Consider the following 112,603-nt stretch of genomic DNA (forward strand, 5'->3'; position numbering starts at 1 on the left):
GGGCGTCAGTTGCAATACCCGGTCGCGGCCGCCTTCAGCAAGCAAGTAGCCGCCGTGGCCGTCGGCGACGATCGACTGCGGCGCCTTGAGGAAGGTCAACACGGTGTGCTGGGTGCCGTCCGGGTCGACCCGCAGCAGGCGTGCGCGGTGCGTGTTGTCTTCGCTGATCCACAAGCCGCGCTGGTCACACATCAGGAATGTCGGATGACTCAAGCCGCCGACCACGACAGGGTCATTGCCGTCTTCGGAAAGTGCCCGGACCACACCGGTGCCTTTTTCGGTGTAAAGCAGGTGGCCGCCATCGCAGCGCGCCAGGCCCTCGGTCTCGGTCAGGCCGGAACGCAATACCTCAACCTCCCCGCTCGCCCAATCGTAGCGCATCAGACGGCCATTACCTTTGCGATCTTCGATGGCATAGAGGTGGTCGCCGTCGTTCCACAGCCCCTGGACGCTCTCGCCGTGAAACAGGTCAGTGACTGTGCCGTTGCGCGACAGGCTGACCGGTGCGCTCCCGCCTTCCTGGCTGAATACCCAGCCGCCAAGCGCGGCGGTCATGCCGTCGGGCTTGGACAAACTGTCGATCAGCACCTGGCGCTGACCGTTGGCGGTGATCTTCAGGATGCTGCCTTTGCCATCATCCAGTTCGCGGCTGACCAGCAGACTGCCATCGGCTTGGGGCAGCAGCGAGGCGGCCTTGGCCACATCGCGGTGCAACACACTGACGTTCCAGCCATCGGCTGCCTGAACGGGGTAGAACGATTGCCAGGCGAAAAACCCGAGGGTGGCGCACAACAGGCCCGCGGTGACAATGAGAACGATGCGCGTGCTGCGCCAGTGGAGAATCGACATGGTTGGGCTCCTTGAAACTGGCGCGAATGCTAGCAAGAGCATGTGAAAATTTCGTCATCATACGACACAAACACAAAATGATATAAAAAGAACAAAACAATCTAACCAAATGGAATTAACGAATTGAAAGGCCCCTGCAGCCTCCTTACGCTTGGGTCACCGTTGCCCATCTCGAGGAACCTGCACCATGCCCTTTTCTTCCCTGCGCCGAGTGTTGCTCGGCGGCCTCTTCTTTAGCCTCGCCGCCAGCCTCTTGCCAAGCGCCTCGGCACTGGCCGAGCAAGCCAAGACACTGCGCATCGGCTACCAGAAATTCAACAGCATCAACATTCTGAAAAGCAGCGGCGCCCTGGAGAAAGCCCTGGCGCCAAAGGGCGTGCAGGTGAGTTGGCATGAGTTCGCTGCTGGCCCGCAATTGCTCGAAGCACTGAGTACCGGCGCCATCGACCTGGGGCACGCCGCCGATGCGCCATCGGTGTTCGCCCAGGCGGCCGGTAAACCGGTGGTCTACCTCGCCGCTGAACAACCCTATCCGCGCGGCATCGGTTTAGTCGTGCGTGAGCAGGACCAACTCAGCAGTGTCCAGTCGCTCAAGGGCCAGCGGGTGGCCACCGGTCGCGGCTGGAATGCCCAGTACCTGCTGGCGGTGGCGCTTGAACAAGCCGGCCTGAGCTACCAGGACATCACCCCGGCCTATGTCAACAATGCCGCCGATGCGGTGGCGGCGCTGCAGTCCGGCAGCGTGCAAGCCGCGACGTTGTGGGATCCGTTTCTGGCGGCGGCCGAGCGCCAGCCGGGCTTGAAGAACCTGCGCGATGGCAGCGGCCTGTCCAACAACCGTACCTTCTACTTGTCGACCGCCAGCTTTGCCGATCAGCACAAGGACCTGCTCAAGACATTCTTCGGCGAATTGGCCAAGGTCAGCCAGTGGGCTAACGCCAAACCCGGCGAAGTCGCGGCATTGCTGGCGCCGCAGCTGGGCATCAGCGCCAGTGTGCTGGAGGTAGCCAGCGAACGACGCAACTACAATGCGGTGGCGATCACCCCGCAGATCATCGCCGAACAGCAGAAGCTGGCCGATACCTTCCAGGGGCTGGGTCTGATTCCGCGCAAGCTGCAGGTGGCCGACGCGGTCTACCCCTCATCCGTGCTGCCTTGAGCGGGAGTGCTGACGATGCCGCGTCCGATCCGTTTCAATGCGTTCAGCATGAACGCCGCCAGCCATCAGTCACCGGGGCTGTGGCGTCACCCGCGCAATACCAGCGTGGCGTTCAACCGCCTCGACTATTGGACCGACATGGCCCGCCTGCTGGAGCGCGGTCTGTTCGATGCGCTGTTCATCGCCGACGTCATGGGCATCTACGATGTCTACCAGGGCGGCCCACAGGCCGCCTTGCGCGGCGGCGTGCAAGTGCCGGTCAACGACCCTTTGCTGGTGGTGCCGGCCATGGCCGCCGTGACCGAACACCTGGGGTTTGGCGTGACCTTCTCGCTGACCTACGAGCACCCTTATCCCTTCGCCCGGCGCATGTCCACGCTCGATCACCTGAGCAATGGCCGGGTCGGCTGGAATATCGTCACCGGTTACCCGGACAGCGCGGCGCGCAATCTCGGGTTGCCCAGGCAGTTGGGGCATGACCAGCGCTACGAGCTGGCCGAGGAATACCTTGAAGTGCTGTACAAGCTCTGGGAGAAGAGCTGGGAAGACGACGCGGTGCAACTAGAGGGCGACACCGGACGCTACATCGAGCCCAGCAAAGTGCATGCGATCGCTCATCACGGCGAACATTTCCAGGTACCGGGCATGCACCTGTGCCAGCCTTCGCCACAACGCACCCCGGTACTGTTCCAGGCCGGCGCTTCGCCGCGCGGGCAGCAGTTCGCCGCCCGCCACGCCGAGTGCGTATTCATCAGCGGCCCCTCGACCACCGTGCTGCGGCGCTACGCCGACGGCATTCGCAGCGCCGTTGCCGCCGCCGGCCGTGCGCCGGGCGAGGTGCTGATCTACGCCCAGGCGTTGTTGATCGTAGCGCCGACCACCGAGCAGGCCGAGGCGCGCTTTGCCGAATACCGGCATTACGTGGATGTGGACGCGGCCCTGGCGCTGCTATCGGGCTGGACCGGCATCGACCTGGCCGGGCTCGACCGTACGGCACCCATAGAATATGTCGAGAACGACGCCGGCCGCGCGGCGCTGGCGGCTTTCACCGCCGCCGACCCGAACCGGCGCTGGACCGTGGCTGAAGCGGCGCAATTCATTGGCCTGGGTGGACGCGGGCCGGTACTGGTGGGCTCGCCCAGCGACGTCGCCGATCAGTTGGAAACCTGGCTTGAGCAGACCGGTATCGATGGTTTCAACCTGACCTATGCCGTGCAACCTGACGATCTGACCCATGTGGTGGAGCTGCTGGTGCCGGAGTTGCAACGTCGTGGCCGCTACCCTTCGACTTATCGTGACGGTACCTTGCGGCACAAGTTGTTCGCGGCAGGCGACCAGTTGCCCGACCGTCACGTCGGGCGGCGCACCGCCATTCGTTAATTGAATGTCGAGTATTACAACATTTAATTTGTGGATGACGCGCACGGCCCCCTATGCTGTGCGCAACTTCCCTGCGCGCACCGGCCGGTGTGGTCCAAGGCACGGGGAGAGAACAACAAATCGAGACCGCTCATGTCGAACCATTCCTACTTCGCCCCTCACGGTGGGCACCCGGCTCAAACCGAGCTGCTGACTGACCGTGCCATGTTCACCGAAGCCTACGCCGTGATTCCCAAGGGCGTGATGCGTGACATCGTCACCAGCCACCTGCCGTTCTGGGACAAGATGCGCATGTGGGTCATCGCCCGGCCGCTGACCGGCTTCGCCGAGACCTTCTCGCAGTACATCGTCGAAGTAGCGCCGGAAGGCGGCAGCGAGCGCCCTGAGCTGGACCCTAACGCCGAAGCGGTGGTGTTCATCGTCGAAGGCCAGTTGGACATCACCGTCGAAGGCAAGCACCACACCCTGACCCCGGGCGGTTACGCGTTCCTGGCGCCAGGCGCCGAGTGGAGCCTGCGCAACAATAGCCAGGCCAACGTCACCTTCCACTGGCTGCGCAAGCACTACCAGAAAGTCGAAGGCCTGGCCGTGCCAGAGTCGTTCGTCACTCATCGCGACAACGCCACGGTCATCGAGATGCCGGGCACCGAAGGCCGTTGGGTCACCACCCGCTTCGTCGACATGGCCGATATGCGCCATGACATGCACGTCAACATCGTCACCTTCCAGCCGGGCGGCGTGATCCCGTTCGCCGAAACCCACGTCATGGAGCATGGCCTTTATGTGCTGGAAGGTAAGGCGGTGTACCGCTTGAACCAGGACTGGGTCGAAGTCGAAGCCGGCGACTTCATGTGGCTGCGCGCGTTCTGCCCGCAAGCGTGCTACGCCGGCGGCCCAGGCAAGTTCAGCTACCTGCTGTACAAGGACGTCAACCGTCACGTGCACCTGACGCTCAACCCGCAGCGCTGACACTGGTTGCTTGCTGAAAACGACTGAGGCCGCATTGCGGCCTCAGTCGTTTGTGCAGGGTGCTTACTCGACCACGCCACAGGCGAAGCGGGCACCGCCGCCGCCGAGTTTCTCCGGATGATCGCTGTGGTTGTCGCCACCGGCATGCACCATCAGCGCGTGGCCTTTGAAATCCTCGGCCTTCAGACGCGGCGCCAGAACCGGGTAAGTGGCTTTGCCGTCAGCTGCGACGTACAACGCGGGCAGGTCGCCACGGTGGCCGCTGTCATCGTACGGGCCTTTGTGGGCATTGGTGGAATCTGGGTCCCAGTGGCCCCCGGCAGCACCGGCCGGCACCGCCTTGCCATTGTCATCGGCCGGCGCGCAGGACGGCTTCTGGTGCAGGTGGAAACCATGCACGCCTGGCGGCAGGTCTTTGAGGTCCGGCGTCAGCAGGGTGCCGTATTTGTTCTGCTCGATAGTGATGGTGCCGATCGACTTGCCGGGGCCATCGCTCCCGGCCAGCTTCAGTTCCACCGTCTGGGCGGCCTGGGCGAGGCCGGCCGAGGCCAGCAAGGCGGTGAAGACGACTGCTTTCATGTGTGTTCTCCATGGTGTGAAATCGGCAGGTGGCTATCCACATATGGGATAGGACTATGCCAGGTGCAAGGCATTCCCTTGGGCCACAGACTGTAACACCTTATGTGCACCCCGCTCCTTCCGTTCTCAAGCACGCTGCTGATGGGTCTTAATCGCATGGGCAGACCGGGTTAATCTGTGCCGCCTGCCGACAACGGAACGCGCCCATGATCCACCTGCTTCTAAACACTCTCCTTCCGATCATCTTGCTGATCGGCCTGGGCACCTTCTTGCGCAGCCGCGGCTTTCTTGCCGAGGCGTTCTGGCCCGGTGCCGAGCGTTTGAGCTACTACGTGCTACTGCCATCGCTGTTCGTGCATGGTTTGGCGACCGCCGATCTTCAAGGCGTACCCGTGCTGGGAATGGTCGGTGTACTCATGCTGGCTACGCTGCTCGGTGGCGGGCTGTTAATGCTCTATCAAGGTATAGCCGACCATGAGGGTGCCGACTTCACATCGGTGTTCCAAGGTGGGGTGCGTTTCAACAACTACATCGGCGCCACGTTGGCTGCCGGGATCTACGGCAGTGCAGGGATTGCGCTGGCGGCCGTGGCCAATGCGGCCATCGTGCCGCTGGTCAACCTGCTCTGCGTGCTGGTATTTGCCCGTTTCAGCGCACGGCACAGTTCAGTGGCCCACGTCCTGCGCGCAATTTTCGCCAACCCGCTTATCATCGGTTGTGTCATCGGCCTGCTGCTGCGGCTCACTGGAACAGGCCTGGGAGAAGGGTTGGAGCCTACCATCAAGGCGCTTGGCCAAGCCGCCCTGCCCTTGGGCCTGCTGTGCGTGGGCGCAGCGCTTGGCGGCGCACGGTTGAGCCAGCACCTACGACCCCTCGCGGCAGCCTCGGCGTTCAAATTTCTGGCGATGCCGCTGATCACCTGGGGGCTGTGCAGGCTTTTTGGATTGAGCGGGCCGGCAGCAGTGGTGGCGGTGCTGTTCCAGGCATTACCGACGGCGTCCTCGTCTTATGTGATGGCTCGGCAAATGGGTGGCAATGCGTCCTTAATGGCGACGATCATTGCACTACAGACACTCTTGGCAGGCCTGACACTGCCTTTGGTATTAATGCTTACGCTTAATTGAATCCGCTTGGCTAGACTATCAAGTATCGCCCGTCGTGGATGCTCGATCATGTGTTGCTCCTGGATCACTGTTAGCTTCATCTGCGTCGCGCTGGCCTGCCCCGTACACGGCGCAGAGGGCGCCTCAGCGGCAGTGGCGCAGGACAAAGCCCAGGTCCTGGAAGAAAGAGTGGTAGAAGATGGTCCACTGCCCAGAGAGGCCGAAACCCTGTCACCCAGAGACGTGCGGGCTGTCGATCCGGCCGGCCAGGATGCCATCGACGACAGCATCACCTGCCTGGCGCGCACCATTTACTGGGAAGCCAAGGGTGCCGGTGCCAAGGACATGAGCGCGGTAGCCAGCGTAGTGCTCAATCGCCTGGGCCACGACGGGTTCCCCGACACCATCTGCGCGGTGGTCAAGCAGGGTGTAGAGAGCAAGTCATGCCAATTTTCCTGGTGGTGCGACGGCCGTCCCGATCAGGTCGAGGAAGAGGACCGCTACGAGATCGCCAAGGAAATTGCACGCAAGGCCCTCAACCAGCAACTCCAGGACATCACCGGTGGCGCCCTGTATTTCCACGACCGCAATGTGCGCCCAAGCTGGATCAAGGCCTATCGCAAGACCGGCGAGACGCGACACTTTTTGTTCTACAAACCCAATCAGGCCCTCGCGCGCTAGCGCCGCCGTCGCACTTTTTCGGGCTTTCCGGGTCTACTTGCTCTTTTGCCGCCCGCAAGCCTTGCGGGCTTTCCACGCTTTGCACGAGACGGGCCAAAACCCTCGCGCTTGTGTAGGATGAGCAGCGCATACCATGACGCTGCCAGTCACAGGGAGATCCACATGCGCGTCCTGTCATCCGTTGCCGCCTTGTCGCTGGGGCTGGTCTTCTCGACCGCGGCCCTGGCCGTTACCGGCGAAGAGGCGCGACTGATCGATTCGATCAACAGCTACCGCAGCCAGGCCCAAGCATGCGGCAGCGGTGCCTCGCTGGAACTGCCGCCGCTCAATAGCGATACCCGTCTGGCATTGTCGCCAGAAGGCACTCGTGACCTGCAGCAGGCCATGAGCCGCGCGGCTTACCCGATGGTCAACGTCCAGGCCATCAGCCTGTCCGGCCCACGCGACGCACCCGCAGCCATGCATGCCATCGAAGAGAGCTTCTGCCAGGTCGTGCTCGACCCACAGTTCGTCGACATCGGCGTGAGTCAGGAGGGCCGTGACTGGCGCATCGTGCTGGCCCGACCGCTTCTGAGCGGGCGCCTGGGCGACTGGCAGGCTGAGGGGCAGAAGCTGTTGCAGGCCATCAATACGGCGCGCAGCGCGCCGCACCAATGCGGCGGTCAACCGTTCGCCGCCGCACCGGCGCTCACCTGGAGCAGTGTGCTGGCCGGTGTAGCGGCCGAGCATACCCGGGCCATGGCCAATCAGAACTTCTTCGATCATATCGACAAAGAGGGGCGCACCCCCGGCGATCGCGCAGAGTTGGCCGGCTACCTGTACCAGCAGATCGGTGAGAACATCGCCGCCGGGCGTGATTCGGCGCAAAAGGTGGTGGAGGGCTGGCTGGACAGTCCAGGCCATTGCGCGACCTTGATGAATCCTGACTTCAAAGAGCTGGGCGCCGCCTACGCAGTCGATCCGAAAAGCGATGCCGGGATCTACTGGACCAGCCTGTTCGGCACCGCTCAATGATCCTTCGGGCTGGTCTACACTGAGCGCAGTCCAATCTTGCGAGGAGTCGGACATGGCACTCGATACCTGGATCCTCTACCTGCTGGCGAGCATCGGCCTGTCCTTGACTCCCGGCCCCAATAGCCTGCTCGCCTTGACCCACGGTGCAGTTTACGGTGCGCGCCGTACGCTGTTGACCATCAGCGGCGGGGCGCTGGGTTTTTGCGCCTTGATCGCCCTGGCGATGTTCGGGCTCGGCGCGTTGCTGCAGACGGGGGCCTCGGTGCTGACCGTGCTCAAATGGGCCGGCGGCGGCTACTTGCTCTGGCTCGGTATCCAGCTCTGGCGCAGCCCTGCCCTGCACCTGGAACTGAGCGAAGGCGCCGCGCGCCTGAGCAATGCCGGCATGTTCCGCCAGGGTCTGCTGTCGGCCCTGGCCAACCCCAAGGTGGTGTTGTTCTACGCGGCCTTCTTGCCGCAATTCATCGATCCCAAGCTTGGCCTGCTTGGGCAATTTGCGATCATGGCGCTGACTTTCGTCTGCGTCGAATGCGCCGTGGAGTTCGCCCTGGCCACCGCAGCCGGACGCATACGTCCTTGGCTGGCACGCGGCGGCAAAGCGTTCAATCGCTGCTGCGGGAGCCTGTTCGCCCTCATCGGCGTGGCCATGCCGCTCAGCCGGTGATCGGCTGGTCTCGCCTAATACCAAAGTCTGTAGCGCCTTCTTTAAATCGCAGAAATGCCGTTTTCCTGCGTTTTTCCAAGCATGTTCTAGACTTTTACTGATCAAACGTAAAGTTCAGCCCTGCGACAATCCGCCTCGATTTATTTTGTACTAACTTGTTAATTAGCAAGCTAAGGGCTTAAACTGCGCGCATTCCACCTGCTGAGATCCCTGGCATGAACGAAACACCGCGCACGTCTCGCGCCACAACTTTCATCCTGGTCGGCTTGGGCGTGATCATCGCCCTGCTCGGCCTGCTCCTGGCTGCCGGCGGCATCAAGCTCGCCGGTCTGGGCGGCTCCTGGTACTTCCTGATCGGCGGCCTGGCCATGGCCATCGCCGGCGTGCTCATCGCCCGGCGCAAACGCGCTGGTGCCTGGCTGTATGCAGTGTTCCTGCTGGGTACCGCACTCTGGGCCTTGATCGACGCCGGCCTGGTGTTCTGGCCATTGTTCTCGCGCCTGTTCATGTTTGCCGTCATCGGCCTGGTGGTCGCCCTGGTCTACCCGCTGCTGGCGCGTGCCAATGGTGCCACCAGTGGGCGTGGCGCCTACGGCATCGCCGGGGTGCTGGCCATCGCGCTGGTGATCGCCGCCGGCAACATGTTCGTCGCCCACCCAAGTGTGGCACCGACCGGCAAAGGCCCTGGCATAACGCCGGTCGAAGCCGGCAAAGCGCAGAAAGACTGGGCGCATTACGGCAACACCGAAGGCGGTAGCCGCTTCGCCGCGCTCGACCAGATCAACCGTGACAACGTCGACAAGCTCAAGGTGGCCTGGACCTACCACACCGGTGACGTGGCGTTCAGCGACGGCAACGGCGCTGAAGACCAGATGACGCCGCTGCAGATCGGCAGCAAGGTGTTCATCTGCACCCCGCACAACAACCTGATCGCGCTCGACGCCGACACCGGCAAGGAGCTGTGGAAGAATGAAATCAACGCGCAGTCCAAGGTCTGGCAGCGCTGCCGCGGCCTGGCCTACTTCGACGCCACCAACGCCGTCGCCCAGCCGACCCAGCCTGACAGCTCGCCGGTCACTGGCGGTACGGTGGCCCCAGGTGCCAACTGCCAGCGCCGACTGTTGACCAATACCATCGACGGCCGCCTGATCGCGGTCGATGCCGACGATGGCCAGTTCTGTCAGGGCTTTGGCAACGACGGTCAGGTCAACCTGATGGCCGGCTTGGGCAATGTGCCAGATTCCTACTATCAACTGTCGTCTGCGCCATTGATGGCCGGCACCACCGTGGTGGTCGGCGGGCGCGTCGCCGACAACGTCCAGACCGACATGCCAGGTGGCGTGATCCGCGGTTTCGATGTGATCACCGGGGAAATGCGCTGGGCCTTCGACCCGGGCAACCCGCAACAGCGCAAGGCGCCCGAGGGCGATAACACCTATGTGCGCAGCACGCCGAACAGCTGGGCGCCGATGTCCTACGATCCGGCGATGAACACCGTGTTCCTGCCGATGGGCTCTTCATCCACCGACATCTATGGTGTGGAACGCAACAAGCTGGATCACACCTACGGCGCTTCGGTGCTGGCCCTTGACGCGACCACGGGCAACGAAAAATGGGTGTACCAGACCGTGCACAACGACCTGTGGGACTTCGACCTGCCGATGCAGCCGAGCCTGATCGACTTCACCAAGGACGATGGCAGCTCGGTGCCTGCACTGGTGATCGGCACCAAAGCCGGGCAGATCTACGTGCTCGACCGCGCCACCGGCAAGCCGCTGACCAAGGTCGAAGAAGTCCCGGTCAAGCCAAGCAACATTCCCAACGAACCGTACTCCCCGACCCAACCCAAATCGGTCGGCATGCCTCAGATCGGCGCGCAGACCCTGACCGAAGCGGACATGTGGGGCGCCACCCCGTACGACCAACTGCTGTGCCGCATCGATTTCAAGAAGATGCGTTACGACGGCTTGTACACTGCACCGGGCACCGACCTGTCGCTGAGTTTCCCAGGGTCGCTGGGCGGCATGAACTGGGGCAGCCTGTCGACCGACCCGGTGCATGGTTTCATCTTCGTCAACGACATGCGCCTGGGCCTGTGGATCCAGATGATCCCCTCGCAGAACAAAGGCGACGCTGCTGCCGGCGGTGAAGCACTGAACACTGGCATGGGTGCGGTACCGCTCAAGGGTACGCCCTACGCGGTGAACAAGAACCGCTTCCTGTCGATTGCCGGTATTCCGTGCCAGGCGCCGCCGTTCGGTACGCTGACGGCTATCGACATGAAAACCCAGCAGATCGCCTGGCAGGTCCCGGTCGGTACCGTCGAAGACACAGGCCCCCTGGGCATCCGCATGCACCTGCCGATCAAGATCGGTTTGCCAACCCTCGGCGGCACCCTGTCGACCCAAGGCGGTCTGGTGTTCATCGCCGGTACCCAGGACTTCTACCTGCGCGCCTACGACAGCAGCAACGGCAACGAAATCTGGAAAGCCCGCCTGCCAGTCGGCAGCCAGGGTGGCCCGATGACCTACGTCTCGCCGAAAACCGGCAAGCAGTACGTGGTGATCACCGCAGGCGGCGCACGCCAGTCCACTGACCGCGGCGACTACGTGATCTCGTACGCCCTGCCATAACCCCACGTCGCTGCATGCGCGGCCGAGCCCGCTCCCTCAAGACCTTCGCTGCCCATGCCCATGGCGCAGTGCTTGAAGGAGCGGGCTCGTTTGCGCACAGGCCTTGAAAAACACGAGAGACCGCAATGCCATCCGCAATACGCATCACCCCTACCCTGTTGCTGGCCTTGGTCAGCGGCACCGCCGTGGCCGACGGCGACCTGCTCACCCGTAGTACCCTGACCGGCGACTGGGGCGGGCTGCGCCAGCAGCTGGAAGCTGACGGCGTGAAGATCACCGGCGATTACAGCGGCGAAACCGCGTACAACGCCCACGGTGGCCTGCACCGCTCCGCCCGCTACTCGCAGAACTTTAAATTGGGCGTGCAGTTCGACCTGTCGAAACTGTATGGCCTGGACAATGGCGGCAAGGTCCAGCTGACGATCAACGACAGGCGCGGTAACAGCGCCTCCGAAGACCTGGTCGGCAACCGTCTGCCGATCCAGGAAAACTACGGCGGCCTGTATACCCGGCTGACCGAGTTGAGCTACGAGCGCACCCTGTTCACCCCGGCCCTGAACCTCAAGCTCGGCTACATGGCCATGGGCAACGACCTGGGCGGCCTGGACAGCGGCATCCTGTGCAATTTCATGAACGCAGGCTTCTGTGGACACCCGTTGAACATGTCGGGCGGCAGCGGCTGGAGCAACTACCCGAACGCGCGCCTCGGGGCGCGGGTGAAATACGACTTTTCGCCGTCCTGGCAGCTGCGCGTTGCCGCGTTCAACGTTGATCCGCAAAGCAACGGCAACTCCAGCCGCGCCTGGCACCTGGGGCCTAAGCACACCACAGGTACCGTGCTGCCGGTGGAGCTGGTGTACAAGCTGCAAGGGGAACTGCCGGGTGAATACAAACTCGGCTACTACTACGACAGCTCCGATGTGAAACGCATCGGCAGCGACGGGCAGGTGTCCGGCCGCAGCGGCCACTACCTGCTGGTCGATCAGGCCGTATGGAATGACCCAAGCCTGGCGGGGCGCAGTCTGCATGCGTTCGGCCAATACTCGGCATCGAGCAAGGCCGCTTCGCCCTTCACCAAGTGGTACGGCGCAGGCGTGGTGCTGTACCAGCCATTCGCGGGCCGTCCGCGCGACACCGTGGCCCTGGGCTATGGGCGTGCCGTGCCGAACCCGCGTAGCCGCGAGGTGCTCGAAGACGCAGCGTTCGATGCGGGCGCGCCGTTCCCCGACATCGACCACGCCGAGCAGTTGATCGAATTGAGCTACGGCTATCAAGCCACGCCTTGGCTGAACCTGCGCCCGGATGTGCAATACATCATCGAACCTGGCGCGTTTTCGGGCAAAGCCATCGACAACGCCCTGGTGCTTGGCCTGCAAGTCAAGGCCAGCTTCTAACCCCTGTGGGGCTGCGCTGCAGCCCCGCATGGTCAGCCCTGCTGCAGGTAGTCGACCAGCCTGCGCAACATCTCATCGCAGCCTTGCAATTGCTCGAGGCTGACGAATTCGTCGGGTTTGTGACCCTGTTCCATGCTGCCCGGACCGCAGACTACCGTGGCAATACCGGCCTGATCGAACAAGCCACCTTCGGTGCCGAATGCCACGGTGCCGAACTGCGTCGAGCCACTGAGCAGCGCCACCAGGCGGGCTGCCTCACTGTCGGCCGCTGTCGCCAGCCCTGGGTAGGCGCTCAGGCCATCCAGGTGAATGGCGCTGGCCGCACTGACCTTGCGCATGCGCGGTAGCAACTCGGCTTCGGCGTAGGTTTGCAATTGATCGGCCACGGTCTGCGCTTCGAACCCTGGCAAGGCGCGCACTTCGAAGTCGAATGTGCAGGCTTCGGGCACGATGTTCAATGCCGTACCGCCGCTGATCACACCGGTCTGCACCGTGGAAAACGGCGGGTCGAAGCGCGTGTCGTGGTGGGCTGGCTGGGCCAGATCAGCGCCGATTTCACCCAGCTTGCCAATCAGCCGGGCGGCGTACTCAATGGCGTTGACCCCCTGCGGCGCATACGCCGAATGGCAGGCAGCGCCCTGCACATGACAGCGCATGGCCAGCTTGCCCTTGTGGCCCAGCACTGGTTTGAGCTCGGTAGGTTCGCCAATCAGGCACAGGCGCGGCTTGTAAGCGCGCTGCTGCAATGCCGCAAGCATCGACCGCACGCCCAGGCAGCCTACTTCCTCGTCGTAAGAGAACGCCAGGTGCACGGGCAGGCACAGTGGCTGGGCGAGAAACGCCGGCACAGCCGCCAGCACCGAGGCGATGAAGCCTTTCATGTCAGCGGTGCCGCGACCATACAGACGGCCATCGCGCTCGCTCAGGGCAAACGGCGGCAGCGTCCACGCCTGGCCGTCCACCGGCACCACGTCGGTATGCCCGGACAACACCACACCGCCCCTGTCCTGCGGACCGATGGTGGCGAACAGGTTGGCTTTGGTGCCCTCGGCGTTATGGAACAGCTCGCTGTGCACTCCAAGCGCGGCGAGATAGTCGCGAATGAAGTCGATCAGGTGCAGGTTCGATTCACGGCTCACCGTGGGGAATGCGACCAGGCGCGCCAGCAGTTCGCGGCTGCTGCACTCACGCATCGCCTGGTACTCCATAGCTCGGGGCGGTGGTGGGGTCCAGCGCCCGGGTCACGTAGTCCTGCATCTGCGGGCGATAGGCTTGCCAAAGGCGAGCGAGTTCGCCGATCGGGTCCTGCTCGGCCCAGTCGACCCGCAGGTCCACCAGCGGCCAGGTCAGCTCGCCGGCGATCTTCAGGGCCGCCGAGTGCACCGGCCCCGCCTCGCCACCTGCGGCCATGGCTGCCTGCATGGCGGCGAGCAAGCGGTCGGCCAGAGGCCCGCCGGTGTGTTCGAAAGCGTCCACCATCGCCTCGATCACCTGGCCCCCGGACAACAGGTTGCCGGCCGCCGCGCACTGCTCGCCGGCCACGGCGTGGTGTACGCCCAGCGCTTGGTTGCCGGTGAACAGTGCCACTTCCCCGTGACTGTCGATCACCGTGACCTGGCGATACTCGCTCCAACCATTGGCGCTGAGTGCGCGATCCAGCGCGGCCGCTGGCGCCAGTTGGCCTTGTTCCAGAAGATCGAGGATCTGCGGCCCCAGTGCCGGCAAGGTGATGTTCTGCGTAGCGACCGCACCTACGCCGGCCCGCACCCATGGGCAGCGGGCACCCACGCAGATGCTCGACGAGCTGATGGCGATGCCGACCTGGCCGGTTTCCTGGCAGCGACCAACGATGGAAAAGGTCATGGTGCAACTCCTGTTGTTTTAAGCGTTACCCCGCATTCTGTAGGCAAGCCACACGCCAGCAAACGACCATTTTCCTGCCCCTTGAACAGGAAAAAACTAAGCCCTCCGAGCCCGGCCGGGCAGCACCGATCGGGCCGTTGCAAGCCATGTATCCCGGGGCCTTCGCCGTTTTATCGGCAAGCCCCAGCTAAATACTATTTTCGCCTTGTTCCGGGCATCCCTAGTCTGGCCGCAGGCAATGGCGGTCTTCCAACCGACCTGACAATAACCGCCTGAACAAGGGCTCGGACATGACACTGAACAACATCGACATCGACACGCTCGTGGTGGGCGCCGGCCAAGCCGGTGTGGCCATGAGCGAACATTTGAGCAAGCTTGGCGTGCCGCACCTGGTGCTCGAGCGCAACCGCATCGCCGAGGCCTGGCGCAGCGGACGCTGGGATTCTCTGGTGGCCAACGGCCCGGTCTGGCATGACCGTTTCCCCGGCCTTGAATTCAACCTCGACGCCGACGCCTTCGCCGGCAAGGACCAGGTGGCGGATTACTTCGAGCAATACGTGCGCAAGTACAACCTGCCGGTACGCACGGGCATCGAAGTCAAACGCGTGGTGCGCAATGCCGACCGCCCAGGCTTCACCGTCGAGACCAACGAAGGGGTGATCCGCGCCAATCGCGTGGTGGCGGCGACCGGGCCGTTCCAGAAGCCGGTGATCCCGGCGATCGCGCCCAAGGACGACAGCCTGCATCAGATCCACTCCGCCGCCTACTTCAACCCCGGGCAATTGCCCGCGGGCGCGGTGTTGGTGGTAGGTGCCGGTTCTTCGGGGGTGCAGATCGCCGAGGAACTGATGCGCGCCGGTCGCCAGGTCTACCTGTCGGTCGGCGCCCATGACCGTCCGCCGCGTGCCTACCGCAACCGTGATTTCTGCTGGTGGCTAGGCGTGCTGGGTGAGTGGGACGCGGAAATCGCCAAGCCTGGACGCGAGCACGTCACCATCGCCGTCAGCGGCGCCCGTGGCGGCCACACCGTGGATTTTCGCGCCCTTGCTCATCAGGGCATGACCCTGGTCGGCCTGACCCAGTCGTTCGACAACGGCGTGGCGCACTTCCAGGACAACCTGGTGGACAACATCAAGCGAGGCGATGAGAACTACCTGGCCCTGCTCGACGCCGCCGACGCCTATGTCGAGCGCAACGGCCTGGATCTGCCGCTGGAACCGCAAGCTCGACAGCGCCTGGCCGACCCCGCTTGCATGGTCGAGCCGCTGCGCCAGCTGGACCTGGTCGAAGCCGGCGTGACCAGCATCATCTGGGCGACCGGCTACGGCGTCGACTTCAGCTGGTTGCAGGTCGACACCTTCGATGCCAACGGCAAGCCGCAGCATCAGCGGGGTGTGGCGCGGGAACCGGGCGTGTACTTCCTCGGCCTGCCATGGCTGTCGCGGCGCGGTTCGTCGTTCATCTGGGGGGTGTGGCATGACGCCAAGCACGTCGCCGGCCATATCGCTACCCAACGCACCTACCTGGCCTACCGTGACCGCGAGCAGCGTGAAGCGGATCAGCAGCCAACCCTCAGCACTGTCAGCCACCTCGGAGCCCACTGATGCCTACGCATACCCGCATCCGCATGTTCAACACCAAACAGACCTACCCCAACCAGAGCCTGGACAACGACCTGTGCCAAGCCGTGCGGGCGGGCAACACCGTCTACGTGCGCGGCCAGGTCGGCACCGACTTCGCCGGCAAGCTGGTGGGCCTGGGCGATCCACGGGCCCAGGCCGAACAGGCGATGAAAAACGTCAAGCAGTTGCTCGAGGAGGCCGGCTCGGACCTCTCGCACATCGTCAAGACCACCACCTATATCACCGATCCACGCTTCCGCGAGCCGGTGTACATGGAAGTCGGCAAATGGCTCAAGGGAGTGTTCCCGATTTCCACCGGCCTGGTGGTCGCGGGCCTGGCGCAGCCTGAGTGGCTGATGGAAATCGATGTCATTGCAGTGGTGCCGGATCAGCCGTGATCCGCTACCCAAGGGGCGCCACGCGCTCCTTGGTGTTTAGAACTTGGCCAGTTCCTCGCGGCAGAACTCCACGAACAACTGCGCAGGTTTAGTCAGTTGCACGCGCTTCAGATGCGCGGCCGCCAGCCCTGACAGCGCCACCGGCTCGGCGATGTCGATCATCACCAGCTTCTGCCCGTCATACGTGCATTCCGAATGTGGCCGCGTCACCAGCAGCGAGAAGCCGAACCCCTGGCCGACCATGCCGCGCACCATCTCGATCGACGGCGAGCTGAACACGATATTAGGCGTCAGGCCCAGGTCATTGAACAGGCTGACGAAATACGTGCGACTTGGCGCGACGTCCAGCAGGATCATCGGTTCCGGACACAGGTCGCGCAGCGACACCTGGGCCTGGCCGGCAAAGCGGTGTTTTTCCGGCAGCAGCACATAGGGCTTCTGCGGCGCCATCAGCGGTTCGGCCTCGATGGTGCCATCGAGGTCGTGTTCGTAGAGAAACGCCAGGTCGAATGTGCCGGCAGTCAGACCTTGTATCAGGTCTTGTTGTTCGCCGTCGCGCAGGCGAATGTCCACGCCGGGGTAACGCTGGCGAAAGCCTGCGATCAAACGCGGCAGGTAAAGCGGCGCCACTGTCTCGAAACAGCCTATGTCGATCTGCCCGGCCACCGTATCGTTGTCGGCCAGCGCGTTCTGCTCGAACTCGTGAGCCATCTGCAGCAGTGACTTGGTCTTGGCATAGAAGCGCTTGCCACTGGGCGTTAGCGACACGCCCTGGGCGTGGTGGCGGATGAACAGCTGCACGCCGAAGCTCTCTTCCAGGCTCTTGATCGCGGTGGAGATCGACGGCTGCGCGATATACAGCTGGCGTGACGCCTCGGCAACACTGCCGGCCTCGACGGTGGTGACGAAATACTTGAGTTGTCGCAGGGTATAGGAAGCCATGGGCACCTCGGTGGCGCTGGGAACAGGCGCCTGGTTCTGATGTGCCACCACTTTACCTCGGCGCGGCGCACAGCGGACGGCCGAGGGTTCGAGGATTTGCCTATGGCTTGGGCATATATTTACTGCATCGATGGCGCTTGTCGGTCAGCGCTGCCAGCTCTCACTCGAACTCGACATTGACCATGACACAGTCATCCCCCACCGGCTTGAAGCCTGCTTCACACGGCATGCCGACGATCGGCGCTACCGAGCGTTTGCAACGCTGCGGCCTATCCGAGGCGTCGCGCTGATCGAATGTGCTGATCGCCAGCTGGGCATCCGCATCGACGCTCAAGGCTTGTTCCCGTTGCGCATGAACTCCACCTGCCAGCACCAGCAGCATTATCAACGTAGCCATCTCCATACCTGTCACCTCCTGATCGGGATTGAACTGGGTGATCAGGCTAGGGCTGCGTGGCGCGCGCGCGCAGCTGGAATGTCCTCCGCGCTCGTCTGCAGACCCCGACACGACTGGTGAAACAAGCCAAAGCGTCTTTACTGCTTAATAACGACCCCAGGAACGGTGTGCGCCTATGAAGATCGTTGTCACCAGCATCCTCGTCGACGACCAAGCCAAGGCCTTGGCCTTCTACCACTACGTGCTCGGCTTCATGCCCAAACACGATAACCCCATGGGCCAACATCGTTGGCTGACGCTGACCTCACCCCACGACCCCAACGGCGTCGAGCTCCTGCTCGAACCGGATGCGCATCCTGCGGCCAAGACCTACAAGCAGGCGCTCAAGCAGGACGGCATCGCTGCCACGACCTTCGCGGTGCGCGATATCGAGGCTGAATATATCCGTTTGTGCAAGGCCGGCGTCATCTTCACCCAGGCGCCGACGAGCCTCGGCGACGTGACCGTCGCGGTGTTCGACGATACCTGCGGCAACCTGGTCCAGATCGCGCAGAAACACTGATCGCCCCCATGACAGGCGCTGTAGCCCTGGCTACAGTGCTGCCGTAGCCAGTGCGCCACAACAAGGAAAACCAATGCGCCACGAATTCAGCGACGTGCTCAACGACCTGGTGGATTATTTTCTGCTGGGCGATATCCAGATGCTCGAGCGCTTCAAGCAGGAAAACCAGCTGCCAGACGACCTCGCCCGTGCGTTCACCAGCACCGACAGCGGCGATCAGGCGGTTGCCGAGGGTGTGGTGGTGCCACTGGCCGGCGTCGATAACCTGCCCTATCACATACTCTTCACCCTCGATGGCACCACGCCAGCCTTGCTCGAACCTGGAAGTCGCCTCAAGCACCGGCGCAATGGTTATGTGCTGCACGTCCAGCACCGGGCCGTGATGCTGTACACCTGGCGCATTCTGCAGCACTTCACCAACAAGACCCTGGGCGACCTGCTGGCGCGTTACCAGGTGCCGGGACGGCCGATCATCGAGCTGGACAACGGTTGGTATGACGTCGAGGTGCTGGCCGGAGCGCTGATCCGCGACGGCCTGTACGAACCGGCGTTCGAGTTCGTGCTGACCAAGCGCTGGAGCCGGGGCGAAGCCAAGCAGGTAGACACTGGCTATGCCTTCAGCTTGCGCGGCTACTTCGATTGAGCGTGGCGCTCAGGGCCGCAGGCCTTGGCGCCACCTCACTGGCAGCGCACTTCAGGTGTGATTGATGTCGCGGTCCTTGGTTTCCGGCAGGAAGCAGATCCCCAGCACCGCGGTCATCACGGCAATCACGATCGGGTACCACAGCCCGTAGTAGATATCACCGGTCGCCGCGACCATGGCGAATGCCACCGTCGGCAGAAAACCGCCGAACCAGCCGTTGCCGATGTGATACGGCAGCGACATCGAGGTGTAGCGAATGCGTGCGGGGAACAACTCGACCAGCCAGGCGGCGATCGGCCCGTACACCATGGTGACGTAGATCACCAGGATGGTCAGCAGCAACAGCACCATCGGGTAGTGGATTTTCGTGGGGTCGGCCTTTTCCGGATAACCCGCTTCCTTCAAGGCGCCGCCCAGGGTGGCGGTAAAGGCATCGCTGCGGACCTTGAGGTCGCCAGCGGCCAAGGCGCTCCCCTCGAAGCTTGGGATCACCCGCTCGCCAATGCGCACCTGCGCAGTGCTGCCGGGCTCGGCCGCCTGGTTGGTGTACGGGATCGCGCGCTTGGCCAGCAAGCTCTTGGCAATGTCGCAGGAGCTGGTGAATCTGGCCTTGCCCACCGGATCGAACTGGAACGCGCACTGCGCCGGGTCGGCCACCACCACCACCGGGTTCTGCTCCTGGGCGACGAACACATCGGGGTTACCGTATTGGGTCAACGCCTTGAAGATCGGGAAGTAGGTCAGTGCGGCGATGATGCAGCCGGCCATGATGATTTTCTTGCGGCCAATGCGGTCCGACAGGCTGCCGAAGATGATGAAGAACGGTGTGCCGATCAGCAGCGAACCTGCGATCAACAGGTTGGCGGTCTGCGGCTCGATCTTGAGCATCTGCAAGAGGAAGAACAGCGCATAGAACTGCCCGGTGTACCACACCACCGCTTGCCCGGCAGTCCCGCCGAGCAGCGACATGATGACCACCTTGAGGTTGTCCCAGCGCGCGAACGACTCGGTCAGCGGCGCCTTGGATGCCTTGCCCTCGGCTTTCATCTTGAGGAACACCGGCGACTCATTGAGCTGCAGGCGGATATACACCGAAATCGCCAGCAACACGATCGACAGCAGGAATGGCACGCGCCAGCCCCAGGCTTCGAACACCTCGGTGCCCATCAGGGTGCGGCAGGTGAGGATCACCAGCAGCGACAGGAACAGCCCCAGTGTCGCGGTGGTCTGGATCCACGCGGTGAAAAAGCCTCGCCGCCCCTTGGGCGCATGCTCGGCCACGTAAGTAGCGGCGCCGCCGTATTCGCCCCCCAACGCCAGGCCCTGGAGCAGGCGCAAGGTGATCAGGATGACCGGCGCCGCCACGCCGATGGTCGCATAGCTGGGCAGCAGACCCACCACTGCGGTGGAAATACCCATGATGACGATGGTGATGAGGAAGGTGTGCTTACGCCCGATCATGTCGCCCAGGCGGCCGAACACGATAGCGCCGAAGGGCCGCACGGCAAAGCCTGCGGCGAAGGCCAGCAAGGCGAAGATGAACGAGGTGGTTTCATTGACCCCGGCGAAGAAATGCTTGGCGATGATCGCCGCCAGTGAGCCGTAGAGGTAGAAGTCGTACCACTCGAATACCGTGCCCAAGGAGGAAGCGAAGATGACCTTGCGCTCCTCCTTGGTGATCCCGCGTTGGGGCGCGCTACTGCCCGTGGATGCGCTGTCGAGAACCGCCATGGGTTGCCTCCGTCTTGTCGTGTTCGCAGGCCGGAGTACCCAGTACCCCTTTCACCATCGCACCCAGGCCCTAGGGCTAGCATTGGTTGCGCGAAGCACGACGAGACGCAGGGCCTCGGATCGCAGCAAGGTCATCTCAAGCATAATCCGCTTTGCCGAGATATCCACTGGCCAGCATGCCGACAGTCTGGCCAATGTGGCTGGCGCGTTACTCGTTCACCGCCCGCTGCAGCAACCCGCCCTCATGGCGCGCGAGGATACGCAGCAATTGATCGACCAACGCCCGGTCCGGCGCCTCCAGGTGAAAATGATGCCCGCCTGGGTGCCATGAAACCTTGGCCTGCGCCGGCAAGGCCTCCCGGCGCGCCTCGAAGCCGGTGCCGGCGAACGCACCTTGGCGACCGAACATCAGGTACAGCGGGCAGCGGATTTCCTGCAGCAGCTCGCACGCCTCGCGTTCGGTGAGTGGCATCGGTTCGGGCAGCACCAACCGAGGGTCGTGGCGCCAGCAATAGCCGTCGGTCAACTGCAACAAATCACGCAGCGCCAGGATCCGCGCTGCATCTTCGTTCAGCTCGCCATCCAGGCGCTTGCGCCGCTGCTCCAAGGCTGCCTCAAGGTTGTCGAAGCGGCTCGCCGCAGGCTCGGCAAACCCTTGCAACTGGCTGCGCTGGACCATGCGCTTGAGCCGATAGGCCCGCGCCAGGTGCTGCACGCGCTCGTCTTCGGCAACCGTGAACGGTGCGCCCATGCCGTCGAGAAAGGTCATGCTGGCGATGCCACTGGTCATCGCCGCCAGCACCGAGGCAATGCCGCTGCCCATGCCATGCGCGAGTACATGAAACTGCGCAAGGCCCAGGCTTTCGGCGACGGCAAGCATGTCCTCGGCGTGTTCCCACAGGTAATAACCGCTGTCGTGCCGGCGATGGTCCGAGCGACCGTGCCCGACCAGATCGGGGGCGACCACGAAACAGCCGTCGAGCATGGGCGCCAAGTGCTCGAAACTGGCGGCGTTATCGAGCCAACCGTGCAGGGCCAGCACGGGGATACCGCCCTCCTCGCCCCAACAGCGCACGGCGATTTCGATGCCATTGAGGTCAAGCAGATGGTCCCTGGGTGTCGATGATGAACGCATGAATACCTTCCTGTTTGGAGGCCTGGCACGCGTGCCGCAGCGCAACCACCAGGCCGGGCCTGCAAGAGACTTCGACGTCTTACCTTCTCGCGATGAGCGCCGTCACGTTGCTCCCTGACCGACACAGGCGTAGGCGACACCGACGCATGCCGTGCTACCTATCTACCCCAAGGGCCAGGGCGGGCTCTGTGCTCAATGGTCGCTTCGGCAAACCATGGAGCATCCCGATGAACCCAGTCCGTCCTTATCATGCCCAGCAGCTGGCGCGCAGCCTGCCGTCGTGGACCACGCATCTGCACAGCAGTGCGGTCGAGGCGATCATGAGCGCTCAACGCCACCCATACCTTCAGGCCGATGGCCAGGCCGAACCGTGGTACCTGAGTGCCGCCGCGCAGCAGCGCGAGGCGCTGCGGGCGGCGCTGAAGCAGCGTGACCACAGCCTCGAGGCCTTGCATAAGGCCCTGCAGCCGCTGCAGGGCTTGACCGAGTTTTGCCAGCCGCTGTTGCAGCAGGCGTTGGCGATTCCCGCCGCGGTCGATCGGGCGGTGTATTTCTTCCAGCCGTTCAAACGCCGCCCCTTCGTCCAGGTCGAAGGCGAACCTGGACTGGCGGCAGGGATGGAGCACGAGCAGTTCGAGTACGATCCCAGCGGCACCGCGCGCAAAGTCAGCTTGCTCGAAGCGGCCCTGCACAACTTCGTCGATAGTGCAGAAACCGGCCCCTACAGCGAACTGCACAGCAGCAGGACCGACAGCACGCGGCTGGTGGGCTTGAGCGTGCCCGGATTTGTCCAGACCTGCCGTCAACTGGACCTCGGGCAGCGTTATCAAGATCACCTCGCGAGCCTGTACGACGGCGAGCAGGCAGCACTGCTCGAAGCGCACTGGTGCCAAGCGAGCCGCGACGAGCTGCGGGTTCACGCGCAGATCGCCGCCATGCAGGACAGGCTCGACGCGCTCGGCCTGTCTGCCATCGAGCAGCTGTGTGCCCACGCGCGAACGCCCTCCCATTCCGGCGAGCCCTGGGTGTGCCGGCGACTGGAACTGTTTGGGGTGCCGTTGCACGACGTGTTGGTCATTGGCCCCGCGCAGCCCGGCGCAGCCAACCCGTGCATCCTGTTCATCCCTGGCGCCCCAGACGCGCCGCTACAGCAGTACAGTTCGGCCCAAGCCGCAGCCGCCGGTCTCACCCGGCGCATGCAGCACAGCGCGATGCTGCAGTGGATGATCCGCCGTGCACCGCAGGCTTTGCAGGCAGCGCTCTTCAAGCGGGTGACCGAGCGCCTGTTCGACCGACCGCAACCGCCCACGGTCCCGCCGCTGCTGCCTAAGCCCGACCCGCATCTGGACTTCGCCACCCACCCCCTGCCCGCTGCCCCCTGGGCCCGCCTGTACGCCGCCCATGTCGCCAGGCTCAAGGCTGACGCCGCCTGCCTGGCCGTGCCTACCGCTCAAGTCGACGCCCAGGCGCGACTGGCACTGCTGGAGCATATCGCCTCCGTGGGCCTGGACCTGGCCAATGTGGCCGCGCTGTTCGTCCCTGGGCTCAATGGCGTGATGCTGGCGGTGGGCGGTGCACAGTTGATGAACAGCGTGTTTCATGGCATCGAAGCCTGGGAGCAGGATGACAAGGCCCAGGCAGCCGCCCAGCTGGAGTCGGTCCTGCTCAACATTGCGCTGATGGGCGCAATCGGCGGTGGTGTGGCAGTGCTGAAAAGCTCACGGTTCGTCGACTCGCTGATCAGCATCGAACACGCAGGTGGTGAGCGGCTATGGCGGCCGGAGCTGACGTCTTACGCAACAAACCGCACGCTGCCCGCATCGGTTACGGCCAACGCACGCGGACAGCTGTTTCATCAAGGGCGTTTTTACGCGCGCCTGGACGGGCGGTTATACGAGCAACGCCTAGGCGCTGACGGTCAATGGCGGCTTGTTCATCCGGCCGACCCGCACGCCTACCAGCCTGTCATGCGTCAGGTTGGCGAGGGCGCATGGCGAATCGAAGGCGAACAACCGCTGGATTGGCCGCGACAACAACTGCTCAGACGCCTGGCAGGCAACGCCGAGGACCTTGCCGAGGCCGACCTGGATGCCGCGCTGCGCTGCACAGGCCTGGACGAAGACACCTTGCGCCATGTGCATGTGAGCGAAGGCAACACGCCGCCGCTGCTGGCCGATGCCTTGAATCTGCTGCGGGTCGACCAGAACGTCGACCAGCTGATTGCCGCGCTGCGGCACGGCGCATCGGTGGCAAACTATCCGGGTTACGTCGTCGACCAATTGCTCGAGCTGCCGGGCTGGCCAGCGGATCATCTGGTGGAGGTGTTCGACGGTCCTGAAGCCTGGGGACCTTCAACCCTGTATGGCAGCGCCGCACGCCCTGAAGCCAGCGTCGTGACACTGACGCGCAACGATCTGGAACTGGGCCAGCTGAGCCAGACCGTGCTCAGCCAACTGGACGAGTCGGCAGCGAGCGCCCTGCTACCGAGCATTGCTGAAGCGAACGACCGGGCCAGTGCACTGAACGGCGTGCTCGCCGATGCCCTGGACGCCCATCGCACTGAGCTGATCGAGCGGATATACACGGCCGCCCAGCCACCGCTGAGCGAAGAGGCACAGGTGCTACAGCGCCAATTCAACAGCCTCTCGCAGCGCACCTTGGAAACCCTGGTGGCCCACGCCAGTGCGCTCGAACGCACACGTCTGGGCAGTGGACGCGTGCCGCTGCGCATCGCCGAAGAAGCCCGCAGCCTGCAAGCCCGGGGACGGCTGGACCGGGCCCTGCTCGGCCTGTACCAGCCCAGGTTGGCCAATGCCGATAGCGCGACCTTGCAGCACGCGCTGCAAACGATGTATCCCGAGGCCAGCCCGGCGCAGCGCCTGCAGCATGCCCTGCTCGATCGTCGTCAAACGGCGCGACTGCTCGGCCAGCAGCCGCAACGCGCGGGCTATCGCTCACCCCTGCGCTTGGCCGATGGGCGCTTTGGCTACCCTTTGAGCGGTCGCGGCAGATGGCGCGAGTGGATTCGCCAAGCCACCACCAGTATTGAGGAGCGCAGGCTGCAAGAGCTGTATCCCGCACTATCTGCACCTGAGCGCCGCGCGCTGGTGGAAACCCTGCGCCAACGTGGCGATGCCGCCGAGCAGATCCGTCATCTGCAACGCGAGCGCACCGGCTTGCAACGCCATCTGCAGCGTTGGGTCAGTGAGGCCGACGCAGCGGCACAGCACAGCCGCCAACAGTTCGAACAGGCTATCACCCGTGCAGCGCGTCGCGATGATGGCGCCACCCTCACGCTCGAGCATATGACCCTGGAGCAACTGCCGGCGCTGCCGGCACGCCTGGATCATATAACCTCGCTGAACCTGCAGGGCCTTGGTTTACAAAGCCTGTCGGGCGAATTTCTGCAAAGCTTCCCGCGCCTGGAGCATCTGCGCCTCTCACGCAACCCCCGGTTGCAGCCTGAGTCACTGATGCAGGCGCTCAGACAGGCGCCGCGGCTGCGCACATTGGCCGTGACCGGCAGCCCGATTGGGGCGCTGGACGACGCCGGTCGGGCCACCTTGGCCCATTTGCGGGGGCTGCGAGCGTTGCGTTTGCACGGCGTCGACCTGGCGCTTGGCGAAGCCGACTGGCAAACCTTGGCAGCCTTGCCGCTGGAGCACCTGCAACTGAGCGACAACGCGATTACCCTGAGCGCGCAAGCCGCTGCGCGGATCGGCCAGATGACGCGTCTCACCGAGCTCAACCTGTCGCACAACCCGCTGGGGATGGCGCCTGAGCTGGCCACGCTGGAGCATTTGCAGAGCCTGGACCTGAGTGGCTGCGGCTTGCAGGAATGGCCGCACGGTCTGAGCGCATTGATGCAGCGGCCCGACTACGCGCTGCGGACCCTGCACCTGAGCGAGAACGCCATACACGAGTTGCCGACGCTCGATGACATCCTCGCGTCTGCCTATGCCAGCGACTTGCTGAGCGAACACAGGTTGGCCTGGGAGTTTCATTTCAACCAACTTGCCCCGGAACAAGCGCAACGGCTGCGTGCGATCGGCGTGGGCATCGTCGAGCATGCTGACTTCCTGGCCGAGGACCAGACGGTGGACTGGCGCGCCAGTGCCAACCCCGATCAGCGCCAGCAGTGGGACGCGCTGTTCGACCAAGACAACCACCGTGCGCTGCGAGAGGTGCTGGAACGGGTCGGGCGCTCGGCACAAGCCCAGCACAATCAACAGTCGCTGGGCGCTCAGGTGTGGCGCCTGATAGAGGCCGCCAGCCACGATCAGGGCTTGCGCCAACGCCTGGACGAGGTAGCCAGTGATTTTCCACCATCGTGTGGCGACGCCGGCGCCGATGGTTTCAGCACCCTGGAGGTCGAGTTGCTGGCCTACCGCGAGAGCAGCAATGCCGAGATTCCCACCGCTGATCTATTCGGCTTTTATCGACGCCTGTTCCGCCGTGAGCAGGTCAATGTGCTGGCGGCCCGTATCCACGCTGCGCGGCTCGCGCGTCAAGCCGCTTTTTTGACCTGGCTGGGCGAAGCGCCGGAACTGCGCACGCAGTTTCCACAGCTGCCTGCGCTGGACGAACTCGACGACATCAGCTTGACCGAGCTGGAGCAAGGTGGCGTCGACGATATCGAGATTCGCCTGGCCCTGCGCCAGGCCACGGCGCCGACCCTGGATTTCCCGGAGCCAAGCCAGGACATGCTCTACCGCGAGTCGGCGCACATCAGCAGCATCACCAGCTTCAACGTCGAGCAGGCGGTGCTCGAGCTCGACGGGGATAGCCGCGCGCGCCAGGCATGGATTGCCGCGCAGCCGAGCTGGCGGCGCTTGCTCAGGCAGCGCTTCGCCCTGCACTTCGGAGCACTGGACAGGCGCTGGTATCAGGGCATGGAATACCTGGACTACTGCCTCGACCCCGAAGCAGAGCCGGTGACCGAGCTGGACGGTCGGGTACGTGAGCACTTGGCTGAAGCGCTCCCCGCCCCCTTGCAAGACGGCGCAGGACGGCTGCAGCGCATGGCGCTCAACAGCCAGCAATACCAGGCTGCGCTGGACCGCCTGATGAGCGAGCGCCAAACTGAGCTCGAAGCGCTCTACACGCGCCTGACCCGTCAGCAGGACGCCCTGGGCTAGGCGCTATTGGCCGCGCAAGTCTTCGAAAAAGGCTTGCCGGCCATCGACCTGGCTGGAGGCTCGAGGCACGCCGGCTGCCTCGCCATTGGCCGCCTCCACATGCCAGTAGCAGTGGCTGATCGCCCGCGTCACGGCGACGTAGGCCAGGCGTTGCACTTCCTCTTTCTGCGCGGTATCGAACGGCTGGGCATCGCCCGGGCGACCCAGCCCAGCCTGACGATACACCTGGTTCTTGTACGGCGAGCTGGTCAGGTAGTGACAATCGCCGAGCATGAACACCGCATCGGCTTGCAGGCCTTTGGCGCTGTGGTAGGTCAACTGGCGCAGGCGCCGCTGCTCGGCAGGCAACGCCGCCTCCGCCTGCAACACGCCCTGCAGATGGTCGATCATCAAGGCCCGGTCACTGCCCTTGCGGTACAGCATCATCACCGACTCGCCGCGCGCGTAATGCTCCCTCAGCGTCTCGGCCAAGGCCGCTTCGTCGCGATCGAACACCTTGACCGGCGAGCCCGGCAACTCGGCGGCCGGACCGCTTGCCCGGGCTTTCTTGCCGGCGATGGCCGGCGTGCCCTTGACCAAGTGCTCGGCGGCGTCGATGACCTGCTGCTGGCAGCGGAAGTTGTCGACCAGCATGACCCGGGTGTTGGCAGGCGACGGGAAGGCTTTGACGAACTCCATGAAGTATTTTGGTGAGCTGCCGCGCCAGCCGTAGATCGACTGCCAGTCATCACCGACACACAGCAAAGACGCATGCGCGGCCGTGCGACCGCTGTGCATGGCCGGGCCGCGACGGCGGATTTCCCTCAAGCTGGCGCGCAACCAGCTGACGATTTGCGGTGATACGTCCTGGAATTCATCGATCATCAGGTGTGCCAGCGGCCGCAGCAACGGGTCGGGCAGCAAGCGCAGGTTTTCTTCGTTGTTCTCGCCAAACAGGGCAAACATGCGGTTATAGGTCATCACCGGCGGCGATTGATCCAGCAGGTGCGCCTCCAATGCCTTCCAATACAGCGCCAGCGCTTCGAAGAACAGTGCATCGGAATCGCCGCTGGGGAAACTCATGGCGGCTACCGCTGGATTGACCTCCAGCCCCAGATTCTCGATGAAATTGGCCGCGCCTACGAAGGCATCGAGCAGGGGCGCGGCGGCCAGCTCGCCTTTGACCTTGTATTCGAATCCAGGGCCGGCCACGGCATCGCCTGCGAGCGATGCTGCCAGGCGTCGCGCCATGGCGTAGTTGTCGAGCCAGATCAGCGGCTTGTCGCAGAACGCCTGCAGCAGGGTGCGCTTGACCGCCCATTCGGCACGCACCGCAAGCTTGGCACCTGGGCGTTGGTACTGGGCGCTTTCACCGGGGTCGAAGCCGAGTACGACCCAGGCATCGAGCCCTTCCAGACGCCCGTGCACGTGAAAGCGGCTGCCGCGCACGTCGACGGTTTCGCGGCACGGCTCGATGCCTGCAATCGGCCAGGCGCCGGCGGCGAACCAGAGATCTTCGATGACGTCGCACAGCTCTTCGTCGCGTTGGGCCGCCAGTTGCGTCACCTGCACCCGCTTCTGTACATCGGGATGTTCAGGGTCCAACGGCTTGAGCTGCAGGGCTTCGCGGCGCAACGTGGCAATCAGCTCGGCGAAGCGTGGACTGTCCTTGAGCAAAGCGCTGTAGCATTGGTTGAGCTGCTGACGCTGAGCCTCGTTCAAGCGCAGCTCGAACGGATTGCTGTCAGCCTGGGCTTCACTGCCGGCCAGCATGTCGTTGCCCAGTGTCTCGAAGGCCCGTAACTGGCCAAAGCCAGGCAAGCTGCGCACCAGGGGCAGGATGCGTGAATGAAAGGTGCGAACCAGTTCCCGCGCCTTGACCGGTTGCAAGTTGATCTGCCACAGCGCGAACACCTGGAGCAGGCGCTTGATGAAATCCTTGCGCGATTCGCGGGTGAAGGTCACCACGGTCATCGCGTCGAGCTCGTAGCCCAGGTAATGGCGCAGCAACAGGATGCGCAGCACCAGCGAGGTCGACTTGCCCGCCCCCGCGCCTGCAACCACGCAGGTGGAGGGCGTGTCGCTGAAGATGAGCTTCCATTGCGCAGCGCTGGGCTGGGACTCGGCGGGCAAGCGCTGGGCGACATCGGCCTTGAAGCGCTTTTTCAGATCGGCGCTGATGGGCAAGCGCCAGTCATCGAAGAGGTTATCGTCCTGGCCCGGTACCGCCGCCGTATCAGGGCGGGTATCGCGTATCACCAACACCTGCCGGCCGGCCTCGTAACCCTCCGCTCGCCCCCGCTCGAGACCGTCGCGCACGCCGTCGGCGTGGCCATCACGCTGGCCGAGGAGATGGCCGTGAAACCAGGACTCGCGGTGCTGTACCCGCAAGCGGTTCAAACCATGCTCCAGCAAACGGGCGAACAGTCGACGCAGCCACGGCAGCTGGGCAGCAGGTTTGAGTTCGGCAAGGGCCTGGGGTTGCTCGGGGGCCACGGTCACTCCGGTTGAATCGAAATGTCGGACATGGTGGCTGTAATGACTGAAAAGTGCCAGCGATTGCTGGAAGATCAGAGAATTAGGCGATGAACCGCAGAATCAGTCTCAGTTAAAAGATCGAATGGATGGATTGTTTTAAGCCGATATTTACGCTTAATTTCGATCATTCAGTCGCGCATCATGGTGACATTCCCTGATTCGAGGAGCACCACGATGCTACAGCTTCGACCTTTTGCAGAACTTGGCCACGCCAACCACGGCTGGCTCGATGCGCACCACCACTTTTCCTTCGCCGAGTACTACGACCCGGCGCGCATGCACTGGGGTAACCTGCGCGTGTGGAACGACGACCTGATCGCTGCCGGCAGTGGTTTCCCGCCGCACCCGCACCGTGACATGGAAATCATCACCTATGTGCGCGAAGGCGCCATTACCCATGAGGACAGCCTGGGCAACAAAGGCCGCACTGACGCAGGCGATGTGCAAGTCATGAGCGCCGGCAGCGGTATCGTGCACAGTGAGTACAACCAGGAAGACATCGATACGCGAATCTTCCAGATCTGGATCGTTCCGCAAAAAGCGGGCGGTGCACCCTCCTGGGGAACTCGTCCGTTTCCCAAAGGGGAGCGCGGCGAGGGGTTCATCACCTTGGCCAGCGGTCGCGCCGATGACGAGGACAGCTTGCAGATCCGCGCCGATGCCCGTCTGCTGGCGGCGACCTTGCACGCTGGTGAAACGGCCGAGTACCGCTTCGAGGCCGGGCGCAGGGGCTATCTGGTGCCCGCCAAGGGATTGGTCGAGGTCAATGGCGTACGCGTCAACGCCCGCGATGGCCTGGCGATCGAGCAGGAAACGCTGCTGCGGGTGAGCGCTGAGCAAGACAGCGAAATCGTCCTGGTGGACGTCGCTTGAGGAAAACGGGGCCGCCTTGCGGCCCCTCGGCCATCAAGCGATGGCGGCATCGACCAGCACTTGCGCCTCTTCGACCAGACGCTTGAGGTGCGCCTCGTCGACGAAGCTCTCGGCGTAGATCTTGTAGATGTCTTCGGTCCCCGACGGACGCGCGGCGAACCAGCCATTGGCGGTCATGACCTTCAAGCCACCGATCGCCTGGCCATTGCCAGGGGCCTGACTGAGGATCTGGACGATCGGCTCGCCCGCCAGCTCAGTGGATTTAACCTGCTCTGGCGCCAGTTTGCTCAACGCCGCTTTCTGCCGCGCATCGGCCTTGGCCTCGACGCGGGTCGCGTACGGCTTGCCGAGCGCGGCAGTCAGCGCGTCGTAGGCCTGGCTAGGATTGCGCCCCGTGCGCGCAGTCATCTCGGCCGCCAGCAGTGCTGGGATCAGACCGTCCTTGTCGGTGGCCCAGACCGTGCCATCCTTGCGCAGGAACGACGCACCTGCGCTTTCTTCGCCGCCGAAGCCGAGCGTGCCATCGAACAACCCCTGAGCGAAGAACTTGAAGCCCACCGGCACCTCATACAGCTGGCGGCCCAGACGCTCGGTCACGCGATCGATCATGCCGCTGGATACCACCGTCTTGCCGACTGCGGCGTCGCTGCGCCATTGCGGGCGGTGGCGGTAGAGGTAGTCGATGGCAACAGCCAGGTAGTTGTTCGGTTGCAGCAGGCCATCGGCGGTGACGATGCCATGGCGGTCATGGTCAGGGTCACAGGCGAAGGCCACGTCGAAGCGCTCGCGCAGGCCGATCAGGCCTTGCATGGCGTAGGGTGAGGAAGGATCCATGCGGATCTGCCCGTCCCAGTCCACGCACATGAAGCGGAAGGTTGGATCGACCTCGGTGTTCACCACTTCGAGATTGAGCTGGTACCGCTCGGCGATCGCCGACCAGTAGCGCACCCCAGCGCCGCCCAGCGGGTCGACGCCCAGGCGCAGGTTGGCGCTGCGGATGACGTCGAAGTCGATGACATTCTCCAAATCGGCCACGTAATGGCTGACGTAGTCATGACGCTGGGTGGTAGCGGCTTGCAGCGCCTGACCATGGTCGATGCGCTTGACCCCGGCGAGGCTCGCCTCCAGCAGCTGATTGGCCTTGGCCTCGATCCACTTGGTGACATCGCTGTCGGCTGGGCCACCATTGGGGGGGTTGTACTTGAAGCCGCCGCTTTGCGGAGGATTGTGCGAGGGCGTGATGACGATGCCATCGGCCAGCCCGGTGCTGCGCCCACGGTTGTAGCACAGGATCGCGTGGGACACGGCAGGGGTCGGCGTGTATTCGTCGTCCTTGGACAGCATCACCTGCACACCATTGGCCGCCAGCACCTGCAACGCGCTGGCCGCCGCAGGGGCGGACAGCGCATGGGTGTCGGCGCCGATGAACAGCGGCCCGTCGATGGCGTGCTCCTGGCGATACAGGCAAATGGCCTGGGTAATCGCCAAAACATGGTGTTCGTTGAAGCTCAGGTCGAACGAGCTGCCGCGGTGCCCCGAGGTGCCGAAGGCCACCCGCTGCGCTGCCACGGCAGGGTCTGGGCGGCCCGTGTAGTAGGCGGTCAGCAGGCGGGGAATATCGACCAGCACGCTAGCGGGAGCCGGCTTGCCTGCCAAAGGACTGAGCGTCATGCAAAAACCTCGAGTTCAACGAATGTGGGGGTTTGAACACGCAGTGTACTGGGAGTTGCATGGCCGTGCGAAGGGGCTGGCGGTTTAGTCGCCGGCAAGTTGCCACCACGTGGGGAACATCTGTTGAACCCGCGGCTCGGCGAATCGCTCGTCGATCAACACCAGCACGCCACGGTCTTGATCGCCGCGGATGACCCGCCCAGCGGCCTGAATCACCTTGCGCACACCGGGGTACAGATAGGCGTAGTCGAAACCCGCGCCAAACTGGCGTCCCAGGCGCTGTTTGAACTGCTCGTTGATTGGATTGACCTGTGGCAGGCCCAAGGTGGCGACGAATGCGCCGATCAGACGGGTGCCGGGCAGGTCCACCCCTTCGCCGAACGCCCCACCGAGCACAGCGAAGCCGACGCCCTGCCCGTCCGCCACGAAACGCTCGAGAAACGCCTGACGCGCCGCCTCGTCCATGCCTGGCGCTTGGGTCCACAGGGGGATGCCTGGGTGCTGCGCAGCGAGCAGGCTGGCCACCTGCTGCAGGTATTCGAAACTGCTGAAGAACGCCAGGTAATTGCCCGGCAGGCGCTGGTATTGCTCGGCGATCAACGCAGTGATCGGCGCCAGGGATGCCTGCCGCGCGTGGTAACGGGTCGACACCTGGCTGGCGATGCGCACCTGCAGTTGCTCGGCGCGAAACGGCGCCGCCACCTCGAGCCAGGCGGTATCGGCGGGCATGCCCAGTAGATCGCTATAAAAGCGCCGCGGGCTCAAGGTCGCGGAAAACAAGGTTACGCTGCGTGCTGCACGCATGCGCGGTGCGAGCAACCTGGCCGGGGTGACATTACGCAGGCACAGGCTGGCCAGGCGTTGTTTGCCCGAACCCTGGCGCAAGCTGATATCGAACAGGAAATGCTCGTCGAACAGCTCGGCCACTCGGCTGAACTGCAAGGCCTGGTAAAAGAACTGCAGCACCTGCGGGTCAACCTCGGCGGGGCGTTCGTTCAGGCGCTCCTGGATCAGGCCGATGCATTGCTGCAGCGCACGCACGAACGCTTCTGGAAGCTGCTCGCTGGCCTGATACGCCGCCTGCTGGGTCTTGAACAAGGCGTTCCACTGTCGATTGAGCCGGTCCAGCGCGCTGACCAAGCCTTGAGGCTTGCTGCGGCGCAGCGCGCGCAACTGGCCTTGATCGAGCGTCGCGCTGTACATGGCGCGCCCGCGCTCGACCAGGTTGTGCGCCTCGTCGACCAGCACCGCGATGCGCCACTGGTTCAACTGGGCGAGGCCGAACAACATGGCGTGGGCATCGAAGTAGTAGTTGTAGTCGGCCACCACCACATCCACCCAGCGCGCCATTTCCTGGCCCAGGTAGTACGGACATACCTGATGGGCCAAGGCCACTTCGCGCAGTACCGCGCGGTCGAGCATGGGCCGCGCGGCGGCGGCCTGGCGCGCGGCCGGGAGGCGGTCGTAAAAGCCCTTGGCCAACGGGCAGGACTCACCGTGGCAGGCTTTGTCCGGGTGTTCGCAGGCTTTGTCGCGGGCGATCAGTTCCAGCGTGCGTAGCGCAGGTTGCGGGGTGGCTGCGTGGATTTTCCCCAGGGCGTCGAGGGCCAGCGCTCGACCAGGCGTCTTGGCGGTAAGAAAGAACAGCTTGTCCAGCTGCTGCGGGACCATCGCCTTGAGCAATGGGAACAACGTGCCCAGGGTCTTGCCGATGCCGGTGCTGGCCTGGGCCATCAGGCAGCGCCCAGTGCTGACTGCCTTGTACAGGGTTTCTGCCAACTGCCGCTGGCCCTGGCGAAATGCCGGGTAGGGGAACGTCAGGGCTTGCAGGCCCTCGTTACGCGCAACCAGGCGCTGTTCCTGGGTCTGCGCCCAGGCGAGAAAGCATTGACACTGGGCTTCGAAGAAGCTCTGCAGTTGCGCGGCTGAATAGTGTTGACTGATCAGCGTCTGCTTGTCGCTGTCGACGTCCAGATAGACCAGGGCAACCTCGATGCTCGGCAACTGACGCACCTGGCACAGCAGCCAGGCATACACCTTGGCCTGCGCCCAGTGCAGCTGGCGGTGGTTGTCAGGCTGGCGCGCGAGATCACCACGGTGCGTTTTGATCTCTTCCAGGCGATTGGCCGCCGGATCGTAGCCGTCGGCACGTCCGCGCACGCGCAGGCCTTGGCAATCGCCCTCCAGGGTGATCTCCGACTCGTAGCCGGCAGCGCGACGCGCCACGACCCGGCGGTGCCCTTCGATGCCCTCCTGGGCCGTCGGGGACGGGGTGAAACGCAGGTCGAGGTCGCCGACCTTGGCGGTGAATTCGCACAGCGCGCGGACCGCCACCCGATAACTCACGCAGCGCTCCAGCGCACGTGACAGACCGCCACCGGCAAGCCGTGCTCGGCGCAAAACTGCAGCCAGCGCAATTGGTTGTCCTGCAGGCGATCACCTGGCCCCTTGACTTCGACCATGCGGTAGCACTGCTGCTCGGGCCAGAACTGAATCAGATCGGGCATACCGGTGCGGTTGTTGCGAATATCTTGTAGCAGGCGCAGGAAACACTGCTTCAAATGCGCTGCCGGCAAACAGGCCAAGGCTTGTTCGAGCAGCGCTTGGCTGAGCATGGACCAGAACACGAACGGCGATTGCAGGCCCTGCTTGGCCGTGAAGCACTCCACGATGGCCTGGCGGTGGGAGTCGTCGTCCAGTCGGCCCAGGCAGGCTGCGAAATACGCGGTGCGGCGCTGCTGGAAGTCGCTGTCATGCAGGTCTTGCGGCGCTGCCTGGAAGGGGTTGAAGAACGCCCCCGGCACCGGCGCGAATATCGCTTCCCAGCACAGCAGGCCGAACAGGCTGTTGAACAGGGTGTTCTCCACGTAGTGCACCTGCCCGCCCGCTTGCGCCAGATGTTGGCGCACGGCCTCTTCGACGCCGAGCGCTGCCTGCTCACGTGGGAGTTCCAGTTCGATCAATTGCAACGGCGCCGGCCGGCGCCGTGGCTGCGGCGGCCCGCCCAGCTTGCGCGCCAGGCGCGGCAACATGCGCTCCAGTGCCTGCACCTCCAGCGGATTGGCCGGCGCGGCAGCCAGCTTCAACGCCAGCATATGCGCCTGAGCCCAGCGTTCACTGCGTTCCAGCACGCGGACCTGGCGAATTCGCGCCTGCGCGTGGCTGCTGCGCGCATACACCGACAAAGCCTGGTCCCAGTCACCGAGCCGCTCGCACTGTTGACCCACGGCGAACAGCAAGCGCGCCTGACGCCGTGCCAGCCACGCATTGTCAACGTGCAGACTGGCCAGGGTGGTGAGGATGGTCGCGGGCGCTTCGCCTTGCTCCAGGCGCTCGACGCACTGGTGCAAGGCAATGGCCTGATCCACCTCGCTGCGCTGCTGGAGGGCCCGCGAATCGGCGCTGAAAGGCACTTTTTCGAAGCGCAGCACGCCCATGTCGGCGAGGACGAACTCTGACCAGTCCTGGTACAAATTGCCGAAGAACAGCAGGCGGATGCGGTCGCACAGTGGTTGCAGGCACCACTGCACGATGCGCACTGACCCGCAGCCGAACCATTCGGCCAGGGGCCTGGGGGCCAGGGCCAACGCCTGTAATTGTTGCAACAGCTCGTGCTTGGCTGCCCGGGGCTTTTCCAGGTGCTCGGCGAAGCCCGCAGCGAGTTCGTCCTTGCGTAGCAGGTGGAACAGTTGCTCAAGACTCAAGGCCGCAGGCTCACATACCCATCCAAGCGCCATCAGCGGCTGCAGCGCCTGCGCCGTGTCGCCGATTTCGGTGTATTCGAGGCGGTCGCTACGGAACAGCTCGCCTTTGCGCATGACCATGCGCACCAACAACGCCTGGGCGGGCTGAGCGAGCTCGGCGAAAGTACGGATGAACGCCGATTCCTGCTCATCGAGCAAGTCGGCATAACGTGACTCGACCCACAGCAGTACCTGGCGGAAGTTATGCAAGTAGTACAGCGGGTCATCGACGGAATGGGCAATCACAAGGCGAGGTCGGGCAGCGAAAACGAACACTGTTTATACATACAGATCCGGCCATCAGGCAAGTTCAGCGGTCGATTACCCACACCTACCGACGAGTGGCATCGCCGTTCAACTTCTGCAACGCCTGCACCAGCGCCTGGGGGGATTCGCCCACCCAGCGCAGACTCACGTAGCGCTCGTAGCGACCGGGCAAACCATATTGCTCACCCGCCACGGCATGCAGAGCAGAATCTGCCGTGGCTGCCAGCACGGCAGCGCTCGACCACGCCTGGGCCAGGCGCAACCACAGGGTATGTCCGCCTTCTGGCCGCTGATACTCCACCTGTTGACCCAACGCCCCGCGCAAATGCTGGCAGAGCTGCTCCATGCGCTGCTGCAGCGCCAATCGTGTAAGCCGCAGCTGCGCATCGATGTCACCTGCGACAAGCAGCCGGGCCAATGCCTGCTGACGCAGTGGGCTGATCTGGAAGTCGCGCAGGGCGAATGCCTGGTGCACGGCCGGCGCGCGCCCCAGCAGGTAGGCATAAGGCGCCTCAGTGCCGACTGCGGCCTCCATCGAACCCAGCACCAGCAAGCTGCGCGGGTCGACCCAGTCGCGCAGGCGCGACGCAGCGGGTGCGGTAAAACACAACTCGCTGTCCAGATCGTTTTCCAGCAACCACACCGCATGCAAGGCGAGTACGTCGGCAATCTGCTGGTGAACCCGTCGAGCCATCAACCGACCCAGCGGCGCACTGAGGCACGAAGGCAGGATGACCAGGGCGATCGGCTCGGCGACCAGCAACCTGGCGAGGGTAGTCACCTCAGCGCTGCCGTCGGGGCCTAGCGGCAGCTCCACGACCCGCACAGCGCAGCGCTGGAGCGTGCGCAGGATCCGCCAGCAGCAAGGGGTTGCCACCAACACGGTACTGCCGGGCGGTGCCAGCGCAGCGAGCAGCGTCTCCAGCACGGCCTGCACATCTGGCCCCAACTGCACATCATCTGGCCGCCAGACCTGCGGGGCATTGTGGGTGTAACGCTGGGCCAGGGCTTCGCGCAGCTGCGCACCGGCGTGCGCTGCGCCAATACGCGCTGGCGAGCGGCCCAAACGCCGCTCCTGGGCCAACAATGCGCGCTCCAATGCCGGTTGCGCCACTGGCGTGTGGCCGACGTCGGCGCGTATCGGCGCTATGGCGACCTTGGCGAAGTAGCCCGACTTGGCGATCGATCGTACCCTGCCCTCGCGCTCGAGCAGGGTGTAGGCCGCTTGCACGGTGGCCAACGATACCCGCAAGCGCCTGGACAGCGTTCTCAGCGACGGCAAGCGTGGCTGCCCGCCTCGTTCGGCATCGTCGATCAAGGCCGCCAGGTAGCGATACACCACTTGATAGGCGAACTCACGGGCCATCGAAAAGCCGCAGGTGCACATCTCGCCCGGCCAGATAGCCTAGCCATCGCGCCGCACTCGGCTGCGCAGGCGCATCGTAGATCATGCGCAATTGCGCAAGCGGCAGACCGCTGACATTCACGATCCAGTCCCTGACCGCATCCGGGCAGGCCTTGCCTTGCAGGGCCCGATGCAGATAAGGCAAAGCGACCAGCATGTCGGGATGGCAGCACTGCAGAAAACGCTCGAGACCGGCGCCGCGGTCGCTAAATGGCCGAAAGAACATACAGGCCAGTTGCGCTGGCTCAAGGCCCGGAGGCTTGGCATCGCCCACCAGATACAAGCTTCCGGCAGAAGATGTACCGCCGGGTACCGACGCTGGACTGACCGGCGCACACGCAGCTGCCTGGCAACGCGACGCCAGGTCTTGCAGGTGAGCCAGCGCCAGGGGGTCGATGAACCCCGCCAATGACGGTGCCTGCGCCCCTGGCTCGAAGCCCCAGCCCATCACCCGGTCCAGGCCGGCATCACACAACAGCGAGGGGAGCAGATCGTCGAGGCCAAGCACCTGCAGCGGTATCGCCCTCGGCGTTGAGCGGCCCGACACGTGCGCCATCGGCTCCAAGGAGCCGGCGGCCCCGTGCAGATGCCCTAGCCGCTCGACCAGTTCATCGAGGCAGTGGGGCAGCGCGTCGTCGACCGCCACACCCGCCAGTTGCAGACTGCGCCGGGCCCAGCCGAGCAAGCGCCTGCGCTGTCGAGCAGGCAGGGCTGTCACCACGGCGTCCACGCTGGGGTACCCGGCCAAGGCCAGGCGCACGGCATCGGCCAATTCCAGATAGGTTCGGCTACCGAGCAGGGCGCGAGGCCTGGCATCGACCACGTGGCCGAACAACAGCATGGCTTGACCCGCCGCTTGGCCACGCGGGCCGGCGCCGCTGGGTTGGCGGGCAAATGGCACCACGGCTGCGCCTTCGAGCATCTGCACTTGTACCCGCGGGTCGTCATGCATGAACAGCGCGTCGAAGCCACGTTCATGCTGCTCCAGCATGGCTTTGCTGTTCGCCGGCAGGCAGCTTGTCAGTACCTGAAGCTTGAAGGTCACTGGCGCCCGCAGGGCGATGCTCAGTTGTGCTGCTCGCATCACTGCCAGTAGCCGTGCACTGCAGCGATCGCCACCTTGCACCAGCAGCAACCTGAACGTGCCGATGTATTCCGGCCCGCCAGCGACCACCAGCAATCGCTGTATCAACAATTGCAGTGAGGCGCGCTGCGTTTTGCTCATGTGATTCAACAAGCGCTCGAGCACCTGTTGGTAGATAAAGTTCATGGCCTGGTCGTGAACGATACTCACCGCACTACCCCGCCGGGTATTTCAGTACCGCCATTGCGGCGAAATGCTGCATGTTCAGGTATTGAAAACTTAGGAAGTTTCCTACAAGAATATAGGAAGCCTGCTAGTTGCTTATATGCTTGCCCTAGCCGCCTGAAAACAACTACCGGCATGGGCGACAACAACGCCCTGGGCCGTGCTCCACCGCGCTTGCTCGGGTTCATTGTCCGCTCCTTGGGTCCGTTTGGTTCAGGTCATTATCGAGTCTTGCCAAACGAATAAAAGATACAGATGGCATTGAAAAAACCATTCAGAAATCAGTCAATACGCAGGCGATCGTGCACCGCTCCAATTACTTAGGCTAGACGGCAAAATGCAAAAAACCGGGCATATGCCCGGTTCTTTGGTTACCAACTAATGCTGTCAGGTGCGCGTCATGTCTAGCACCACGCGCCCGCCACATGGGCATTCATCCATGTAGCGATGCGCCTCCACCACGTCGCTGAATGGGTACACTTTGATGATCTGCGGGGTCAGCAGCTGATCGGCAGTGAACTGATTGATGTCGCGCAGCGCCCGCTGCAGTGCGACCTGATCCTGGCTGATGCCCAGTTCTGGCTTGCCGGTGAAGTTGCCGATGCAGTGCACATAGAACTGGATGTTCTTCTGGAACGCCGCGCAGGCCGGAAACGGCGTCTGGTTGCCGCCTTGCAGACCATACAATACCAGGCTGCCACGGGGTGCCAGCACATCACCGAGCAACGACATCTGTGGGCCGCCCAGACCGTCGAGGACCATATCGACTCCACGCCCGTCGGTGTACTTGCCGATCTGCATCAGCAGGTCCTGCTCTTCGGTGACGATGACCTTGTCAGCGCCCAGACTCAGCAGATAGTCACGCTGTTCCGGCTCCTTGGTGGCGGCGAAGACTTTCAGGCCCAGCGCCTTGCCCAGTTGCACGAACGCCGGCCCTGCGCAGTGGCTGGCGTCGGTCACCAGCGCGCTCTGCCCGGCCTTGGCCCGCGCCAGGTCGACGTAGGCGAAATAGGCGATCAGCAGCGGCGTGTAGTGCACACTGGCCTCGATCGGCGTGAGCAGATCCGGGTAGCGGGTGATGGCGCTGCGCGGCAGGACGATGACATCGCCGTACACCGGATGGTCATTGGCGCTGGTGGCTGGGAAGCTGGCAACCCGATCGCCCACGCTGATGTCATCGACACCATCGCCGACCGCAGTCACCACACCGGCCATTTCGTGGCCGATGCCGGCCGGCAGGCGTGCTTGCGAGGGCGCCAGGTTCTGCCGCCAGAGCACGTCGTACCAGCTCACGCCAATGGCCTCGACGCGGATCTGCACTTCACCGACGGCTGGTGTCGGTTCGGCCTGCTCCTCGCAGCGGAGCACGTCGGCAGCGCCGAACTTGTGGAACCGGATGATGCGGGACATCACATACCTCGCCTGTGTGAATCTCGTATTACCACGGACTTTATCCGGGCTTTTGCCGTTAGACCATCAGTGGCTATTAATAGTCGACATGCCTGTCATCGATTGGGCACCTGACATTCCTGTGCATTGGCCCCCGGAAATCGGTGCAGGGTAACAGCCTTTGGCCTTAAGATTCACCCCGGCCCCATTTTTGACGAAGCGCACCGATGAATCGAAACGACCTGCGTCGCGTAGACCTCAACCTGCTGATTGTGTTCGAAACGCTCATGCACGAGCGCAGCGTGACCCGCGCGGCAGAGAAGCTGTTTCTCGGTCAACCGGCGATCAGCGCCGCACTGTCGCGCTTGCGCACGCTGTTCGATGACCCATTGTTCGTGCGCACTGGTCGGAGCATGGAGCCCTCGGCGCGGGCCAACGAGATCTTCGCCCTGCTCTCGCCAGCGCTGGACTCGATTTCCACGGCGGTCAGCCGCGCCGCCGAGTTCGACCCGGCCACCAGCAACGCGGTGTTCCGCATTGGCCTGTCGGACGATGCCGAGTTCGCCCTGCTGCCGCAGCTGCTCAAGCGCGTGCGCGCCGAAGCGCCAGGTATCGTCCTGGTGGTACGCCGGGTCAATTACTTGTTGATGCCCACCTTGCTGGCCTCCGGCGAAATCTCTGTCGGCGTCAGCTACACCAGCGAACTGCCGGCCAACGCCAAGCGCAAGGTGCTGCGCCGCAGCAAGCCCAAGTTGCTGCGCGCCGACAGCGTGCCGGGCAGCATCAGCCTCGATGACTTCTGCGCCCGCCCCCATGCACTGGTGTCATTCGCCGGCGATTTGTCCGGTTTCATCGATGAGGCCTTGGAAGCGATCGGCCGCAAGCGCCACGTGGTGCTCGCGGTGCCGCAGTTCAACGGCCTGGGCAGTCTGCTGGCCGGCACCGACATCGTCGCCACCGTGCCTGACTACACCGCCGATGCGCTGACCGCAGCCGGCGGCTTGCGCGCCGAGGACATGCCGATCCCGGTGCAGACCTTCGAGCTGCACATGGCCTGGCGCGGCGCCCAGGACAACGACCCGGCCGAACGTTGGTTGCGGTCGCGAATACAGATGTTCTTTGGGGATCCTGACAGCCTCTAAACCCTCCAATCCTGCCCCACCTCAACGCGGCTCGTGAATCGGGCAGCCGTTGTGCGCCGCGCGGAACCCTGCCGACATCTCGTAACTGGGCTTGCGCACCCGCATCACCCCACCCAACGGACGATGTGCCGCCAACCCATGCCAGGGGCTGAACGCCATGCCGTCATCGATGGCTCGCTGCTTGTCTGCATCCCATGAGGGCTGTGGCGCCACGCTGATGCGCGCCACAGTCACATACGGGCTCTGATCTTCCGGCCATTGCACTGTGGCATCCTCGATCGGCATCTGTTCGATCGAGGTCGCGAGCTGCACGCGGATTTCCCAGACGGCGGCATGCTGATCGAAAAACTCGCTGACGACCGTGCGCAGCACGTCGGGGTCGTCACCCGCATCGAGTTTCTTGTCGGTCAGCGCTGTCAGCTCTGGGGAAACCGGCACGACGGCGATCTTGGCGAAGTAAGGGCCGTACAGCACCGGCACCACCGTGCTGAAGGACTCGCCCAGGATGTGGGTCAACGGGTGCCCACCCAAGCTTTTCAACGCGCCGCTTTCGCCACCCAGCGCCTCGAGCGTCGCTTCGACGCCGCGCAACACGGCAGAAACCGCCTGCTTGGTTCGTGGCGCCTTGTCGGTGGTGGCAGCCAGCATTTTCAAGGTCTTCAAGAATGCCTTAGGTGTCGGGGCGGTGAAGGCCTTGGCGTTCTGCATCACAAAGTCCTGGGTAGTGTCCCCTTCACTGCCGGGCAAGCGCGGCCCGTCGACGCCGATGATCTTGATTGCCAGCCCCCGCGGGGTCGACACTTTGTCGTTGAGGATATCGCCAGGATTGGTCGACAGGCGCAGGACGACCGGCAAGGTGCCGGGCTTGGCGAATGCGCCCTGGGCCAGCGCCGGGGGAAGATTGTCCAAGATCTCGACGTGGCCATGCAGCAGCCCGTGGGCCTTGGCATGCACGCTGCGATTGGCGTGAGCGTTGTCTTTGAAGGTGGTCTCGAGAATCCCGTGGAGGGTTTCGGCCAGTGCTTTGCTGGTTTCAGCCTCGTCATCGGGAATTTGTTCGAACGACGGCTCGAACGGGATGGGTTTGACTTGCAAGGTCAGGTGGGAAATTTCGGCCATGCGCCTATCCTCAGTCAGTCGTACCACAGGGTGTGGGCTGAACAGCGACCCGGTTAAAGATGCAGACGCCGAGGCCGCATGAAAGTTGTCAGCAGGCCCTGTGCCACGCGACCGGAGGTTGAGGTCTGTACCGCCTGTTGACTTGCCCCCAATGGCCTACGCAGTTGTAAAAAAAAATTTCTAAGCCCTGTGGCTGTCCCAAGTCAGAGACAAATCGGAGGGCACCATGAAATTCGCGCAATTCTGTCAATGGCTGGCGGACCGTTCCGGCAAGCCAAGCACCTTTCTCATCGCAGTGGTACTGATCATCCTGTGGGCGATTTCAGGCCCCTGGTTTCATTACAACGATACTTGGCAACTGATCATCAACACCTCGACCACCATCGTCACGTTCCTGATGGTGTTTCTGATTCAGAACACGCAGAACCGCGACAACGACATCCTTCATGTCAAGCTCGACGAGCTTATCCGCGCTACGCAATCGGCGCAGCGCTCTGTGCTTGATCTCGAGGCGATGGACAACAAGCAACTGCGGGCGTTGCGCAAGGAGTACCGCGCGCTGGCCGAGCATCGTTCGAAAACCGAGCACTGAGTGACGTCCAGCATCTCGCCAGCAACGAAGCGGCGCCAAGAGCCTCAGCCTTGGCGCCGCTTTGATGGACAAGCAAACGTCCATGGACGTCTGCCGGCACTGCATTGAGTGGTTCGCTCAGCTCACCACATGCAAGTAATGCAGGTGCCGCTCGTATTGGTCGAGGATATCGCCAATCACGTCTTCTCGACTCCAGCCCATGATGTCGTAATCCTGGCCACCTTCACGCAGGTACACCTCGGCGCGGAAGTATTTACGCGCTTCGCCGCCATCTTCGGTATCGCGCATCACAAAGCTAGGCGTGTTGAAAGCCCGGGGGCGAACTTCGTATTTGAATCGGCCTTCACCGGCATGCGACAACTCCAGCGCTACGCGGCCATCCTCCCGCTCTTCCACTGCTACGTCATAGCCTTGCTTGCGCAGCTCTTGTGCCACCTCTTCGCAGGCGGGCCTTACCACGTCGGTAATGAAGCGCGACACGTGGGCACGGCGCGGCATCATGGCGATATTGCGCAGTCGACGCTGCCAGCCGCCGTGGGACTGCCGATCCTGACGCAGCCCAGGCAACGCCTGATTGCGCAGGCCGCGGCGGGTGGCATCCAGGCTCAGCGCCTTGAACAGGCCATACATGGCGATCAACAGGATGACAGCGAACGGCAGAGCGCTGGCAATGGTAGCGGCTTGCAAAGCCTTCAGCCCGTTGGCCAGCAACAAGGCGATCGCCACTGCGCCAATGCTCACCGACCAGAAAATGCGCTGCCACAACGGCGAGTGGCCTTTACCCGAGGAGGCCAGCATGTCCACGACCAGCGCGCCGGAGTCGGCAGAAGTGACGAAGAACACCATGACCATCAACACCGCGACCAGCGACACCACGGTAGGCCAGGGGAAGTGCTCGAGGAAGGCGAACAGCGCAAGTGAGCTATCCTGCTCGACCACTGCCGCCAGGTCCTTGACCCCATCGACGAGAATCATGTGCAGCGCCGAATCGCCGAATACCGTCATCCACAGCAAGGTGAAGCCGGCCGGTACGAACAACACGCCGCAGACGAACTGGCGAATGGTTCGCCCCCGCGAGATGCGGGCGATGAACAAGCCGACGAAGGGCGACCAGGACAGCCACCAGCCCCAATACAGCAAAGTCCAGCCGCCAATCCAGTCGGTGGGCTCATAGGCGAACAGGTTGAAGGTCTTGTTGACGATGTCCGACAGGTAGGCGCCGGTGTTCTGTACGTAGGCCTGCAGCAGGAACACGGTCGGTCCGACGATGAGCACGAACAGCATCAGCAGTACGGCAAGGCCAAGGTTCAGCTCGGAGAGGATACGAATGCCCTTGTCCAGCCCGCTGGCCACCGACAGGGTGGCCAAAGCGCAGGTCACGGCGATCAGGATTACCTGGACCGTGGTGTTGACCGGCAGACCGAACACATGGTGAAAGCCGCTGTTCATCTGCAGTACACCGTAGCCCAGCGATGTGGCCACACCGAAGACCGTGCCGAGGATGGCGAAAATGTCCACGGCATGGCCAATCGGGCCGTAGATCCGTTCACCGATCAGCGGGTAGAGCGCCGAGCGCAGGGTCAATGGCAGACCGTTGCGGAAACTGAAGTAGGCCAGGATCAACGCGACGATAGCGTAGATAGCCCAGGCGTGTAGACCCCAGTGGAAGAAGGTGATGTTCATCGCCTCTCGCGCTGCGGCCACAGTGCCAGGGTCGCCAACCGGGGGTGCGGTGAAGTGCATGACCGGCTCGGCCACGCCGAAGAACATCAAGCCGATCCCCATGCCTGCCGAGAACAACATCGCGAACCAGCTTTTATTCGGATAATCCGGCTCGCTGTGATCAGGCCCCAGCTTGATGTCGCCATAGCGGCTGACGGCCAGGAACACCACGCTGATCAGCACCAGCGCCACAGTCAGGATGTAGAACCAGCTGGCGTTGGTAATGATCCATTGCTGGACCATTTCGAACAGCGTCTGGGCGTGCTCCTGGAAAGCCGTGGCGTATAACACCAGCAGGAAAACGAGTATTGCGCTCGTGTAGAAGACGGGTGGGTTTAGGGTGCTCCTGCGTTTGTTTTCGGCAGTCATTGCGGCACTACTCCTCGTCTGCGGTGAGCGCGGTAAGCCAAACGGGTTACGCCTACCTGTTTTGAAGAGTGTGAAACCGTAACGTCAGTTCCGGAAAATGTCGAATTTCAACAGCTTGGCGACGTTTTTAGTGCGTGGCTGGGCGCTTCGGGAGAATCCGCGGTCTGTGAGGTTCGCACGCGGCCGCCCTGGCGCGTTTCGCGCAGATGCGTAGGACAAATCAGGCGCTCTGGCACACCGTCCCTCGGCTGGCGATTGGCTTATGCTGGATATTCCCGCATGCTGGCAATCCGCCCATACGTACGCCAATGGTAATTCATGAGCCAGCCCGTTTTTCCCCAGCCCTTCGAAGCGATCGGCTGCGCGCAGTGTCGCAATCTTGCAAGTCTGGACTTCGAGATCACCATGGCGTTTCAGCCGATCATCCATGTGCCATCGGGCAAGCCGTTCGCCTATGAGGCGCTGGTGCGTGGTTTGAAGGGCGAGAGCGCAGGCGAGATTCTCGCGAAAGTGACACCGGACAACCTCTACCGCTTCGACCAGGTCTGCCGGGTCAAGGCCATCGAGCAAGCCGCTGCGCTAGGGCTGGGGCGCACGCGCGACTGCAAGTTGAGCATCAACTTCCTGCCCAATGCTGTCTACCGCGCCAGTACCTGCATTCGCGCCACGCTTGAAGCGACACGTACCTTCGGCTTTCCTGCCGATCGCTTGATGTTCGAAGTGACCGAGGGCGAACGAATCGAAGACACCGAGCACCTGAAGTCGATTTTCAAGGAATACGACCGCCAGGGTTTTACCACTGCGATCGATGATTTCGGTTCGGGCTACTCGGGACTGAATCTGCTGGCGGAGTTCCAGCCCAATGTGCTCAAGCTGGACATGGCCTTGACCCGGGGGATCTGCAAGGACCCGGTGCGCCAGGCCATTGTGGCCGGCATCGTTCTGGTCGCCCAGCGCCTGGGTATCACCTTGGTAGCGGAAGGCATCGAGACGGAAGCGGAGCGCCAGGCCCTGAGTGACTTGGGTATCGAACTGATGCAGGGCTATCTCTTTGCAAGGCCGCAAATCAACGCCCTGCCGCTGCTTGAGCGCCTGCACGCGGGCTGATCGGCGAGCTTGCAGCTCAAACTATTCCACAGAACGGGTTTTTGGGGGGATTCTATTCGCGGCAAGCGGGAAATTCGGGATTCTTTGCATGCACATTTCTGTTTGCACGCATCATCATAGTACCCAGCCTGCAGCCTTATCCGGAACGCAGGTCTAGAGGGTGCCATCCCACCCGCCACTCGAACCTCCCAAAAGGAAATCCATCGTGCACCAGGTGAAATACGACCTGTCCGAAGCTCAGACCACCCTTGAATACATTCTCGAACAAGTTATTTACGGAACGGCGGTGGTCATCGTTCGCAACGGCATCGAGATCGCTCGCCTGACCGCGGTCGAGGGTCTGAGTGGTCGGGCAACTACAGTGATGGACTCGCCTTACCAGCTCGCTGGCCAACCCTCAGCCTGACTGCAGAGGGTTGGCGGGATCGGCAATGGACTCAAGGTTTGAAGCCCAACCCTGCGGACAGGTCGGTCGCTTCCTGCGACTGGCCTGCAGGGCTGGGGGATGGTGACCTGGCCTGATCCAGCGATTGCTCCACCGAGGCCTTCACCTCGCTGCCTTTGGCCTTGAGTGTTTCGCTGACGCGATCGCTGCTGGCGCCCATCAGCTGGTCTTCCTTGCGCGTATTGGGTAATGCTGCGCCTATTGCTGCACCCAGCGCGACGCCCAACGCTGCCATCACCAACGGCTGCTCCTTGAGCAACTGGTCGAACTGACCCTTGAGCGCAGCGCCCTGATCGGCGACCTGATGGGCCGAATGGCGCAATGTATCCGCCGACGCGCCTACCGACTCACGCGCACCACCCCCCAGCTCGCTGGCACGGTCACGCATGTCGTGGGCCTTCATCCGTGCCTTGTGACCGACATCATGGACCGCCTCACCGGCGTGGGCGAAAGCCCCCTTGACCGCGTCCACGGCCTCGCCCAGTTTATCCCCCAGGCCTGGCCCATGCTGTGCCGGGCCTGGGTTGAAGGGACGATTCTGATTGACCCCCAACCAAGCCAGGCCCAATACCGTCAGGGTCGCCGGAACCGGGTTGTTCTTCAGCGTAGTCCCCAGGTTGTGGAAGAACTCGCCGCCGTTGCCCTTGGCGTAGGCCAGTACCCGATCCACCATCTGCCCAGGGCTGAGCTGCTGTTCCAGGGCATCGACCAGGTCGCTGATATGCTCACGCTTGGCGTTGATTTCCTGCTCGAGCAAATCCGGATCTTTCTGTGCTTCATGTTCGAACGAGGTGGTCATGGCATTTTCCTCTTCAGCGTGTCCTTGTCCTGTTGCATGGCGTGCAGGGTACGATCGGGTGCCAAGTGCGTAGGCTGGAATTGCTTCTTGCCGGACTGCAGCATGATGAAGCCGATCACCAACGTTACGCCGCCAACGATCAAGGCCGCGAGCCACGGCTCGACCACCAGCGCCAGGCCATACACAGCCGCCAACAGCAGAATGACGAAGCCTGCTAGCATCACAATGGCGCCCGCCGCAACGGCAGCGGTGCCCGCCTTCAAGGTCGCCAGGTTGTGCTGCAACTCGGCCTTGGCCAGGGCCAACTCCTTGGTGAACAGCTCGGGGACTTCACGCATCAGCTGGCGCAACAGGCCGCCGACGCCGACGCCGACTGCATCATCCTCAGGGGAGCGCAAGCCGGGTGTGGTGTGCAAGGGATCCTTGTTCATCATTCTGCTCCTCTGAGCGGGTCGCGTTCGAACGGGCTGCCGCCCACCGGGGTACCCGCCCCGGCACCGATCGGGTCGACAGGCGTGAAGGGTTCGCGGGTCGATACGTCACTGCCGCGATCAGGCGTGCTCGCAGGCATGCTGGATGCACGCTGCCAACGCGTATCGGCTGTGGCGCCTGTGCTGTCATGGCTGGTGCTGGCGCGCATGAACCGTGATACCGCGAAACCGACGGCGACACTGCCCGCCAGGAACAGGGCCGGGTTGCTGCGCGCTAGCTGGGCGCCGCGCTGCAGGAGGCTTTCGGCACTTTCATGACGAACCTGGTTGGCGAACTCCCCGACGTATTCAGCAGCTTGCGTCAGGTATTGCGACAACCCCAAGGTGTCATGCTTCTGCATGGCCGCAGCGGCGGAGCGTGCACCTTCCTCCAGCGAATCGAGCTGCTCGGCGGCCGTATCACGGTACTGCTCGAACTGCTCGCTGCCTTTCTGCCTGGCTTCGCCAAGCAAGGCACCAGCCTCGTCGGTGATGGCATGCACATGGTCCTGGGTACTGCCTGACGTTGAGGTCGAGCGTTGATCGTTAGTGTCCATCGTAACGTCCTCGAAGCGGATTGATCAGGGAATGCCTAATCGTTGGCATCCATTCGGGGGACGTGCCACGTTACTCAGGAGTTCAGCGGATATGATCTATGACATGTGCCTGGCAGGCCAAACAGTGGGCCGCTAGAGAACGCTGCGACGTTGACCGCCGTACAGGCTTTGCCGAGGATGATAGTCCGCGCCGGCAATTGCCTTGAGGAAGCTGCGGTCAGCCAGCTGGCGCAAGTCGCGCCACTGGCGCCAGTCGATCAGGCCCTGGCGGTCCATCTCGTCGGCCAGGCGCAGCAGGGATTCATGGTGAGAACTGGGGCAGTCGCGCCTGCGCTGGGTATCGTCGTAAAGCCCAAACCACTGGTTGAGCACGGCCAGCCGGCGCTGCTCCTGGTCGATCTGCTGGGTGATAGCGTTCATGTTCGCAGCCCTCGCACGCTTTGACGGTCGAGCACAGGGCGTGAGCAAGGTTCACCTGGCGGGCGCAAATGGTCATTGCGCCCGCAGGCGATCAGCCGATACCGGTAGGCCCGTCGAGCACTTGCCGTACGCGCCGGGCCAGGTCATGCGGCTGGCAAGGTTTGGAGATGACTTCGAACTCGGAGCCGCCAATGTCGGTGCGCTCGATCGAGTTTTCCGCGTAGCCGGTGGTGAGCAGTACCTTGATCTGCGGCTGCAAGCGCCGCACCTCCCGCGCCAGCATCACACCGTTCATGCCGCCTGGCATGATCAGGTCGGTGAACAACAGGTCGTAGCGCTCCCCGGCCTGGATCAGTTTCAAGGCCTCGCGGGCGTTGAGCACCATGTCGGCCGAGTAGCCATAGTCTTCCAGCACCATCTTCGCCAGCTCTGCTACATCAGGGCGATCCTCGACGATCAGGACGCGTTCGCTGCCCACGCTGCGCTCGGCTGCGCGCACCGGCTGCTGCTGGACGATCTTGGCATCGTCGACCGGGAAATACAGGCGTAGCGTGGTGCCCTCACCCTCTTCGGTGTAGATGCGCGCCGCGCCACCTGACTGCTTGGCGAAGCCGTACACCATCGACAGCCCAAGCCCCGAACCCTTGCCCTCCTCCTTCGTGGTAAAGAACGGGTCCATGACGCGATCACGAATGCTGGCAGGCATGCCGATACCGTTGTCGGTGACCGACATGCTGACGTAGCTGCCCGGCAGCAAGCCGTCGAAAGAATGGTTGATGTCGGTGACCAGCACGTTGCGCGTTTCGATGAACACATAGGGGCGCTGCCGACCGATCAGGGCATCGCGTGCATTCATGAAGATATTGAGCAGCGCCACCTCCGCCTGGGTCGCATCGATGCGGCAGTTGCGCAGGTTCTCTTCCAGGTCGAACTCGACTTCGACATCCGTGCCGAACGTGCGATCCATCATCGGCCGCACATCGTCGATCAGGTGGTTGAGGTTGAGGACGCGGCCATGCAGCTTCTGCTTGCGAGCAAACGCCAGTAACTGCTTGGTCAGGGTGCTGGCACGATCGACGGCGGTCTGCGCATGGCCGACGCTGCGGCGCACGCGGTTGAGGTCGACCTGCGACTTGTCGGCTTCGCTGGCGATCAGCCCCAGGTAGCCGCCCATCACCTGCAGCAGGTTGTTGAAGTCGTGAGCAATGCCTCCGGTCAACTGCCCCAGGGCTTCCATTTTCTGCGACTGACGCAAGGCGTCTTCAGCGTCGCGACGCCGGCTGACATCCAGTTGCGAGGCGAAGAAGTAGATCAGGTCGCCGCGCTCGTTGAAGATCGGCGAGATGAACAACGCGTTCCAGAAACTGGAGCCATCCTTGCGGTAGTTGAGGATCTCGGTGGCAATGTCGACGCGCTGCTCAATCGCATCGCGCAGGGCATCGACAACGCTCGTGTCGGTGTCAGGCCCCTGCAGGAAGCGGCAATTCTGGCCGATGATCTCATCGCTGTCATAGCCGGTCATTTCCAGAAACGCCCGGTTGGCGAAGATGATCGGGTTATCGTCACGGTTGGGATCGGTGACGATCATGGGCATGCGGGTGGTTTCGACGGCTGCAAAGAACATGTCGTGCGGCAGCTGCGAAATATCCCCTGAAGCTTGGTTGCTGACGCGCGCCTTCTTGCTGGTCACTGGGACCTCCTTGATCGATGCATAGGCCGGATTCGATCTGGACAACCGTGATAGGCAGGTTGCTCAACCTTCACCGCTCGATGCTCGAAGCGGTGAACCTCAGGCGTTTTTATCCTGTCCCACGTCGAAAGGCAATCGGCTGGGAATGGCGTTATGGATGTATGGATGGACCTGCTCGAATGGCCGGCAATGGCCTTGACCGTACTCGCCGCCTGGTGCATCGGCTCAAGGCGTCCAGCCCGACGCAAGCTGGGCTTTTGCTGCTTCATTGCAAGCAATGTGCTGTGGGCCATCTGGGGCTGGCAGGCGCAGGCGTGGGCACTGATCATTCTGCAAGGGTGCCTGGGTGTGATGAATCTGCGTGGATGGAAGAAGAACACCGCGATGGAACCGGGCTAGGCGCCCGGTCCGGTTCAGCCTTGGGCAGGATCAGCGCTTGGCCTTCTCGTCGACGCCTGCCAGGCGGCGATTGATCTCTTCAGTCTGCTCTTCGAGCTCCTTGATCGAGGTGGGTGTGATCACCTTATCAACCACTTCGGTATCCGGATCCGGCGACTCCAGCACCGGGCTCGGCGCCTGCTCTCCGCGCTGCGCCTGATCAGACGAGATAGGGCGAGGGACTTTGTCGCCAGTAGTGCCGTCGGTATGTTTCATGGGCGCTCCTTGTATGAATGAGGTCTTTTCAAAAGAGCGTTGCGGCACGCAAAAAGTTTTATTTCGCTTACAGTTGCGACGCAAAAATACCTCAGCGCCCGGCTCAAGCCAGTTGCAGCATCTTCGCCACTTTTTCCAGCAACAGCTGGGTGTCGAAAGGCTTGGTCATGACCGCCGTACTTGGCGTGAGAAATCCTCCCTTGAGTACAGAGGCTTCGGCGAAACCAGTGACGAACAGCACCCGTAGGTCCGGCCACTGCGCACGGGCGGCATCGGCCATCTGCCGACCATTCAAAGCGCCAGGCAGGCCAACGTCGGTGAGCAGAAGATCGAAAGCGGCACTGCTGCGCAGCAGTTGCAACGCCCCCGCACCCTCCTCGGCTTGCTCCACCTCATAGCCTGCCTCCCTCAAGGTTTCGACCATGGTCATGCGCACGATGGGTTCGTCGTCGACCACAAGGATGCGACTGCTATGGGCGACGGGCGCCCTATGCGTTGGCAGCTGGCTGTCTGTCTGTGCTGGCTGCTCACCTTCATGGCGTGGCAGGAACAAACGCATGGTAGTACCGACGCCCTCCCTGGAGTGCACGTCTATCTGACCTCCGGATTGTCGAACGAACCCGTGGACCATCGATAACCCAAGCCCGGTGCCTTGCCCAAGCGGTTTAGTGGTGAAGAAAGGATCGAAGATACGCTTGATATCCTGGGCCGAAATGCCGGCGCCGGTATCGGCCACGCTGATCAGGATGTAGTCGCCGGCCGGAAGATCAGCCTGCAACGCCGCGGCACCTGCGAGTTCCACCACCTGAGTGGTAATGGAAATGGCGCCGTTGCCACCTGGCATCGCATCGCGTGAATTGATCGCCAGGTTGAGCAGTGAACTTTCCAACTGTACCGGGTCTATGCGCGCCAGTCCGGTGTCGGGCGCCAGGTGCGTGATCACCGAAATAGCCGGGCCCACCGATCGGTTGATCAGGTCGACCAGGTCCTCGACCAGGGCGTTGATGTCGGTAGGCCGGGGATCCAGGGTCTGGCGGCGGGAAAAAGCCAACAGACGCTGGGTCAGCGAGGCGGCACGTTTGGCACTGACCTGAATGCCATTGAGCAGCCGCTCGCTATTGTCGGTTCGGCCCTGGCCCAGGCGCCGAGCGAGTAGATCGGCGCTGCCGAGGATGGCCGCCAGGATATTGTTGAAGTCGTGCGCAATGCCTCCGGTGAGCTGGCCGAGGGCTTCCATCTTCTGCGACTGACGCAAAGCCTCGTTGGCCTGGGACAACTCTTCGGTACGCTGCGCAACCCGATCTTCGAGGGTCGCCTTGGCCACTTGCACTTCACGGTACAGCTGAGCGTTATCGATGGCCACGGCGGCTTGGGCGGCGAGCGAGACCATCAGATGTTCGTGACGCTCGGTGAACCGGCCAGGCTCCGAGTGTCCGAAGAACAACCCGCCCAGCACGTCGCCGGTGCGCGAAACCACCGAAATCGCCAAGTAGCTGCGCACGGGCAGGTGGCCTTCGGGCATGCCATGATGCGGGGCAAGTTGACCGTAGCGCGGGTCGCTGAGGATATCCTGCGAGCGCACCACGCCTTCATTACGAAACGTTGGGGCGAACACAGGCGTCGCCCGCGGATGCCCGAGTTTCTCGAACGCTGAGCGATCAGCCCCTGACAATGTGTAGAGCTTGAGGTGAGCCCCGGCTGCATCGACTTCGTTGGCGAAGTAGGCGCCGTAGGCGGCACCGGTCAGCGCCATGCCCGCGTCTGTCAGGTTCTGGACGATGCGCTCGAGGTTGAGGTCGCTGGCGAATGCTGCATTGATGTCGCGCAGGATCCCCAGGGTCCGGCTCTCCTCCCGCAAAGCCTGCTCGACCTCGACGCGATTGGTGACGTCGAAGCCCTCGCAGAATATGCCGGTCACGACACCACTGTCGTCGAACACCGGCTCATAGACGAAATCGAGGTAACGGGTAGCCTTGCCCTCGCTACCCCAGTACAGCGAGATGGCGGTTCCGGTAGCCACGAACCGTTCGCCCGAGGCGTAGACATTGTCGAGCCAGGCAAAATAGCCCTGCCCGTCCAGATCGGGGAACACCTCGCGGACCGATCTGCCCAGGTAGCCGCGATCACCGAAGCTGCGGCGAAACGCTTCGTTGACGAACTCGAAGATGTGCTCCGGACCACGCAGAATGGTGATGAACCCAGGCGCCTGATCGAACATGCGCCGGTCGCGCCCAAGTGTGATATGCGAAGGCACAGGTTCCATCGCCGACAGATGCACTTCCTGACCCTGCACCAGGATCCCCGCCACTTCTCCATCCGGGCCACGAAGCGGACTGAGGCTGAACGCCCACGGCTTTTCTCGATCGAGCCTGACCGGAAACTCCGAATCGGACAGTAACAGCAGCGCGCCCTTTTCCAGCACGACGTCGAGCTGCAAGGCCACGCGGGCCCATACTGATGTCCATACATCGTGGGCGGAGTGCCCTAGCGCCTGAGGATGACGATGCCCCATCGCCGGGATCCAGGCATCGTTGTACAGCACCCTGCGCTGCGCACCCCAGATGATCGCCGAAGGGAGATCGGAACTGAGCAAAAACGCGTACGCCTGAGCAAGGGCCTCTGGCCAAAGCGCTCGGTCACCCAGCGGGGTACGCGCCCACTCAGTACTTGCCAGCGGCTGCGCAGAGGCAGTGGATGAACAGGTCGTAGCGTTATCCGTCGGGCGTTGGTCGTCGCAGTCCATGATCAGTGGTCGCCGGGGCAATACGGTGAATTTATACCTTCATGCCAGGTTGAGCACACCTGGCCGCACTTGTTCCATCCGCTGAACAAGGCAACCGACCAGCTACCGGGTGAGATCGGGTCCAGCTACTGGACGAAAAAAACCCGCGCACCGGGCGCGGGTCGCTCATGGAGCAACACCCGCCCTATGATCAGTTGTCGAGCTCATCCTTGATGATCTTGCCGTCGCGCGGATCGACCTGGAACTCATACTGCTTGCCGTCAGCCTTCATGCCTTCACCTTCCCAATGACCATCGTCGGCCTCAATCTTGGTGATCTGGGTGTAACCAGCGCCCTTGAGCGTGGCTTCTGCCTGGTCCTTGGTCACTTTCCAATCCGCACCAGGCTGGTCCGCCCAGGCCGAGGAAGCCGCCATCGCACCTACCATTGCCAAGCCGGTGAACACTCGGGTCATCGCTTTCATCGTCAACATCCTTTTTCAGAGGGTTGATGATCCGACTCGCCGTGGCTTGCCGGCGTTCATTCTTTCTGACCGCCCGCCCCTGCCTGGATCCGACTGTCGGGAATGTGCCGGCCCGGCTTCACAATGCCTGAGCAGCTGGTAGTGTCAGATCGAAGGGTTGCAGGCAGGGTCAAGGAGGGATCATGAATAAACTGGACGCTATCCGTATCACAGCGCAGCTCAATGCGTGCGGGCAGGCGCTGCGCTCGCTGCGTGCCTACGATCAATGTGCCGATCGCCGGACAGCAGCCGAGCTCTACAAGCTAAGGCTGCGTGCTGAATTTCAGTACAACGCCCTGAAGGCCCTGCAGCAGCGAGACCACCACTCTGACCCCGAATTGGACCAGTTCAACTGGCTGCTGGCGTCAGAGGACTCGTCAGCCTGACGATAATCGGCCTCTGATCGCTACCACGCTCAGAGCGCCGTTTCGCCGTCATCGTCAATATCGATGTCAGCCTCGTAGGCGTCGGTCGCGTCGGCGTCGTTCAACGGCGGCGAGGTAGGTTTGAGGGGGTCATTGATATACGGCACCCCGCTAGGACCCTGTTCTTCCAGACCTTCGGTTTTCGGCTGCATGGTTGTTCCTCCTTTAAGCAATGGAGCCGCCAGGTATCCAGGGGTTCCGGCTTTTTGACTGCGCAAGCGCATTTTTTGCGCCGCTGAGATCGAACGCCGCCTCTAGAGCCCGCTCGGTTCAGGAAAAATCAGAGCGGACACTGAATTTTTCACAACGCTCGGATGTCTTAGTGATAGCGCACTGCTACCACCCTGCCCAGGCCATATCACAATGGCTGGACATTCAACCCGTCCAAGCGTGCGCTGGGCGTGAGTATCGATATGAAAACGTTTGATCTAGCCAAGTTGCGTCCAGCCATCTTGTTGGTAGAGGACGAGCCCATCATCCGTGAGCTGTTGGCCTACGCCTTGGAAGACCTGGGTGCCGTCGTGACCCAGGCCGAAACGGCCGCCCAAGGCCTGCAGACCTTGCAGACGCAGTCATTCGCGCTGCTCCTCACCGATGTAAGGACTCCGGGGTCGTTAAATGGCCTGGAACTGGCGAAGATCGCCGCACAGCAATTTCCACGAATGAAGCTCATGGTCACCAGTGGCTACTACGACACTATCCATCAAGCCTTGCCTGAAGGGGTCAAGTTTCTGCCCAAACCGTGGACCCTTGAATCGCTGGTCGGCGCGATCGAGGAGCTGCTCGCGCAACCGGCCGGCTTGGCCATGCAGCCTGCCGCCTAGCGTACAGGTGGCGAGCTGCGCGACGGGCTGAGCCAGCTCCGCCAGTAATCTCCTCGTGAGGCAACCCCACCTTCACTCCAACGCTGCCTTGCACAACGACTCGATGGCGCCCACTAGCTCGTCGTACTGCACGGGCTTGCTCAAATGCCGATCGAACAGCATGCTTTTGCCGCTGGCCGGATCAGTTGCCGTGGCGTAACTCGTGAGGGCAATTGCCGGCGTGCTGCGGTGAACCTTCCCGGCTCTGAGTGCGCCGACGAGCTCATGACCGTCCATTTCCGGCATGCCGATATCAGTCACGATGACGTCGAAACGCTCCTGCAGCGTCTGCTCCAACGCCTGGCGCGGGTTGTCATAGCTGCAAACCACGGCATCCTCCATTTCCAGCAGCATGCGCAGGACATTCAGCACCTCAGGAGAGTCATCGACGAGTAACACCTTGATGCCGCTCAAGCGCCCCTGCTCCTGATCAATCGCCTCGCTTTGCGGGCCACCGGCGAGAGGTTTTGCCGAGAGTGGCAGCGCGACACTCAACGTGCAGCCGTGGCCGATCCCGGCAGAACGTGCAACCACCGAGCCGCCATGGGCCTGCACCAACTGGCGCACCAGCGCCAGGCCAATACCCAATCCCGCGCGCTGATGACCTGCGTGCATGGGCTTGGCCTGCCTGAACAGATCGAACACCTGCTCGAGCTCGGCGCTCGCCAACCCTGCCCCGTTGTCGCTGATGTCGATATGCGCGTGTAGCTCGACCTGACTCAGAACGATCCCAACCTTGGCCGATTCACCGCTGAACTTCAGCGCGTTCTGCAACAGGTTCCAGATCACCTGTTCCAATCGCGTCGGGTCCGCCTCGACAATCAGCGCGGGCGTGTTCGCGCAGGGTTTGTCAAAGCTGATTTGCGCCCGGGGATACTCCTCGCTGATCACCGCATGGATATCGCCCAGCATGGCGCCCAGGTCGATGAGGCGGGTTTGCAACTTCAACTTGCCTGAGCGGATGCGTGCGACGTCGAGCAAATCGTCGATGATACGTGCCTGGCTGGTGACGGCGTCGCCAATCGCAACCACCGCCTTGCTGGCATGCTCGCTATTGCGCACCGTGGGTAGCCTGCGCAGGATTTCGGCATTGAGCTGAATGAGGTTCAGCGGGTGCTTGAGTTCATGGGACATGAGCGCAAAGAACTCGTCCTTGAGCGTGAGCGGACTCTTGCTCTCGGCGAGCTTCTTGCACTGCTCATCATGCAGGCGCTTGTGACCGGTCAGATCGCGGGCGATCTTGACGAAGCCCTCGCCGCTCTGAGCACGCAGCAGGGCGATTTCACCGCTGCAGAAGAAGCGGCTACCGTCCTTGCGCAGGTGCCAACGCTCGTCTTCACCACGGCCATGCTCCCGGGCGTTGCGCATTTCTGCCTGCGCGACCCCCGCGCTGCGGTCCTCAGGGGTGAAGATCAGTTCGATGGAAGCGCCGATCACCTCCTCGGCGCTGTAGCCGAACATCAACTGGGCGCCGGTATTCCAGTCGGTGATGAGACCGTGTCCATCGAGGATGATGATGGCGAAATCATGGGTGCTTTCGGCGACCAGGCGCATGCGTTCCTGGCCCAGACGCAGATCGTCCTCGGCCTCGCGGCGCTTGGTAATGTCGATGAACGTCAGTACCGTGCCATCGATGTGGTCCTCGCTCGAGCGGTACGGCAACAACCGGGCAATGTACCAGCGACCATCCGAGCTGCTGACTTCTCGTTCGAGCATGGTCAGCGACTCATAGACCGAAGAGGCGTCTGCGGCGAGCTCCGGGTAATCGAGCCGGTGTGTGATATCCAGCAAGGACCGGCCGGTGTCCACGGGCAACATGCTGAAGATTTCCTTTGCACGGGGCGTGAACCAGCGGATATGCATGTTGCGGTCGACGAACACCGTTGCGATATCGGTCGAGGCGATCAAGTTGGCCAGGTAATCGTTGATCTTGTCGGTTTCCTCGACCTTGGTTTTGAGCTCGTAATTGACCGTCAGCAACTCCTCGTTGATCGACTGCAGCTCTTCCTTGCTGGTTTCAAGTTCTTCGGTCGCTGAGCGCAGCTCCTCATTGATGGCCTGCATCTCTTCATTGGAAGCCTTCAGCTCCTCGCTGGAAACTTCCGATTGCTCGATGGTTTCCTGCAGGTGCAGCTTGGTACGCTGCAGCTCGTTCTCCAGGCTGACCAACACCTGGTTTTCGCTCTGCGAATCCAGTTCGAGAAGTTCGGAAACCGGCGTGACGGCGCTGATGTTGAAAACGAGAGTGCGCACGTCCTGATCGGTAATCTTGTCCTTGAACGGGCGCGCGGTGATATCGACCAGGTAATCGCCTTCGGCGTCGTTGATCCGAACCTTGCGCGACAGCGCCGGCTTGCCACTGTGCTGCACCTGGTACAGCGTGGTGCGCAGCTCCAGGCGCAGCTGCGGCATGATCAACACCAGCACGTTGCGCCCAACTTCACCGGTGACATAACGCAAGAACTTACCGGCGCCCTCGTTCATGTGCAGGATGTCGCCATTGGGATCAACGATCATGCTGGGCGGCATCTGTTCGGCCATGGCTCGCTGGTGAATCTCAGCGTAGGAGAATTTGCGTGCAGGCGGCAACATCGGCGGCGGCACCGCCAGGCTGGACAAAGAAAACCCACCACGCGGCATCGAAGGTGCGCGGCGGCTGGCATTGGTTCCGGCGCGGGCGCGGAAGATCCGGTTGCGTTTGTCGACCGCCGTGAACAGCTCGGGGCAGGCGTCTGCTGATTCCGACGACCCCATGAACAAGTACCCGCCCGGCTTCAGGGCGAAATGGAACATTTGCAGCATTTGGCGCTGGATATCACGGTCCAGGTAGATCAGCAGGTTGCGGCAGACGATCAGGTCGATCTGGGAAAACGGCGGGTCCGACAGCAAGCTGTGCTTGGCGAACAGCACCTTCTCGCGGATCTCCTTGCGCACTCGGTAGTGCTCGCCCTCCCTGAGAAAGTACTGGCGCAGCCGTGTCGGTGGGACATCGGTGATGATCGCCTCGGGATAGGCGCCCGTGCGGCCTACGGCGATCGCACGCTCATCGATGTCGGTGGCGAAGACCTGGACCTTGACCGGATTGCTTTCAAGCTTCTGATGCTCGGTACACAGAATGGTCAGGCTGTAGGCTTCTTCGCCGGTGGAGCATCCGGCCGACCAGATCCGCACCTCGTCCTTGAGCGTGTTTTCGTCTTCGGTCGCCATCAGGTGCGTCAGCACATGGCGTTCCAGCGCTTCGAAGGCTTCGCGGTCGCGAAAGAAGTTGGTCACCCCGATCAGCATGTCGCCCAATAGCTGCTCGGCTTCATCGACGTTGCCTTCCAGGTACTGGTAGTACGCGGGCAGGTCAGGTTGCGCCGTCACCTGCAAGCGGCGCTCGATACGCCTGAGCACCGTCGCGCGCTTGTAGTGCTTGAAATCGTGCCCGGTGCGCTTGCGCAACAACAACAGGATATCCAGCAGCACGCGCTCGGCGAGCTCGCGCTCATGTTCAGGCGAAACGCTGGCGACCTTCATGTCATGGGGAGCAGGAATCTTGATCGCACGGGTGTTGCGCCACAGATCGACCAGCTTGTGCGGAATCTCCGCTACCGGCAGCACCGCGTCGACCATGCCGGTAGCAAGCGCGGCCAGCGGCATGCCATCGTACTCGGCATCGTCGGGGCTCTGCACAATGGTGATGCCGCCCTGCTCCTTGATACGCGAAAGGCCCACGGCGCCATCGCTACCGGTGCCGGTCAGCACCAGGCAAAAGGCGAATTCCTTGTGCGCATCGGCCAGATCGCGGAAAAACAAATCGATCGCTACATGACTGCCTGCTGGACGGCTGGCGGCTGTCACCCGCAGGTAGCCATCGGTCATCGTCAGCTGGCTGGCGGGCGAGATCACATAGACATGATTGGCTTCGATGGGCGCGGCATCGGTGACCTGTTGCACAGGCATCGAGGTAGACGCCTGAATGATCCTGTCGGCAACGCTTTCATGGTCCGGTGACAGATGCAGAATGATCACGAAGGCCATGCCGCTATCGGCCGGCATATGCTCGAAAAACGTCCGTAATGCGGCCAACCCGCCCGCCGAGGCACCGATACCGACTACCGGAAAACGCAAATGGCTGGGTACGATGCCGGCACGCTCGGGCAGGGAAGTCGGGCCGTTGGGGGACGCAGTCATGTGAATCTCGATTCGCAACGTGTGGGAGGCCTGAAAGTATAGGCCTCGCATCGGCCAGTGACCATGACGTGAGCGCTCAGGCGCAGCGCACGCTCACACCTGCTGCGGCTCGAGCAAGTACTCGACCAGGGTCGAGGCGCAGGCCGAAATGCCTCGCACCAGGACCATTTCGAAGCCATGGGTATTTTCCGTCGGGATCGCTATGCAGCCAGCTTTGGCATCGAGCCCCATGCTCAGCACAGCGCTGGCATCTGAGGCGAAATCGACCAACAGTGCCGCTTGTGGCGCGTAGCCTGCTCGCCGCGTCGCCGCGAGCAAGGCCTGAACGACCGAACGGGTGTAATAGCCCTTTTGATCGCCGGTATTGATGATCGGGTTGGCGCTGAGCTCGGTTGCATACTCCTCCAGCACAGGCCCGACTTCGACCGCAATGGTGGTGTCGCCCGGCAATTTGGCTGCGGCGTACATCGCGCCAGCGTTCGACTCTTCCTCCAGTGTGGTCATGACGAACCAGACGTCCTGGCACAACGCCGCGCGCCGGGTCTTCAACACACGAGCGCACTCGATCACGGCAGACAGCGGCGCACGGTCATCGAGAAAGTGCGCGGCGATGCAGTCCTGCACCCTGAACGGCTTGCGCCAATGCTGGCTGAGTACCACACGGGTGCCGGGGCGCACGCCAAGCGCCTCCAGCTCTGACTTGGATTTGCGCGTGACAATGTAGACATCCTTCCACTGCACATCCCCGGCAAGCACGTCCTGCCCGGTCGCCGTACTGCCGCTGTTGTGCATCGAACCATAGGACAGCACGCCCGGCAGGGTTTGCGCATCGCCGAGTATGTCGACTGGGCAGACGCCAAAGCTGATGGGCTGCGCACCGCCTAAAGCCAACACCTCCAGGGTGCCATTGGCCTGGACGTTCTTGACGATCATCGCGATCTCATCCATGTGCGCCATGACGCGAATGGCCTCGGCCGCTTCACCGCCGCATGCCGCGCGCACCACCCCGATCACGTTTCCTGCAGGGTCGACGTAGGCTTCGTCACAGTATTCGCGCAGCTCGCGCAGGCAGATTGCCCGTACCTCATCCTCCTGCCCGCCAGGGCCGCGCGCATTCAGCAATTCTGTCAGTAATGCCTCGAGTTCCACTGCTCATCCTCCGCTGCTCGACGCTTGGGTTGACCTGCAACCAGCTCCGGCGTTCCGCCGTATCCTGGCTACGCGCCCTTGCCGCTGGTCAGCCCTGCGGAACAGCCTGCTGCCCAGCCATCTCCACCGCTAACCTGGCATACGGAGATGGAACGATGATCGATACCACCACAGGCATGAGAACCGGCGAGCGCTACTGCGTCGAGAACATCGAGCGTGCGCATCAATTTCCAGGCTTCTTTCTCGATGGCAAATACTTCCTCGGCCCCGAACTGCTGACGGCGGTGGGTTGGCTGGAGGGTACGCGGTTCATCTACGACAACCTCGATGCTGCCGGCGAGCCGGTGTTCCCAGAGCGCATCGCGGGGGAAATCCACGACCTGACATTGACCCTGGTCGATGGCACCACCCTGCAACTCAGGCATGTCGATACCAGCGCTGAGGCGGTAGACGCCGAGGCGAGCGTATCGACGGAACAGGGCGAGCGAGATGAGCCGGCGCCTGCCCCGAGGCCTGGGCAAACCAGGCGCGCTGAACACAGCGTCGGCAGCTGCCTGCGCGCAGCCGCCGCTAGAGTGCCCACTGTGGTGGGCCTGGCGGTGATCGGGCTGATCGCAGGCGCGCTGTTCTGCCGGCGCAAGCACCGCTGATGAAATCGTTTGGAACTTCGCCTGAGGTTCGGGGCGTCGGATGTCTGGTCCATTGAAATGAAACGGAGAGTCAACCATGAGTACACAACTGAATGGCAAGCGCGTGGCGTTCCTGGTCACCGATGGCTTCGAGCAAGTGGAACTCACCGGCCCACGTGACGCCCTCCAGCAGCAGGGCGCGACCGTAGAAATCCTGGGCGAAGAAAAAGGTACGGTACGCGGCTGGAACCACGACGAGCCGGCCGATGAATTCCCGGTCGATGCGACCTTCGACAGCGTCCAGGTGGACCGCTACGACGCTATCGTGCTGCCTGGCGGCGTACAGAACTCCGACACCATCCGCTTGATCCCTGGCGCGCAGAAACTGGTGAAAGCGCTGAGCGCTGCCGGCAAGCCGCTGGCGGTGATCTGCCACGGCGGCTGGTTGCTGGTATCGTGCGACCTGGTCAAGGGCAAGCGCATGACCAGTTTCAAGACACTGCAAGACGACATTCGCAATGCAGGCGGCAATTGGGTGGACGAGCAAGTCGTGGTCGATGGCAACCTGATCAGCAGCCGTCAGCCGGACGACATTCCAGCTTTCAATGAAGCACTGATCAAGGCCTTGGCGGGCTGATCGCCAAGCGTATCCAATTGCAGGAGCTTAACCCATGCGAGACTACCCTACTCCGCCCTTCCCGTCGCAGCCGCAGAACGTGCCTGGTTCGCAACGTCGAATGGAGCCCTACCCGGACTGCGGCGAAGAGTCCTACACCGGTAACAACCGGCTGCAGAACAAGGTTGCACTGATCACCGGCGGCGACAGCGGTATCGGCCGTGCGGTGGCCATTGCCTACGCCCGCGAAGGTGCCGATGTCGCCATTTCCTACCTCGATGAGCATGAAGACGCGCAGGAAACGGCGCGTTGGGTCGAAGCCGCCGGGCGCAAATGCCTGTTGCTGCCAGGCGATCTTGCGCAAAAAGAGCAGTGCCAGGCCATCGTTGCAAAGACCGTCGAGCAGTTTGGCCGCATCGACATTCTGGTCAATAACGCCGCGTTTCAGATGGCTCATGAAACCTTCGAAGAAATCGACGATGACGAGTGGGTGAAAACCTTCGATGTCAACATCACCGCGATCTTCCGCATCTGCAAGGCGGCATTGCCTTCGATGCCCAAGGGTGGCTCGATCATCAACACCAGTTCGGTCAATTCTGACGACCCGTCGCAGAGCCTGCTGCCCTACGCTGCCACCAAAGGGGCGATTGCCAATTTCAGTGCAGGCCTTGCGCAGTTGCTGGCGAAAAAAGGCATTCGGGTCAACAGTGTCGCCCCAGGCCCGATCTGGACCCCGCTGATCCCGGCCACCATGCCCGACGAGGCGGTGAAGAACTTCGGTTCCAGCTACCCCATGGGGCGGCCAGGCCAACCGGTCGAAGTCGCGCCTATCTACGTGCTCCTCGGTTCTGACGAGGCCAGCTACATCAGCGGCTCCCGGTATGCCGTCACGGGCGGTAAGCCGATTCTCTAGCGCAATATTCTGCCCTCGTCGCTATCGGTCTGCCGTGGCGACGGGGCAGTCACAGAAACTGAACCAACCTCCAGGCAGCACCGTCCACCGCTTATCATCCGACCTGTGGATTTCTCCATGGCAACCGACCCAGTGCTGGCCACGCTTGGCTACCTCAAAGACCATCAGTTGATCCTCAGCACGGCTGAATCGTGCACCGCTGGCTGCATGGTGGCACTGCTCGCCGCCGTGCCAGGCACCGGCGAAGTGCTGGAGAGCGGTTACGTGGTGTATTCCCCCAGTGCCAAAAAACGCCTACTGGGTGTCAGCGCAGAAACCATCGAACGCTACGGGTTGACCAGCGAGCCGGTGGCCTGGGAAATGGCCTTGGGTGCGCTGCGCGACAGCGATGCCAATGTAGTGATCGCCACCACCGGCGTTGCCGGCCCTGGCGCCGAGTCAGGCATCGCCCCTGGCACCCTGTGCTTCGCCTGGGCGTTTGCCGGCGAGCCGGTGGCGGTGTTCACCCGCACGCAGCGTTTTTTCGGCGAACGTGATGAGGTGATGCGCCAAGGCGCACTGTACGGTCTGACCCGGCTGTCGCACTATCACCAGCGCTGGCTGCGCGGCGAGCGCGCCTGAGTGACACTTCGCCCTGCGCCGTGCTCAAAGCACGCTGCGCGTGACGCCGCCATCGACCTTGATGTTCTGCCCAGTGATGTAGGCCGCGCCCTCGCTTGCCAGAAACGCAATGGTGGCAGCGATTTCCTCGCTGCTGCCGTAGCGCTTGAGCGGTACGCTGTCGCGGCGCTGCTCGGTGGCTGGCAAGCTGTCGATCCAGCCCGGCAAGACATTGTTGATGCGCACGTTATCGACGGCGAACTGATCGGCGAAAATTTTGCTGAACGCCGCCAGGCCCGCGCGAAACACCGCTGAGGTCGGGAATAGCTCGGTGGGCTCGAACGCCCAGGCGCTGGAAATGTTGATGATCACCCCGCTCTTCTGGCGCTGCATGTACGGCGTCACCAAGCGTGTCGGACGAATCACGTTGAGTAAGTAGGTATCCATGCCCGCATGCCAATCGTCATCGCTGATTTGCAGAATCGGCGCGCGTGGTCCATGCCCGGCGCTGTTGACCAACACATCGATGCGGCCCCATTGCTGCACGACGGCATCGACCAGGCGCTGCAGGTCGGCGGTGGATTGATTACTGCCGGTCACGCCGATACCCCCCAACTCAGCAGCCAGTGCCTCGCCCTTGCCCGACGAGGACAGGATAGCCACCTTGAAGCCGTCTGCTGCCAAGCGCCTCGCCGCTGCAGCGCCCATGCCACTGCCGCCTGCGGTGATGATCGCTACTTTTTGCATTGCCATGTCGCCTCCGAATTGCCTGGCGCGGATGCGCCTTGAGGGGTTTACGTTAGCAACTGCTGGTGGCTCCAGGGAGTCAGCGATCCTACTCGAAGACAGTAGATTAACTACTACCAGCCTGATCTCGAAGCCAGCCGCGGACGATCTCAAGTGCCTGCGCCTGCACGGCCTTGCGCGGCCAGACCAGGTAGAACGCCTTGTCCAGGCGCAGGCGCAGGGGGAACAGCTGAACGAGCCTGCCAGCGCTGACGTCCCTCGCCACGAAGGCCTGGTTGGCCAACGCGATACCTTGGCCGTCTATGGCCGCATCGATGGCCAGTGAGGTTTGATTGAACCGCAAGTTTCTAGCGCTCATCGGTGGATGCCCTGGGAAGCACTCAGCCAGGTACTGCGGCCAGTATTGATGAGCGTCGTGCAGCATGACGAACCCCTGCAGGTGGGTGAAGCAGGTGGGCGGTGCTGCACCTTCGAACAGCGCGGGACTCGCCACTGCAACCAGGCACTGCTGCATCAGCAATTCACAGTTCAAACCCGTACCGACTTCAGGTGTGCCGTAGCGAACCGCCAGGTCCACCCCGTCAGTGTTGAAATGCGACAGCCGGTCGCTGGCCAGCACCCGCAAGTCGATATCAGGGTAACACTGGGCAAAGTGGCCGAGCCTGGGGATCAGCCATTTCGAGGCGAAGGTAGGGGTCACGCTGACCGTCAGGTGGGTAGCCTGTGGCCGCAGCAGGCGTGTGGCCTCATCGATCATCGCCAGGGCGCTGCGAATACTGGCGCTGTAGCGCAGGCCCGCATCGGTCAAGGCAAGGCCCCTGGGCAGCCGCTCGAACAAGCGCAACTGCAAGCGCGCCTCCAGACCGCGCACCTGCTGGGCCACCGCGGCCTGGGTGACATTCAGCTCATCGGCGGCCGAGCGAAAATTCAGGTGGCGAGCGACCACTTCGAACACGCGCAGCGCATTGAGCGGTGGCAAATCGGGAAAACCGTCCGGCATGACCGTGCAGACTCTGTCAGCGTGTGCCCCAGGAGCAGCGAATCTACTACAGCGTGCAGCACCGCCGCCAGGTCATCAGGACGCCAGCGTCGCCAAGCGCTGCGCCGCCACGTCGTGCCGCCGGCTTTGCTGCCAGGCCAGCTGCGCCTGCAGTTGCTCGGCAGCGTGCTTGACTTTCTGTGCCCAGCCCGCGTCCCGTGGGTCGACCACGACCACGCGAAAGCCGTGCTCGTGACCTTCGATGCCGACACCTTCGGAGTCATCGACATGCAGGTCGATTGCAAAGGCCGGTGGGTACTTCGAGGGGGCTTTGGCGAGGCCGTTGGCCGCCAGTACCTGCTGATGACGATCGCTGTTGACCACGCCATCGACGTGGATCCCGTACAGCATCAGCCAGCGCCGGATATAAGCCGGCGTGCGCCCGGACGAGGTATAGATCCAGATGCTGCAGCCCTGGCGGCGCAACTCGCGCATCAAGGTCCGCGTGCCGCTGCGCAGGGGCTCGCCGAGCCAGCGGTGCAGGCAGGCCGGCAGCTTGCTCGCTTCCTCCTCGGCGTGGTGTGGCAAGCACGCGAGGGTGTCGTCGATATCGAATGAGATCCGCAGGCGTGGCTGGGTCCGCTTGCCATTGCTGACTTGCCAGGTCCGCTGTGCATAGGCTTTGGCGCGCGCGATCATGGCTGCACGTGGCATCAGTGGCTCCTGCGCCGCGCCGACACGCAGGTGCCGGGCAGGAAAAAAGCATCGGCTTGTGGGGCGTGGGCTTCGAGAAAAGCAGCGTACTTTTTCTTGATCTTGGGCAGTTCGTACAAGGCCTTCACACCATGCTTGGCTGAGTTACGGATGACTGACGAAGGGTTGAAATAACCCTCGGCGTTGTCCAGCGACAACACGAACGGCGGCAGGCCTGCACGCATCAGCAGGTAGCTGACGATCAGCGAACCGGTTCGGTTGTTGCCTTCGATGAACAGCTGCGGCTTGCTCAGAATGCGCACGTAGACCCCCGCTGCGCGTTTCCAGATCGAATCACTGCGATACGCGCAATACCAGTTGTACAAATCCTTGATGCCACCTTCGACGTTGTTGAAGAAGCGCGCCTCGGTGGCCGCCAGATGTGCGGCGAATTCGCGGCGGCGGCCGGAATCGCTGCCGCACAGCACCGTGGCGTTGATTTCCAGCATCAGGTTCAGTTGCTGCAGGTCGAACAGGTCAACGCCCCGGGCGACATAGTCGTCAATCAGCGCATAGCCTTCAAGCACGTTGAGCAGCACCTCGTCGGTGAAGGGGTCGCGCGGCTCGGTGAAATGTCGGCTGAGCTCGCCAAAACGGGCCTGCACTTCGCGCAGCGCGCGCTCTACAGCTTGCAGGTCAAGGCGACAGGTAGCATCCATTAGCAATCTCTTGAAACGAAACGGACGTAAAGCCCAACCGCAGCAGCGAGCCGTCCTGGCCGGCGCTGCGGATCGCCTGGGCGCGAGCGATGCTTCAGCTGAATTTGCCACTGATGTAGTCACTGGTCAGCTGTTCGCGCGGGCTCTGGAAGATTTGCGTGGTCGGGCCCATTTCCACCAGGTAGCCGGTACGGGTGCCCTGGGAGATGTCCACCGAAAAGAACGCGGTGGTGTCGGCCACGCGGATCGCCTGCTGCATGTTGTGCGTGACCAGGGCGATGGTGTAGTCCTTCTTCAGCTCGACCATCAGTTCTTCCACCCGACGCGTGGCGATGGGGTCCAATGCAGAGCACGGCTCGTCGAGCAACAGCACTTCCGGCTCGGTGGCGATGGCGCGGGCGATGCACAGGCGTTGCTGTTGACCACCGGAGAGCGACAGGCCGCTGACCTTGAGCTTGTCCTTGACCTCGTCCCACAGCGCAGCGCCCTGCAGCGCATGCTTGACCCGGTCGCCGATGTCGCCCTTGTAGCGATTCAGGCGCAGTCCGAAGGCCACATTGTCGAAGATGCTCATCGAGAATGGGTTGGGCTGCTGGAACACCATGCCGATGTAGCGGCGCACCACCACCGGGTCGACGCCCTTGCCATAGACATCCTGACCGAGGAAGTGCACATGGCCTTCGAAGCGGAAGCCTTTGACCAGGTCATTCATGCGGTTGAGGCTGCGCAGCACAGTACTCTTGCCGCAGCCAGACGGCCCGATGAAACCGGTAATCTCGTTCTTGCGGATCGGTACGTGGCTGTCGCGTACCGCCATGAAGTTGCCGTAGAAGATCTTGTCCAGCTTGCAATCCATGACAATCGGCGCTTCGCTGACCAAGGGAGCGGCTCTTTGCGCTGTTGATACGTTCACGGTCGAATGCTCTCTTTTCAGTACTTTGGCTTGCCGAAGATACGGCTAAGAATGTTCACCACCAGCACGATCATCACCAATACCAGCGAGGCCGCCCAGGCGAGCTCCAGTTGGTTGTCGAACGGCATGCCGGAGAAGTTGTAGATCAGCACGGCAAGCGATGCCGTGGGGTTCATCACGGCCAGGCTGCCGTCGTGGTAGATCCAGTAGTTGCTGAACAGGGCGGTGAACAGCAGCGGCGCCGTCTCACCCGCAGCGCGGGCCACGGCCAGCATGACCCCGGTCAGGATCGCCGGCATGCCGGTCGGCAGGATGATCTTCCAGATCACCTGGGCACGCGTGCAGCCCATGCCGTAGGCGGCGTCTTTCATGATCTTGGGCACCATCTTCATCGCCTCTTCGGCGGTCAGCACCACGATCGGCAGCATCAGCACCGCCAGCGCCACGCCGCCGGCCGGGGCCGAATAGCTGCCGGTGGTCATCACCACCAGGGCGTAGGCGAACACCCCCGCCAAAATCGACGGCAAGCCGGTGAGCATCTTGGCAGCGAAGCGCGAGGCGTTGGCCAACTTGCTGTCCGGGCCCAGCTCGGCGAGGAAGATCGCCGCGAGAATCCCCACCGGCACGGCGATGGCAGCGGCGATGCCGACCATGACGAAAGTACCGGCCATGGCATTGCCAAAGCCACCGCCCAGCTCGAAACCGGTTGGCGGCAATTCGGTGAACACTTCAAGGCTCAGGCGCGCGCCGCCGCGGGTGATCAGCATGTAGAGCACCGAGATCAGCGGCACACTGGCCAGCAGGGCCACGCACCAGACCATGGTGGTCAGCAGCAAGCTGCGCAGCGCACGACCCTCGAAGCGGCGCTGCAAGCTGGGCAAGGCGGCCGTGGCCGCAGTGAGATTGGTCATTATTTATTCCCCCGCTGGGCGTAAAGCATGATCAGCGACCCGAAGACATTCACCAGCAAGGTGATGAACATCAGCACCAAAGCGGCGTACATCAACACCTCGACCTCGTTCGGACCGGCTTCGGGGAAGTTCAGCGCCAACAGTGCTGCCAGCGTATTGGCTGGAGCGAACAGCGACAGGGTGATGGTGTTGGCGTTGCCGACCAGCATAGCCAGGGCCATGGTTTCGCCCAGCGCCCGGCCCAGGCCCAGCACCAGCGAGCCGAAGATGCCGGTGGCCGCCGACGGCAGCATGACCTTGAGGATGGCTTCCCAATGGGTTGTGCCCATGCCATAGGCGGCCTGCTTGGTTTTCATCGGCACGCTGGTCAGCGCGTCTTGTGAAACTGCAGCAATGGTCGGCAGGATCATGATCGCCAGCACCAGCGCTGCCGGCAGCAGGCCGGGGCCGCTCAGGGAGGTGCTGAAGAACGGAATCCAGCCCAGCTCGCTGTTCAGCCATGCGGTCAGCGGGCGAATGGCCGGAATGACCACGTAGATGCCCCACAGGCCGTAGACCACGCTGGGGATGGCGGCGAGCAACTCGACGACGGTGCGAAACACGGCGGCGAGTTTCGCGGGCAAGAAGTCCTGGGTGAGGAAGATGGCCATGCTGACGCCGAAGAACCCGGCGATCACCAAGGCGATGAGCGCGCTGTACAGCGTGCCCCAGATGGCAGGCAAGATACCGTACTTGCCTTGGTTGACATCCCAGACGCTGCCGAACAGCACGTCGAAACCGTGCTTTTCCATGCCTGGCAACGCTTTGCGACCTACTTCGTAGACCAGCGCGAAGACCAGGGCGAGAATCAGTACCACACCGATACGTGCAAGCGCACGGAACGTGCGATCTACCAGGAAGTCCTTGGCAGACGGCGGCTGGCACGCTGAGTCTGGGTTGTCCGGGATGGCGAAAGGTGTGTTCATGGGCTAGTTCCGAGACGTAGGGCAAACACTTGCGGCGCGGCGACTGCACCACACCGCAAGCGCCTCAGGTATCACTGAATGCTTTGCGACGCTTTACGCACTTGCTCGACAACCGACGGTGGCAGCGGGATGTAGCCCATCGAGTCGGCGATCTTCTGACCCTCGGTCAGGCTGTACTCGACCATGTCGCGCATGGCTTTGGCCTTGGCCGGGTTGCCGTTGTCCTTGCGGAAGATCATCCAGGTGTACGAGGTGATCGGGTAGGACTTGGCGCCTTCCGGGTCCGGCAGCGTGGCGACGAGGTTTTCCGGCATCTGCACTGCAGCGAGCGCCTCGGCGCCGCTTTCGGCATTCGGCACCACGTAGTGGCCGGCCTTGTTCTGCAACTGCGCGAAATCCACCTTGGCCAGTTTGGCGAAGCCGTATTCGATGTAGCCAATGGCGCCCGGCGTCTGGCGCACGGTGGCGGTCACGCCGTCGTTCTTGGGCGACTTGATGAATTTGTCGGTGGCCGGCCAGTTCACGGTGTTGCCTTCGCCCAGCGCAGCCTTGAAGTCAGGGTTGATCGCCGACAGGTGCTTGGTGAAGACCGCATTGGTGCCGCTGGAGTCGGCGCGCACGACGACGGTGATCGGCATGGCCGGCAGCTTCAGCTCAGGGTTGGCGGCGGCAATCTTCGGGTCGTTCCACTGGGTGATCTTGCCCAGGAAGATGTTCGAATACACCTCGCGCGGCAGCTTCAGGCCCTTCGGGTTGCCTGGCAAGTTGTAAGCCAGGACGATCTCGCCTGCGGTCATGGGCAGCAACTGCACACCTTCGCTGACCTTGGCGATGTCCGCTTCGCTCATGGCCGAGTCGCTGGCGGCGAAATCGACGGTCTTGTTCAGAAAGTCCTGAACACCGGCGCCGCTACCTTTGGACTGGTAGTCGACGGTGACGCCATCGGTCTTTTTACTGAAGTCCTTGAACCAGGTCAGGTAGATCGGTGCAGGGAAGCTTGCCCCGGAACCGGTCAAGCGTACGTTCTCAGCGGCGAAGGCCGAAGTGGCACTCAGCGAAACGGCAACGGCAAGTGCAGCAGACTTCATCAGGCGTATCATGGGAAAAGCGCTCCGTGTGATGGCCGGCACACTTTGCAGCAGCTGTGTTACAGCTTTGTGACTATTGAGTGGCACTGCCGGCAATGCTGGTTCGATGCGTGCAAGCGTCGCCCCTAGAGCAAGGGTCCGCAGAGGCTGCGTGCGAATCATGGAACCGCCGCGGCGCCCTGCCCTCCCATCTTCATGCAGGGCGAACGGCGCCCTGTTGTTCCACATCTGGAGGACTGGCTCGCATGAAAAAAATCCTGATGGTGCTTACCTCACATGATCAGCTCGGTGACACCGGCAAGAAAACCGGCTTCTGGCTCGAAGAGTTCGCGGCACCCTACTATGTGTTTCTCGACGCCGGCGCCGACGTGACCCTGGCCTCGCCCAAAGGCGGTCAGCCACCGCTGGACCCCAAGAGCGACGAAGCCGATGCCCAGACCGAGTTTACCAAGCGCTTCGCCAGCGATACCGAGGGCCAGATGGCCCTGGCCGACACCGTGCCCCTGGGTGAAATCGACCCTTACGACTTCGATGCAGTGTTTTATCCCGGTGGCCACGGGCCGCTGTGGGATTTGGCCGAAGACACTGACTCGAAGACCTTGCTCGAGGCCTTCTACGCCTCCAACAAGCCCATAGCGGCGGTGTGTCACGCACCTGGCGTGCTCAAGCACGTCATGGCGCCTGATGGCCATCCGGTGGTCAAGGGCAAGCGGGTAACCGGCTTCACCAACACTGAAGAGCAGGCCGTGGGCTTGACCGAGATCGTGCCCTTCCTGGTAGAGGATATGCTCAAGGCCAAGGGCGGCGACTACTCCAAGGCAGCCGACTGGGCCAGCTATGTGGTCGAAGACGGGCATCTGATCACCGGACAGAATCCTGCTTCGTCACAGGCGGTGGCCGAGGCGCTGCTCAAGCGCCTGGAAGCTGAAAACGCCTAGCGCTTGCGCCTGGGCCTGGCCTGCGCACCGCCGAACCATGGCTGGTGCGAGGCCGCCTCGGCGACAGGCTCGCGAACCGGCCCTGACCATTGACCAAGTTCGCCTGAACTTTACCCTCGCAAATGCCTTCCCCTGCATACACTGTCTAAACCGACACGCACTGCAGGAGATCAGTCCATGAGAGCTTTGACCTATCACGGCGCCCAGGATGTCAGGGTCGACACCGTACCTGATCCGATGATCCAGGCTGACGACGACATCATTTTGCGAGTGACCGCTACCGCCATTTGCGGCTCCGATCTGCACCTGTATCACGGCAAGATTCCGCAAACCGAGTCAGGCGATATCTTTGGCCATGAGTTCATGGGCATCGTCGAGGAGACCGGCCGCGGCGTCACCAACGTGCAAGTCGGTGATCGCGTGGTGATCCCATTCGTCATCGCCTGCGGCAGTTGCTTCTTCTGCCAGCTCGATCAGTTCGCTGCCTGCGAAACCACCAACACCGGCCGCGGCGCGATCATCAACAAGAAAGCTGTGCCCCCGGGTGCCGCACTGTTCGGCTACAGCCACCTCTACGGCGGCGTACCTGGCGGACAAGCCGATTACGTGCGGGTGCCAAAGGCCAACGTAGGCCCGTTCAAGGTGCCCACCTCGCTGGCGGACGACAAGGTGCTGTTTCTCTCGGATATCCTGCCCACCGCCTGGCAGGCGGTAACCAATGCCCAGGTCGGGCAAGGCTCCACGCTCGCGATTTATGGCGCCGGTCCAGTGGGTCTGCTCAGCGCCGCCTGCGCCCGCATGCTCGGCGCCCAGACGATCTTCATGGTCGATGACAACGCGCACCGCCTGGCTTACGCCCGTGATGCCTACGGCGTGGTGCCGATCAACTTCGACGAAGATGACGACCCGGCAGACAGCATCATTCGCCTGACGCCGGGTATGCGCGGTGTCGATGCGGTCATCGATGCGGTCGGCTTCGAAGCCAAGGGCAGTACCACCGAGTCGGTACTGACTGCGTTGAAGATCGAGGGCAGTAGCGGCAAGGCGCTGCGTCAGAGCATCGCTGCTGTGCGCCGGGGTGGGGTAGTCAGCGTCCCGGGTGTGTACGCGGGCTTCATCCACGCCTTCATGTTCGGCGACGCCTTCGACAAGGGCCTTACGTTCAAGATGGGTCAGACCCACGTGCAGAAGTTCTTGCCTGAATTGCTCGAACATATCGAAGCCGGACGCTTGCAGCCAGAGTTGATTGTCACCCACCGCCTGGCGCTCGAGGAAGCGGCAATGGGCTACAAGATGTTCGACCAGAAGCGTGACAACTGTCGCAAGGTAATACTTGTGCCGGGTGCAGCAGCGGGCACTATGGGCGGCGATGCGCCGCTGCCCTAGCAGGCGCGTGAACATCGGCCTGAAGGCTGGCTCTGCGCAGGCAGGTCTTCAGGCCAGTTGTATGAATACCGCGTAGCCGCCCAGCACGACCCAGAACACCAGGAAGATCCAGGGCGTACGCAGCGAGAACAACAACGACTTGCGATGCCCGGCTTGTGAGGTTTCAGTCTCGCTGAACAGCGGCGACTCATCATAGGCCAGGCCCATCAACGGCTCGCTGCGCAGCAGGTTGCTTTGCTTGAGCTGCCAGTGCTCGATGATCTTGTAGGCCGCGCGAATGCCAGGCCAGGCGTTGAGCGAACTCAACACACCCAACAGCGCCAGAAACGGCGGGACCACGAGGGTGAACATCTCGCCCCAACTCTGATTCAGGTTGCTCATGGCCGAAACGAAGGCAATTACCAGAAACGACTGCGCCGCCAGATAAGCATCGGTACGGTTGGCCAGAATACTCGTTTCGTACTGAATTTCACTGCGATAGAAATCCAGCCGCTCTTTGGGCGAACCGAACATCCGTGCGTTGTGCTCGGTAATTTCATGTTCGGGCGTGGTGGGCGTGATGATGCGCGGCACGCAACTGACTCCTGAGTTCATTGACCGAAGGCTGGAGCCGCAATGCGGCCCCGCTTCAATCAAGGTTTATGCTGCCCCTTGCCACGGGCGGCCTGCTGGGCAGTGGAGTCGCGCGCGGTTCCTGTGGAGCCATCCGGGCGCTGGGCGTCATTGTCACGCTCCTGCTCCCCGGTGGTTTTCGCCTGCTCCACCACTTTCTGCTGATCTTTGCTCGACATGCTCGCAGACTCCTAGCCTTTGCTGTGTTCAGGTGAAGACGGACCGGTCCCGCGCTTGATTCCTCGCGGTCCCATGATCCCCCAGATCGCCAGTCCAACCACCGGCAACGCCAGTAACAGCACAGCCCAGAGCACCTTGGTTGCTTCAGACTTGTCACTGCGAAACACGCTGACGATGGCCCATATATCGACCAGCAAAATGATCGCGGCCACCGCGATCCAGAAATACGTCACAGGCTCAGTCATGACCGCCACTCCTCTTCACCAGTTGATGGACCGCTGGACGACGCGGCCCCTTACTACTAGGGAAGCCTGCGCGGCGCACAAAGTTCAGGTGAACTTACCGGCCTGCGCGCTCATGCTTCCGGGGCGGCAGTGGAAAACTTCTTCACATCGATCGGCGGTGCAACGAACTCCGGCCCCTGGCCCGACACCCGCCAGCGCACATTGGCCAGGCCATAGCGCTCGGCCATCGGACGGCTGACCTTCTTGATCTTGTGCTGGCCGAAGCGCGGAATGATTCCGACCCCCGCATCGCAGCTTGCCCAGTGCCACGCCTCGGCGTTGTCCATACGTTCAAGGCGGATGATGAACGTGCGAAATTCACCGCGAAGCTCATACTCGATAACGTACAACTGCTGTCCTGCCATTGGTCACACCTCCATCAATTCACGCTAATGGAGCAGGCAATGCAGCAAAAGATTCAGTTATTTTGACCAATTGGTCATGCCCCCGCCCAGCGCAGCTGTGCTTGCCGAACTCCACGCGCCACCGATGAGTCCCAACAGGACAATTGGTCGCGCAGGCATTACGATGAATCACCCTTGGATGGACTCCCCGCAACACGGCGAACCTCAGCGCGACGATGGCGGCTGGCTACTATTGGAGCACTATGCAGCGCTAGGCGATGGCCGCTCGGTGGCGTTGATCGGTCTGGACGGTTCGATCGACTGGTGGTGCGTCCCGCACATGGACTCGCCGCCGTTGTTCGACCGGCTGCTGTCTCCGCGCACGGGTGGCTTCTTCGCCATCACCCCGAGCCAGCCCTACACGACCGAGCGGCGCTACCTGCCTGACAGCAACGTTCTGGAGACCGTGTTCATCACCGATCACGGTCGCGCGCGTTTGACCGAATCGCTCAACAGCGGCCCTGCGGGACGGCTGCCTTGGGCGGAATTGGCCAGGCGCCTCGAGGGTATCGAAGGCCAGGTCGCCTTCGACATCGCCATCGATTTTGGCACTCAGGCCGACACGGTCAGCCCTTACCTGGCGCCCAACGACAACGGCTGCGTATTCCATGCCGGACGGATACTCGGCATGTTCTTGCACGATCAGCAGTTGCACGTGGAGCGCAAGGACGATATGGGTGTACGTGCCCGCGCGGTCGTCAGCGCCGGGCAACGCACCGTGCTGGCGCTGATCGCCGGGCAAGACGAACCTTTGGTGGTGCCACCTCTGAGCCTGGTCGACGCGCGCATCGACGGCTCCGACCGCGAGTGGCGCCAGTGGTCGCAGAGCTTGATCTATGAGGGCCCGTACAAGGCCTTGGTGGTGCGTAATGCGTTGGCCCTCAAGCTGCTGTTGTCGTCACCCAGCGGCTCGATCATGGCCGCCGCAACCACTTCGCTGCCAGAACGCATCGGCGGTAGCAAGAACTACGACTACCGCTTCGCCTGGGTTCGCGACGCCAGCTACACCATCGAAGCGTTTCTCGGCATCGGTGCCCAACCGGAGGCCAAGGCCGCGTTCACCTGGCTGCTGCGGCGGCTCGGTGAACACGGCGCTCAAGTGTTCTATACCCTGGCCGGCGCCGTTGGCGATTGTACGCGCTCGGTGGATTTGCCCGGCTACAAGCACTCCCCGCCGGTCGTCGGCAATGATGCTCGCGATCAGCTGCAACACGGCGTATTCGGGGATATCTTCGAAACGGCGCGCTGCTTCATCGACAGCGGCAATATTCTCGACGCACCTAGCGCCAGCATTCTTTCGCGCTTGGCCGACCAGTGCGCCGATAACTGGCGTCTGCCTGACTCGGGAATCTGGGAATTGCCGCAAACGCAGCACTACACGATGTCCAAGATCAGCTGCTGGCAGGCGCTGAGCCGGGCGATCGAGCTGGCTGACGGCGGCCATCTGCCGACCACCTGCCGGGAGCGCTGGGAGCGCGAACGTGCTCGTGTCGAACAGTGGATCGAACAGCATTGCTGGAGCGAGACGCGCCAGGCCTACCTGTTCTACCCCGGCAGCGACCGGCTGGACGCATCCATCACCCTGGCCGTGCGCTTTGGCTACCCGCATCAGACGCGGCTGCGCAGTACCTTGGAGGCAGTTCAGGCAGAGCTTGCTGCCGGGGCGTTCCACTATCGCTACAGCGGCGCCGCCGAGGAAGAAGGCTGCTTCCTCGCCTGCACGTTCTGGCTCATCGAAGCTTGGGCAGTGCTGGGCGAACGTTCACGCGCCGAGACCGACTACCTGAAGGCGCTGCAAGGTTTGCGTCACGGCGTGGGCATCTATGCCGAGATGATCGACCCCGGCACCGGCAACTATCTTGGCAACTTGCCGCAAGGCCTCACCCATCTGGCTGCGCTACGCGCAGCCCTGGCCTTGGGTGGCTGCGTACCGACACGCTGATCAGCTGTTTTGAACCATGCCGTTTGCCCCACGCTCAATGCTTGGCAACCGTGATTTTTTCCAGCCCATGAAGAGGTGCTCCATGAACGCGATCGATTTGCTGACACAGGACCATCAACTGGTGAAGAAACTGCTCGAGGAGCTGTCCTCGACCACAGAACGTGCGGTAAAAAAACGCGCTGACCTGCTGGCCCGGATCAAGCAGGAGGTCAGCATCCACACAGCGCTGGAAGAAGAGATCCTGTACCCGGCGATCAAGCAGGCCGGTGGCAAGGAAGAAGAGAAGATGTACTACGAGGCCAAGGAGGAACACCGCACCGTGGACTCGCTGGTGATTCCCGACCTGCTGGAAACCGAAACCGGTACCGTCGAATTCGCCGGCCGAGTCAAAGTGATGAAAGAGCTGCTTGAGCATCACATCGAAGAAGAAGAAAGCGAGCTGTTCCCAACTGCCCGCAAGCTGCTGGGCAAGCAACAACTCGACGAGATGGGCTTGGCCATGGAAGCGCAGAAGAAACTGCTCAAAGGCGAGCAACGCGCGGCCTGACCACGGCCAGCGCGCCTGCCCAGGCGCGCTGGTTCATCGCTTACTCGGTAGGCGACTCGGTAGCGATCATCGGCGGCACGTCAGCCAGCGGGAATGCCCGGCGCTGTTCGCGGCGACGCGCAAACGGCCGAGGGGCCAAGGGTTCGAGCTGCTGGGCCTGGCCTGTCTGCAAAGCCCGCTCGATTGCCGCAACCACGCGCACGTCGCGCCAGCCCTCTTCACCATCCGGCTCTGGGTCCTGGCCATTGAGAATGCAATCGGAAAAATACGCTGTTTCACCCGCGAACTGGTCCACGACTGGGTTGACGTGGACGCGAGTCTCGCCGTCGATGGTTGCACGATAACTGATCGCCACCCCTTCCCCGTAACCAAAGCAAGGCGACGCCTCGATTTCCCCCTTGCTGCCCAACAGCTGGAAGCGCTCGGTGTCAGGCAAGGTGTAGCTGACGGTGAACTGCGCCAGGCGCTCCTCGGGAAAACGCAGGCTGACGGTGACCGTGTCCCAGGTGTCCATGGTGCTGCCTGGGGAGCGCACCCCCACCGCCGACACTTCGATCGGCTCGGCATTGAACAACTGGCGCACCATGTTCAGTGGATAAGGCCCCATGTCCGCAACCGGGCCGACGCCGAAGCCGTCTTGCGCACGATGGTTACTCGGCTTGACGCGCTGAGTGAAAATCGATGTGAACAGTCGCGGGTCACCGAAGTGGCCGGCATGCACCCGTTCGATCATGTCCAGCGTTCCCGGCTCACAGTGCAGGCGATAGGCGATCATCAACTTCGCGCCGCTGCGTTTGGCCGCCTCGATCATCGCCAGGCAATCGGCTTCACGGGTGCCCATGGGCTTTTCCAGCAGCACATGGATGCCCGCCTCCAGGGCCGGGATGACGAACTCGCGATGCCTAAAATTGGGCGTGGCCACGTACACTGCATCAATCTCACCAGCGCTCAGCAGTGCCGCGTAGTCTTCGTAGGCATAGGCCTTTAGGCCATACTGCCCGGCCAATTGCGTGGCTTTCTGTGGATCGCCGGTGACCAAGGCGGTGATGACCGAATTGTCGGTCTGGCCAATACCGGGCATGAATGCCCCTTGGGAAATCGAGCCTCCGGCCACTACGCCATAGCGAATCTTGCCTGCTGCATTGGGCATGAAACCCCTCCTGTTGGTGACGGTGATCAATGCTTGTGTCCATTAAGTGGGCAAGCAGCACGCGCCGGAGGTTCAATCAATCTGGCTGACGCCTTGCGCAAGCAACCGCTCAAGTGCCAGGGCGTCAGCCAAGGCTGCACCACTGGCGGTGTTGTCGAATATGCACCAGCACGGCACACCGGCATCACTGCTGCGCCGCAGTGCTTGAGCCAGCCGCTTCAGGTAAGTCTCGGGGTAAGCACTGTGGTAAATCCGCGGCTCCCCGTGCAGGCGCCAATACACCAGCCCAGGCCAGCCACCAGGCTGGGCATCGGTATCGAAGCGCGACGGGCTGGCCGCTACTTGAGCAATGTGCAGGTCATCGAGCATGGCTTGCGCCGCCTGCCAACTGGGATGTCTGGGCTCAACGGCCACTGCACCTTGATGGCGCCGACGCAGCTGTTCGAAGAACTTACGGGTAGTGACTGTGTGGTACTCCAGCGACGGCGGCAATTGCACCAGCAGGCAACCCAGGCGCTGACCGAGTTGCGTGCATGGGTGCAAGAAATCATCGAGCGCCGCTTCGCACTCGATCAGGCGCCGTTCGTGGGTGATGGCTTTGGGTATCTTGACCGCAAAAGCAAACCCCTCTGGCACCGATGCCGCCCAACGCGCGTAGGTTTGCGGTCGGTGGGGACGGTAGAACGAGCTGTTGATCTCTACTGCATTCAGGCGCAGCGCATAGCGCTGCAGGTGACTGCCTGCACTGGCAAACTGCTCGGCCAAGGCAGCCGAGACGCTCCAGCCTGCACAGCCGAGGTGGATCATCGTAGTGCTTCCCGGGGGTCGTTGCTGCAGTGGAGTCGCTGGCGCCGCCGGGCGTTCAATTGGCAATCGGATTGAACAGGCAGGTCGATCGACTGCCCCACCTATGTAACGACTGCCGAATCACTTACGAAGAGGACAAGTCCATGATCGATCCCAACCATCCCGACCCCTACGTCGATAACGTGCCACACAACCCAGGCGATTCTGTGCCAGCACCTGAACCTGAGGCAGAGCCTGAGGCACCCGAATGGCCTGAAGGGCAAGTGCCACCTGAGGAGCAGTCGGACGGCTGAATGCTTCAATGACCCGCTGTCTGCGCCGTACCAGGCTCGAGCTGCAGAGCGATGCGCCTGGCATACCCCACGCCCCATACCAGCGCCCGGCTCATGGTTTCACCCGGGCGCTGGGCGTAGGCCCGCTCGACCCATACCGTGCCATCGGCTCGGTATACGCCGATGAACAACTGCGTCGCCCCCGTGCGCGAGAGCCGCGTCTGCACCTCAAGGCTCGTGCCGTCGGCGAGCGTTTCTTCATGGGTCTGGCTTGGCAGGATCGATTCGCGCCACTGATGGTAGGTCAGGCCTCGTCTTTTCATCGCTTGAGTCCTCCACGGGGTTGTTATCGGTAGAGGACCCATAACCTTGTACGGTCGAAATCGATTGCCGCGAACAGACAGCCGGCCAGCTGCGCAATTCGATTGATCTACGGCAATCCACGAACGCCACCCAATCAGGACATGCACTTCACTTCACGCAACCAGGAGGCGCGCCCCGCATGAATGACCGCATCATTGCATTGTTTACCGACACCACCGTATTCGGTATTTCCATCCTCAATTTGCTGCTCGCACTGACCGTCGCCATCGTCACGTTCCTGGTCTCGCGCGCCGTCATCAGTTTTCTGCTACGCCGGGTTCGGCGTTGGTCGGAGCATGACGGTGCCATGAGCCATGTGCTGGTCAAGGTGCTCTCGGGCACCAGCAATTTTCTGCTGTTCCTCGCCTCGCTGCTGGTTGGTTTGAGCATGCTCGACCTGCCCGAGCGCTGGCTGACCCGAGTCGGCAGTTTATGGTTCGTAGTCGCTGCGTTGCAGATCGGTCTTTGGGCCAACCGCGCCATTGGCCTGGGGCTCAATCGCTATTTCGCTCGCCATAGCGCCGAAGGCCTGAACCAGGGCAGTGCCCTGGCTACCCTGTCGGCGTGGGGCGCGCGCGTGCTGCTGTGGTCAGTGGTGCTGCTGGCGATGCTGTCCAACCTTGGGGTCAATATCACGGCCTTTGTCGCCAGTCTGGGCGTTGGCGGTATCGCGGTAGCCCTGGCGGTACAGAACATTCTCGGCGACCTGTTCGCTTCGTTGTCGATTGCCGTGGACAAGCCGTTCGAGGTCGGCGACTTCATCGTCATCGGCCCGCTGGCAGGCACTGTGGAGCATGTGGGTCTGAAGACCACGCGCATTCGCAGCCTTGGCGGCGAACAGATCGTCATGGCCAATGCCAGCATGATCAGCAGCACCATCCAGAACTACAAGCGCTTGCAGGAGCGACGCATCGTCTTCGAGTTCGGCCTGTCTTATGACACGCCGACGGAAGCTGTGAAAAAGGCCCCAGCGATCGTCGAGGAGGCGATCAGAGCACAGGATCAGGCCCGCTTCGACCGTGCGCACCTGCGCGGCTTTGGCAAGGAAGCGCTGGAGTTCGAGTGCGTGTATATCGTCCAGGACCCGGGCTACAACCTGTACATGGATATTCAGCAGGCGATCAATTTCCGCTTGCTTGAACGTTTCTCCAAGATCGGCGCGAAGTTTGCGGTCCCAGTGCGGGCAATCAAAGTCACGGCCTTGCCGCAGGAAGCCATTGTAACGACGGCAAGCCGAGAAGGTGTCGATGCCCGAAACGCTTGAGGGTGAAAGAGGGACCCGCAGCGGATAGTCGAGCCGCTGCGGGATAGGGGTTACAGCGGTTGATCACCATTGACTTTGCCTAACTCGGCGCCAGTCATCGGTTGTGCCTCTGGATTGGACATGGTCCGGATCTTCATGGCCTCAGCCGTCGCCGCCGACTCGGCATCGAGCTGCACCGTGGCCATGCCGTCACCGCCATCCACCGCAGGCTCGGGCTGTTCGACATAGACCCAGTCCTGACCCTCATTCCAGGAGCCGCGCACGTCTTCACCCTGGGACATGTTGAAATAAGTGCGGTTGAACTCAGGGTCGCCCGGCAGCTTGCCTTGCGGGAAGTTGGGTTGAATCGAGTGCAATGCCTTCTCGAAAGACATCTGATGGGCAATTTCTCGGCTCATCAGAAAACCTAGCGCGTCCTTGATGCCCGGATCGTCCGTCACGTTGATCAGGCGTTCATAGACGATCTTGGCCCGCGCTTCGGCCGCTATGTTCGAGCGCAAGTCAGCGGTGGGCTCGCCAATGGTATCGATGTACGCTGCCGTCCAAGGGATGCCGCCAGAATTGACCAGCGCCGCACCCCCGCCGTACAGCAGGCTGGTGATGTGCGAATCGTTACCGGCGCCGGTCAATGAGCGATACAGTTCGCCTTCGGTATCGATACCTTCGGCCATACGGCCTTTGGCGCCTTTGTTGAGCATCACCACGATCGAACCGATGATCTCCAGGTGGCTGAGTTCCTCGGTGGCGATGTCGAACAGCATGTCTTTGCGGCCTGGATCGTCCTCGGTGACCGCCTGAGTGAAGTAGCGCATGGCTGCGGCCAGTTCGCCTTGCGGTCCGCCGAACTGCTCAAGGAGCAGGTTGGCCAATCCCGGATTGGGTTCGGCCACTCGTACGGTGTATTGCAGTCGCTTGTTATGCATGAACATAGGCAAATTCCTCATCAGACGCCGGGCCGGTGTCTACCGTCCCGGCGTTTTCATCGAAGATCAGCGGTTGTCATCACTCTTGCGCCCGCCGCTGTGGCTGGCTTGGCCGCCCTTGCGGCCAGCTTCGGAGGCCTTTTCCCGGTCATTGGCAAAGTTGCCGCCAGAGCCACTGCCTTGCCCGCCTTTGGACGAGCCGCTGGTTTGGCTGTGTGAGCCACCACCTGAAGCTTGCCCACCTTTTTTGCCGGCTTCGGACGCCTTCTCCCGGTCATTGGCAAAGTTGCCTGGATTGGAGTTGGCACTGCCGCCTTGATTACCGCGGTTGTCTTGGTTGTTAGCCATGATCATTCACCTCAGTCGTTAACACAGGTTGGTCTGTGTAAAAGGACTGACCGGGGCCAAGCGCCGTGGGGTTCACCCGATTTGCCAACGCCTGACGAAACGCGCGAAGGACCGGGGTGCCAGATATTGGCGCGGGTTCATCGGCAACTATCAATGTCAGCTCCCAGCTATCCGCCGCGCTCGCGAAGAGTCCGTTCGTCGATCCCATCGCACATCAGCCAGCAGTCTGGGCCGAACAGATTGTGTTCAACGTAAAAACGGAGATACACCATGAAGATGATGAAGCCACACACCTTGATGCTTGCGCTGTGCCTGGGCGCCAGCGCGCCGCTCGCGCTTGCGGCCACGGATATGAACGACCAGCGCTCACCCGGCACGCAAACCCATGACTCGGGCCATATGAACGGCTCGGGCACTGGCAGCAGCACCGGCACTGGCACCCCTGGCACCGGCATGGAGAGCGGTTCTGGCACCGGCACCAATGGCACCGACAGTACAGGCGGCGACGGCACCACCAATGGCACCGGTACTGGCTCGGGCATGGGCGGCTCAGGCATGGGTGGCTCTGGCGGTACCGGTACGGGCACAGGTAGCGGTACCGGGACAGGCAGCGGCACTGGCACTGGCGGCGGCATGGGCGGCGCTGGCGGCAGCGGCTCTGGCGGAGCTGGTGGCGGTAGCTGATTCAGGAGACCCACGCGCAAACCGCAACATCTACGCTTTGTTGATCGGTAGCGGTCGCCGAAACATCACTCGATGCGACGACCGTGCTGATCAGCAGCTACCCTCAAGCCGCTGACAGGTTGTTGAATCTCAGGAGCTGGCATGACGACTCGGGCCGTGCAGCAATCCAGCACTTCGTCCCAAGAGCGCCTGTACACAACGGATATCCCCGCCCGCCTCGACCGCCTGCCTTGGACTCGCTTTCATACCCTGTTGGTGTTCGCGCTGGGCATCACCTGGCTGCTGGACGGTCTCGAAGTGACATTGGCCGGCGCAGTTTCCGGTGCGCTGAAAAGCAGCCCGGCATTGGCCATGAGTAACACAGACATCGGCTTGGCCGGCGCGGCTTATATCGCCGGCGCAGTAATCGGTGCCTTGTTTTTCGGTTGGCTGACCGATCGACTGGGACGCCGCAAACTGGTTTTCATTACCTTGTTTCTTTATATGGGCGCGACCGCGGCTACCGCTTTTGCCTGGGATCTCTGGAGCTTCCTGCTGTTGCGCTTTCTGACAGGCGCAGGCATTGGCGGGGAATACACGGCCATCAACTCGACCATCCAGGAATTCACCCCGGCGCACTATCGCGGTTGGGTCGATCTGACCATCAACGGCACGTTCTGGTTGGGTGCTGCATTGGGCGCAATCGGTGCGGTGTACTTGCTCGACCCCGCGATTGCCGGAGGAGATCTGGGATGGCGTCTGTGCTTTGGCATCGGTGCGGTATTGGGGCTGTTGATCATGCTCATGCGTCTGTGGATCCCTGAAAGTCCACGCTGGTTGATGATCCACGACCAGCCAGATGAAGCAGAACGGATAGTCGCCAGCATCGAGCGGCAATACCGCGCGCGGGGTATCGACCTGCCGCCGCTCCAAGCGCCGCCACTGCGCCTGCGCGCCCGCCATAACACGCCTTTGGCAGAGGTGATGCGCACCCTGTTCGTCACGCATCGGCGCCGCGCCTGGGTCGGCCTGACCCTGCTGAGCGCCCAGGCTTTTTTCTACAATGCGATTTTTTTCACCTATGCCCTGGTATTGACCGACTTCTACGGCGTGCCGGCAGCCAAGGTGGGCTGGTACATCCTGCCGTTCGCGCTCGGTAACTTCTGTGGTCCGCTGTTGCTTGGCCGGCTGTTCGATGTCATCGGGCGGCGCGTGATGATCAGCGCCACCTACTTGATATCCGGCGCTCTGCTGGCGTTCAGCGGTTACCTGTTCGAGCAGCAGCTGATTGACGTCACGCAGCAAACCCTGGCCTGGATGGTGATTTTCTTCTTTGCCTCGGCAGCAGCCAGTTCAGCGTATCTCACTGTGGCGGAGACATTCCCGCTAGAGATTCGCGCCCTGGCGATCGCCGTATTCTATGCCTTTGGCACCGCCCTGGGCGGCCTGATCGGCCCGACCCTGTTCGGCGCGCTGATCGAATCAGGTGAGCGCGCCAATGTGCTGGTCGGTTATCTGATCGGCGCCGCCCTGATGGTCATCGCTGGCTTGACCCAAGCGCTTTGGGGCGTTGCGGCGGAGCGTCGATCCTTGGAAGAGGTGGCCAAACCACTGTCTCAGGTCAATGACCGATAACCTGCCGCTCGTCTAGCCAAAGGCACTGCCGCGCGGCGCGGCATTCAACTGTTCGGAAGAAACTGGCGAGGAGAAAGGACCATGGCACGTGGCGACAAAGACAAGTACACCGAAAAGCAAAAGCGCAAAGCCGAGCACATTGAGGAAAGTTACGAGCACAAGGGCATGAACAAGGACGAGGCCGAATCCCGCGCCTGGGCGACGGTAAACAAACAATCAGGCGGCGGTGAAAAATCTGGCGGCTCGGGCAAAAAGACGTCTGCGCACGAGAAGAAAACAGCACGCTCCGACTCTGCCAAGCGCGCCGCCAAGACCCGTGAGGGTCATGCGCGTTCGTCGAGCGATTCGCTGGAAAGCCAAACCAAGGAAAGCTTGCTCAAGGAGGCGCGCAGCAAGGACATCAAGGGCCGCTCGCGCATGACCAAGGCGCAGTTGATCGCAGCCCTGCAAAAGCATCGATAGAAAGACTGTCTTGCGGGGTGTCCAATTTCTTGGAGCGGCCTTGCCTCGCAATAGGACTACGCAGCGCCCCCAGGCTTGCAGCTTCGCAACCGGTATTGCCAGGGCCGCTTTGCGGCCCTTACGCGACACGAGGTCGCTCCCGCAAATGGATCGCGCCAGGTTAAAAAGCGAGGTAGATCTTTCACCCCGCCAAGCCGAACGCCTTGCGCTGCGTGCCCGTCTGCTGACGCTTGGCAATGAATAGCTGCTCGAGCTGGGCCTCCCCAATCACGCTGTTGGCCAAGGTCTGCGCGCGTTGCCAGTCCAGATCGGTGGCCAGCCAGGCCTGTGCCGCCTGGGCGTCCAGTGCGAGCAGTTCCGTTCCACTGCCTGCATCATGGGTTACCAGTGCCAGGCCATCACAGCCGCTGGGATGCTCGCCAACGTGCGCGATGGCTGCCAGGAACAGCGGACCTGCACTGCGCGACGTGACGAATGCCTGGCGCGTACGCTTGGCTTGAGCGCCATCGACCGTCGATTCATACCAACCTTCCACAGGGATCAAGGCGCGGCCCTGCCCACGCAGTCGGGCGTACTGACTGGCGCGCATGACCTGCTCCAGAGACAAACGAGTCAGCGGTGCACGCGCGCCCATTGACCAATCAGGCACCCAGCCCCAGCGCACCTCGACGGACACGGGCTGGCCGTCACGCACCACAATGGCGCGCAAGCGCATCTTCGGTTTCACCAGCCGTTCGCGCTTTGCACCCTGCACAGCCTTGCCACCTGGCAGGCCTGCCACCGGGTCGATACTCCCCGCGCTCCATGGCAGCGGCGCCAGTGCCGCAAAGGCATCACAGGTCTGGACGATCGCTTCACACATTTGACTTCACCTGTTTCCTGAAAGGGCGGCTGATAGGCAAGTCACGGCGCTGGCGCACCGTTCTGCCGGGTCCTGATAGTCCGAGGCACCCTTGCGGTGCAGCGTTCCGCCGCGCAGCTACCGCGAGCGACGAACGGACGAGCACCCGCTCCATTCGGTCATAGGCGCGCCGGTGAGCGGATTCTGCGCTGGTGTGCTGACGCGCGGGATGCGCGTCAGTGCTTGCGCATGCGCGGCTTTTCCAGATCTTGACGTGGCGTAATCTTCCTGGCCGCGTGGATACGCGCCGACCACCAGGAAATCCTCGCTCGACGTCAGGCAGCAATGTCCGGTACCGGCCGGTAACAACACCACGTCGCCTGCTTGAAGATCTAATTGCAAGCCGCCCTCGCCGCCCAGCATCACCTGCGCATGCCCTGCGCAGATGCCCAATGCTTCGTGGGCGTTGGGATGAAAATGGTGGTAGGGGAAGATCCCGTCGCGCCACAACGGGGTCCAGTGGTGCCGTGCGAACAGCGCTTCGAATGCGGCAGGCGAGGCAGCTGTCATAGGCGTTTGGATTCGGTAAATCAGTACCGGCAGACCGCTATTGGGGGTCGCGCCGTCATCTTCGAACTGCAGCGTCTGCACGGGTAACAGGTACGCCTCAGCAAAATTCACCATAAGTGGCTGCCTAGTCGTTTCACTTTGAGGTGTGAGGGAGATGGCGAGCGATAGGTTCCAGTGAACCGACGGTCATCACATGCATTGAAACTTTCCCCGAGCCGGTCAAGTCCAGACCCCTATCGAGTACACACCGGGAGAAGACAATGACAGGCACGGTAGGCGACTTCTTGGTAGAGCGTCTGTATCAATGGGGCGTACGGCGCATCTTCGGCTACCCGGGCGATGGCATCAACGGCGTGTTCGGCGCGCTCAATCGCGCTGGTGGCAAGATCGAATTCATCCAGGCCCGCCACGAAGAGATGGCCGCGTTCATGGCCAGCGCCCACGCCAAGTTCACCGGCGAGCTGGGCGTGTGCATCGCCACCTCCGGGCCAGGCGCGTCGCATTTGCTGACCGGCCTCTACGATGCGCGCATGGACCATCAACCGGTGCTCGCCATCGTCGGCCAGCAAGCGCGCGCTGCGCTGGGTGGGCACTACCAGCAGGAGCTCGACCTGGTGTCGATGTTCAAGGATGTGGCGGGGGCCTTCGTGCAGCAAGCCTCAACCCCAGAGCAGGTCCGTCACCTGCTTGACCGGGCAGTGCGCACAGCCGTCGGTGAGCGCCGCGTTACCGCCGTGATCCTGCCCAATGACCTGCAGGAACTGCCCTACAACGATCCGCCTCGGTCTCACGGCACGGTCCACTCTGGTGTCGGCTACAGCAAACCAAAAGTGGTGCCGTTCGAGGACGATCTGCAGCGGGCAGCCGAGGTGCTCAATGCCGGCCGCAAGGTTGCCCTGTTGGTTGGCGCCGGGGCACTGGACGCCAGTGAGGAAGTGGCTGCCGTGGCTGAAAAGCTTGGCGCCGGGGTGGCCAAGGCGCTGCTGGGCAAGGCCGTACTGCCCGACGACCTGCCCTGGGTCACCGGCTCGATCGGCCTGCTGGGCACCGAGCCGAGTTACCACTTGATGAACGAGTGCGACACCTTGCTGATGATCGGCTCGGGCTTTCCGTATTCGGAATTTTTGCCCAAGGAAGGCCAGGCGCGTGGCGTGCAGATCGACCTGCAACCCGACATGCTCAGCCTGCGTTACCCGATGGAAGTCAACCTGGTTGGCGACGCTGCGCAGACCCTGCGCGCCCTGCTGCCGCTGCTCGAGGAAAAAAACGAGCGCAAATGGCGCAGCAAGGTCGAGCGCTGGCGGGCCGACTGGGACAAGACCCTGGAACAACGGGCCTTGGTCAAGGCCGACCCGATCAACCCGCAGCGGGTGGTCTATGAACTGTCACCGCGCCTGCCAGACAACGCCATCATCAGCAGCGACTCGGGCTCCTGCGCCAACTGGTTCGCCCGCGACCTGCAGATCCGCGCAGGCATGCAGTGCTCGCTGTCAGGCGGGCTCGCCAGCATGGGCGCTGCGGTGCCCTACGCCATCGCTGCCAAGTTCGCCCACCCGCAGCAAGCGGTGATTGCCCTGGTTGGCGACGGCGCCATGCAAATGAGCAACTTGTCGGAACTGATCACTGTGGCCAAATACTGGCAGCAATGGGAGAACCCGCAGTGGATCTGCGCGGTGTTCAACAACGAGGACCTCAACCAGGTCACCTGGGAGCAGCGGGTAATGGAGGGCGATCCGAAGTTCGAGGCTTCGCAGTCGATCCCGGATGTGCCCTATCACCTGTTCGCCATCTCCATTGGTCTGCAAGGCATCTACGTCGAGCGTGAAGAAGACGTCGCCGGCGCCTGGGAAAAAGCCTTGGCCGCTGACCGCCCGGTACTGATCGAATTCAAGACCGACCCCAACGTCGCGCCACTGCCCCCGCACATCAAGCTCGAACAGGCCAAGAAGTTCGCCAGCACCTTGCTCAAAGGCGACCCCGACCAAGCTGGAATCATCGTACAAACCGCCAAACAGGTACTTAGCTCGGTGTTACCGGGCAAGAAGTGACCAACCGTGAGGATCACCCATGAACGCGATCATTCCAGAGGGTGCCAAAGAGCACTCCATCAGCCTGACGATCAACGGCCAGCCGCGCACACTGCAGGTGCTGCCGTGGACCACCCTGCTCGACCTGCTGCGTGAGCAACTCGACCTGGTCGGCACCAAGAAAGGCTGCGACCACGGCCAGTGCGGTGCCTGTACGGTGCTGCGCGACGGGCGGCGGGTCAATGCCTGCCTGACTCTGGCGATCATGTGCGACGGTGCCGAGTTGGTGACCATCGAGGGCGTGGCCGATGGCGAGCAGCTGCACCCGATGCAGCGCGCCTTCATCGCCAACGATGCGTTTCAGTGTGGCTACTGCACGCCAGGGCAGATCTGCTCGGCCATCGGCCTGGCCAATGAAGGGCGAGCCGATAGCCGCGATGCGATTCGTGAGCAGATGAGCGGCAATCTGTGCCGCTGCGGCGCCTACAGCAACATCGTCGCCGCCGTGGAAGAAGCCCTGCCGCAGATGCGTGAGGTGCGCAAATGACACCGTTCAGCTACCACAAGCCTGCATCGGTCAACGAAGCCATCAGCCTCAGCGGCCTGACATCGCGCTTTATCGCCGGCGGCACCAACCTGCTCGACCTGATGAAGGAAAACGTGCTGCGCCCAGAGCGCCTGATCGACATTTCCGGCCTGGCTCTCAAGGACGTCGAGCAGACTGCCACTGGCGGTCTACGCATCGGGGCGCTGGTCAGCAACGCGGAGCTGGCCTGGCATCCGCTGGTGGAACAGGGTTATCCACTGTTGTCCCAAGCCATCCTGGCAGGCGCATCACCGCAACTGCGAAACATGGCCAGCACGGGCGGCAATCTGTTGCAGCGCACGCGCTGTTATTACTTCTACGACACCGGCACGCCCTGCAACAAGCGTGAGCCTGGCAGTGGCTGCCCCGCGCGCGATGGCTTGAACCGCAGCCATGCGATCCTCGGTGCGAGCGACGCCTGCGTGGCAACTCATCCTTCTGATATGTGCGTGGCCCTTGCAGCGCTGGAGGCTGTGGTGCATGTCCAAGGCCGCAACGGCGAGCGCCAGATCCCCTTCGCCGAGTTCCACCGCTTGCCTGGCGATCAACCGCAGCGCGACAACCACCTGGCAGACGATGAACTGATCACTGCCATCGAGCTGCCGGCCCCGTCTTTCACCGCCCATGCGCGCTACCTGAAGATTCGTGACCGGGCATCTTATGCGTTCGCCCTGATCTCGGTGGCCGCTGCCCTGCACATCGAACAAGGCGTCATCCAGGATGCACGGCTGGCATTGGGCGGCGTTGCCCACAAACCTTGGCGCGACCCCGCCGCTGAACAGATCCTCAAAGGTCAGGCGCCCTCCCCGGCCCTGTTCGCCCAGGCGGCGGATGTGCTGCTGCAAACAGCCGCACCGTTGAGCCAGAACGCCTTCAAAGTGCCGCTTGCCCATCGCGCCATCATACGCGCCTTGGACGAGGCAGCTTTCGGTGACGCCTTCACAGGAGCCAGAGCATGAACAGCATGACCCCTAATGTCGGCAAGCCGTTGGACCGCGTTGACGGCGTTGCCAAAGTCACTGGCCAAGCGCGTTATGCGGGCGAGTACCCCGAGGCCGATCTGCTGCACGGCAGCGTAGTGTCGAGCACCGTGGCCAGCGGCAAGGTACTGCGTATCGATGCCAGCGAAGCGCTGAAGGTGCCAGGCGTGGTGGCAGTGATCGATCACCTCAACCGCCCGCACATCTCCAGCTACGACGACGACTACAGCGACGATGACGCGGCCGAGGGTTCGCCGTTTCGCCCCCTGTACAACGACCAGGTGTTGTACAGCGGCCAGCCGCTGGCCCTGGTGATTGCGCAAAACCTTGAGCTCGCCCGCTATGCAGGCTCCTTGGTGAAGATCGAGTACAGCGCCCAAGCGCATCAGACCGACATGCTGGCGGTCTTGGCCGACAGCCATGAAGCGCCGGCGGAAACGCCCAAGCCCCGTGGCGACTTTGCCGGGCAGTTCGCCCAGGCGGCGGTCCAGGTCGATGCCACCTACCTTACGGCCAACGAGCACCACAACCCCATGGAGCCGCACGCCTCCACGGTGCTGTACAAGGCTGACGGGAAGCTGGAGATCCACGACAAGACCCAGGGCACGCAGAATTGTCAGGACTACCTGCACAACGTGTTCGGCCTGGCCAAGGAAAATGTACGCGTGCTGGCCGCCTATGTCGGTGGCGCCTTCGGCTCCGGCTTGCGCCCGCAGTATCAGTTGCCCCTGGCAGTCATGGCAGCACTGCAGCTCAAACGGTCAGTGCGGGTTACGCTCACCCGCCAGCAGATGTTCACCTTTGGCTACCGACCGCGCACCCAGCAGCGCCTGCGCCTGGGGGTGGATGCCAGCGGCAAGCTGCACGCCATCGCTCACGACGCCATCGGCCAGACCTCGCGTTTCGAGGATTTCACCGAGCACCTGGTGGAGTGGAGCGGCATGCTCTACCAGTGCGATAACGTCGCGCTGAGCTATCGCCTGACCCCACTGGATGTCTATACCCCGCTGGACATGCGCGCGCCTGGCGCTGGCTCTGGGGTACTGGCACTGGAGTGCGCGATGGACGAGCTGGCCTGCGCGGCCGGCCTCGACCCTGTGGAGCTGCGTCGGCGCAATTTCGCTGACCACAACGGCAACGAGGGCAAGCCCTATTCGAGCAAGGAATTGCTGGCCTGCTATGACCAAGGCGCCGCGCAATTCGGTTGGCACAAGCGTAACGCCACGCCCCGCAGCATGCGCGAGGGCAAGCAACTGGTCGGCTGGGGCATGGCCGGCGGGGTGTGGGAATCGATGCAGATGAAGGCCAGCGCCAAGGCGCGCCTCGACGCTCAGGGCAAGCTCACGGTCAGCAGCGCCACGACCGATATCGGCACCGGCACCTACACAGTGATGACGCAGATCGCTGCTGATGCGGCGGGAGTCAAGCTCGCCGACACCACGTTCCTGCTGGGCGACTCCTCGCTGCCCAAGGCGCCCTTGCAGGGCGGCTCGTTTACCGTGTCATCGGTAGGCTCGGCAGTCCAGCAGGCCTGCGAGATCCTGCGCGGCAAGCTGCTGGAAAGCGCACGTCAGGCCTATCCGGCACTGGCGGGGGTGGCGGTGGAGGATATCCGCTTTGCCAACGGCTACCTGCATGCCGACGCTCAACGTATCGCTCTGGCAGACATCGCCGCCAAGTCCGCCGATGGCTTCGTCGAGGTGCAGATCGACGCCGAACCCAGCGCCAAACGCACGCCGTTCTCCACTGCCACCCACTCGGCGGTATTCGTCGAAGTACAGGTCGACGAAGCACTCGGCACCATCAAGGTCAGCCGCGTGGTCAGCGCCGTGGCGGCAGGCCGGGTGGTCAATCCGAAGACTGCGCGCAGCCAGATTCTGGGCGGCGTGGTCTGGGGCATCGGCATGGCGCTGCATGAGCATTCGCAGACCGATCATCACCTGGGGCGGATCCTCAACCACAACCTGGCTGAATACCACGTGCCGGTGAACGCAGATGTGAACGACATCGAGGTGATCTTCGTCAAGGAGGATGACGACATCGTCAACGCGCTGGGTTCCAAGGGCGTGGGTGAGATCGGGGTCGTCGGCGTGGCTGCGGCAGTCGCCAATGCCATCTACCACGCCACCGGCAAACGGATCAGGGAATTCCCGATCACCCTTGACAAACTGTTGTGAGCTAGCGCTTGCGCCCACCCACCTCGATCCAGGCCGGCGCATGGTCGCTGGCCTTGGCTTCGTTACGGACCCAGGCATCGACACCGGCGCGCTTGAGGTACGGCGCAAGCTCCGGGTTGAGCAGCAGGTGGTCGATGCGCAAGCCGGCGTTGCGCTCCCAGTGCTTGCGGAAATAATCCCAGAAAGTGTACACCTGCTCATCAGGGTGCAGGTGACGAATCGCATCGACCCAGCCCTGCGCCAGCAACTGCTGGTAGCGCTCGCGCGACTCAGGCTGCAGCAACGCGTCCTTGAGCCAGGAGCGGGTGTTGTAGATGTCCTGGTCAGTGGGCACGACGTTGAAGTCACCGGTCAGCACCGTGGGATGTCCACTGCCCTGCAGCGTCTTGGCATGTTCGAGCAAGCAGTCGAACCAGCGCAACTTGTACGCGAACTTTGACCCCGGTTGCGGGTTGCCGTTGGGCAGGTACAGGCAGCCGACCAGCAAGCCGTGCACTGCCGCTTCCAGGTAGCGGCTCTGGGTGTCATCCTCCATCCCTGGCAGGCCGCGTCGCACTTCCAGCGGCTCACTGTCGCGCGCCAGGATCGCCACGCCATTCCACGAGGGTTGGCCTTGCCACAGGCAGCCGTAACCGGCGGCCTCGATCTCGGCGCGCGGAAATTGCGTATCTGGCGCTTTGAGCTCTTGCAGACAGGCAATATCAGGCTGCTCGCGTTCAAGCCAGGCGAGCAATGCCGGCAGACGGCTACGGATGCCATTGATGTTGAATGTGGCGATTTTCAGCGTTTTCATGCGTCTGGGTCGCTCACGTGGGCCTGCACGGCGTCTTCGAGGGCATGCACGTGGGCCTGATCTGCCAGCGCCTTGAGCGCCAACCAGTCGTCCCAGTCGATAATGCCGTCGTCGCGCAAGGCCTCGGCGGTACGAACCAACTCATGGTGGTACGCGTCCGGCGACGCTCGGCGATAGCTGATGTCGTCGTACTGGGCATACCAGGCCGCCAGTTCAGGAATGCTACGTTCGATGCTCATGTCGAATCCTCCTCGCACGCTGATGCAGGTAAGAGGGCTCGGCCCGAGGCAACGTTCAACTGCCTGTGAGCAGTTGACGCCGGGCGGAGCAGCGACTGGATTTGACGCGCTAATTGTTCGACCGGGGTTGGTTCGTGCGCCTCGTCCGAATCACCGCTGCCCGTTGCAGCAGAGCACGCTGCCGATCAGTCACAAGGAAACACAGAATCTTCTGTGTTCGACTTGAGGTAAGCGATCATGGCTAACAATCAAGACAACAACATGAACCAAGGCGGCAGCGACCAGGCCAATTCCGGTAACACCGGCGGTCAGGGGGGCATGGCTGGCTCGCAGCAGGGCGGTCAGCAGCAGGGCCATCAGCAAGGTCAGAAACCTGACGACAAGATGGATGAAGGCTGGGAGCAGTCCAAGGATACCGGCAGCCAAGGTGGGCAGGCCGGCAGCGACAAGCAGATGCCGGCGGATCAAGGCAACATGAGCGAGCAAGGTTCGCAGGGCAATACCCAGACCCAGCAAACCGATCAAGATCGTTGATAGCGCCCAGCTGTCACTAGGGCGGCAGCGTCCGCCCTAGCCCTTCGGCTCCGCGCAACACACCACCACTCCCCTCGCACGATTCCTCACCCACGCTACACAAGCCATTGCGGCATGCGCAGGCATAGTCAGCTTCTGCACGGGTTGCGAAATTCAGGGTCAGCCTGAGCTTGTCGAAGGTGTCATAAAGGTCGTAGCCCTTGCCCAATGCCTGGGGGAAACCGACGCGCCTGGGCAGGCACTCTCTGTGCTCGGGTAACGCTGGAACCACGACGAAACGCGTCTGCATGACCATCCCTCTTCTAGGCAGCGCTTAAGTATTAGTCGCAATGCACCTAAGCATCAAGATGGCTCATGCTCAAATGCCGATTATTTACGCGTAAATCTGCGTTAGGGTGGCCGACCTGGGTACTGTGATGAACGTTGCGGCGGTTGTTCTTGTCGCAGCTAGGCAAAACCCTGTTTTCGGAGACCCCCATGTTTCGTGCGTTCGAACGCTGGCTAGACCCCTTCCCGCCTGATGAGGCGCCACCACCACCGGTTGGCCTGCTGCGTTTTCTCTGGGCCTGCACGCGCGGTGCGCGCGGCTATATCCTGGCGCTGGCGGTGTTCAGCGCCGGGGTGTCGATCTACGAGGCCTGGCTGTTCTCCTTCCTGGGTCAGGTGGTCGACCTGCTGTCGAAATGGCAGGCCGGCGGTGGAGTCACCGCGCAGGAAGCGCGCGTGCTGTGGGGTGTGGGCCTACTGCTGGTGGCCAGCGTCGTGCTGGTAGCGTTGCGCACGCTGATGCAGCATCAGGTGCTGGCGATCAACCTGCCGCTGCGGCTGCGCTGGGATTTCCACCGGCTGATGCTGCGCCAGAGCCTGTCGTTCTTCTCCGATGAGTTCTCCGGCCGGGTTACCACCAAAGTGATGCAGACCGCCCTGGCCGTGCGTGAAGTGCTGTTCACGGTGATCGAGATCGTGCCGGGCATCGGGGTGTACTTCATCGCCATCATTGCCTTGGCGGGCGGCTTCGCGCCCAAGCTGATGCTGCCATTTCTGGCCTGGCTCGCCCTCTTCGGCCTGGCCATGCTGTATTTCGTGCCGCGCCTGGGCAAGGTGGGTCAGGAGCAGGCCCACGCGCGCTCGTCGATGACCGGGCGTGTGTCGGATGCCTATACCAACATCACCACGGTCAAGTTGTTTTCCCACTCCAAGCGCGAGGCGCACTTCGCACGTGCCGCGATGGAAGACTTCAAACAGACCGGGTTCCGCCAGATGCGCCTGGTCAGCCAGTTCGAGATCGTCAACCAGGCATTGGTGGTCGGGCTGATTTTCGGCGCAGGCGGCTATGCGTTGTGGCTCTGGCACCAAGGCCAGGTCGGCACCGGCGCGGTGGCTGCGATCACCGCGATGGCCTTGCGCATCAATGGCATGTCGCACTGGATCATGTGGCAGATGACTTCGCTGTTCGAAAACATCGGCACCGTGCAGGACGGCATGGACACCCTCACGCGCGGCCCCAAGGTGCAGGACGCACCCAATGCCGGCGTGCTGCAAACCCGTGGCGGCGAGGTCAGCTTCGATAACGTCAGCTTCAACTACAATGGCGAGCGTCAGGTGCTCGATGGCCTGACGCTGCACATACGCCCCGGCGAGAAAGTCGGCCTGGTAGGCCGATCCGGCGCCGGCAAGTCGACCTTGATCAACCTGTTGCTGCGCTTCTATGACGTCGACAACGGCGTGATCCGCATCGATGGCCAGGACATCGCCAAGGTGACCCAGGACAGCCTGCGCAGCGCCATCGGCATGGTCACCCAGGACACCTCCCTGCTGCACCGTTCGATTCGCGACAACATTGCCTACGGTCGGCCCGACGCCAGCGACGACGATATCCAACGCGCCGCGCGCAATGCCCAAGCCGACGATTTCATCCGTCAGCTCAGCGACCGCGATGGCAACAGCGGCTACGACACCCTGGTCGGCGAGCGCGGCATCAAGCTCTCGGGCGGCCAGCGCCAGCGCGTGGCCATCGCCCGGGTGATGCTGAAGAACGCGCCGATCCTGCTGCTGGACGAAGCCACCAGCGCCCTCGATTCCGAGGTCGAGGTGGCCATCCAGGAAAGTCTCGACGAGATGATGCAAGGCAAGACCGTCATCGCCATCGCCCACCGGCTCTCGACCATCGCAGCCATGGACCGGCTGATCGTGATGGACGAAGGGCGCATCATCGAGCAAGGCACCCACGCTGAGCTGCTGGCCAGAAAAGGCACCTACGCCCGGCTGTGGCAGCACCAGAGCGGTGGTTTCCTGGGTGAAGATCAGGGGGTCGCCGAGGGGTGATGCGGCGCGCGCCGCCTAGCCACGGTGCTCAGATCAATCTCATCGATGTTTATTATCGAACCGCGTTTCTGTGCCAGCTGCACACGCGGTTCGTATAATCGCCGCCAATCCCCCCGCTCGTACCGCCCATAACAGGCGATCTTCTCTCTTGGAGCCCCGCCCCATGCCGACTTCCGGTCAGGCCTCTCACGGCCGTCCCGAACACAATGAACAGCGCGTGAGCCAGCAATGGCTGGCGATACTCTCCGTAGCCGTCGGCGCCTTCGCGCTGGTGACCAGCGAATTTTTGCCCGTCGGTGTGCTTAACGATGTAGCCAGCGACCTGGGCATCAGTGCCGGTCATGCCGGCTTGATGGTGACCTTGCCCGGCATCATGGCCGCCCTGGCTGCGCCCCTGCTGTCGGTGGGCATCGGCGCGATGGACCGGCGCTACCTGCTGATTGGCCTGACGCTGATCATGATCATCGCCAATACGGTCGTGGCCTACGCCAGTGATTTCAGCCTGCTGCTGTTCGGCCGCGTGCTGCTGGGCATCAGTATCGGTGGCTTCTGGGCCACTGCCATTGCCCTGAGCAGCCGCCTGGCGCCGCGGGGCGTGGGCGTGGCCCAGGCGACATCGATCATCATGGTCGGTGTCACCTTGGCCACGGTGCTTGGCGTCCCGGTGGGCACCTGGCTCAGCGGCTTGATGGGCTGGCGCATGACCTTTCTCGTCACCGCATTGGTAGGCATCCCGGTGCTGCTCGCGCAAGTGTGCTTCCTGCCGCGCTTGAATCCTGACAAGGCCATTCACGTGCGTGACCTGCCGGCGCTGTTCATCAACCCGTTGGCGCGCGTGGGCTTGATCGCGGTGCTGTTGATCGGGCTTGCGCACTTTGCCGCATACACCTACGTCGCACCGTTCTTCAAACAGAGCGCCGGCTTCGATGGCCCGACCATTGGCTCGCTGTTGCTGCTCTACGGCGTGGCTGGGGTGGTCGGCAACCTGTTCGCCGGCTTCGCTGCCAACCAGAGCGTGCGCTACACGTTGCTGCTGGTGGCGCTGCTGATTGGCGTCAGTACGGCGCTGTTTCCGCACTTCGCCATCAGCCTGAGCGGCGCTGGCATGCTGATCGCCTTGTGGGGCTTCGCGTTCGGGGCATTCCCGGCGTGCGCCAGCATCTGGATGTTCGTGGTCGCGCCGAAGGACGTCGAACGCGGCATGCCGCTGTTCGTGGCCATGTTCCAGGTGATCATCGCGTTGGGCTCGTTCTTCGGGGGGCGCATCGTCGACCAGTTGGGCAGCGCGGTGCTGATGAGCCTGGCGACCGCCCTGGTCGGCTGCGGCTTCGTCACCGTGCTGGTGTTGGGTCGCAACGTCAGTAACCGCCTGGCCGCACAAGCGGCGTGACGGCAGGTGATGGCAAGTGGCAGGCGCCGCCACTTGCCCGGCGCGCTAGGCGAAATGCCGTAGCGCGCTGTCGTCCCATTCATGCCCGGCGCGTGACCAGCCGCTGTCCATCGGCAACGGCAAGCCGCTGCGGCAATGGCCTTGCTTGGCTTCGAAATCGAACACCGCGTGGGGGTGGTCGTTGATCAGCAGCAGCGCCTTGCAATGGTCCTCGGACCAGGCAATCTTCACCTCGGAAGGTATGTCGCGGTCATTCACGCTTTCCACGTCGTAGATGTGCAGGGCGTTCTGAATCGGGTTTGCGCTGCTCGAGGTATCCAGGGCATAGAAATAGCCGGTTTCTTCATCGTCCTCGAACACCACCGCGTACGGCCCTTCGCCGGCCGGCGCCTCGACCACCAGGCCGTCCCCTACCAGCAATTGGTTCTGTGCAACGAGATAGGCAGGCATGTGGCTGATCCTTTTCCTGAGTTGGAAGCCTGATCATGCCCAGCATGCGCGCGCGCCCGCAAGCGCCAATCGGCAACCGACAAGCGTGCGGTTACCGAACAGTAGCGCCTGACCTTGAATTGACGCTCGACGTTTCCCTGCGCACCATGCACCGGCCTTGCGTGTTGCCCCTGCCTGGGGCGAGGTCACGTTCGCGACACCGTCAGTCATTACAATTTCAAGAATCGACCCAATATGAACCATTCCAAGCTCACTACCGCCAGCTCCACGCTGCCAGGCACAGGTATCGGCGACAAGCTGCGCGGCGCCTTCGCCGTTGGCGGCACGCGCTGGGGCATGCTTGCCCTGGTATTCTTCGCCACCACCCTCAACTACATCGACCGCGCCGCGCTGGGCATCATGCAGCCGGAACTGGCCAAGGCCATGAACTGGACGGCGATGGACTACGCCAACATCAACTTCTGGTTCCAGGTCGGCTACGCCGTCGGTTTCGTCTTGCAGGGCCGGTTGATCGACAGGGTCGGCGTCAAGCGCGCCTTCTTCGCCGCCGTCTTGCTGTGGAGCCTGGCCACCGGCGCACACGGCCTGGCCACCTCGGCCGCCGGGTTCATGGTCTGTCGGTTCATTCTCGGCCTGACCGAAGCGGCCAATTACCCGGCCTGCGTAAAGACCGTGCGCCTGTGGTTCCCGGCCGGCGAGCGCGCCATCGCCACCGGTCTGTTCAATGCCGGTACCAATGTCGGCGCCATGGTCACCCCGGCCCTGCTGCCGTTGATTCTGACGGTGTGGGGCTGGCAGGCGGCGTTCATCGGCATGGGCTGCCTGGGCCTGGTCTGGCTGGTGTTCTGGGGCCTGCGCTACTTCAATCCCGAGGAGCACCCGCGCGTCAGCCAGCGCGAATTGGCCTACATCCAGCAGGAGATCGAACCTGAGCCAACCCGAGTGCCGTTTCGGCGTATCCTCGGCATGCGCGGCACCTGGGCGTTTGCCGTCGCCTACTCGATCACAGCGCCGGTGTTCTGGTTCTACCTGTACTGGCTGCCGCCGTTTCTCAACCAGCAATACGACCTGGGCATCAGCGTGACGCAGATGGGCCTGCCGCTCATGCTCATCTGGCTGACCGCCGATTTCGGCAGCATCGGCGGCGGCATCCTGTCTTCGTGGCTGATCGGCCGGGGCGTGCGAGCGACCACGGCGCGGCTGGTGTCGATGCTGATCTTCGCCTGCACCATGCTCAGCGTGATTTTCGCCGCGCATGCCAGCGGCCTGTGGATCGCCGTGCTGGCCATCGCCGTGGCGGTCGGCGCGCACCAGGCCTGGACCGCCAACATCTGGAGCCTGGTGATGGATTACACACCCAAGCACCTGATCAGCACGGTGTTCGGCTTCGCCAGCATGTGCGCGGCGATCGGCGGCATGTTCATGACGCAGATCGTCGGCAGCGTGCTCACCGCCACGCATAACAACTACGCCGTGCTGTTCACCCTGATACCGGCGATGTACTTCCTGGCCCTGGTATGGATGTACTTCATGGCACCGCGCACGCTGGAGGGCTGATCGCTCATCGAGTCATGGACATTGGCAGCGCTTGCGCATAAAACTGGGCAGGCCGAGTGCCCACCGACCTTATGCAAGGAGGACGACTGCCTTTGAACAACAACAACGAGCGCTCCCGTGGCTGGCTGGCCAGCAAGCTGCTGGCTGACGGCCAGGAGCCGGACCCGCGTTTCACCCTGGCCAACGAACGCACCTTTCTGGCCTGGATCAGGACCGCACTGGCACTGCTGGCCAGCGGCATCGCCGTGGACATGTTCACCGCCGAGATCTTCAGTGCAGGCACCCGGCGTCTGCTCGCGGTGGCATTGATCAGCCTGGCCCTGCTGCTGAGTTTGCCGGCCTTCGCGCGCTGGCTGAACGTCGAGCGGGCCATGCGCCAGAAACGCCCGCTGCCATTTCCATTGATCGCCCCGGCGCTGTCGATCGGCGTGTCGCTGGTCATGGCCTTCTTCGCCTACGCTGTGTTCTTCCATGCCTGAACGCAAACGCCCTGCCGCCGATGACGGCCTGCAAGCAGAACGCACGTTGTTGGCCTGGCGCCGTACCATCCTGGCGATGATCGTCTGCAGTTGTTTCTTCTTGCGCTGGGTACCGCAGCACCACTGGCTGGCGGTAGCGCCCGCAGCGCTGTGCCTGCTCGCCGCCGCCGTCGCCTGGCTACGCCTGCGCCGGCGCTATGACCGTCATGTCACAGGGATCCGCGCCGAGGCCATTGCCTCTGGCGTCACCGTCAACCTGCTGCTGGCCGCGTGTGTGACGGCACTGTGCGCGGTCGAGCTGGTGGCGATCCTGGTCTGGTAACGCCAGGCGCAGCCCGTTAGAATCGCCCTCGGGTGCTAGCTGCAGGGTGCAGTGAAGCAGGTTAAAGAACAGCGCTGGTCGGGCCGCCATGCGGGAGTTCTTGCGCCTATGCAAAAAATACAGCCCTCTGCTGCACAGCGCCTGGCCCAACAGGCCTTGGCCAACCTTCAGCGTTTCCTGCATATCGAAGCGGTCAGCGGCATCGTCCTGCTGATCACCGCCGTGGCCGCCTTGATCTGGGCCAACTCGCCCGCCGCCGCCAGCTATGAAGCCCTTTGGCACACGCCGATCGGCTTCGGCATCGGGCCCTGGCAGTTCTCACAGTCCCTGCACTTCTGGATCAACGATGGCCTGATGACCATTTTCTTCCTGGTGGTGGGCATGGAAATTCGCCGCGAAATCCACGAAGGGGCGCTGGCCAGCCTGCGCCAGGCCACCTTGCCGATGGCGGCGGCGGTGGGCGGCGTCGCGGTGCCGGCGCTGCTTTACCTGGCCTTTGGCCATGCGCCAGCCGAACAGCAAGGTTGGGCGGTGCCTACGGCCACCGATATCGCCTTTGCTGTCGGTGTGCTGGCGTTGCTGGGCAAGTCGATTCCGTCCAATATCCGCGTATTTCTGCTGGCCTTGGCGATCATCGATGACATCATCGCCGTGCTGATCATCGCCATTTTCTATTCCGGCGGGCTGGATTACAGCGGCTTCGGCGTGGCTGCCATTGGCTTGTTGCTGGTCATTGGCCTGCAAAAGATCGGCGTCGGCTCGGCGTGGGCCTATATCATCCCAGGCGCCATTACCTGGGTCGGGATGCTGATGACCGGCGCCCACCCGACCCTGGCCGGCGTGGTATTGGGGCTGATGACCCCGGTCGCGGCCATGCCCCTGGGCGAGCGCCCGCTCGACGCCGTTTCGCGCTTCACCAACGACCTGCTTGGCCGCGCCAAGGATCCTGAGCAAGACAGCAGTGACCTCAGCGCCCCGCTCAAGCACCTGCGTGTCGCGCAGCGCGAAATGCAGCCGCCTGTGACCCGTGTGCAGGGCGCCCTGCATCCCTGGGTGGCCTACGCGATCATGCCGTTGTTCGCCCTGGCCAATGCCGGGGTAGGCTTGTCGGGCATCGACCTGTCTGCTCAGGCGCCGCACTGGGTGATGATGGCCGTGGCCGTGGCGCTGGTGGCCGGCAAGCCGCTGGGTATCATCAGCGTCAGTTGGTTAATGGTACGCCTGGGCTGGTGCAGCCTGCCGGCCCAGGTCGATTGGCGCGGCATCACCTTGATCGGCTTGCTTGCAGGCATCGGCTTCACCATGTCGATCTTTATCGCCAACCTGGCGTTCAGCGACCCGGCTTCGCTGGGGGCGGCCAAGCTTGGCGTGCTGTCGGGATCAGTGATTGCCGCCGTGCTGGGCCTGACGTGGGGCTTCACTGCCTTGCGCAAGGGCATCAGCACGCCCTCCGAGCAGGCCGGCTGAAGACGCGCGCGGCCAGCCGGCCGCGCACTTTGCTGTATACAAGAAAACCAGACTTTGCTTACATACATGCCTGTGCGCCTACGACATCGACAATCGTCGCTGCGTATTGCGCCAGGCATAAGCGATGCAAGCTGCTCAGCGACACTCCCCCAAGACCCTTCTGGTCAAGAACGCCGCACTGTTGGTTACCATGGACGGCCAGCGCCGTGAAATCAAAGGCGGCGGCCTGTACATCGAAGACAACCTGATCAAGCAGGTAGGCCCAAGCGACACCCTGCCGCAACACGCCGACGTGATACTCGACATGGCCGGCAAGGTCGTCATTCCAGGCTTGGTCAACACCCATCACCACATGTACCAGAGCCTCACTCGAGTGGTGCCAGCGGCCCAGGACGGCGAGCTGTTCAACTGGCTGACCAACCTCTATCCGATCTGGGCACGCCTGACGCCAGAGATGATCGAAGTCTCGACCCAGACCGCCATGGCCGAGCTGATCCTCTCCGGCTGTACCACCTCCAGTGACCACCTCTATATCTACCCCAACGGTTGCAAGCTCGACGACAGCATCCACGCCGCTGGCGAGATCGGCATGCGCTTTCATGCCGCGCGCGGCAGCATGAGCGTAGGGCAAAGCCAGGGCGGGTTGCCGCCTGACGCTGTAGTGGAAAAAGAGGCCGACATCCTCAAGGAATCACAACGCCTGATCGAGGACTACCACGACGCCAGCCACGGCTCGATGCTGCGCGTGGTGGTGGCGCCCTGCTCACCGTTCTCGGTCAGCCGCGACCTGATGCGCGAAGCCGCGGTGCTGGCCCGCCAGTATGGGGTGTCGTTGCACACCCACCTGGCGGAGAACGTCAACGACATCGCCTACAGCCGCGAAAAATTCGGCATGACCCCGGCACAGTATGCCGAGGACCTTGGCTGGGTTGGCCACGACGTCTGGCACGCGCACTGCGTGCAGCTCGACCAGCACGGTATCGAACTGTTCGCGCGCACCGGCACCGGGGTCGCCCACTGCCCCTGCTCGAACATGCGCCTGGCATCGGGTATCGCGCCGATTCGCAAGATGCGTGACCACGGCGTGCCGGTGGGGCTGGGCGTCGATGGCTCGGCATCCAACGACGGTGCCAGCATGATCGGCGAAGTGCGCCAGGCCCTGCTGTTACAAAGGGTCGGCTTCGGCCCGGATGCCATGAGCGCCCGTGAAGCGCTGGAAATCGCCACCCTGGGCGGTGCCAAGGTGCTCAACCGCAATGACATCGGCGCCCTTGCACCGGGCATGGTGGCCGACTTCGTCGCCTTCGACCTGGGGCAGGTGGCGTATGCCGGGGCCCTGCACGATCCGCTGGCGGCCTTGGTGTTCTGCACCCCGACCCACGTAGACACCAGTGTGATCAACGGCCGGGTGGTGGTGCAGGATGGGCGCATCACCACCATCGACTTGCCACGCGTGCTGGAGCGCCACAACCAACTGGCCTATCAGCTGGTGACCGGCCAATGATGCCTGCTGGGCCACGCTGAGTGCGTGTGCGTGCTTGCCTGGCTCAGCCCTCGCGTGGCTACCGGCAAGCACCGACCCGGCGCGCATAAACAAATCTTCATGTTGGCTGCCGACGCCCTGTGCGTGGGCGGCCACGGCCCATCCGCTGTCCTGCGCGATGGCCGACGCCTTGAGCCTGCGCGCCCGCACGCGTAGCATCCCGGCCCCGCCTTTTGCTGCCTAGACCGCCCATGCCGCAACCGATCCCGCTCAAGGACCACGACAAGGAAAAGCACCTGGTCAACCGCCGACTGCTGGCCTGCGCCGCCTTGGTGGTCAGCCTGTGCGCGGTGCTGATCGGCCGCCTGTATGTACTGCAAGTGCTGCAGCATGACCAGCAGAGCGCCGTGTCGGAGAATAACCGCGTGCACGTGCTGCCGATCGCCCCTGAGCGCGGGCTGATCTACGACCGTAATGGCGTGGTACTGGCCGACAACAAGCCAAGCTTCGACCTGACCATGACCCGCGAGCGGGCCGGCGATTCGGCCAAGGTCCTCGATACCCTGGCCCAGGTCTTGAATCTCGGCGCAGACGAGCGCCAGCAGTTCGACAAAGACCTGCGCCGTGGGCGCAAACCGTTCGAGCCGGTGACGTTGATGGTCGGCTTGAGCGAAGAGCAGATTGCGTTGGTGGCTGTGAACCAGTTCCGTCTCCCCGGGCTGGACGTGGAGCCTCAGTTCATCCGGGAATACCCCTTGGCCGAGCATTTCGCCCACTCCGTGGGCTATGTCGGGCGTATCAACGAAAAAGAAGCCAAGACCCTCGACAGCACCGAATACCGTGGCACCCAGTCGATCGGCAAGACTGGCATCGAGCACTTCTACGAAGCCCAACTGCACGGCCACGTCGGCTATGAAGAAGTGGAAACCAATGCCCAGGGTCGGGTCATGCGGGTGCTCAAGCACCAGGATCCGATTCCAGGCAAGGACATTGTCCTGAGCCTGGATGCGCACCTGCAGGTGGCAGCCGAAAAGGCCCTGGGCGAGCGGCGTGGTGCGGTGGTGGTGCTCGACCCGGCCAATGGCGATGTGCTGGCAATGGTCAGCAACCCAAGCTTCGACCCCAACCTGTTCGTCAAGGGCATCAGCTTCAAGCAATACGCCGCCCTGCGCGACTCGATCGACCGCCCCCTGTTCAACCGCGTGCTGCGCGGCCTGTATGCACCCGGCTCGACGGTCAAGCCCGAAGTGGCCATCGCCGGGCTGGACAGCGGGGTGATCACCCCTGGCAGCCGGGTGTTCGACCCCGGCTACTACGAGCTGCCCAACTACGATCACAAGTACCGCAACTGGAACCACAGCGGCGATGGCTGGGTGGACATGTACACCGCCATCATGCGTTCCAACGACACCTACTTCTACGACCTGGCGCACAAGCTGGGGATCGACCGTCTGCACGATTACATGGCCGAGTTCGGGCTGGGCCAGAAGGTCTCGCTGGACATGAACGAAGAAGCGGCCGGCTTGATGCCCTCGCAAGCCTGGAAGCGCGCGACGCGCCGCCAGGCCTGGTATCCAGGTGAGACCCTGATCCTCGGCATCGGCCAGGGCTACATGCAGGTTACGCCGCTGCAGCTGGCCCAGGCGACCAGCCTGCTGGCCAGCAAGGGCGCCTGGCACCGCCCGCACCTGGCGATGACCGTGGGCGGCCAGACACCGGTCGACCCTAACCCGATGCCTGATATCGTGCTGCACGACAGACATGCCTGGGATCAGGTCAACACGGGTATGCAGATGGTCATGCACGACCCGCGCGGCATCGCCCGCGCCGCCGCTGCCGGCGCCCAGTACCGCATCGCCGGCAAGAGCGGCACGGCGCAGGTCGTGGCGATCAAGCAAGGCGAGCGCTACAACCGCAACAAGACCCTCGAACGGCACCGTGACAATGCCCTGTTCGTCGGCTTCGCTCCCGCCGATCACCCCAGTGTGGTGGTGGCAGTAATGATCGAGAACGGCGAAGCGGGCGGCCGCGTTGCCGGGCCGGTGGTGCGCGAGGTGATGGACGCCTACCTGCTGGACGAGCAAGGCCACCTGAAGCCGCAATACGCTGGCGCCGCCGCTGCCAAGGCCGTGCCGCATAGCTGACAGGGCCTGCGGTCAGGTGATCAATCGCGCTCGAAAAAGCTGCCCGCCTCCTCCTTGAGCAACGACACCAGGGTACCGGCAGCCGGTGACAGGTAGCCGTCGGTTCGCACCGATACCGCGACCGTGCGGCGCATGGTGGTTTGCGCCAGCGGCACTTCGCGCAGCCAGGACACGCCAAGCCCATGTTCCAGGGTTTCCCGCGCGGCGAAGCTGAGCAGCTGGGTCCGCGCAATCAGCCGCGGCAGCAACGAAATGGCGTTGGTCTCGATCTGTACCTGCGGGGTCGGCAACAGGTGGGTGGCGAATACATTGTCGATCCAGCGCCGCGCCGTGACCGTGGGCCCGCCGAGTACCCAGCGGTACTGACAGAGGCGCTGCAGGGTGATCGGGGTGTCGAAGATCGGATGCTCGGCGCTGGCCACCACCACGGCCTCGTCTTCAAGGATCGGGTGGGTGGTGAAGTCCGGATCCATGGCGATCTGTGGCGAAATGATCACGTCCAGCCGTCCGCCGCGCAGGGCTTCCTTGAGCACATCGTCCTGGGCGATGGACAGGGTCACGGTGACTTCTGGCGCACGCGCCAGCAGCGCGGCAGTCAGGTGCGGCAGCAGGTGCTCGGCCATGCTGGCCGCGCAGCCCAGGCGGATGTTGCCTACCAGGCCACTGGCAAAATCGCGCACCTCACGTTCGGTTTCGGCGATGTTCAGTTGCAACTGCTTGCCGCGAGCCAGCAGCAGCTTACCCACATCGGTGAGTTTGATGCGCCGGCCATCACGCTGGAACAACCGTGTGCCCAGTGACTCTTCCAGACGCTGAATGCTTTTGCTGAGCGCTGGCTGGCTGCGATTGAGCTTTTCGGCGGCCCGGCCCAGATGCCCGAGTTCGGCGATGGTTTCGAAGTAGGTAAGGTCGCGTAGATCCATGATCGATGAATTTCAGTTATGGATTGATCAAAAGTAGAAAATAGACTTGATCGATTGTGCCGTCGATAATTTTCTGGCTGGCGTTGCCAGTATCGGGTTTTCGCTGTGCAAGGAGTACCGACGTTGCAGATCGCCCTTCCCGCTTCAAGCAGACAACTACTCAAATGGTTCGCCCTGGCTGCCAGCGCCGTGGCTTGCGGGCAGTTGCTGCATGCCATGGGCGTACCCGCCGGGCTGTTCCTGGGCCCCATGCTGGCGGCCATGGGCTTTGGCATCGCTGGTAGCAACCTGCGCCTGCACCGCCAAATCTTTCGCTTCGGCCAGGGCTGCGTCGGGCTGCTGGTGGCGCACTCGGTGACCTGGGCGGTACTGTCGGCCATGGTCCAATCCTGGCACCTGATGCTGGTGGCGACGCTGATCACGGTCTTGCTCAGCGCCTTGGTGGGCCTGGGCACGGTGCGCTTCGGCGGTATCCCGGGCAGCACCGCCGCCTGGGGCACGGCGCCCGGCGCAGCTTCGGCGATGGTAATGATGGCCGAAGAGAACGGCGCGGATGGCCGCGTCGTGGCGACCATGCAGTATGTGCGAGTGGTCTGCGTGGTGATGATCGGTTCATTGGTCAGCCACCTGCTGGGCGCTACCGCGGGGGCAAGCGTGGCGGCCGGCGCCCCTGCGGTCGTGCAAGATCCCCAACCCATGGCTACCCTGCTCAGCGTGGCCGTGGTGTTTGCCGGCATCACCCTGGGCAATCGCCTGCCTGCCGGCGCGCTGCTGACGCCGCTGTTGCTCGGCGGTGCACTGCAACTGAGCGGGCTACTGACCATCAGTTTGCCCGAGCCGCTACTGGCGGCAGCTTATGGCGCGATTGGCTGTTATATCGGCCTGCGTTTCGATCGGCCAACGGTGCGTTATGTCTGGAGGCGTTTGCCGACCATGATCGCCGGTGCCCTGGCGTTGATCCTGGCTTGCGCTGCCTGTGCGTACCTGCTGGCAGTGGCGATGGGCACGGACTTTCTTTCCATGTACCTGGCGACCAGCCCTGGGGGGCTGGATGCCATGGCGATCATCGCCGTGGAGACTCACGCCGATGTCGGCCTGGTGCTGGCGATGCAGACTTTGCGCTTGTTTGGGGTAATTCTGACCGGCGCCTTCTGCGCGCGGCAGATCATTCGCTTGACCCAGGCGCGGTAGCGCTGCTGGCTGTGTAAATCGGAAAACTCCTACCAGCGCCACGGACGCCTCCCACAACCTGCACCTTGCCTGGCATTGCATCATTGTCGACAAACCTCACAAGCGACTGAGCGCAGGGAGAATCAGGTTTGTCGGACTACACCTCAAAATTGCAGCACCTCACCGCCGAGCAAATCGAAGCGTTGTATGCGGCCTACATAGGCGGGGAGAAGATCGCGGTGCTGCTCGAACGCTACGCCATCGATATCGCCCCCAGTAGCCTGATCAAGGCCTTTGCGCCGGTCCCGTGTGCTGAACACCAGTGCCCTTACTGCAATGTGCCGCTGTTCGAGCGACGCAGAAGCCGCTCGGCGCACAGCTTCAATGACAATATGGCGTATTGCGCGCAGTGCCAGCATCGCTATTTCTATCCAGGCCGGAGTCAGTGGCACCGCGAATGCACCTGCGCGCCATGTCTGACGGCACGTGAGCTGGCCAAGCAGCAACGGGCGCTGGAGAAGCGCAAACGCATCCAGGATCACTGGTGCCTGGGCAAGCGGCCGCCGGTGCCGTTGGACAGGCTGTCGATCACCCATCGATTGCAGTTGCTGGCGTTACTGGAGGTGCGCATGGATGCTCAACGCGATTGCATCCAAGCCGCCGAAACGGCCACCGATGACGCGCGGGTCAGCCCCTCGGCACACATGGATACTGAGATCCTGCTGGCTCTGCACGTGGCGCATGTGCTGTTGGTCGACCCGGATTCACCGCTGGCGGCGTTCAGCGATGATGCCATGCCCAAGGCGTGGCAGAACAAAGTGCGCTGGGTCGCCAATGTCAGCCTGGAAGGCACGCAGCGCGCTGGGGTTGGTGGGTTGTATCGTGCGCTGCACGCGGGGCTGTCAAGCGGGGCGCAAGCGCAATGGCGCGATGAGGTCGGCGAATTGATCCGACAGCTCTGTATCGAGGAGGTCTGCGCCTACGTGGCCAACCGATGCGCCGAACATGGCCTGCCGTTCGAGGCGAGGAAAAAGGCTGCGCAGGTGACGGCGCAGTTGCTGGAGGTGCACCCGGTGCGGCATATCTGGTCGCTGGCCAACACGGCGGTGCGCGGGGCGTTGTCGTATGTGGCGCGGGCTCAGGTCAGCAAACGGCAGGCGTCCAACAGCATTCCGGGCAGCATGCTGTCGCTGAGCGATCGCGCGGTCAGGGAGCAGTGGCAGTTCAATTCGTCGAGCTACGATGGGTCGGGGCCGCGTTCCGGGTTGAGTCAGGCGTTGTTCGATGTGCTGTTGCAGCAGGTCGATCATGGGTTGCAGCGGCGGGTGGCGGATTACCTCGCCGAGCTGCCGTTGGCGGGGGCTGGCGTGGGTGGGGCGTGGTTTTGTTCGATGTGTGGTTCGGGGTTGGTGCATGTGGAGCATGCGATGGCGCAGACGGTGGTCAATTGCAAAGACTGTTTGGCACGCACACGGGTGGCGACTTGACCCACCCGTAGCCATCAACAGGCGATGCCGCAAGGGCGATGCAACTCGCCCCAGAGCGGGTGAGTCATACCTCACCGCATGCATGTCGTTGGGGTACCAATCGTATGTCCACTCGACGATTCTCAGCCCGACCATTCAGGGTGTCGTTACTGCCGAGTGGTTGACTGGCAGCGACACCCTGAACAGCGAAGCAACTGTCCGGAATATCGCCCATACGCTGCATCCAGTCGCGAACCGCAGAGGCACGGGCGCGAGAAAGATCGAGATTCCGGGCGGCATCCCCTTGCGCATCGGCATGCCCGGAAATAACGATCAGCCAGCCTGGTTGAGCCTTGATTCCAACGAGCGCATTGATCAATAGCTTGGTTGAACCAGGTTTTAGTTCAGCGCTGCCAGGATCGAACAAGCTCAAGCTGTCGAGTTGGATAGGGTCGGGCGCAGGAAGCGCGTTGGCTTGCCTGGATGGCCACGCCTGCCAGCCTAGCCACCCCATCAATGCAAACATGACCACCCACATCGGCACCCACGGCCATACGGCTCGCTTCTGTGCCGCAGGCTCGACTACCAGTGTGTAGGTGGAGGGCGCAGGAAGGACGGCAGCAATTTGAGGCGTTATGGAGGGCTGAGCAATCGTTGCCCAGGATCGCAGAGGAAGCGGCATCGCCGCCACCCGGCTTTCTGACATGCGCTGCAAGAGGCTGGCTAGTTGGTTTCGGAAAACCTGCAATGTCACCATAGGTGCATGGCCAAGGCGTTCCAAGCAGTGTTCGAGGCGGTTCAATTCGCCAATCACTTCGCTCAACGCCGCCGAACTCGACCTGCCCCACTCCACCATGCGCACCAATGGGTGCAACTGAGTAAACAGCCATGCAATGAGATCGATGCGAGCTGACGCCTGCACTGGCCACAAGCGCGGCCACTCATCGCTCAATGCGGCGAGCAGCGCGACACCCTCGGTCAAGCCCGTCACACCCGTGCGGTAGCTACGCGCCAGCACGAAAGCCACCGCCGTCTGCAGTTCAACCCCGTTCAGCTCGAAAAGCCGCAGGCACAGCCCCTCAACCTTTGCCCAGTCCACGTCTGGGCAGGCAGGATGATTGAGTTTTGCCAACTCATCGTGCAGCACCTTGAACTCATCGAAGTTACCCGGATCCCCACCCAGGCGAACACGCATTTCAAAAAGTGCCGTCATCTGGCCCCCTGTCAGTTCCATTGCACGGGAAGGCAGCCTTCCTGCTTGAGGTGATGCACCACAACCCTGCCTCCGGCGCCGAGTGTGGTCCCAAAGGACACCCTGCCGCCGCCCTTGATCAGCACGTCAAGGGCATAGTCGAGATGACCGGGACGAGACTGAGGGATCAGCTGGACGCTCACCTGCGCCAGCCGCGGCTCATAGCGGCGCAAGGTGCAGGCGATGTCGTTGATCAAGCCATGGGCTGAAGCCGGTAGCCCTTGCAGCACCTTGCCCATATCCGGCAAGCCATAGTCGGGCAGATGCGAGAGTGAACCGGCACGGCTGTTGAGGATGCGCTGAATATTGTCCAGTACCGAGAGGGTCAGCTGGTCATCTTCATTCACCTGATCCAGCGCTAGCTCACCGCGGAAGTTCTGCAACAGGATTTCGTAAAGAGAAGGGCTGGACTCAGGCATGCGTTCAGCCCTCCGCACGCGGTCGAAGCGTCAGCCGGTTATCGGCCAATTCGAGCACTCTGGCCTGATCCGGTTCGAGGTCGTCCCGCTGCAAGACAACGCGCCAGGTATTTTCAATCACGTCTGGACTGCGGAACAGCGCAACCACTGCAACGTACTGAGCGCCGCCTTGCAGAGCTGTATTCACCTGCGCCGCCTCGCCGGGTTTTATCACCACGACGCGCTCATCGAGCAGATCATCGCGAAGCACACGCGCATCCTGGTTCAGCAGATCGTCATAGCCGGCGCTCTCCAACGCTTTGTTGTCCTTCAGCTGGTAGACCCGTACCAGCACTGGCACCGACAATCCGCTCATCTCTGCGCCATCGGTATTTATCGCTGTCCGGCCGTTGAGATCCAGGTGCAGCGTTTTGACTTGCTTGTAGAAGATCGCCTGGGCAGTGGACGCCGTGCCATCTGCCACCTTTTGTGCAAGGCCACACCCACTCAAAACAGCAATCAACGTTGATGCGGTGACGCCATTAAGCACGGTACGCAACATGCTGTACCTCCTTCCTGCGAGGGTTCAAATGCAGACCCTGATATCGGCCCAGGTTGATCGTGATCGTGTCGTCTTGAGCCGATGCGAGTACGCTCTCCCCACGCTTCAATACAGCGGTCATGCCAAGCATCGACCGGGTGCGTCCTAGTACAGGCGCCGGCACCATCTGGTGTGGGATTGAGAGCTGAAGCAGCGCTGTGCAACGCCACCCCAGATACACCTCAAGCAACACGCGCAAATCAGCGATCAGCTGGCCACCAGGAAGCCATCCATGCGCCTCATCCTGGTTCTCGGTGCACAGCCGCAGCCGTAGTTGGCTATTCGCGTCGTGGCCGACAGCGCCCAGAGGCATACCCTGGCCCAAGGTCACCGGATGCTCTGGCGCAAGACTGGCGGGCTGCTCAAGCACAGTGCTCTGCGGCCAATGCCCGATGACGTGCGTATCCGTGTGCGGGGCCAGCAATTTCACCAACGCACCAATCCCTTCGGCATTGCGCGTGGGTAGACGCATCACGCTGAGCAGGGCCAGAAAACGTGACATCGGTGTGGCGATACGCTCTGCCGTACCGGGGATGCCCAATCCGATCAAGCCCAACAGGCACTGTGAAGTGGCATCGCGCCCGCCCGGCTCGAATGTTGCCGGGTAGGAGTACTTGCGCCAGATCCGGTAGAACTGAGTGAATATTCGATGATTGAAGATATCGAGGAAGTGCTCCAGCGCTTCATGGCCTTCGCGCCGCTGGGCAATTGCGTCCAGATAGGCCGTGGGCAAAGGAGAGTCGACCCCATACAAACCCAGCAGCCGGGTGCGCACAGTCAACGGTCGAGCTGGAGAAGCTTCGTCGATTTCGATGGCCTTCAACTCGCCTGCCGGGAATCCCATTCCAGGGTCTGGGCGGAACCTGACCCAGTCATCGCCGGGATGTGCAGTGCTGCCTAGCGGTGGCTGTTCAGCCAGCACCTGCTCCAGCACCTGGCAGAAGCGGTAGACGTTCGCCGTCGACACCTGTTCAGCCAGCATGTGCAGAATGCCTTCGGCCTTTAGCCGGGAATACGCTGACTGTGATGTTCGTTCCATCGCAGGCACCTCCCCGTCGGCTGCAGCATCATCGTCAGTTGAGTGCACAAATGAATGTCCGCGTATAGCGCGAAGAACCGGCTCAGCATTTCACCGAACAGGCAGATGTCGCCCTCGCCCGAAAAACCGTTGCTATCGACCGTCACTTCGATATCCACGCCTCGCAGCAAGAAGCCTTTCTCGAAGCGCTGGATCAGGTGATGCTTGACGTCGACGATGGCCTCCAGACGGCGGCGATTGGTTTCGCTGCCCGTCCACTCGTACAACGCTAACGTGCCACGCAGTACTTCAGCACTGTTGAGCATCGGTAAAAAATTCGATCCCAGGTGACTGAGCACACGCCAGTGAAAACGATCTCGGTTCGGCGGGTAGCACGGCAGGGTCGGCGCGGTCAGATTGCGTACTTTCAAGCCTGCCTGAGTGGACTGAGCCGCGGCATCGAGCAACGTGCTACGCAAGGCTT

106 protein-coding genes and 1 pseudogene (2 of these 107 only partly in view) are annotated in these 112,603 nt (G+C 62.7%); 50 read left to right on the forward strand and 57 right to left on the reverse strand.

Annotation, left to right across the window (positions count from 1 at the left end; translation table 11 throughout):
* Positions 1–849, reverse strand: the 5' portion of a protein-coding gene (locus ACLEJW_RS03550; protein WP_313455241.1) for a hypothetical protein. 30 nt of this gene lie to the left of the window's left edge; the window shows 849 of its 879 coding nt (coding positions 1–849); the start codon lies at positions 847–849; its stop codon lies beyond the left edge, outside the window.
* A gap of 187 nt (positions 850–1,036) precedes the next feature.
* Here ACLEJW_RS03550 and ACLEJW_RS03555 point away from each other — a divergent pair, with 187 nt between their 5' ends.
* From ACLEJW_RS03555 to ACLEJW_RS03565, 3 genes are all read left to right on the forward strand, one after another.
* Positions 1,037–2,008, forward strand: a complete 972-nt coding sequence (locus tag ACLEJW_RS03555) for an aliphatic sulfonate ABC transporter substrate-binding protein (protein WP_440776990.1) — start codon at positions 1,037–1,039, stop codon at positions 2,006–2,008.
* A 15-nt stretch (positions 2,009–2,023) separates the two neighbouring features.
* The gene (locus ACLEJW_RS03560; protein ID WP_440776991.1) at positions 2,024–3,388 is read left to right on the forward strand and encodes an LLM class flavin-dependent oxidoreductase; all 1,365 of its coding nucleotides are present in this window, start codon (positions 2,024–2,026) and stop codon (positions 3,386–3,388) included.
* A gap of 132 nt (positions 3,389–3,520) precedes the next feature.
* Positions 3,521–4,357, forward strand: coding sequence for a bifunctional allantoicase/(S)-ureidoglycine aminohydrolase (locus ACLEJW_RS03565; protein ID WP_060477124.1), 837 nt, complete (start codon positions 3,521–3,523; stop codon positions 4,355–4,357).
* 63 nt (positions 4,358–4,420) lie between these two features.
* On the opposite strand, the gene sodC is transcribed toward ACLEJW_RS03565, so the two are convergent.
* Positions 4,421–4,936 carry a superoxide dismutase family protein gene (sodC, locus tag ACLEJW_RS03570; protein WP_145186513.1) on the reverse strand — a complete coding sequence of 172 codons (516 nt, stop codon included), beginning with the start codon at positions 4,934–4,936 and terminating at the stop codon, positions 4,421–4,423.
* A 206-nt stretch (positions 4,937–5,142) separates the two neighbouring features.
* Between sodC and ACLEJW_RS03575 the strand changes: the two genes are divergently transcribed.
* The 6 genes from ACLEJW_RS03575 to ACLEJW_RS03600 all read left to right on the forward strand — a co-directional run bounded on the left by ACLEJW_RS03575 (position 5,143) and on the right by ACLEJW_RS03600 (position 12,425).
* A complete protein-coding gene (locus ACLEJW_RS03575; RefSeq protein WP_440776992.1) occupies positions 5,143–6,060 on the forward strand; it encodes an AEC family transporter in 918 nt (305 codons plus the stop codon).
* Positions 6,061–6,108: 48 nt separating this feature from the next.
* Positions 6,109–6,720 carry a cell wall hydrolase gene (locus ACLEJW_RS03580; RefSeq protein WP_313294921.1) on the forward strand — a complete coding sequence of 204 codons (612 nt, stop codon included), beginning with the start codon at positions 6,109–6,111 and terminating at the stop codon, positions 6,718–6,720.
* Between the two features lie 162 nt (positions 6,721–6,882).
* Complete coding sequence (locus ACLEJW_RS03585) at positions 6,883–7,734, forward strand: CAP domain-containing protein (protein ID WP_145186522.1); 852 nt, start codon at positions 6,883–6,885, stop codon at positions 7,732–7,734.
* Between the two features lie 52 nt (positions 7,735–7,786).
* Complete coding sequence (locus ACLEJW_RS03590; protein WP_313294920.1) at positions 7,787–8,398, forward strand: LysE family translocator; 612 nt, start codon at positions 7,787–7,789, stop codon at positions 8,396–8,398.
* A 215-nt stretch (positions 8,399–8,613) separates the two neighbouring features.
* Entirely contained in the window at positions 8,614–11,031 is a 2,418-nt protein-coding gene (locus ACLEJW_RS03595) for a glucose/quinate/shikimate family membrane-bound PQQ-dependent dehydrogenase (protein WP_440776993.1), read from the forward strand.
* Positions 11,032–11,156: 125 nt separating this feature from the next.
* A complete protein-coding gene (locus tag ACLEJW_RS03600; RefSeq protein WP_440776994.1) occupies positions 11,157–12,425 on the forward strand; it encodes a carbohydrate porin in 1,269 nt (422 codons plus the stop codon).
* 32 nt (positions 12,426–12,457) lie between these two features.
* On the opposite strand, the gene argE is transcribed toward ACLEJW_RS03600, so the two are convergent.
* On the reverse strand, positions 12,458–13,618 hold the full coding sequence (argE, locus tag ACLEJW_RS03605) for an acetylornithine deacetylase (RefSeq protein WP_440776995.1): 1,161 nt from the start codon (positions 13,616–13,618) through the stop codon (positions 12,458–12,460).
* Positions 13,611–14,288, reverse strand: coding sequence for a DUF1028 domain-containing protein (locus ACLEJW_RS03610; protein ID WP_440776996.1), 678 nt, complete (start codon positions 14,286–14,288; stop codon positions 13,611–13,613). Before ACLEJW_RS03610 ends, argE begins: the two co-directional genes overlap by 8 nt.
* A 290-nt stretch (positions 14,289–14,578) precedes the next feature.
* Between ACLEJW_RS03610 and ACLEJW_RS03615 the strand changes: the two genes are divergently transcribed.
* Both ACLEJW_RS03615 and ACLEJW_RS03620 read left to right on the forward strand, forming a co-directional pair.
* Complete coding sequence (locus ACLEJW_RS03615) at positions 14,579–15,892, forward strand: flavin-containing monooxygenase (protein ID WP_440776997.1); 1,314 nt, start codon at positions 14,579–14,581, stop codon at positions 15,890–15,892.
* Positions 15,892–16,308: a RidA family protein gene (locus tag ACLEJW_RS03620; RefSeq protein ID WP_145186542.1), complete on the forward strand. Its 417-nt coding sequence runs from the start codon at positions 15,892–15,894 to the stop codon at positions 16,306–16,308. The genes ACLEJW_RS03615 and ACLEJW_RS03620 overlap by 1 nt, the downstream gene beginning before the upstream one ends.
* A gap of 36 nt (positions 16,309–16,344) precedes the next feature.
* Here the strand turns inward: ACLEJW_RS03620 and ACLEJW_RS03625 are convergent, their stop codons facing one another.
* Together ACLEJW_RS03625 and ACLEJW_RS03630 are read right to left on the reverse strand one after the other, a co-directional pair.
* On the reverse strand, positions 16,345–17,250 hold the full coding sequence (locus ACLEJW_RS03625; protein WP_145186545.1) for a LysR family transcriptional regulator: 906 nt from the start codon (positions 17,248–17,250) through the stop codon (positions 16,345–16,347).
* A 160-nt stretch (positions 17,251–17,410) separates the two neighbouring features.
* Positions 17,411–17,647, reverse strand: a complete 237-nt coding sequence (locus tag ACLEJW_RS03630; RefSeq protein WP_145186548.1) for a hypothetical protein — start codon at positions 17,645–17,647, stop codon at positions 17,411–17,413.
* Positions 17,648–17,822: 175 nt separating this feature from the next.
* Here ACLEJW_RS03630 and ACLEJW_RS03635 point away from each other — a divergent pair, with 175 nt between their 5' ends.
* Entirely contained in the window at positions 17,823–18,209 is a 387-nt protein-coding gene (locus tag ACLEJW_RS03635; RefSeq protein WP_440776998.1) for a VOC family protein, read from the forward strand.
* A gap of 73 nt (positions 18,210–18,282) precedes the next feature.
* Positions 18,283–18,852, forward strand: coding sequence for a hypothetical protein (locus tag ACLEJW_RS03640; protein ID WP_145186554.1), 570 nt, complete (start codon positions 18,283–18,285; stop codon positions 18,850–18,852).
* Positions 18,853–18,903: 51 nt separating this feature from the next.
* On the opposite strand, the gene ACLEJW_RS03645 is transcribed toward ACLEJW_RS03640, so the two are convergent.
* Positions 18,904–20,583: an MFS transporter gene (locus ACLEJW_RS03645; protein WP_313294914.1), complete on the reverse strand. Its 1,680-nt coding sequence runs from the start codon at positions 20,581–20,583 to the stop codon at positions 18,904–18,906.
* Between the two features lie 208 nt (positions 20,584–20,791).
* On the reverse strand, positions 20,792–21,718 hold the full coding sequence (locus tag ACLEJW_RS03650) for an alpha/beta fold hydrolase (protein WP_440776999.1): 927 nt from the start codon (positions 21,716–21,718) through the stop codon (positions 20,792–20,794).
* Positions 21,719–21,945: 227 nt separating this feature from the next.
* On the opposite strand from ACLEJW_RS03650, the gene ACLEJW_RS03655 reads away from it, so the two are divergent.
* Positions 21,946–26,856: an NEL-type E3 ubiquitin ligase domain-containing protein gene (locus ACLEJW_RS03655; RefSeq protein ID WP_440777000.1), complete on the forward strand. Its 4,911-nt coding sequence runs from the start codon at positions 21,946–21,948 to the stop codon at positions 26,854–26,856.
* Positions 26,857–26,859: 3 nt separating this feature from the next.
* Here ACLEJW_RS03655 and ACLEJW_RS03660 read toward each other — a convergent pair whose 3' ends face one another.
* Positions 26,860–29,331 carry a UvrD-helicase domain-containing protein gene (locus ACLEJW_RS03660; protein WP_440777001.1) on the reverse strand — a complete coding sequence of 824 codons (2,472 nt, stop codon included), beginning with the start codon at positions 29,329–29,331 and terminating at the stop codon, positions 26,860–26,862.
* Between the two features lie 216 nt (positions 29,332–29,547).
* Here ACLEJW_RS03660 and ACLEJW_RS03665 point away from each other — a divergent pair, with 216 nt between their 5' ends.
* On the forward strand, positions 29,548–30,246 hold the full coding sequence (locus ACLEJW_RS03665) for a pirin family protein (RefSeq protein ID WP_440777002.1): 699 nt from the start codon (positions 29,548–29,550) through the stop codon (positions 30,244–30,246).
* Between the two features lie 33 nt (positions 30,247–30,279).
* On the opposite strand, the gene pgm is transcribed toward ACLEJW_RS03665, so the two are convergent.
* The 6 genes from pgm to ACLEJW_RS03695 form a co-directional block, all read right to left on the reverse strand.
* Positions 30,280–31,917 carry a phosphoglucomutase (alpha-D-glucose-1,6-bisphosphate-dependent) gene (gene pgm, locus ACLEJW_RS03670; protein ID WP_313294909.1) on the reverse strand — a complete coding sequence of 546 codons (1,638 nt, stop codon included), beginning with the start codon at positions 31,915–31,917 and terminating at the stop codon, positions 30,280–30,282.
* Positions 31,918–32,001: 84 nt separating this feature from the next.
* Positions 32,002–34,263, reverse strand: coding sequence for an ATP-dependent DNA helicase (locus tag ACLEJW_RS03675; protein ID WP_313644023.1), 2,262 nt, complete (start codon positions 34,261–34,263; stop codon positions 32,002–32,004).
* Positions 34,260–35,906, reverse strand: a complete 1,647-nt coding sequence (locus ACLEJW_RS03680) for a VRR-NUC domain-containing protein (protein ID WP_313455276.1) — start codon at positions 35,904–35,906, stop codon at positions 34,260–34,262. The genes ACLEJW_RS03675 and ACLEJW_RS03680 overlap by 4 nt, the downstream gene beginning before the upstream one ends.
* 85 nt (positions 35,907–35,991) lie before the next feature.
* Complete coding sequence (locus ACLEJW_RS03685) at positions 35,992–37,293, reverse strand: aminotransferase class I/II-fold pyridoxal phosphate-dependent enzyme (RefSeq protein WP_440777003.1); 1,302 nt, start codon at positions 37,291–37,293, stop codon at positions 35,992–35,994.
* A complete protein-coding gene (locus tag ACLEJW_RS03690; protein ID WP_440777004.1) occupies positions 37,283–38,626 on the reverse strand; it encodes a hypothetical protein in 1,344 nt (447 codons plus the stop codon). The genes ACLEJW_RS03685 and ACLEJW_RS03690 overlap by 11 nt, the downstream gene beginning before the upstream one ends.
* 402 nt (positions 38,627–39,028) lie before the next feature.
* Entirely contained in the window at positions 39,029–40,051 is a 1,023-nt protein-coding gene (locus ACLEJW_RS03695) for a zinc-dependent alcohol dehydrogenase family protein (RefSeq protein ID WP_145186587.1), read from the reverse strand.
* Between the two features lie 206 nt (positions 40,052–40,257).
* On the opposite strand from ACLEJW_RS03695, the gene ACLEJW_RS03700 reads away from it, so the two are divergent.
* On the forward strand, positions 40,258–41,172 hold the full coding sequence (locus ACLEJW_RS03700) for a LysR family transcriptional regulator (protein WP_313294903.1): 915 nt from the start codon (positions 40,258–40,260) through the stop codon (positions 41,170–41,172).
* A gap of 21 nt (positions 41,173–41,193) precedes the next feature.
* Here ACLEJW_RS03700 and ACLEJW_RS03705 read toward each other — a convergent pair whose 3' ends face one another.
* On the reverse strand, positions 41,194–42,291 hold the full coding sequence (locus tag ACLEJW_RS03705) for a catalase family protein (RefSeq protein ID WP_440777005.1): 1,098 nt from the start codon (positions 42,289–42,291) through the stop codon (positions 41,194–41,196).
* A gap of 226 nt (positions 42,292–42,517) precedes the next feature.
* Between ACLEJW_RS03705 and ACLEJW_RS03710 the strand changes: the two genes are divergently transcribed.
* On the forward strand, positions 42,518–42,883 hold the full coding sequence (locus tag ACLEJW_RS03710) for a low affinity iron permease family protein (RefSeq protein WP_145186592.1): 366 nt from the start codon (positions 42,518–42,520) through the stop codon (positions 42,881–42,883).
* Between the two features lie 117 nt (positions 42,884–43,000).
* Here the strand turns inward: ACLEJW_RS03710 and ACLEJW_RS03715 are convergent, their stop codons facing one another.
* Positions 43,001–44,974 (reverse strand): BCCT family transporter, encoded by a 1,974-nt coding sequence (locus ACLEJW_RS03715; protein ID WP_145186595.1) that lies wholly within the window; start codon positions 44,972–44,974, stop codon positions 43,001–43,003.
* Positions 44,975–45,292: 318 nt separating this feature from the next.
* On the opposite strand from ACLEJW_RS03715, the gene ACLEJW_RS03720 reads away from it, so the two are divergent.
* Both ACLEJW_RS03720 and ACLEJW_RS03725 read left to right on the forward strand, forming a co-directional pair.
* Positions 45,293–46,081, forward strand: coding sequence for an EAL domain-containing protein (locus tag ACLEJW_RS03720; protein ID WP_440777006.1), 789 nt, complete (start codon positions 45,293–45,295; stop codon positions 46,079–46,081).
* A 205-nt stretch (positions 46,082–46,286) separates the two neighbouring features.
* The gene (locus tag ACLEJW_RS03725; RefSeq protein ID WP_145186601.1) at positions 46,287–46,487 is read left to right on the forward strand and encodes a type II toxin-antitoxin system Phd/YefM family antitoxin; all 201 of its coding nucleotides are present in this window, start codon (positions 46,287–46,289) and stop codon (positions 46,485–46,487) included.
* A 31-nt stretch (positions 46,488–46,518) separates the two neighbouring features.
* Here the strand turns inward: ACLEJW_RS03725 and ACLEJW_RS03730 are convergent, their stop codons facing one another.
* The 5 genes from ACLEJW_RS03730 to ACLEJW_RS03750 form a co-directional block, all read right to left on the reverse strand.
* The gene (locus ACLEJW_RS03730; RefSeq protein ID WP_440777007.1) at positions 46,519–47,325 is read right to left on the reverse strand and encodes a DUF3618 domain-containing protein; all 807 of its coding nucleotides are present in this window, start codon (positions 47,323–47,325) and stop codon (positions 46,519–46,521) included.
* Positions 47,322–47,756 carry a phage holin family protein gene (locus ACLEJW_RS03735; RefSeq protein ID WP_313294893.1) on the reverse strand — a complete coding sequence of 145 codons (435 nt, stop codon included), beginning with the start codon at positions 47,754–47,756 and terminating at the stop codon, positions 47,322–47,324. The genes ACLEJW_RS03730 and ACLEJW_RS03735 overlap by 4 nt, the downstream gene beginning before the upstream one ends.
* On the reverse strand, positions 47,756–48,352 hold the full coding sequence (locus ACLEJW_RS03740; RefSeq protein WP_313294892.1) for a hypothetical protein: 597 nt from the start codon (positions 48,350–48,352) through the stop codon (positions 47,756–47,758). The genes ACLEJW_RS03735 and ACLEJW_RS03740 overlap by 1 nt, the downstream gene beginning before the upstream one ends.
* Before the next feature lie 132 nt (positions 48,353–48,484).
* Positions 48,485–48,772, reverse strand: coding sequence for a hypothetical protein (locus ACLEJW_RS03745; RefSeq protein WP_313294891.1), 288 nt, complete (start codon positions 48,770–48,772; stop codon positions 48,485–48,487).
* A gap of 91 nt (positions 48,773–48,863) precedes the next feature.
* Positions 48,864–50,462 (reverse strand): histidine kinase famiy protein, encoded by a 1,599-nt coding sequence (locus ACLEJW_RS03750; protein WP_313294890.1) that lies wholly within the window; start codon positions 50,460–50,462, stop codon positions 48,864–48,866.
* 153 nt (positions 50,463–50,615) lie between these two features.
* Here ACLEJW_RS03750 and ACLEJW_RS03755 point away from each other — a divergent pair, with 153 nt between their 5' ends.
* Positions 50,616–50,861, forward strand: a complete 246-nt coding sequence (locus tag ACLEJW_RS03755; protein ID WP_313294889.1) for a hypothetical protein — start codon at positions 50,616–50,618, stop codon at positions 50,859–50,861.
* Positions 50,862–50,891: 30 nt separating this feature from the next.
* Here ACLEJW_RS03755 and ACLEJW_RS03760 read toward each other — a convergent pair whose 3' ends face one another.
* The 3 genes from ACLEJW_RS03760 to ACLEJW_RS03770 all read right to left on the reverse strand — a co-directional run bounded on the left by ACLEJW_RS03760 (position 50,892) and on the right by ACLEJW_RS03770 (position 54,322).
* Positions 50,892–51,116 carry a hypothetical protein gene (locus ACLEJW_RS03760; protein WP_313294888.1) on the reverse strand — a complete coding sequence of 75 codons (225 nt, stop codon included), beginning with the start codon at positions 51,114–51,116 and terminating at the stop codon, positions 50,892–50,894.
* 103 nt (positions 51,117–51,219) lie between these two features.
* A complete protein-coding gene (locus ACLEJW_RS03765; RefSeq protein WP_440777008.1) occupies positions 51,220–53,709 on the reverse strand; it encodes an ATP-binding protein in 2,490 nt (829 codons plus the stop codon).
* A gap of 340 nt (positions 53,710–54,049) precedes the next feature.
* Entirely contained in the window at positions 54,050–54,322 is a 273-nt protein-coding gene (locus ACLEJW_RS03770) for a PepSY domain-containing protein (RefSeq protein WP_145186628.1), read from the reverse strand.
* Positions 54,323–54,504: 182 nt separating this feature from the next.
* Between ACLEJW_RS03770 and ACLEJW_RS03775 the strand changes: the two genes are divergently transcribed.
* Positions 54,505–54,747, forward strand: a complete 243-nt coding sequence (locus tag ACLEJW_RS03775) for a hypothetical protein (protein ID WP_313455296.1) — start codon at positions 54,505–54,507, stop codon at positions 54,745–54,747.
* A gap of 29 nt (positions 54,748–54,776) precedes the next feature.
* Here the strand turns inward: ACLEJW_RS03775 and ACLEJW_RS03780 are convergent, their stop codons facing one another.
* Positions 54,777–54,938, reverse strand: a complete 162-nt coding sequence (locus ACLEJW_RS03780; RefSeq protein WP_178108317.1) for a hypothetical protein — start codon at positions 54,936–54,938, stop codon at positions 54,777–54,779.
* 261 nt (positions 54,939–55,199) lie between these two features.
* Between ACLEJW_RS03780 and ACLEJW_RS03785 the strand changes: the two genes are divergently transcribed.
* On the forward strand, positions 55,200–55,610 hold the full coding sequence (locus ACLEJW_RS03785; RefSeq protein ID WP_145186634.1) for a response regulator: 411 nt from the start codon (positions 55,200–55,202) through the stop codon (positions 55,608–55,610).
* 72 nt (positions 55,611–55,682) lie between these two features.
* Here ACLEJW_RS03785 and ACLEJW_RS03790 read toward each other — a convergent pair whose 3' ends face one another.
* Both ACLEJW_RS03790 and ACLEJW_RS03795 read right to left on the reverse strand, forming a co-directional pair.
* Positions 55,683–59,825, reverse strand: coding sequence for a CheR family methyltransferase (locus ACLEJW_RS03790; protein ID WP_313455299.1), 4,143 nt, complete (start codon positions 59,823–59,825; stop codon positions 55,683–55,685).
* 93 nt (positions 59,826–59,918) lie between these two features.
* Complete coding sequence (locus ACLEJW_RS03795) at positions 59,919–60,974, reverse strand: M42 family peptidase (protein WP_313455301.1); 1,056 nt, start codon at positions 60,972–60,974, stop codon at positions 59,919–59,921.
* Between the two features lie 155 nt (positions 60,975–61,129).
* Here ACLEJW_RS03795 and ACLEJW_RS03800 point away from each other — a divergent pair.
* The 4 genes and pseudogenes from ACLEJW_RS03800 to ACLEJW_RS03815 all read left to right on the forward strand — a co-directional run.
* Positions 61,130–61,394, forward strand: a pseudogene (locus ACLEJW_RS03800) (SDR family oxidoreductase); the annotation flags it as partial.
* Between the two features lie 306 nt (positions 61,395–61,700).
* The gene (locus tag ACLEJW_RS03805) at positions 61,701–62,240 is read left to right on the forward strand and encodes a type 1 glutamine amidotransferase domain-containing protein (RefSeq protein ID WP_313294883.1); all 540 of its coding nucleotides are present in this window, start codon (positions 61,701–61,703) and stop codon (positions 62,238–62,240) included.
* A gap of 34 nt (positions 62,241–62,274) precedes the next feature.
* A complete protein-coding gene (locus ACLEJW_RS03810) occupies positions 62,275–63,132 on the forward strand; it encodes a glucose 1-dehydrogenase (RefSeq protein WP_145186650.1) in 858 nt (285 codons plus the stop codon).
* A 117-nt stretch (positions 63,133–63,249) separates the two neighbouring features.
* Positions 63,250–63,753 carry a CinA family protein gene (locus ACLEJW_RS03815; RefSeq protein WP_440777009.1) on the forward strand — a complete coding sequence of 168 codons (504 nt, stop codon included), beginning with the start codon at positions 63,250–63,252 and terminating at the stop codon, positions 63,751–63,753.
* 24 nt (positions 63,754–63,777) lie between these two features.
* Here ACLEJW_RS03815 and ACLEJW_RS03820 read toward each other — a convergent pair whose 3' ends face one another.
* The 8 genes from ACLEJW_RS03820 to pstS all read right to left on the reverse strand — a co-directional run bounded on the left by ACLEJW_RS03820 (position 63,778) and on the right by pstS (position 70,759).
* On the reverse strand, positions 63,778–64,485 hold the full coding sequence (locus ACLEJW_RS03820; protein WP_313455305.1) for an SDR family oxidoreductase: 708 nt from the start codon (positions 64,483–64,485) through the stop codon (positions 63,778–63,780).
* Positions 64,486–64,585: 100 nt separating this feature from the next.
* On the reverse strand, positions 64,586–65,479 hold the full coding sequence (locus ACLEJW_RS03825; protein WP_313294881.1) for a LysR substrate-binding domain-containing protein: 894 nt from the start codon (positions 65,477–65,479) through the stop codon (positions 64,586–64,588).
* A gap of 75 nt (positions 65,480–65,554) precedes the next feature.
* Positions 65,555–66,172, reverse strand: a complete 618-nt coding sequence (locus ACLEJW_RS03830) for a hypothetical protein (RefSeq protein ID WP_313294880.1) — start codon at positions 66,170–66,172, stop codon at positions 65,555–65,557.
* Entirely contained in the window at positions 66,172–66,870 is a 699-nt protein-coding gene (locus tag ACLEJW_RS03835; protein ID WP_145186662.1) for a hypothetical protein, read from the reverse strand. Before ACLEJW_RS03835 ends, ACLEJW_RS03830 begins: the two co-directional genes overlap by 1 nt.
* A 94-nt stretch (positions 66,871–66,964) precedes the next feature.
* The gene (gene pstB, locus ACLEJW_RS03840) at positions 66,965–67,726 is read right to left on the reverse strand and encodes a phosphate ABC transporter ATP-binding protein PstB (protein WP_218570363.1); all 762 of its coding nucleotides are present in this window, start codon (positions 67,724–67,726) and stop codon (positions 66,965–66,967) included.
* A 74-nt stretch (positions 67,727–67,800) separates the two neighbouring features.
* Entirely contained in the window at positions 67,801–68,694 is an 894-nt protein-coding gene (gene pstA, locus ACLEJW_RS03845; RefSeq protein ID WP_145186668.1) for a phosphate ABC transporter permease PstA, read from the reverse strand.
* Positions 68,694–69,659, reverse strand: a complete 966-nt coding sequence (pstC, locus tag ACLEJW_RS03850) for a phosphate ABC transporter permease subunit PstC (RefSeq protein WP_313294877.1) — start codon at positions 69,657–69,659, stop codon at positions 68,694–68,696. The genes pstA and pstC overlap by 1 nt, the downstream gene beginning before the upstream one ends.
* A 71-nt stretch (positions 69,660–69,730) precedes the next feature.
* Complete coding sequence (gene pstS, locus ACLEJW_RS03855; protein WP_145186674.1) at positions 69,731–70,759, reverse strand: phosphate ABC transporter substrate-binding protein PstS; 1,029 nt, start codon at positions 70,757–70,759, stop codon at positions 69,731–69,733.
* Positions 70,760–70,992: 233 nt separating this feature from the next.
* Here pstS and ACLEJW_RS03860 point away from each other — a divergent pair, with 233 nt between their 5' ends.
* Complete coding sequence (locus ACLEJW_RS03860) at positions 70,993–71,685, forward strand: type 1 glutamine amidotransferase domain-containing protein (protein WP_145186677.1); 693 nt, start codon at positions 70,993–70,995, stop codon at positions 71,683–71,685.
* Positions 71,686–71,862: 177 nt separating this feature from the next.
* Entirely contained in the window at positions 71,863–73,071 is a 1,209-nt protein-coding gene (locus tag ACLEJW_RS03865) for a zinc-dependent alcohol dehydrogenase (protein WP_313294876.1), read from the forward strand.
* A 48-nt stretch (positions 73,072–73,119) separates the two neighbouring features.
* On the opposite strand, the gene ACLEJW_RS03870 is transcribed toward ACLEJW_RS03865, so the two are convergent.
* The 4 genes from ACLEJW_RS03870 to ACLEJW_RS03885 form a co-directional block, all read right to left on the reverse strand.
* Positions 73,120–73,644: a hypothetical protein gene (locus tag ACLEJW_RS03870; RefSeq protein WP_145186683.1), complete on the reverse strand. Its 525-nt coding sequence runs from the start codon at positions 73,642–73,644 to the stop codon at positions 73,120–73,122.
* Positions 73,645–73,703: 59 nt separating this feature from the next.
* Positions 73,704–73,862, reverse strand: a complete 159-nt coding sequence (locus ACLEJW_RS03875; protein ID WP_313294875.1) for a hypothetical protein — start codon at positions 73,860–73,862, stop codon at positions 73,704–73,706.
* A gap of 12 nt (positions 73,863–73,874) precedes the next feature.
* Positions 73,875–74,108: a PLDc N-terminal domain-containing protein gene (locus ACLEJW_RS03880; protein ID WP_145186686.1), complete on the reverse strand. Its 234-nt coding sequence runs from the start codon at positions 74,106–74,108 to the stop codon at positions 73,875–73,877.
* Between the two features lie 110 nt (positions 74,109–74,218).
* Positions 74,219–74,512, reverse strand: coding sequence for a DUF6555 family protein (locus tag ACLEJW_RS03885; protein WP_313294874.1), 294 nt, complete (start codon positions 74,510–74,512; stop codon positions 74,219–74,221).
* Between the two features lie 178 nt (positions 74,513–74,690).
* Between ACLEJW_RS03885 and ACLEJW_RS03890 the strand changes: the two genes are divergently transcribed.
* Together ACLEJW_RS03890 and ACLEJW_RS03895 are read left to right on the forward strand one after the other, a co-directional pair.
* Positions 74,691–76,493, forward strand: a complete 1,803-nt coding sequence (locus ACLEJW_RS03890; protein WP_313455704.1) for a glycoside hydrolase family 15 protein — start codon at positions 74,691–74,693, stop codon at positions 76,491–76,493.
* An 82-nt stretch (positions 76,494–76,575) separates the two neighbouring features.
* Positions 76,576–77,040: a hemerythrin domain-containing protein gene (locus ACLEJW_RS03895; protein ID WP_145186692.1), complete on the forward strand. Its 465-nt coding sequence runs from the start codon at positions 76,576–76,578 to the stop codon at positions 77,038–77,040.
* A 40-nt stretch (positions 77,041–77,080) separates the two neighbouring features.
* Here ACLEJW_RS03895 and ACLEJW_RS03900 read toward each other — a convergent pair whose 3' ends face one another.
* Together ACLEJW_RS03900 and ACLEJW_RS03905 are read right to left on the reverse strand one after the other, a co-directional pair.
* Complete coding sequence (locus tag ACLEJW_RS03900) at positions 77,081–78,190, reverse strand: Gfo/Idh/MocA family protein (protein WP_145186695.1); 1,110 nt, start codon at positions 78,188–78,190, stop codon at positions 77,081–77,083.
* Positions 78,191–78,262: 72 nt separating this feature from the next.
* Positions 78,263–78,997 (reverse strand): DUF72 domain-containing protein, encoded by a 735-nt coding sequence (locus ACLEJW_RS03905; protein ID WP_313455315.1) that lies wholly within the window; start codon positions 78,995–78,997, stop codon positions 78,263–78,265.
* Positions 78,998–79,140: 143 nt separating this feature from the next.
* On the opposite strand from ACLEJW_RS03905, the gene ACLEJW_RS03910 reads away from it, so the two are divergent.
* Positions 79,141–79,290 carry a hypothetical protein gene (locus ACLEJW_RS03910; protein WP_178108319.1) on the forward strand — a complete coding sequence of 50 codons (150 nt, stop codon included), beginning with the start codon at positions 79,141–79,143 and terminating at the stop codon, positions 79,288–79,290.
* Between the two features lie 5 nt (positions 79,291–79,295).
* Here the strand turns inward: ACLEJW_RS03910 and ACLEJW_RS03915 are convergent, their stop codons facing one another.
* Positions 79,296–79,592: a hypothetical protein gene (locus tag ACLEJW_RS03915; RefSeq protein ID WP_145186701.1), complete on the reverse strand. Its 297-nt coding sequence runs from the start codon at positions 79,590–79,592 to the stop codon at positions 79,296–79,298.
* Positions 79,593–79,771: 179 nt separating this feature from the next.
* Between ACLEJW_RS03915 and ACLEJW_RS03920 the strand changes: the two genes are divergently transcribed.
* On the forward strand, positions 79,772–80,896 hold the full coding sequence (locus ACLEJW_RS03920) for a mechanosensitive ion channel family protein (protein WP_145186704.1): 1,125 nt from the start codon (positions 79,772–79,774) through the stop codon (positions 80,894–80,896).
* A 50-nt stretch (positions 80,897–80,946) separates the two neighbouring features.
* Here ACLEJW_RS03920 and ACLEJW_RS03925 read toward each other — a convergent pair whose 3' ends face one another.
* Together ACLEJW_RS03925 and ACLEJW_RS03930 are read right to left on the reverse strand one after the other, a co-directional pair.
* Entirely contained in the window at positions 80,947–81,825 is an 879-nt protein-coding gene (locus ACLEJW_RS03925) for a manganese catalase family protein (RefSeq protein ID WP_313455319.1), read from the reverse strand.
* A gap of 60 nt (positions 81,826–81,885) precedes the next feature.
* Positions 81,886–82,167 (reverse strand): general stress protein, encoded by a 282-nt coding sequence (locus ACLEJW_RS03930; RefSeq protein ID WP_313294869.1) that lies wholly within the window; start codon positions 82,165–82,167, stop codon positions 81,886–81,888.
* 270 nt (positions 82,168–82,437) lie between these two features.
* On the opposite strand from ACLEJW_RS03930, the gene ACLEJW_RS03935 reads away from it, so the two are divergent.
* From ACLEJW_RS03935 to ACLEJW_RS03945, 3 genes are all read left to right on the forward strand, one after another.
* Complete coding sequence (locus tag ACLEJW_RS03935; protein ID WP_313294868.1) at positions 82,438–82,851, forward strand: hypothetical protein; 414 nt, start codon at positions 82,438–82,440, stop codon at positions 82,849–82,851.
* Positions 82,852–82,992: 141 nt separating this feature from the next.
* The gene (locus tag ACLEJW_RS03940; protein WP_440777010.1) at positions 82,993–84,465 is read left to right on the forward strand and encodes an MFS transporter; all 1,473 of its coding nucleotides are present in this window, start codon (positions 82,993–82,995) and stop codon (positions 84,463–84,465) included.
* Between the two features lie 81 nt (positions 84,466–84,546).
* Complete coding sequence (locus ACLEJW_RS03945) at positions 84,547–84,927, forward strand: termination factor Rho (protein WP_145186719.1); 381 nt, start codon at positions 84,547–84,549, stop codon at positions 84,925–84,927.
* 181 nt (positions 84,928–85,108) lie between these two features.
* On the opposite strand, the gene ACLEJW_RS03950 is transcribed toward ACLEJW_RS03945, so the two are convergent.
* A complete protein-coding gene (locus ACLEJW_RS03950) occupies positions 85,109–85,789 on the reverse strand; it encodes an SOS response-associated peptidase family protein (RefSeq protein WP_313294866.1) in 681 nt (226 codons plus the stop codon).
* A gap of 117 nt (positions 85,790–85,906) precedes the next feature.
* Positions 85,907–86,452, reverse strand: coding sequence for a cupin domain-containing protein (locus ACLEJW_RS03955; protein ID WP_313455324.1), 546 nt, complete (start codon positions 86,450–86,452; stop codon positions 85,907–85,909).
* 146 nt (positions 86,453–86,598) lie between these two features.
* Here ACLEJW_RS03955 and ACLEJW_RS03960 point away from each other — a divergent pair, with 146 nt between their 5' ends.
* Genes ACLEJW_RS03960 through ACLEJW_RS03975 form a run of 4 tightly spaced genes read left to right on the forward strand, consistent with a single transcriptional unit; the run spans position 86,599 to position 92,108 of the window.
* On the forward strand, positions 86,599–88,386 hold the full coding sequence (locus tag ACLEJW_RS03960; protein WP_313294864.1) for a thiamine pyrophosphate-requiring protein: 1,788 nt from the start codon (positions 86,599–86,601) through the stop codon (positions 88,384–88,386).
* 19 nt (positions 88,387–88,405) lie between these two features.
* Positions 88,406–88,912 carry a (2Fe-2S)-binding protein gene (locus ACLEJW_RS03965; protein ID WP_145186732.1) on the forward strand — a complete coding sequence of 169 codons (507 nt, stop codon included), beginning with the start codon at positions 88,406–88,408 and terminating at the stop codon, positions 88,910–88,912.
* Complete coding sequence (locus ACLEJW_RS03970; RefSeq protein ID WP_313294863.1) at positions 88,909–89,910, forward strand: FAD binding domain-containing protein; 1,002 nt, start codon at positions 88,909–88,911, stop codon at positions 89,908–89,910. Before ACLEJW_RS03965 ends, ACLEJW_RS03970 begins: the two co-directional genes overlap by 4 nt.
* Positions 89,907–92,108 carry a xanthine dehydrogenase family protein molybdopterin-binding subunit gene (locus ACLEJW_RS03975; protein WP_440777011.1) on the forward strand — a complete coding sequence of 734 codons (2,202 nt, stop codon included), beginning with the start codon at positions 89,907–89,909 and terminating at the stop codon, positions 92,106–92,108. The genes ACLEJW_RS03970 and ACLEJW_RS03975 overlap by 4 nt, the downstream gene beginning before the upstream one ends.
* Position 92,109: 1 nt before the next feature.
* On the opposite strand, the gene xth is transcribed toward ACLEJW_RS03975, so the two are convergent.
* Both xth and ACLEJW_RS03985 read right to left on the reverse strand, forming a co-directional pair.
* On the reverse strand, positions 92,110–92,901 hold the full coding sequence (gene xth / locus ACLEJW_RS03980; protein WP_440777012.1) for an exodeoxyribonuclease III: 792 nt from the start codon (positions 92,899–92,901) through the stop codon (positions 92,110–92,112).
* Entirely contained in the window at positions 92,898–93,140 is a 243-nt protein-coding gene (locus tag ACLEJW_RS03985) for a hypothetical protein (RefSeq protein WP_145186745.1), read from the reverse strand. Before ACLEJW_RS03985 ends, xth begins: the two co-directional genes overlap by 4 nt.
* Before the next feature lie 237 nt (positions 93,141–93,377).
* Here ACLEJW_RS03985 and ACLEJW_RS03990 point away from each other — a divergent pair, with 237 nt between their 5' ends.
* Positions 93,378–93,674 carry a hypothetical protein gene (locus ACLEJW_RS03990; protein ID WP_313455329.1) on the forward strand — a complete coding sequence of 99 codons (297 nt, stop codon included), beginning with the start codon at positions 93,378–93,380 and terminating at the stop codon, positions 93,672–93,674.
* A gap of 16 nt (positions 93,675–93,690) precedes the next feature.
* On the opposite strand, the gene ACLEJW_RS03995 is transcribed toward ACLEJW_RS03990, so the two are convergent.
* Entirely contained in the window at positions 93,691–93,969 is a 279-nt protein-coding gene (locus ACLEJW_RS03995; RefSeq protein ID WP_256675072.1) for a hypothetical protein, read from the reverse strand.
* A 182-nt stretch (positions 93,970–94,151) separates the two neighbouring features.
* Between ACLEJW_RS03995 and ACLEJW_RS04000 the strand changes: the two genes are divergently transcribed.
* Together ACLEJW_RS04000 and ACLEJW_RS04005 are read left to right on the forward strand one after the other, a co-directional pair.
* Positions 94,152–95,999, forward strand: a complete 1,848-nt coding sequence (locus tag ACLEJW_RS04000; protein ID WP_313294860.1) for an ABC transporter ATP-binding protein — start codon at positions 94,152–94,154, stop codon at positions 95,997–95,999.
* A gap of 163 nt (positions 96,000–96,162) precedes the next feature.
* A complete protein-coding gene (locus ACLEJW_RS04005) occupies positions 96,163–97,389 on the forward strand; it encodes an MFS transporter (protein ID WP_440777013.1) in 1,227 nt (408 codons plus the stop codon).
* Between the two features lie 45 nt (positions 97,390–97,434).
* Here the strand turns inward: ACLEJW_RS04005 and ACLEJW_RS04010 are convergent, their stop codons facing one another.
* Positions 97,435–97,839, reverse strand: coding sequence for a DUF2251 domain-containing protein (locus tag ACLEJW_RS04010; RefSeq protein ID WP_313294858.1), 405 nt, complete (start codon positions 97,837–97,839; stop codon positions 97,435–97,437).
* A 234-nt stretch (positions 97,840–98,073) separates the two neighbouring features.
* Between ACLEJW_RS04010 and ACLEJW_RS04015 the strand changes: the two genes are divergently transcribed.
* The 6 genes from ACLEJW_RS04015 (at position 98,074) to mrdA (ending at position 105,291) form a co-directional block, all read left to right on the forward strand.
* Positions 98,074–99,396 (forward strand): MFS transporter, encoded by a 1,323-nt coding sequence (locus ACLEJW_RS04015; protein WP_440777014.1) that lies wholly within the window; start codon positions 98,074–98,076, stop codon positions 99,394–99,396.
* A 92-nt stretch (positions 99,397–99,488) separates the two neighbouring features.
* Positions 99,489–99,875, forward strand: a complete 387-nt coding sequence (locus tag ACLEJW_RS04020) for a YidH family protein (RefSeq protein ID WP_256675073.1) — start codon at positions 99,489–99,491, stop codon at positions 99,873–99,875.
* Positions 99,868–100,197, forward strand: a complete 330-nt coding sequence (locus ACLEJW_RS04025) for a DUF202 domain-containing protein (RefSeq protein ID WP_440777015.1) — start codon at positions 99,868–99,870, stop codon at positions 100,195–100,197. Before ACLEJW_RS04020 ends, ACLEJW_RS04025 begins: the two co-directional genes overlap by 8 nt.
* 108 nt (positions 100,198–100,305) lie before the next feature.
* The gene (gene nhaA, locus ACLEJW_RS04030; protein WP_145186765.1) at positions 100,306–101,664 is read left to right on the forward strand and encodes a Na+/H+ antiporter NhaA; all 1,359 of its coding nucleotides are present in this window, start codon (positions 100,306–100,308) and stop codon (positions 101,662–101,664) included.
* A 124-nt stretch (positions 101,665–101,788) separates the two neighbouring features.
* The gene (locus tag ACLEJW_RS04035) at positions 101,789–103,168 is read left to right on the forward strand and encodes an 8-oxoguanine deaminase (RefSeq protein ID WP_145186768.1); all 1,380 of its coding nucleotides are present in this window, start codon (positions 101,789–101,791) and stop codon (positions 103,166–103,168) included.
* A 230-nt stretch (positions 103,169–103,398) separates the two neighbouring features.
* Complete coding sequence (gene mrdA / locus ACLEJW_RS04040; protein WP_145186771.1) at positions 103,399–105,291, forward strand: penicillin-binding protein 2; 1,893 nt, start codon at positions 103,399–103,401, stop codon at positions 105,289–105,291.
* 20 nt (positions 105,292–105,311) lie between these two features.
* On the opposite strand, the gene ACLEJW_RS04045 is transcribed toward mrdA, so the two are convergent.
* Positions 105,312–106,214, reverse strand: a complete 903-nt coding sequence (locus ACLEJW_RS04045; RefSeq protein ID WP_440777016.1) for a LysR family transcriptional regulator — start codon at positions 106,212–106,214, stop codon at positions 105,312–105,314.
* A 216-nt stretch (positions 106,215–106,430) separates the two neighbouring features.
* On the opposite strand from ACLEJW_RS04045, the gene ACLEJW_RS04050 reads away from it, so the two are divergent.
* Together ACLEJW_RS04050 and ACLEJW_RS04055 are read left to right on the forward strand one after the other, a co-directional pair.
* A complete protein-coding gene (locus tag ACLEJW_RS04050) occupies positions 106,431–107,405 on the forward strand; it encodes an AbrB family transcriptional regulator (protein WP_440777204.1) in 975 nt (324 codons plus the stop codon).
* A gap of 128 nt (positions 107,406–107,533) precedes the next feature.
* Complete coding sequence (locus tag ACLEJW_RS04055) at positions 107,534–108,871, forward strand: hypothetical protein (RefSeq protein WP_313294852.1); 1,338 nt, start codon at positions 107,534–107,536, stop codon at positions 108,869–108,871.
* 64 nt (positions 108,872–108,935) lie between these two features.
* On the opposite strand, the gene ACLEJW_RS04060 is transcribed toward ACLEJW_RS04055, so the two are convergent.
* The 5 genes in view from ACLEJW_RS04060 to tssF are tightly spaced (at most 11 nt apart) and all read right to left on the reverse strand, a layout consistent with a single transcriptional unit that may run on beyond the window.
* Complete coding sequence (locus ACLEJW_RS04060) at positions 108,936–110,063, reverse strand: OmpA family protein (protein WP_440777017.1); 1,128 nt, start codon at positions 110,061–110,063, stop codon at positions 108,936–108,938.
* Between the two features lie 11 nt (positions 110,064–110,074).
* Complete coding sequence (gene tssE, locus ACLEJW_RS04065; protein ID WP_440777018.1) at positions 110,075–110,521, reverse strand: type VI secretion system baseplate subunit TssE; 447 nt, start codon at positions 110,519–110,521, stop codon at positions 110,075–110,077.
* 4 nt (positions 110,522–110,525) lie between these two features.
* Positions 110,526–111,062, reverse strand: a complete 537-nt coding sequence (gene tssJ / locus ACLEJW_RS04070; RefSeq protein WP_440777019.1) for a type VI secretion system lipoprotein TssJ — start codon at positions 111,060–111,062, stop codon at positions 110,526–110,528.
* Positions 111,043–112,140, reverse strand: coding sequence for a type VI secretion system baseplate subunit TssG (tssG, locus tag ACLEJW_RS04075; protein ID WP_440777020.1), 1,098 nt, complete (start codon positions 112,138–112,140; stop codon positions 111,043–111,045). The genes tssJ and tssG overlap by 20 nt, the downstream gene beginning before the upstream one ends.
* Positions 112,104–112,603, reverse strand: the end of a protein-coding gene (tssF, locus tag ACLEJW_RS04080; RefSeq protein ID WP_440777021.1) for a type VI secretion system baseplate subunit TssF. It continues 1,270 nt past the right edge of the window; the window shows 500 of its 1,770 coding nt (coding positions 1,271–1,770); its start codon lies beyond the right edge, outside the window — the gene reads right to left on this strand; the stop codon is at positions 112,104–112,106. The genes tssG and tssF overlap by 37 nt, the downstream gene beginning before the upstream one ends.

This window comes from Pseudomonas sp. SMSB3 (genome assembly GCF_052041965.1).
Lineage (GTDB): Bacteria > Pseudomonadota > Gammaproteobacteria > Pseudomonadales > Pseudomonadaceae > Aquipseudomonas.

Bases quoted from the DNA above. Each gene is read 5' to 3' on its own strand.
- ACLEJW_RS03555 (WP_440776990.1), top strand. From the start codon at position 1,037: ATGCCCTTTTCTTCCCTGCGCCGAGTGTTGCTCGGCGGCCTCTTCTTT.
- ACLEJW_RS03560 (WP_440776991.1), top strand. From the start codon at position 2,024: ATGCCGCGTCCGATCCGTTTCAATGCGTTCAGCATGAACGCCGCCAGC.
- ACLEJW_RS03565 (WP_060477124.1), top strand. From the start codon at position 3,521: ATGTCGAACCATTCCTACTTCGCCCCTCACGGTGGGCACCCGGCTCAA.
- sodC (WP_145186513.1), bottom strand. From the start codon at position 4,936: ATGAAAGCAGTCGTCTTCACCGCCTTGCTGGCCTCGGCCGGCCTCGCC.
- ACLEJW_RS03575 (WP_440776992.1), top strand. From the start codon at position 5,143: ATGATCCACCTGCTTCTAAACACTCTCCTTCCGATCATCTTGCTGATC.
- ACLEJW_RS03580 (WP_313294921.1), top strand. From the start codon at position 6,109: ATGTGTTGCTCCTGGATCACTGTTAGCTTCATCTGCGTCGCGCTGGCC.
- ACLEJW_RS03585 (WP_145186522.1), top strand. From the start codon at position 6,883: ATGCGCGTCCTGTCATCCGTTGCCGCCTTGTCGCTGGGGCTGGTCTTC.
- ACLEJW_RS03590 (WP_313294920.1), top strand. From the start codon at position 7,787: ATGGCACTCGATACCTGGATCCTCTACCTGCTGGCGAGCATCGGCCTG.
- ACLEJW_RS03595 (WP_440776993.1), top strand. From the start codon at position 8,614: ATGAACGAAACACCGCGCACGTCTCGCGCCACAACTTTCATCCTGGTC.
- ACLEJW_RS03600 (WP_440776994.1), top strand. From the start codon at position 11,157: ATGCCATCCGCAATACGCATCACCCCTACCCTGTTGCTGGCCTTGGTC.
- argE (WP_440776995.1), bottom strand. From the start codon at position 13,618: ATGCGTGAGTGCAGCAGCCGCGAACTGCTGGCGCGCCTGGTCGCATTC.
- ACLEJW_RS03610 (WP_440776996.1), bottom strand. From the start codon at position 14,288: ATGACCTTTTCCATCGTTGGTCGCTGCCAGGAAACCGGCCAGGTCGGC.
- ACLEJW_RS03615 (WP_440776997.1), top strand. From the start codon at position 14,579: ATGACACTGAACAACATCGACATCGACACGCTCGTGGTGGGCGCCGGC.
- ACLEJW_RS03620 (WP_145186542.1), top strand. From the start codon at position 15,892: ATGCCTACGCATACCCGCATCCGCATGTTCAACACCAAACAGACCTAC.
- ACLEJW_RS03625 (WP_145186545.1), bottom strand. From the start codon at position 17,250: ATGGCTTCCTATACCCTGCGACAACTCAAGTATTTCGTCACCACCGTC.
- ACLEJW_RS03630 (WP_145186548.1), bottom strand. From the start codon at position 17,647: ATGGCTACGTTGATAATGCTGCTGGTGCTGGCAGGTGGAGTTCATGCG.
- ACLEJW_RS03635 (WP_440776998.1), top strand. From the start codon at position 17,823: ATGAAGATCGTTGTCACCAGCATCCTCGTCGACGACCAAGCCAAGGCC.
- ACLEJW_RS03640 (WP_145186554.1), top strand. From the start codon at position 18,283: ATGCGCCACGAATTCAGCGACGTGCTCAACGACCTGGTGGATTATTTT.
- ACLEJW_RS03645 (WP_313294914.1), bottom strand. From the start codon at position 20,583: ATGGCGGTTCTCGACAGCGCATCCACGGGCAGTAGCGCGCCCCAACGC.
- ACLEJW_RS03650 (WP_440776999.1), bottom strand. From the start codon at position 21,718: ATGCGTTCATCATCGACACCCAGGGACCATCTGCTTGACCTCAATGGC.
- ACLEJW_RS03655 (WP_440777000.1), top strand. From the start codon at position 21,946: ATGAACCCAGTCCGTCCTTATCATGCCCAGCAGCTGGCGCGCAGCCTG.
- ACLEJW_RS03665 (WP_440777002.1), top strand. From the start codon at position 29,548: ATGCTACAGCTTCGACCTTTTGCAGAACTTGGCCACGCCAACCACGGC.
- pgm (WP_313294909.1), bottom strand. From the start codon at position 31,917: ATGACGCTCAGTCCTTTGGCAGGCAAGCCGGCTCCCGCTAGCGTGCTG.
- ACLEJW_RS03685 (WP_440777003.1), bottom strand. From the start codon at position 37,293: ATGGCCCGTGAGTTCGCCTATCAAGTGGTGTATCGCTACCTGGCGGCC.
- ACLEJW_RS03695 (WP_145186587.1), bottom strand. From the start codon at position 40,051: ATGTCCCGCATCATCCGGTTCCACAAGTTCGGCGCTGCCGACGTGCTC.
- ACLEJW_RS03700 (WP_313294903.1), top strand. From the start codon at position 40,258: ATGAATCGAAACGACCTGCGTCGCGTAGACCTCAACCTGCTGATTGTG.
- ACLEJW_RS03705 (WP_440777005.1), bottom strand. From the start codon at position 42,291: ATGGCCGAAATTTCCCACCTGACCTTGCAAGTCAAACCCATCCCGTTC.
- ACLEJW_RS03710 (WP_145186592.1), top strand. From the start codon at position 42,518: ATGAAATTCGCGCAATTCTGTCAATGGCTGGCGGACCGTTCCGGCAAG.
- ACLEJW_RS03715 (WP_145186595.1), bottom strand. From the start codon at position 44,974: ATGACTGCCGAAAACAAACGCAGGAGCACCCTAAACCCACCCGTCTTC.
- ACLEJW_RS03720 (WP_440777006.1), top strand. From the start codon at position 45,293: ATGAGCCAGCCCGTTTTTCCCCAGCCCTTCGAAGCGATCGGCTGCGCG.
- ACLEJW_RS03730 (WP_440777007.1), bottom strand. From the start codon at position 47,325: ATGACCACCTCGTTCGAACATGAAGCACAGAAAGATCCGGATTTGCTC.
- ACLEJW_RS03735 (WP_313294893.1), bottom strand. From the start codon at position 47,756: ATGAACAAGGATCCCTTGCACACCACACCCGGCTTGCGCTCCCCTGAG.
- ACLEJW_RS03740 (WP_313294892.1), bottom strand. From the start codon at position 48,352: ATGGACACTAACGATCAACGCTCGACCTCAACGTCAGGCAGTACCCAG.
- ACLEJW_RS03745 (WP_313294891.1), bottom strand. From the start codon at position 48,772: ATGAACGCTATCACCCAGCAGATCGACCAGGAGCAGCGCCGGCTGGCC.
- ACLEJW_RS03755 (WP_313294889.1), top strand. From the start codon at position 50,616: ATGGATGTATGGATGGACCTGCTCGAATGGCCGGCAATGGCCTTGACC.
- ACLEJW_RS03760 (WP_313294888.1), bottom strand. From the start codon at position 51,116: ATGAAACATACCGACGGCACTACTGGCGACAAAGTCCCTCGCCCTATC.
- ACLEJW_RS03770 (WP_145186628.1), bottom strand. From the start codon at position 54,322: ATGAAAGCGATGACCCGAGTGTTCACCGGCTTGGCAATGGTAGGTGCG.
- ACLEJW_RS03775 (WP_313455296.1), top strand. From the start codon at position 54,505: ATGAATAAACTGGACGCTATCCGTATCACAGCGCAGCTCAATGCGTGC.
- ACLEJW_RS03780 (WP_178108317.1), bottom strand. From the start codon at position 54,938: ATGCAGCCGAAAACCGAAGGTCTGGAAGAACAGGGTCCTAGCGGGGTG.
- ACLEJW_RS03785 (WP_145186634.1), top strand. From the start codon at position 55,200: ATGAAAACGTTTGATCTAGCCAAGTTGCGTCCAGCCATCTTGTTGGTA.
- ACLEJW_RS03790 (WP_313455299.1), bottom strand. From the start codon at position 59,825: ATGACTGCGTCCCCCAACGGCCCGACTTCCCTGCCCGAGCGTGCCGGC.
- ACLEJW_RS03805 (WP_313294883.1), top strand. From the start codon at position 61,701: ATGAGTACACAACTGAATGGCAAGCGCGTGGCGTTCCTGGTCACCGAT.
- ACLEJW_RS03810 (WP_145186650.1), top strand. From the start codon at position 62,275: ATGCGAGACTACCCTACTCCGCCCTTCCCGTCGCAGCCGCAGAACGTG.
- ACLEJW_RS03815 (WP_440777009.1), top strand. From the start codon at position 63,250: ATGGCAACCGACCCAGTGCTGGCCACGCTTGGCTACCTCAAAGACCAT.
- ACLEJW_RS03820 (WP_313455305.1), bottom strand. From the start codon at position 64,485: ATGGCAATGCAAAAAGTAGCGATCATCACCGCAGGCGGCAGTGGCATG.
- ACLEJW_RS03825 (WP_313294881.1), bottom strand. From the start codon at position 65,479: ATGCCGGACGGTTTTCCCGATTTGCCACCGCTCAATGCGCTGCGCGTG.
- ACLEJW_RS03830 (WP_313294880.1), bottom strand. From the start codon at position 66,172: ATGCCACGTGCAGCCATGATCGCGCGCGCCAAAGCCTATGCACAGCGG.
- ACLEJW_RS03835 (WP_145186662.1), bottom strand. From the start codon at position 66,870: ATGGATGCTACCTGTCGCCTTGACCTGCAAGCTGTAGAGCGCGCGCTG.
- pstB (WP_218570363.1), bottom strand. From the start codon at position 67,726: ATGGATTGCAAGCTGGACAAGATCTTCTACGGCAACTTCATGGCGGTA.
- pstA (WP_145186668.1), bottom strand. From the start codon at position 68,694: ATGACCAATCTCACTGCGGCCACGGCCGCCTTGCCCAGCTTGCAGCGC.
- pstC (WP_313294877.1), bottom strand. From the start codon at position 69,659: ATGAACACACCTTTCGCCATCCCGGACAACCCAGACTCAGCGTGCCAG.
- pstS (WP_145186674.1), bottom strand. From the start codon at position 70,759: ATGATACGCCTGATGAAGTCTGCTGCACTTGCCGTTGCCGTTTCGCTG.
- ACLEJW_RS03860 (WP_145186677.1), top strand. From the start codon at position 70,993: ATGAAAAAAATCCTGATGGTGCTTACCTCACATGATCAGCTCGGTGAC.
- ACLEJW_RS03865 (WP_313294876.1), top strand. From the start codon at position 71,863: ATGAGAGCTTTGACCTATCACGGCGCCCAGGATGTCAGGGTCGACACC.
- ACLEJW_RS03875 (WP_313294875.1), bottom strand. From the start codon at position 73,862: ATGTCGAGCAAAGATCAGCAGAAAGTGGTGGAGCAGGCGAAAACCACC.
- ACLEJW_RS03880 (WP_145186686.1), bottom strand. From the start codon at position 74,108: ATGACTGAGCCTGTGACGTATTTCTGGATCGCGGTGGCCGCGATCATT.
- ACLEJW_RS03885 (WP_313294874.1), bottom strand. From the start codon at position 74,512: ATGGCAGGACAGCAGTTGTACGTTATCGAGTATGAGCTTCGCGGTGAA.
- ACLEJW_RS03890 (WP_313455704.1), top strand. From the start codon at position 74,691: ATGGACTCCCCGCAACACGGCGAACCTCAGCGCGACGATGGCGGCTGG.
- ACLEJW_RS03895 (WP_145186692.1), top strand. From the start codon at position 76,576: ATGAACGCGATCGATTTGCTGACACAGGACCATCAACTGGTGAAGAAA.
- ACLEJW_RS03900 (WP_145186695.1), bottom strand. From the start codon at position 78,190: ATGCCCAATGCAGCAGGCAAGATTCGCTATGGCGTAGTGGCCGGAGGC.
- ACLEJW_RS03905 (WP_313455315.1), bottom strand. From the start codon at position 78,997: ATGATCCACCTCGGCTGTGCAGGCTGGAGCGTCTCGGCTGCCTTGGCC.
- ACLEJW_RS03910 (WP_178108319.1), top strand. From the start codon at position 79,141: ATGATCGATCCCAACCATCCCGACCCCTACGTCGATAACGTGCCACAC.
- ACLEJW_RS03915 (WP_145186701.1), bottom strand. From the start codon at position 79,592: ATGAAAAGACGAGGCCTGACCTACCATCAGTGGCGCGAATCGATCCTG.
- ACLEJW_RS03920 (WP_145186704.1), top strand. From the start codon at position 79,772: ATGAATGACCGCATCATTGCATTGTTTACCGACACCACCGTATTCGGT.
- ACLEJW_RS03925 (WP_313455319.1), bottom strand. From the start codon at position 81,825: ATGTTCATGCATAACAAGCGACTGCAATACACCGTACGAGTGGCCGAA.
- ACLEJW_RS03930 (WP_313294869.1), bottom strand. From the start codon at position 82,167: ATGGCTAACAACCAAGACAACCGCGGTAATCAAGGCGGCAGTGCCAAC.
- ACLEJW_RS03935 (WP_313294868.1), top strand. From the start codon at position 82,438: ATGAAGATGATGAAGCCACACACCTTGATGCTTGCGCTGTGCCTGGGC.
- ACLEJW_RS03940 (WP_440777010.1), top strand. From the start codon at position 82,993: ATGACGACTCGGGCCGTGCAGCAATCCAGCACTTCGTCCCAAGAGCGC.
- ACLEJW_RS03945 (WP_145186719.1), top strand. From the start codon at position 84,547: ATGGCACGTGGCGACAAAGACAAGTACACCGAAAAGCAAAAGCGCAAA.
- ACLEJW_RS03950 (WP_313294866.1), bottom strand. From the start codon at position 85,789: ATGTGTGAAGCGATCGTCCAGACCTGTGATGCCTTTGCGGCACTGGCG.
- ACLEJW_RS03955 (WP_313455324.1), bottom strand. From the start codon at position 86,452: ATGGTGAATTTTGCTGAGGCGTACCTGTTACCCGTGCAGACGCTGCAG.
- ACLEJW_RS03960 (WP_313294864.1), top strand. From the start codon at position 86,599: ATGACAGGCACGGTAGGCGACTTCTTGGTAGAGCGTCTGTATCAATGG.
- ACLEJW_RS03965 (WP_145186732.1), top strand. From the start codon at position 88,406: ATGAACGCGATCATTCCAGAGGGTGCCAAAGAGCACTCCATCAGCCTG.
- ACLEJW_RS03970 (WP_313294863.1), top strand. From the start codon at position 88,909: ATGACACCGTTCAGCTACCACAAGCCTGCATCGGTCAACGAAGCCATC.
- ACLEJW_RS03975 (WP_440777011.1), top strand. From the start codon at position 89,907: ATGAACAGCATGACCCCTAATGTCGGCAAGCCGTTGGACCGCGTTGAC.
- xth (WP_440777012.1), bottom strand. From the start codon at position 92,901: ATGAAAACGCTGAAAATCGCCACATTCAACATCAATGGCATCCGTAGC.
- ACLEJW_RS03985 (WP_145186745.1), bottom strand. From the start codon at position 93,140: ATGAGCATCGAACGTAGCATTCCTGAACTGGCGGCCTGGTATGCCCAG.
- ACLEJW_RS03990 (WP_313455329.1), top strand. From the start codon at position 93,378: ATGGCTAACAATCAAGACAACAACATGAACCAAGGCGGCAGCGACCAG.
- ACLEJW_RS03995 (WP_256675072.1), bottom strand. From the start codon at position 93,969: ATGGTCATGCAGACGCGTTTCGTCGTGGTTCCAGCGTTACCCGAGCAC.
- ACLEJW_RS04000 (WP_313294860.1), top strand. From the start codon at position 94,152: ATGTTTCGTGCGTTCGAACGCTGGCTAGACCCCTTCCCGCCTGATGAG.
- ACLEJW_RS04005 (WP_440777013.1), top strand. From the start codon at position 96,163: ATGCCGACTTCCGGTCAGGCCTCTCACGGCCGTCCCGAACACAATGAA.
- ACLEJW_RS04010 (WP_313294858.1), bottom strand. From the start codon at position 97,839: ATGCCTGCCTATCTCGTTGCACAGAACCAATTGCTGGTAGGGGACGGC.
- ACLEJW_RS04015 (WP_440777014.1), top strand. From the start codon at position 98,074: ATGAACCATTCCAAGCTCACTACCGCCAGCTCCACGCTGCCAGGCACA.
- ACLEJW_RS04025 (WP_440777015.1), top strand. From the start codon at position 99,868: ATGCCTGAACGCAAACGCCCTGCCGCCGATGACGGCCTGCAAGCAGAA.
- nhaA (WP_145186765.1), top strand. From the start codon at position 100,306: ATGCAAAAAATACAGCCCTCTGCTGCACAGCGCCTGGCCCAACAGGCC.
- ACLEJW_RS04035 (WP_145186768.1), top strand. From the start codon at position 101,789: ATGCAAGCTGCTCAGCGACACTCCCCCAAGACCCTTCTGGTCAAGAAC.
- mrdA (WP_145186771.1), top strand. From the start codon at position 103,399: ATGCCGCAACCGATCCCGCTCAAGGACCACGACAAGGAAAAGCACCTG.
- ACLEJW_RS04045 (WP_440777016.1), bottom strand. From the start codon at position 106,214: ATGGATCTACGCGACCTTACCTACTTCGAAACCATCGCCGAACTCGGG.
- ACLEJW_RS04050 (WP_440777204.1), top strand. From the start codon at position 106,431: ATGGGCGTACCCGCCGGGCTGTTCCTGGGCCCCATGCTGGCGGCCATG.
- ACLEJW_RS04060 (WP_440777017.1), bottom strand. From the start codon at position 110,063: ATGACGGCACTTTTTGAAATGCGTGTTCGCCTGGGTGGGGATCCGGGT.
- tssE (WP_440777018.1), bottom strand. From the start codon at position 110,521: ATGCCTGAGTCCAGCCCTTCTCTTTACGAAATCCTGTTGCAGAACTTC.
- tssJ (WP_440777019.1), bottom strand. From the start codon at position 111,062: ATGTTGCGTACCGTGCTTAATGGCGTCACCGCATCAACGTTGATTGCT.
- tssG (WP_440777020.1), bottom strand. From the start codon at position 112,140: ATGGAACGAACATCACAGTCAGCGTATTCCCGGCTAAAGGCCGAAGGC.